Below are 111807 nucleotides of genomic sequence, written 5' to 3'. Positions count from 1 at the left end.
ATCATGATCTGGAGCATCGTGTAAGCAGCCTTGTCGGCGGACTCTGCAATCCGCTGTTCTGCTCTGCGACGGACCTGCGGGGCTCTCCCTCCGTGTGTGGAGCAGACATTCGTGCCTTTCATAGGTGGTCGCTTACAAGGGTCGCCATTCCTTCGATGCGCACTGCACAACACGCTCGGCGTTCTCCCGTCATTCCAAAGTCCAACACTCTGGCCTTCATCGCTCATGGTCTTTACTCCTTCTTTGGACTTCTGTGGAATAGGGCCTAATCACCCAAGGCGGCTCAGACGGCTCAGGCGGCTCGGAATTCTGGGCAACGGTGCCGTAGGGGAGTAGGTAGAGGGGTAGTAGTGTTCTTTTCCTTTAAGGACGGATAGCTAGAAAAAAGAGCCGCCTAGGCCGCCAGACCTCTACTTCCCATCAACCGCAAGGGAAAACTGGCGGCTCAGATGGCGGCTCAATGGCGGCTCAATCACCAAAAGCGGCTCAGATTTCTCGCCCGCCCTGCCTCGCAGCCGCCGCCAGAGTGCAGGAAAGTCGTCTGGCGGCGGCTCGTTTCGGCCTCGGCGGCTCAACCTGACGGGTCGGCGGCTCGTTTTTCGGGCTCCGGGACCAATCTGAGCCGCCGAATTGAGCCGCCTTCTCCGACGCTCAGACCGGTCCAGGTGTGAACCTTCCCCTTGCCGACGCGGGTCTCGCCCAGGCCGAACTCCTCGACGCGCTCGCGCACCTTCCGGCCGAAGGCGATCTTGCTTCCGGCCTGCACGCGCCCGCGCTGGCACCACTCCGCCCAGGTGTCGAAGAGCTGGTCCTTTGCGACGGACTCCTCCGAGCCGAGGACGCACACCTCCTCAACGAACGCCCCGAACAGGTCCGACTCCGCCCGGTACGCCTCCGTGGCGTCGAGGATCGACTGCGGCGGGTTCAGGCCCTGCTCCTGCCAGGCGACCGCCCCCTCGACTGCCCAGCGGAGGACGCCGGGCAGCTCGTTCTCGGTGAGGCGGCGCCCGAGGTCGCGGTCGATGTCCTCGTCGGCGATGCGCACCGGGAAGTTCACGAGGAGGAACCGGCGCCAGATTCCGTCGTCGGTCTCCTTCACCACGGGGCGGTGGTTGCTCGAGATCCAGATGGTGGCCTGGGGGCGGAAGTCGAAGAACTCACCCCGCATGAACCGCGCCTGGAGCATGTCGCCACCGGTGAGCTGCTTGATGAGACGTTCGTTGATGGCGGCGTGATTCTCGAACTCCATCACCGACACGAACCGCGCCCCGTCGAGGCGGGCGATGTCGTTGGGGATGGCGCCGGAGTGCTTCGCAGCGAGGCTGTCCGCGGGCAACGACGAGGCATAACCGGCCATCAAGTCTCGGATGAGCTCGATCAGCGTCGACTTGCCATTCGCCCCGTTGCCGTGGGCCAGGATCAGCTTCTGCTCGTCGGTGCGACCGGTGAGCGAGTAGCCGACCGCCCTCTGGAGGAAGCTGCGCACCTCGGGGTCGGGCTGTACCCGAGCGAGGAAGGCCGCGAACTCAGGCGCCTCCGCGGCCGGGTCGTAGGCGACGCCGAGAACCTTCCGGCAGTAGTGCTCGCGCCGGTGCGGCTGCAGATCGCCCGTGGACAGGTTGAGCGTGCCGTTCTGGCAGTTGAGCAGCATCGGGTCCACGTCGAACTCGCGCGCCAGCATCGTGAGGCCGGGAGTCGACCGAGCCAGCTCCAGCGTCGCCCGGATCACGCGTGCTGACTCGCTCTGCTTTGCCCAGCGCAGCGCCTCCTTCTGCGCCTCGTCGGGCAACGCCGCCGCCGTCGCGCGGATGCCGCGGATCGACTGCTTCGCCCGCTCGACCACGCTCTCGCGGTCGTCGTTCTCCCACACCTTCCCCGTCCACACGGCCCACCGCTTCGTCTCCGAGAGCCACCGCACGTCCTCGCGGTTCTCTGCCACGAATCGCTCGGCGTTGCCCAGCTCGGTCCACGCCTCGTCGGTGCTGCTGCTCGCCGGGCTCTCGCACTCGGCATCCAGCTCCTCCGGGGTCAGCTCGATGAATGCCTGCAAGCCGTTGTTGCCGCAGTGATCCGCCGCATCCTTCCCCTCCGCGGAGCGCACGACACGCGCCGTGATGCCCGCCACGCGCTGCAAGGAGTCACGAACCTTGCGGGCGTGCCGGTAACCGGGCGGATCCTGGTCCGCGACGATGCTCACCTTGCTCGTTGAGCCCATGAAGTGGACCGAGTGGTACTCGTCCTTCCACATGTCGGCCCCGCCGTGGTTGCAGGTGGCAGTCATCGAGTCGCCATAGGCCTGGACCATCGCCAAGACGTCCTTCTCGCCCTCGACAATCCAGACGTCCTCACCTTCGCTGAGCGCCCCGAGCAACTCGATCAGTCGGAAGGGGACGGGAGTTACGCCCTCCATATCTCCGATCCGCCGCTTCGGGTTCGTCGGATCGGGGCGTTGCTGGCTGAACGTCTTGTCCGCACCGTTGCCATAGCGAACGACCTCGTAGAGGAGGTTGTCGTCCTCATCGGCGTATCGGTACACCGCCTCCTGCGACATCTTGGCCGCGAGGCTCTTCCACGTCATCCCGATCTCACGCGCCACGTCTTTCTGGGTGCATCCCGCGTGACAGAAGAAGAGAACTTTTTTCTTCTCGTCGCTCCACGTAATCGAGAGCGACGGAGTGCGGTCGTCGTGAGCTGGGCACAGAGCCTTGTACTTACCGCCGCCAACGTGTTCGACGCCTTCAAGCTTGTTTAGGGCGCGTTGCAATGGCGGTGGCAGCTCCTTGTCGGCGCTCATGCCGACGGGTCGACAGTGCAGGACGCGACGAAAGCCCGGATCTGTTCCGGCGTGTAAAGCGTCTTGTTGCCGAGGCGCACGTGGCCGAGACGTCCCTCGGCCGTCCACCTTTCGACTTGGCGAACGGTTGCACGGAGGGAGGCCGCTGCCTCGGACTTGTCGAAAAAGTCGTACTGGGGTCGGGTGGGTGCCTCGCTCTGGGTGGACATTGTTGGTGCCTTTCGTGTCGTCATGGTGGGTTCCTTCTTGGAAGGGCTGACCAGCCTGACGGCACAAAAAAAGGCCTCCGAAACTAGACAGCCCAAGTGAATGGGCGCTTGATTTCGGGGACCTCCCCCAGTTGGCGATATGTAGTTGTGTCACTCACCCCGGACCGACCGACGTTCTTGCTGACTTGCGAGAGGGACTCTACCCCCAGCGCTTGCCGCGGCGCTACCTGGACCCGCCAGCTACCTCCAGATCTCTCCGTTCGGTGACCTCCGCGAGGCGCTCTGACAGGCGCATCTCGCGGAATCGAGTCCAGGCGGGCTCGGCGGGTTCCGCGTTGAGAACCAGCTCCACCCCGTGCAGGTCGGCCGTGGCGTCGATGGCCGCCAGCATGTCCCACCCGCGCCAGGGCTCCCGGGACTCGGGGACATGCGGGAAGTGGAAGTGCTGTAGCTCCTGCGCCAGCCGGTAGCCGGAGAAGCGCTTGCCCATGACCTCCCAGAGCGCAATGCGCAACGCGGCGTCCGTCACGGGGCCGTGCGTGTCCGGCCGAAGGTCCTCGGCGTTGCGTCGAAGCTGGACCCGGAGGGAGGCGAACTCCACCGGCGACAGCAGCCGCATAGGGGTGCTCACCGGGTCCGGCTTCCACTCCGGCTCGACCGAACCTTCAAGGGCTCGCTCCCAGTGGCCGAACAACACTTGTGTGGGAGAAAAGGGTAAGCTAAGGGTGTTCACGATGAGATTCCTTCCTTTCGTTGCGTGTCCTAGAACGGCCCCAGAGCTTGCTCGCCTCTGGGGCCGTTCTGCGTGCTACTGGACCTGCGTCGGGCCGGGCGTCGCCACCGTCGCACCCTCGACCATCGCGAGGCTGCTCTCGACGGGCGGGCGCTGGCTGCCGTCGGTTGTCGCGAAGCGCACCGGCGCGGTTTCGAAGCGCTTGGTACCCGAGAAGAACTTGGTGAGCAGGTTCGGCAGGTCCGTGTACGGGTCCTCCAGCTTCTCCGCGATCCACGACAGCTCTCGGTACTTCTCGCCGAGCGCCGCAAGCGCGGTCTCGAGCTGCAAGTGCAGCACGTTGTACCGGTCCACGCCCTTCTGCAGATCCGTGTCGGCTCCGGACCAGGGGGCCTTGGTGAACGGGGTGGTGATCTCGCGGGTGAGCTGCTCGACCATCTGTTCGACCGCGCGACGGCGGGCGGCGACGTCCGCCACCAACTTCTGGCCCTGCCGGACGAGGTCGCGCTCGTGAACGCGAACCTCATCGAAGATGGCCTTGTCGACGGCGCGGATGGCCTCGCGCTCGGCCTTCGAGTTGAGGTACGTCTGGTCCCGCACCACGGAGCGCTGCCAGTCGAAGTTGCCGGGGATCATCGCCGCGCTCCCGAGATCGAACCACCGATGGTGGGGCCGCTCTTCTTGGAGGCGAAGGCCTGGAGGCGGTCGCGACGCTCGGTGCGGGCCTCCTGCTGCTCGACCACGGTGAGCAGGGCCTCCTCCGCCTCACCCAGGGCAGCCTTCGCGTCGTCGGCCAGCGTGGCGAGGGCGACGAGGTGGCGGCTGCGAATCTCCCGAGCGAGGGTGGGTCCTGCGGAAGCCGGGAATGGCGGCAGGTCGGTGTGGATCTCCTGGGGCTTGAAAGCCTCCAGGCTTGGGTTGAGATTGACCATTGTTCGAACCTTTCTTATTCGTTGTCGGACTGGGTAGTCGCCGCGAGCGGCATGTGCGGAAGAGAGGGGAGAAGGTTGAGGGCGACCAGCTTCTCGGCCAACGCGATGCGAATCAGCGAGGCCTTTGCCAGGCCGGTTGCAGCGACGAATGCGTCGAGCGCCACGTCGATCTCCTCCGGAACGGAAGATCGCAGAGGGACGTAGTTCTTGGGTGGACGGCCTGTCGGCATTTAAGCGCCTCCTTTTCTGATCGGATAGCGTTACTTTACTGCGCCGCTAATCGTTCCCGCTTGAGCCGAGCGCCTTTTCAATGCCGATTAGGTAAGGGCCAGAATGCAATCTCGCCCCGCTGGAATTGGCAATAGGAGAGAAATAGTCCGACGAGTAGGGTTCCGAGCACACCGACAAGGGGAGAGAACCTTGGGACAGATATTCGACAAGCGGGCTGGCCAGCCGCCCTTCCAGCGGGTGACCTCCGCAAGCCGGGAGGAAGCGTCCGAGCACGGCGGCACTGAGGATGGGTCCAACCCGCTGTCGGAGGCGCGGCGCCCGCTGAGCGCGGCGGAGCAGCGGCGGGCGATGTTTCGGGCGCCCAACGCCTAGCCCACAGGTGGCCACGGGGCCGCTCGGTCAGGCCCGTGGCTGAGGATCCCGGCGCGCTCGCTGAGCGCCCAACGCTGAGCCGCTCCGGCACCACCGCGGAGCGGCCCGGCGTGCACGGATGTCGAAGCCAGGCGATAGGTTGTCGCTATGACCTGGAAGCCTCTGCGTTCGTCCGCCGAAGAGCAGGCAGTGCTAGTGGCGGGAGTGCCGCCATGGTTGGAGATGCCTCTTTGGGTTTGGATTGGGCGACAGCTGACTACGGTTGACTATCGCGGCCAGACGGGGCGTAACTTGCCGTTGGTGTCCGAGTTTGATCTTGTCACACGACGAGTCGAGCCAATAGTTGGTCGGTTCCAGAAATTCGGCATCGCTGGAATCGAAAGCGTATTGGATGAAGATGAAACTATTGAATTCGTCGACTTCCTCGTTTTCAATAGTCAGAGCCGCGAAGCCGGGATGCAACTTGATGGCCTCCTGACAAGCGCTGGGTCGGAGTGGACCGTTGGTGCGCGTGACGGATACGCCGGACTAGAGAAACGAGTTCCCGAAGGAGTGCGGCGCGCCGCGGATGCGGCCATGTCCTCAGCCGGTCACGCTGGGCCTCTTCTGTCCGAATCGTGGAGTTCGGCTTTTGGGGTCAATCCTGACTACGAGAGGGCCTATTCGAAGGCCGTGAAGGCCGTTGAGGCAGCGTCAATCCCGGTGGTAATGCCGACCAATCGCACCGCTACCCTTGGCACCGTAGTAGGGCAGATGCGAGCAGACGGTGACTGGGGTCTCGAATTGTCGCGTGAGCACCCGGCGGACACGAGCACCCGTACGGTTTTGGCGATGGCTCAGACCCTCTGGACGGGGCAGAACGATCGACACGCTGGGCAGCCGGGCTTCACCCGAAGCACGAGGGCTGAGGCTGAAGCCGCGGTGCTGTTAGCCGTTCCGCTGGTGCAGTGGTTCACCTCCGGCGCGATCGCTCGGCGCTAGAAGATCCCCGCGGAAACCCCTCTAACCACGCTCCGCCGAGGTGATCCGAACCTCTCCGAGGCGTGCCGCGAGAACGGTCCGTATGGCTGTCACAACCCCGGAATCTCGCGGAAGAACGGCCTTCGGCGGCCGGTCGCGGAGAGGTTCGGCCTGCCCCGGTAGAGGGCCTTCCGAAGTCTTGAAAACTGGTGGGCAGAGATGTCTCTAGGGTTCGAATCCCTAGCCCTCCGCCAGGCAGTCCGCAGTCCGCCGCGATTACCGCCGTCGGCGGTCAGGTCTCCACTACCTGTTTAGTCGTCCGATGACCTCCTCCAGCGCGACCTGCTTGCGCGATTTCACGTTGGCCGCCTCCAGCCCGCGTCGAAGCGCAGTTACTGCCTCGCGGAGTTTTATCACGCTGAGGGCGAGCATGACTCCTGCGGCAACCACACCAAAGAGAAGTGCCAACTGCCAGGTCGTGTTGAAAATGTTTGTCGCCAGGAGCCCGATAGTGATCCCGAAGGGGATGGCGATCCCGAAGCGGAACTGTGCTTCGGCGGTCCCGCGATCGTAAATGTCCCAGAGTTCGTGATTCTCGGCCTGCAGGACGACCGCTGCGTCTTTGAAGTTCTCAGCGAGAGAATTGGAGATTCGCCGACGGACGGTTTTCTCGGGCGTAGGGTCACCCCGGTCGAGAGGAGCGGATGAGACCTGCTTCAGGAGTTCGGTCAGTGCCGCGTATGCATCTTTGCCTCCCTCGTCTTCCATCACAGGGCGAGTCTGATTGAGAAGATTCGTCGTGGTCTGGTCGGCGTAGGTTCGCAATCCGAGCTTCGGGAGGGTGCCGATCTTGTCGAACAGCCATTGAACGGGAGCCATCCATATCATTCCGGCGGTGTAAGAGCCGAACGTAAGGACTGCAAGCAACGTATAGCTGCCGAGTGTCTCGAAGAGAATGTAGATCGATTCGGGCACCCCTGCTGCGGTTCCACGCGGCGGGACCGACTCGCCCCACGTCAACCACGCAGCCGCTGCCAAGAGGAACCCGGCAGCGAGGGGGGTCCGCAGATCTCTGAAGCCCGGAAGTAGTGATTGGAAGATGATCCGGTCCGTTCGCGAGTCAGCATCGTTAATCAAGATCGTAACTGACTTTTTCACGAAGTCTGGGAGAGAAGCTCCGTTGTTCGAATCCAGGACTCGCGACCCTTCTGCGAACTGCTCTTCCAGTGTGGGTGTGCCAGTCGGCAGCGGACATGAAGGTGACCGTCCGCTGTCACCGTGAGGACGACGGAGCCTGCGATGGCTGCTTGACTCCGCTTGCCTTGGTCTCCTCCGCAGAGGACCTCGCCAACCGAAGGGTCACGTCCCGCGACTCCGTGAGCCGCGCAGCCGCCCGTTGTGAGAACAACAAGTCCTGATCACTCGGCGAGACGGCTGTGAGCGTCGCCGCGCCACGGTTGCGTAGAGAGGCGCGCAGCAGACTGAAGTTGTCCGCTAGCTGGTCTGCCGAAAAGCGACTTGACCGATGAAGCGTAGGACAGCCACATGGACCTGATTTGGCAGTCGATCGTTGCGGTCGGTGCCGTGCTCGCGCTCATCGGTTCGGGAGCGGCGGGCGGAGTATGTTCGGGACGCCGCAGGCAGTGCCCTGAGCGCGTCCTCGACGCCGGTGACGTGCGACGGGTCGGCGTTCGCGGCCCGGAGCGCTGTCTACCTGGGGCTCGTCTGCTACGCGCTATTCCGACGATCATTGCATTTCGCGCTGACATGGGTGTTGATCCTGAGTACTACCAGTTTTTGGCCCAGGTCTCCGCCAGGCTTATCGTTGGTCTTCTCTTCGGGCAGGGCAGGCCAGTCGTGGCGGCACTACTGCGCTTTCTGTGCTACCACTCTCTTCGCCATGATTGACGGACCTATCGATGGGTTCTTCCACTGGTTGCACGCATCGGGGCGCCGTCGTTTTCTTCTGGTTCGTCCGCGCCATCGGCTACCTACAAGAGAAGGAGTCAATTGACGACGCCTGACCTCATCGAGCGCGCTATGAGGTGAGTTACTGTCGCAGCTCTCGTGTCATTCATTTGGCACTAGTGACGGGTACAGCCCGAGATTGGCGTAGACGAAATGAGGCGAGCCCCGGGCCATCGTCCGGGCCCCGCCGTCATTCGGGTCCGACCGGAGCCCGCGAACCTGACTTGAACTGGTGGGCAGAGATGTCTCTAGGGTTCGAATCCCTAGCCCTCCGCCATACACCTCCGAGCGCCTCTCCGGCTGAGGAGAGGCGCTCCGAGTTCCGCTGCGGTCAGGCCCCGCAACCGCCGAGCGTGTACACCGGGGAGGTGCTCAGGGAGATCGCCTGCACGGTGTCGGTGGCCGTCGCGATCCGGAACCAGAGTCGGCGCTCGTCGGGTCCCGCCCACGAGTAGAGCGCGTCTCCGGCGACGTCCGGCTCCTCGACCAGATTGGGGTACGTCGCGATCAGTTCGGCGCGAGTGGACCCCGTGCTGATGCCGGACACCGTCCGCGGGAGGGCGCCGTCGAGCTGGTTCCCCTCGTCGGTGACGTAGTTCGCGACCTCGATGTGATCGACGGCGCCGGCGTCGTCCGGGTCCACTCCGACGAAAGTGCGTCCGTTGTCGGGGAGCTGACGGTAGTCGGAGGGGCACTCCTCGAAGCCGAAGGAGAAGGGTACGAGGTCGGTCGTGTCCAGAGCTGCAGAAGCGTCGGTGATCGGCCCGCCGAAGACGATCGGGCCCACTCCGTCGAAGCTGATGACCCAGGAGCTCGGGTCGGCAGGCGTCGGCGTCGGCGTCGGGGTCGGCTCCGGTGCCGGCGGCGGAGCGGGAGCGGTCGTCGGCGTCGGCGTGATGGTCGGTGTCGGCGTCGCGGTCGGCGTCTCGACCGGAGCAGGCGCCGCGATCGGGATCTGGATGATCCCGGTCAGCGCCATCGCGACTCCGCCCCCCGAGACGAGGAGCGCGGCGACCACGAGGCCGATGAGCAGGGAGGCGCGGGTGCGCAGTGACGGGCGCGCCTTCTCGGCGCGGGCGGTCTCGACGATCATGGCGCGGATGGCGCGATCGCGGTCGGGGTCGAAGACGGGCTTGTCGTTCATCGTGCACCTCCATCGGTGGCTGCGTCGGCGGTGAGGTCGGTGATCAGTGCGGCGAGCTTCACCTTGGCTCGCGAGAGTCGGGACTTGACGGTGCCGACCGGGACGCCGAGCACGCGGGCGGCCTCGCTGACCGGCATCTCGGCGATCACGCAGAGCGACAGGACGTCCTGGTCGCGGGCGGCGAGGCCGGCGAACGCGCTGCGGATCGACTCCCGGCGCGGGGCGGTGTCGATGCGCTCGCCCGCCTCGTCCGAGAAATCCTCCTGGTGCCGCGGCTCGGGCAGCCGGCTGAGCGCCAGCTGATGCCGTCGGCGGGAGCGGTCGACGTTGCGCGCGACGTTGTTGGTCGTCGCGAGCAGCCACGGGAGCGGTGATCCGTCGACGAGACGGATCGAGGTGCGCCTGCGCCACGCTTCGAGGAAGACGAGGGCGGCGATGTCCTCCGCGTCGTGGAGCGCCCGCGTGTGCCGGAGCGCGTGCCAGAAGACGCGGAGCCTGTACGTGTCGTAGAGCCTGCCGAAGCCGTCCGGGTCGCCCGTGAGCACGTTCGCCCACGAGGACTCGGCGGTGTCCCGCGGCGGAGAGGAAGTGGTCATGACGGGATATGTCCGATCGCTCGAATCGGTTCCATCGGGCAGTGGGGCGCGCACTCGGGAACGCTGCCGATCCGCCTCCGGAGCGACTCTGGGTAGTATGGCCCGACGCGGACACGGCATTCCCCTCCGCGAGTCCCTGCTCCACCTCCGGCCGGATGCGCCCACGCTCCGCCGACACCGCCAGCACTCGAGACGAACGGGAGACGGATGCGCAGGACGCCCTTCTCGACGGAGCCCTCCGCCGCGGACGAGTCGACGCGCTCGCCGCGCCCCTTCGTGCGGCACGGTCGTCAGAAGCGGCACAGCCTTGCGCGGACTCTGGTGAAGGCCGCCGCGGCGGTCTCCGGAGTCGGCGTCGTCGCCTCCGTCTCGGTCGTCGCCATCGCCGCCACGCTGCTCGTGCAGTCCGCGCAGCCGTCGGTCGACCTGCATCCGGTCGCGGCCGGCTCGAGCGTCGAGGCGGCGGCCGAGGTGCCCGCGATCGGCGCGCTCGAGGGCGGCTTCAACGTCCTCGTCGTCGGCAGCGACTCGCGGCAGGGTCAGGGCGACGCCTACGGCGACCCCGACGAGGAGACCAGCGTCCTCAACGACGTCAACATGCTGATGCACGTGTCGGCCGACCACAGCAACGCCACCGTGGTGAGCTTCCCGCGCGACATGTACGTCGACATCCCCTCCTGCGTGAACGCGGCGACCGGGGAGACGATCCCCGCCCGCTACGACACGAAGATCAACGAGGCGATGGGCAAGGACGTGAGCCTCGGCTGCGTCGCGGGAGTCGCCGAGGAGCTCCTCGGCGTCACCGTCGACTACGGGGCGGTCGTCCAGTTCAACGGCGTCATCGAGATGTCGACCGCCGTCGGCGGGGTCGACGTCTGCGTCGCCACCGAGATCGCCGACCCCTACACCAACACCTACCTCGAGCCGGGCACGCACTCGCTCGAGGGGATGGCCGCCCTGCAGTTCCTCCGCAGCCGCCACGGCATCGGCGACGGCAGCGACCTCACCCGCATCAGCAACCAGCAGGTCTTCCTCTCGGCGCTGGTCCGCCAGATCAAGAGCACCGAGACCCTGCTCAACCCGGTCGCCCTCTACGGACTCGCCAAGGCGGCGCTGGGCAACATGACCCTGTCGACCGGGCTCGACAACGTCAACACGATGGTCCAGATGGGGCTCGCGCTCAGCGACGTCGATCTGGCGAACGTGGTCTTCGCGCAGTACCCGACGGTCGAGGCCTCGGGCGGAGTGGTCCCCGACCGCACCTCGGGCGACGTCCTCGCCGCGGCGCTGCAGACCGACCAGCCGATCGCCCTCACCGGAGGCACCGGCGGCGGCGCGATAGTCGAGGGCGAGGCCGCCGCTCCGACGACGACGGAGCCTCCGAGCGGGCCCGCGACGACGGACCCGCTCGCCACGGCGGAGGCGACTCCCGGCACTCCGGTCGATCCCGCCGCTCCCGCGGGCGACTCCAAGGTTGCGGTGCCAGAGTCGGTCACCGGCCAGAGCGCCGACCAGCAGACCTGCTCGGTCGGGTTCTTCGGCTGACTCGAGGGCACCGAGCGCGCAGCGCTGGGCGTTCGGCTCGAAGCGTCCTGCTCCGAGCCCCCGGCGGGCCCCGCCGGGTACGCTCCTCCTCGAACGCCGATCCACCGGTGCGGCAGCACGCCGCCCGGCGCCCGAGAGAGAGTACGTCCTGATGAGCGAACCCGCCCCGACCCGGAGGACCGCCGCTCGGCACGGTCGCCTCCGGCCGCAGAGCGGGTTCCGCTTCGCAGCGCGCATCCTCGCCGCGTGCGTCGGAGTCGGCGTCCTCAGCACGGTCTGCATCGTCGCGATCGCCGTCTCGATGATCGCCGGCAGCGCGCGCCCCTCGGTCGACCTCGACATCGGCTCCACCGACGGAGGCACCGCCATCCCCGAGATCGGCGCGATCGAGGGCGGGGTCAACATCCTGCTCGCCGGCAGCGACAGCGCGGAGGGATCCGCGGAGGGCGCCTACGGCGACCGCTCAGAGAATCTCAACGACGTGACGATGCTGATGCACATCTCCGAGGACCACTCCACGGTCGAGGTCATCAGCTTCCCCCGCGACATGTACGTGCCGATCCCCTCCTGCACCGACCCGACGACGGGCGCGGTGTCCGAGCCGCTCCGGTCGGCCAAGATCAACACCTCGCTCGGCTACGGCGGGCTCGCCTGCACGGTCCAGACGGTCGAGCAGCTCACAGGTCTCGAGATCCCGTACGCGGCGCTGATCCAGTTCGACGGCGTGATCGAGATGTCCAACGCGGTGGGCGGAGTCGACGTCTGCGTCGCCAGCCCCATCGAGGACGAGTACACCGGCCTGAACCTGTCCGCCGGCACGCACACGCTGGTGGGAGCCGAGGCCCTCGCGTTCCTCCGCACCCGCCACGGCGTCGGCGACGGCAGCGACCTCACCCGCATCTCGAGCCAGCAGGTCTACCTCTCGTCGCTCGTGCGCAAGGTGAAGAGCGCCTCGACCCTGTCGAACCCCGTCGCGCTCTACGGCCTCGCCAAGGCGTCCGTCTCGAACATGCAGCTCTCGACCTCGCTCGAGAACGTCAACACCCTCGTCTCGATCGGCCTCGCTGTGAAGGACGTCGACCTCGCGAGCGTCGTGTTCGTGCAGTACCCCACCTACATCGACGGCAACGGCGTCTACCCGAGCGAGGAGGCGGCCGGCGCGCTCACCGCGGCACTGCTCGCCGACCAGCCGATCGCGCTGACCGGCACGACCGGCGGCGGCTCGGAGTCGACGGACGCCGCGACTCCGGATCCCGCTGCGACCACGGACCCGGCTGCCACTCCCGACCCGGCGGCGACCGCCGACCCGGCGACCCCGGCTCCCGAGGCGACGGTGGCGCTCCCGAGCGACGTGTCGGGCCAGACCGCCGACCAGGAGACCTGCACCGTCGGCCGCACCCTCGACGAGCAGTAGCCGCGACCCCGCCGAGGGAACCCGTTCCCGTCGAGACGGCCCGTCATCCAGGGCTCCCTCGACGACACCGGGCTCCCTCGAGGGGCCCGCGGCGTCGGCGGAGGCGCATGTCACGCCCGCCTCGCGGGTGCGGTTATGATGGTCGACGTGCGTTCGCCCCGCGGGCGCTCAGGAGACGTCGCATAGTCCGGTCGAGTGCACCACCCTGCTAAGGTGGAGAACCCTTTATTGGGTTCCGTGGGTTCAAATCCCACCGTCTCCGCACTCAACATGCCTGGTCAGGGCCTTCTTGGTAATTTGCTCCGGCCAGCTCAAGCCAGGCAACCGCGGGATTAGTCTTCTGCCAAGCATCACCTCGCACTTTCAGAGGTTCTCAACCTTGGAGGAGTGGAGTCGCTGGCAACTGCATCAACACTTTTGTAACTCAAGGGGGAGATCACCACGACACGGAGACCGGCGGGGTCCGGTACGGCGCCGAGCCGACCCGGGAGTTTCGCGGATTCGGTGGTCAACAGCCGTTCGGGTGATCGATTCCACTACGTGTGGGCGGCCGTCCAGTCCCTGAAGCTTTTGGATCGGCAGTCTGAACTCCGCCAGGTCTGGGTCGAGGGAGCTGCGGGGGAACCGGTGCCGGGGGACGAGATCATCGACCTCGCCGAATACTACGGCACACGCGATGCCGTCGATCGGGTAATCGTTCGACAGCTGAAGTACTCGACAAAGCGGGCCACCAAGGACCTGGGTCTCTCGGAGCTCGGCCCGACTTTCCGCAAGTTCTCGCAGATCGACAACCGCAAGCACGCTGCACTCCGCATCCCCGCTACCGCTCACACGGAGTATGTGATCACCTCGAACCGCCCTATCGGTTCGTCCCTGCGGAACGCCATCGAGCAGGTCGTCGCGGGTAACAAAATCGGAGCGAACTCGATCGCCTCGAAGCTGCTTGGGTGGCTGGAGACCGACCAACGCCGCGGATCGGACTTTCTCCGCCGCCTCATCTTCGACGGAGCCGGCTCGGAACTCGCGGCGCTCCAGGCTCAGCTCGAGGTGCTCACGGCAGCGTTGACCGGAGAGGCCGACAGCACCGTTCCGTCCGTTCTCCTCGATCAGGTCAGTCGTCGTGCATCCGGGCAGGTCAGCGGCCCCATCGATCTGTCGACGGTCGCGATGGCGTTCGGCGTCACGGTCGAGGACCTCGTCCCTGCGCCATCTCTCATCCCAGCGCACAACGGTGCGGTCGCCCGAGCCGCGTACCGGGAGCTGGCGAACCTGGTGCTCCGCAGTGCGGGGCCGACAATCATCTCTGCGGTCGGCGGGGCCGGCAAGACGACGTTTGCAGCATCGCTGCCGACGCTTCTCGAGAAGAAGGCAGTCGTTGTCATCTACGACTGCTTCGGGAACGGTAGTTACCGGGCGCCGGACAAGCCGCGCCACCGCCACCGCGACGGACTGGTTCAGATCGCCTCGGAGCTGGCGGCACAGGCGCTGAGCGCGCCCCTCATTCCCCGAGCAGCGACCGGGTCCGCGGAGTATATGAAGGCGTTCATCCAGCGGTTGCGTGAGGCGCGGCGCCGCCTCGCGGAGAGCGCGCCCGGCACCGAGTTGGTGATCGTGGTGGACGCTGCAGATAACGGTGTGATCGCCGCCGAGGCGCGCGGTGACCAGGCGTTCGTGCATGACTTGTTGCAGGTCGAGCCAATCGACGGGGTCCACCTCGTCGTCACCGCTCGTCCTTACCGGGTAACCCAGCTGCGCGCGCCGTCCGATGTCGCGATTCTCCAGCTGGCGGAGTTCTCGATCGACGAGACAGCGTCGATGCTTCGTGCGGTGCACCCGCACGCAACCGACAACGACATCGCTGAGTTCCATCGCAGGACGTCGGCGAACCCCCGCATTCAGGCTCTGGTGCTGACGGAGACCGCTACCCTGCGCGACTGTCTGAACTCCCTGACCGGGCTGCCTGCCGCCGGGAACGACCCTGTTTCACAGCTGCTGGGGAGGCAGCTGGACACCGTCCTCGAGACGGCGGGCGGTGACCGCGGCTCGCTCGAGTTTGCGGGGCAGCTCCTCGCGACCTTGCGGCCGCGGATTCCGATCGAGGTGATCGCGTCGTTGACCGGTCGCGACGAGAGCCTGATTCGCAGCTTCGTGTCTGACCTCGGCCGCGGGTTAGTCGTCGAGGACGATGCGGTGCAGTTCCTTGACGAACCGACTGAGACATTCTTCCGCAGCCGTTACCCGCTGTCGGACGAAAATGCCGATCGGGTCATTCGGGGGCTGACCAGGCTGTCGTCCTCCCATGGGTATGCAGCGGCGTCGCTGCCCCAGGTTCTGTGGGAGGCCGGTCGGTTTGAGGATCTCGCCGCTTTGGCTCTGTCCGATGCGGGACTGCCGGCCGAGGGCGAGGTCGAGCGGCGTCAGATCGCCCAGCTACGCACGTCGTTCGCGCTTCGCGCAGCTATACGGGTCGGAAACCCGGCAGCGGTGGTCGAACTGGCGATGATCGCGGGTGCGGCTGCTGCGAGTTCGGAGCGTAGGTACACGCTCCTGCGCGATCACGCGGACCTCGCGGGGGAGGTCATTGATGGCACGACTCTCGATGAGATCCGCGCGGCCCACCTGTTCCCGAGCGAGTGGCCGGGTTCGGTCCTAAACGCCGAGGCGGTCATGCTCACAATGAAGGAGGACAGGAGGGGAGACGCCCTCAATCGGCTCCGGGGTGCCCGCGCGGCGATCGACGCGTGGGTGCAGACATCGTCGGGCGACCGGGAGGGCAAGCTCGTGCCACGGCATGGGGCGAACATCGCGCTTGCTACCGCTTGGCTTCAGGACGAGCCGACGGCCGCCCGCTATCTCGAAGGCTGGCAGCCTGATCGCTGGGTATTCGAGCAGTCGCGGTCGGTCGTGTCGATCCTGCTGGCTCGCGGCGAGCAGGATCGGGTGACACGTCTCGGTGTCGCAGCGCGGACATCGTCCCTGAGTCTGGCGATCGCGGCGGAACTTCAGAAGCTGGGGCTGCCGATTTCGCGGGACCATGCCGAACGAGCGTGGCGCACGCTGCGCGGGGCGCGAGTCGGCATCGACCATGAAGATTCGTCGCTGGGCGGGATCTCAGACGCGGTCTATCGCGGCGTCGCATGGATCACCGCCTATAGCGTCCGCTCGGGGATCGCGACAATCCGCCAGGGCCTCAACCTGCTCACAAAGTATCTGCCGAAGACCACGCCTAGGGGACTCGGTGACTACCACGGACGGGACAACGCCGGACTCCTCAGCGCTTACGCGCTGCGCGCCGCCCTCCTCGGACGTAATCTCGCAATCGAGGATCTGGAACCTTCGCGCGATGGTTTCGGCCGCAGTGCTCGGGAGGAAGAGAACGCTCAGTTGACCAGACTGCTGCCGTGGCTGCAGGGATGGGCTGGATGGGCTCTGGGGCGCTCTACCGCGACCGGCATCCGGAGACTGCTGGACAGCTACCCTACGGAACGCTCCTCATACCGTGACCCGGTTCTCCTGCGACGTATCGCTGGCCCCATGACAGCACAGTTCGCCCGATCATCGCGCTCGACCCGTGTCGCGAGCACCTTCGAGAAGATCCTCGCGTCGGCGCAGGCGCATTCGGGACTGTTCGTCGCGACCGACATGATTGCCTCGCTGCAGGGCGATGCGAGGTTCGTCGACCCTGCATATATTTGCGCGGACGCTTCGGCAGTTGGCGCCGAGGCCGAGCAGCAGACCGCCGATCAGATGGCCGACGACCTCGTCCGCATCGCCCGCGCTATATATGTATTCGACGAGGCGGAAGCGCACGCCTACTTCGGGAAAGCGGTGGCGATCGTCTCGCGCGTCGGCGACGACACCTGGCAGCGCTGGGAGTCTATCGTTGCGCTCGCACGAGGCGCGGTCGCCGACGACCCCGACCAGAGGTTCCTCCTGGCAAAGCATCTGGCCGACTCCGCTGAGCGGCTTGAGCCGTACATGTACAGCGGGTTCGACACCACGAAGCTGCTCGCGGCCCTGCAGATAATGACGGGACCGAGAACATTCGCGATCGTGAGCCAGTGGCGTGATCGGCAGTTCGGATCTTTCGGATCCCTGATTGGCACGATTCGGGATCAGGCCGACGGGATCCTCGCGGGTCACCCTGAGCTCAGGATCGCGCTCGCCGCGTTCTCAGACGGTGGCGGTCTCGGAGACGAGTTGGCATCGCTCGCGGCGACGGGCTCGCTGACGGATGAACGCTTCAGCGCCGTGCAGCAGCTGGCATGGGCACGAGGCGGCGAGCTCGCGGCGGAGGACCTCGACCCGAGGTGGGCGGAGCGGTACGGTCTGAGGCAGCGTCCCCTCACCCCTGATCGCGGCTACGTCAACTCGACCTGGGACGACCCGGGCTGGGAAACGAAGCGGCAAAAAGAGCGGGAAGCCGTGCGGAAATCGCTGCACACGTTCGATCTCGGTTCGCCGGCCGGGATGGCGGAAGCGGCGGCGGCGATCCGCGAAGCGCCTTACGGCGCGGATGCGTCGATCCTGATCGATGAGGTCGAACGCCGGCCGAAGAACACGTGGGCGTCGATCCTGGGATCGTTTTCCAACGAGGACTCCTTCAGCGTCTGGCAGCGAGCAGAGTTCATCCGCGGCGCAAGCCAGCTGGAATCCTCGAGTCGGGCATTCCGAACTGCCCTGCGGGAACTGGGAAACGATTACCTCGGCCGTCATTCCGCGGATGTGACGTCAGGTTTCTCCCTTGGGCTGGAAATCGGCGTCCTCGCCGCGGTGCTAGAGACTGACGAGCGATCGGTGCTGTTGCGCGCTCTCGAGCTAACCGATGCGGAGGTAGCGGTCGCCTCGGCTGACTCCTGCTATCGGCTGGCTGGGGGTGTCGCACCGCTGCTGGATGCCGCCGATGCCGTCCGTGCGTTGACGGGCGCGCTCCGCGCGCTGGAAACCGCACTCGAGATTGACCATTGGTCACCGGCCGGCGTAGTAATCCCAGCAACCGCCGACTCCAACTCGGCGGTTGCTGCGACGATCTGGTCCGCGCTGGCGGACCCTCGTGCGTCGACACGGTGGCGCGCGATCCATGCGACACGGTTCCTCATCGCCTTCGGAGCGGGCGATGCGGTTCAGGCGCTGACACAGCTGGTGCTTCAAGAGGCGCCGGCCGGCTTCCTGGATTCTCGGTTCCCGTTTTACCGATGGCACGCGGTCGAGGGATTCCTGGTGGCCGCCGAGCGTGCCGCGGTTGACAATCCCTCGCAGGTGTCGCCGCTGTTGGCCTCAATAGCGGCGCTCAGCACGGCGCACCCAGACCATGCGCGCATCCAGTACATCTGCGCCCAAATCGCGAATCGATGCGGTGATGCCAGCCTTATCCGATTGGCTACGATCCAGCGGGCGTCGCTCGACGACGTGCGCAGGTTCGAACGGCCGGACGCCCCGAAACCGTTCGGACACCATGCTGTGAAGTCGGAGTTCTCGTTCCAGTTCGACTTCGAGGAGTATGCGATCGCCCCGCTCAGCGAGTCGTTCCGGACCACCCATCACGAGGTGGTGCGGGCGATGAGCGGCTTAATCCTCGACGAGTGGGGCTATCGGGGCTCGCTGGAGCTGGCGGATCCTCGCCGCGAGGCGGGAGCGTATGAAAGTGAAGAGACCTACTTCTACAAACACGACGTCCCGAAGGCGGAGGACCTCGCGTACTACCTCAGTTACCACGCCATGCTGACTGTCGCGGGTCGGTTGCTTCGGACGACGACGCGGTTCCGCGACCCGGACGACGGCACTGACGCGTTTGACGAGTGGTTCACGCAGTTCGACCTCGGGCGGGAGGATCGGCGGTGGATCGCGGACGCCAGACGGCCGGTTCCGCCCGGCCATGAACGTCGCCAGCAAAGCTATGGAGACGAATGGCTGTGGAAGGTTACGGCGACCGACTTCATCCCGGAGTTCTTGAACGCGGACGGTTGGGTCACCGTCCGTTCCGCCGCCCACCAATCCGGATACGGCACTTCAGACAACACCTATGTTACCAGTTCGCTAGTAGCACCGGACACCAGTATGGCGTTGATGCGAGCACTGCAGGCTGCACCCTCTTTCAACAATCACCGTCTCCCGCTCGCCGATGATGACGACTTCACCTTCGATAACGGGTCCTTTCAACTGCGTGGCTGGATCGACAGTCCTTACCGTGAGAGTGGTGTCGACCGCCGCGACGATTTCGCACGCGACGTGCGATTCCCGACTCCTCGGCCGAGCGGGTGGGTCCTCGAAGCCTTGGAACTGTCGTCGAGTGAAGACGGAATGAGCTGGAGCAAATCCGATGGCGTGCTGGCCGGAACAGCGGAGTCCTGGTCTTTGAAGGACTCTGGGCGCGAACCTAGCGGACCCGACGGCACTCGTCTGCGGGTGTCGCCGGCGCTGCTCGCTAACCTGGCCACGCATACGGGCATGGCCGTTATTGTTGAAGTTCGAATCGACCGCAGCGACGAGTCGACCCGAAGCAACTCGAACCACGACTCCCTGGGATACCTCGATGACTACGTCAAGTTCTTCCTCTTCACGCCGGATGCTGGATGGAGAGACGCACGCGGCCATCCTGTTACTGGGTCAGCAGATCGCGGACAACCTTGATGAGCACGACCTGCTTTCACGATGGATGGCGCATCATCTCGCCGATCGTCTCACCGCACTTGAATCCTTAGAAGGCCAGGCGCTACTCGACGCGGAGGATGCGATAGCAGAGCTGATCGTCCAGATCTGGGCGCATCGTCATGAGGTGGGGTTCCGGGAGGATCCTCTCGCCGCGACGGATAGCGTGGAGCGCGCGGTCGCCCGCCTCGACCCTGAGGGTAGAGGCCCGTTCTCCTACTTTCGACCTTTTGATGACGCGCCAGGGCCGTCGGTGGCAGAGATCGAGGTCAATGCAGCCCTAAAGCTAGCGTTGTCTGTGGACGACATAGCGGCGGACCTGATCCGAGCCCTGGTCACCTACGCCGCCATGACCGCTATCGAACGCGATGCTGAATGGGTGCAGGCGATGGACGCCATCGATGCTACGACGCTCCGGCAACTGCGGCGCTTGATGAGCTTCGGGAGCAGGAGCGACACCGACGTCGCGCCGCTAACAGCGGCAACGAGAGAGATCTCGGACCGTGCGCGGTCTCTAGGCGAAGTCGTGCGCCAAGCCTCGAAGCTGCGCGCCGCCGACCGTTAGCGCTCCTTGTGGATTGCCACGGTGCCTCCGCCGAAGCTTCTTGTGCACGCGGTGATTATCGGACGCGCAGAGGTCAAGATGCCAACTTTGTCGGGCGGCGCCATGCTGGATTGGAGCACGTTTGTGTGGGCTTCGCTCAGCGCTTGCAGATCCCACGCGGTGTCGCTCAGCTCGATCTGAGTACTATCCGACGCGCGCCGTCGTCGGCGGCTACCCTGATCGGATGCGCAGCCCGATCCTCGACGCCCTGTCCGCCCCGCCCGCCCGACGCGAGATGCAGTCGATCCGCGGGGCGCTGGCCGAGATCGTCGTCGGCGACACGGCGCGAGTCCTCGTCCGCTCGCCGCGGTACGGCCTGTACGGCATCGAGGGCGTCGTGCGCCGCGCGGTGGGAGGCGAGCTGGTCGTCGCCGACGTCTTCCTCAGCACTGCGACCGAGATCCAGAGCATCGCGCTCGCGGGCGACTCGTCGGACGAGGCCGGCGAGACCGATCGCTCGGCCGACGGGCTGTCGCACGGCGACCCGGTGCGGGTGACCTTCTCGACCCCGACGGTCGGCTCCTTCACCGTCACCGGCCCGCTGACCGCTGGCGGTCGCGACGGCTTCCTCCTGGTCGGCAGCTGGATCGTCACCGACGGCGCCGAGGTCGGGCGCCACGTCGACCGCATCGAGCGGCTCACCGACCTCGACCTGCACGTCAAGCACGTCCCCGGGCACCGCTCGGCGGTCGAGGAGTAGCCCGACCTCAGGTCTGGCAGTGCGGGCACCAGTAGGTGACTCGCAGCTGCAGTTCGTCGTCGCCGAGCTCGCCGCGGAGGATCGGGGTGCGGCAGCGGCGGCACGGCTTGCGGTCGCGGCCGTAGACCCACAGCTGCTGGCCCGGGCGCAGGTTGCCGGTGGTGGTGCGCTCGATGCGCTCGCGGTTGGCCGTGATGAGCTGCCGCGCGAGGGCGATGGTGCGCGCGAGGTCGCCGCTCTCGCCGACCGGGCGGGTGGGCAGCACCCCGCGGAGGAAGCAGAGCTCGGCGCGGTAGACGTTGCCGAGGCCGGCCATGATCCGCTGGTCGAGCAGGGCGAGGCCGATCGGGCGCTCGGGGTCGGCCGAGAGGCGGCGCAGTGCCTCGTCCGCGTCCCAGTCGGGGCCGAGGAGGTCGGGGCCGAGATAGCCGACGACGTCCTCCTCCGCGGCACGCGGCACGATCTCGAGCAGCCCGAGCTCGAAGCCGACGGCCTGCCACTCGGCGGTCTCGAGCACGATGCGCGCCTGGAAGGCGGGACGGTGCCATCTCGGCCGCTCGCCGGCACCGATCGCGTAGAGGTGCCAGCTGCCCTCCATCTTGAGGTGGGAGTGGATGACGGCGTCGCCGACGCGCATCAGGAGGTGCTTGCCGCGCGGCACGACCGAGTCGATCGTCTCGCCGGTGAGGTCGACGGTCGCGAACTTCGGGACGCGCACGTCGCAGCGGGTCAGGACCTGGCCGTCGAGCGCCTCGGCGAGGTTGTGGGCCGACCGGTAGACGGTGTCACCCTCGGGCACGGAGGCTCCCCCCGCGGCTCATGCGCGCATCCTGAGCCCGCGCGGGTTGGCGACGAAACCGGCGGCGGTGAGGGCGTCGCCGAGCGGCGTGCCGAGCGCGAAGACTCCGTCGATCTTCTCGACCGTGAGCTTCTCGACGCCACGCGAGCGGACCAGCTGGCTGAGCGCGCCGGCCGCGTCGGCGAGTGCCGATTCGTCATCGGTGAAGGTGAGGGCGGTCTTGCCGCCGCGCTCGAGGTAGACGGCGAGCGCGCCGTCGACGATGGCGACGAGGGCGCCGGCCTTGCGGCCCGGTCGGTGGCCCTCGCCCTGCGGCCACGGGAGCGCCGCGCCGAAGGGGTTCGCGGGGTCGGTCGCCGCGAGGGCCAGGACGGGACGCGGGCGCTCGCGCACCTCGTCCTGCGGCACGAAGGTGCGCAGCCGGTCGACGCTGCCGGCGGTGCCGAACTGGGCGGCGCCGAGCTTCTCGATGAAGTAGCCGCGACGCGCGCGCCCCTGCTGCTCGAAGCCGCTGAGGACCTTGTAGGCGAGCGCGAAGCCTCCGAGCACCCCCTCGGCCTGCACCGAGCCGCGGGTCACGATGCCGTAGCGCTCGAGGAGCGTCTCGCCGAGGGCGTGCCCGCGGATCGTCGGGTCGGACTCGGCCAGCGGCACGATCGACCAGCGGCCGCCGGCGGTGGGCGGTCCGACTCGGGTGGCCATGGTCGGGCGCGCGGTCATGCGTCCGCGGGGCGCGCGGGCCCTCGCCGGCGCGCGGGGCTGGCGGTGCGCGCCCCCGGTCGAGCCGACCAGGGTGCGCAGCGGAGCGAGGGTGTCGTTGGTCAGCAGGCCCGCCCAGACCAGCTCCCACAGCGCCTCGACGAGGCGCGCGTCGTCGGTCGAGCCGACCGCGTCGGAGAGCTGGCGGAAGAAGTAGCCTCCGCCCGAGCCGAGCACGCCCACGATCTCCTGCTGAAGCTCACCGAGCGGGACCGCCTCGACGGCGGGCACCGGGAGAGTGAGACCGGCGGTGTCGGCGAGGTGCAGGCTGACCCAGCCGTCGTTGCCGGGCAGGGTGCCGGCGCCGGCCCAGAGGACCTCGCCGGTCGCCGTCAGCTCGTCGAGCATGGCGGGGGAGTAGTCGCGCACGCGCGCGGGCAGGATCAGCGACTCCCACGCCGACGCCGGGATCGGCGCCCCGGCGAGCTGGTCGATGACGGAGGCGACGCCGTCGATGCCGCGGAGCGAGCCTCCGACGTGCTGCCACGCGGGCAGGAAGCGGCCGTAGGTGGCGGCGTCGACCGGCTCGACCTCCTTGCGGAGCGCGGCCAGGGAGCGGCTGCGGAGGCGGCGGAGGACCTCGGCGTCGCACCACTCGGTGCCGGTGCCGTCGGGGCGGAACTCGCCCTCGGTGACCCGCCGCTCGCCCGAGAGCCGGCGCAGCGTGTCGGTGACGACGGCGACTCCGAGCCCGAGCCGGGTCGCGACGGCGGGGGCGGCGAACGGGCCGTGCGTGCGGGCGTAGCGCGCCACGAGATCGCCGAGCGGGTCGCGCACGGGATCGATGAAGGCGACCGGCACGCCGATCGGGAGGGGCACGCCCAGCGCGTCGCGGAGCCGGGAGGCGTCCTCCATCGCCGCGTAGCGCTGCTCGCCGCCGATGCCGACGGGGAGGACGCGCTTGGCGCGGACGAGGTCGGCGAGGTGCGACTCGAGCGCCTCGCGAGCGAGCGGCGGCGCGGCGGCGACATCGGCCGAGGCGACCGACTCGTCCACGAGCCGTTCGCCGAGCTCGTCGAGGGTCAGCGGACCCAGCAGGCGGAGGAGGTCGGCGGCACCCTCGAGCCCGCGCAGGCGCCGCTCGGGCTCCACCCGCTGCAGCTCGCGCTCGATCTGCGCGAGCACCGCGGGGTCGAGCAGCTCGCGCAGCTCGGCGCGTCCGAGGAGCTCGCCCAGCAGGGCCGCGTCGACCGAGAGCGCGGCCGCGCGGCGCTCGGCGAGCGGGCTGTCGCCCTCGTACATGAAGGCTGCGACGTAGCCGAACAGCATCGAGCGGGCGAACGGGCTCGCGGTCGGCGTCTCGACCTCGAGGATCCGCAGCTCGCGACCGTCGAGCCGGGCGGCGAGGCGGAGGAGGGCGGGCAGGTCGTAGACGTCCTGGAGGCATTCGCGCACGGTCTCGAGGATGATCGGGAACGTCGGGTAGGTGCGTGCGACATCGAGGAGCTGGGCCGCTCGCTGGCGCTGCTGCCAGAGCGGCGACCGCTTGCCCGGGTTGTAGCGGGGCAGGAGGAGCGCCCGCGCCGCGCACTCGCGGAAGCGCGCCGCGAAGAGCGCGGAGCCGCCGACCTCGCTGGTGACGAGCTGCTCGAGCTCCTCGCGCTCGAAGAGGAAGAGCTCGGCCCCCGGAGGCTCCGACTCGGTGTCGGGGATGCGGACCACGATGCCGTCGTCGCCCGCCATCGCCGCGCCGTCGACTCCGTGCCGCTCGCGCACCCGCGCGCCGATGGCGAGCGCCCACGGCGAGTGGACCTGCATGCCGTAGGGGGAGTGCAGGACGAGCCGCCAGTCGCCGAGCTCGTCGCGGAAGCGCTCGAGCACGAGGGTGCGGTCGTCGGGGATCTGCCCGGTGGCGATCCGCTGCTCGTCGAGGAAGGACAGCAGGTTGTTCGTCGCGAAGGTGTCGAGCCCGGCGGCCGCGCAGCGCTCGCGCGCCGGATCGGGGAGCGCGCCGCCGATCTCGCGGGTGAAGGCTCCGATCGCCTCGCCGAGCTCGGCGGGGCGGCCCTGCGAGTCGCCCTTCCAGAACGGGAGGCGCCCGGGCTCGCCGAACGCCGGAGTGACGATCACACGGTCGTAGGTGATCTCCTGGATCCGCCAGCTCGTCGCTCCGAGCGCGAACACGTCGCCGACGCGGGACTCGTAGACCATCTCCTCGTCGAGCTCGCCCACGCGGTTGCCGGTCGATCCGGGCTCGCCGACCATGAAGACGCCGAAGAGGCCGCGGTCGGGGATGGTGCCGCCGCTCGTCACGGCGAGTCGCTGAGCACCGGGGCGTCCGGTCAGCGTGTTGGCGTCGCGGTCCCACACCAGGCGCGGCCTGAGCTCGGCGAACTGGTCGGAGGGGTAGCGCCCCGAGAGCAGGTCGAGCGTCGCCTCGTAGGCCGAGCGGGGCAGTGAGACGAACGGGGCGCTGCGGCGGACCGTGTCGAACCACTCGTCGACGTCGAGCGCGTCGAGCGCGGTGGCCGCGACGGTCTGCTGGGCGAGGATGTCGAGCGGGTTGGCCGGCACCGAGATCGCCTCGATGAGGCCGGTGCGCATCCGCTCGGTGGTGACGGCGGAGTGCAGCAGATCGGCTCGGTGCTTGGGGTAGAACGAGCCCCGCGAGATCTCGCCGACCTGGTGGCCGGCGCGGCCGACCCGCTGCAGGGCGCTCGCGACGGAGGGTGGAGTCTCGACCTGGACGACCAGGTCGACGGCGCCCATGTCGATGCCGAGCTCGAGGCTCGAGGTGGCGACGACGCAGCGGAGTCTCCCCGACTTGAGGTCGTCCTCGATGATCGCGCGCTGCTCCTTGCTCACCGAGCCGTGGTGCGCACGGGCGAGCAGCGGCTCGTCGTCGGGAGCCGACTGCCCGGAGCCGCTGGTCGCGCCCGACGCGCCCATCGCCTCCGCGGGCGGGCGGCGCGGCCCCGACCCCACCGCCTCCTCGAGGAGCGCGCCGACGGCGACGGGCTCGCCCGCCTCGCGGCGCTGCTCGGCGGCGGTCTCGCGGCGCTCGGCGTAGATCTCGTTGAGCCGCGCGGTGAGCCGCTCGGCGAGGCGCCGCGAGTTGGCGAAGACGATGGAGGAGGTGTGCGCGAGGACGCGATCGACGATCGACTCCTCGATGTGGGGCCAGATCGATCCGCTCTGCGGACCGGTGGCGCCCATCGTCGACCCCTCCTGCTGGGTGGTCGCGCCGAGCTCGGACATGTCCTCGACGGGGACGATCACGCTGAGGTCCCAGCGCTTCTCGGAGGCGGGAGCGACGATCTGCACGGGCGAGCGGCCCGCGAGGAAGCGCGCCACCTCCTCGCGCGGACGCACCGTCGCCGACAGGCCGATGCGCTGCACGGGCTTCGGCAGGAGGGCGTCGAGCCGCTCGAGCGACACGGCGAGGTGGGCGCCGCGCTTGGTCGACGCGACGGCGTGCACCTCGTCGACGATCACGGTCTCGACCCCGCGCAGCGACTCGCGCGCGGCGGAGGTCAGCATCAGGTAGAGCGACTCGGGAGTGGTGATCAGGATGTCCGGCGGGGTCTTCTGCAGCACGCGCCGCTCGGCCGCCGGGGTGTCGCCGGAGCGGACGCCCACGGTGACCGTGGAGGGCGCTGAGCCGATCCCCTCTGCGCTCAGGCGGAGCGCGGTCTGCGTGACGCCGACGAGCGGCGACCGGAGGTTCCGCTCGACATCGACGCCGAGGGCCTTGAGCGGCGACACGTAGAGCACGCGCGTGCGGTGCTGCGGATCCTCCGGAGGAGGACCCTGGACGAGCCTGTCGATCGCCCAGAGGAACGCCGACAGCGTCTTGCCCGACCCGGTCGGAGCGACCACGAGAGCGTGCGAGCCGCTCGAGATCGCCGTCCAGGCGCCCTCCTGGGCGGCGGTGGGGGCCGGGAACGCGCCCTCGAACCACGCGCGCGTGGCGGGGGAGAAGCGATCGAGGACGTCCGGCATGCGTTCATCCTCCCTGCCACCACCGACACTGCCGCGGGCGTCCGCCGAGGGCAAACCCTTGACGCCGCGCCCGAGGCCCCGGGATCAGGCGAATCGCGTGCGGATGAACGCCGCCACATCGGTCAGCTCGTCCTGCCCGACTCCGTGCGCCACCCCCTCGTAGACCCGCGCGTCGAGCGACGTGTGCTCGGGGAACCACGCCGCGGCGTCCGACACGAGCTCCTGCGGGATGACCGTGTCGAGCGTCCCGCGACCCCAGAACACGTCCGGGCGCTCGCGCGCCAGCCGGGCGTCGCCCTCGTCCCCCGGCCCGACCGGCACGACGAAGCCCGACAGCGCGACGGCGAACGCGAACCTCTCGGGCGCGCGGCGCAGCAGCTGCACGGCGAGCGCGGCGCCCTGCGAGAACCCGAGCAGACCGACGGGACCCGCGTGGTCGACGGAGTCGAGCCATTCCAGGACCCCCTGCGTCGCCGCGTCGACGGCCGCGGGATCCGCGCGCGGCTCGCCGGGGACGAGCGGCACCCGGAGCGGCCACCACGCGTTCGCGCCGCCGCCGAGTGCGAGCGGCGCACGGAGCGACGCCAGCACCGGCTGCAGCGGCAGGTAGACCCCGAGCGAGAACAGGTCGCCCTCGTGCGAGCCGTAGCCGTGCAGCAGCACGAGGAGCGGACGCCCGGCCCGGTCCTTCTCGGAGGAGGACCACAGCACCGCGTTCGGATCGATTCCCATCTGACCATCATCGTCCAGGGCACCGCCGAGTCCGCCCGCGAAACCGGACGGACATCAACGTCGGGTAAGAATGAGCGTATGAGCGTGCGCACCCCTGACCCGAACTCCGGGTGGCTGTCCGATGACGAACTCGCCGACATCCGCCGTCGACTGCCGCTCCTGTACGTCGAGGCGGTGCCCGTGCGGGTCGACGGCCTCGGCCAGGTGACCGAGGTGGGAGTGCTCCTCCGAGCGACGCCCTCCGGTCAGATCACCCGCACCATCGTGTCGGGCCGCGTGATGTACGGGGAGACGCTGCGCGACGCGCTGTTCCGCCACCTCGAGAAGGACCTCGGGCCGATGGCGTTCCCCCTCCTGCCCGCGAGCCCGCTGCCCTTCCACGTCGCCGAGTACTTCCCCATGCCCGGCATGGGCCCCTTCACCGACGAGCGCCAGCACGCCGTCTCGCTCGCCTACGTGGTCCCCGTCACCGGCACCTGCGACCCGCGCCAGGACGCCCTCGAGCTGACCTGGATGACCCCCGACGAGGCCTCCTCCGACGCCGTCTCCGCCGAGATGGAGGGGGGCCGCGGCATGCTCGTGCGCGCCGCTCTCGCCTCGGTGGGGCGCCTCCGCTGAAGGGGCGCGCGCACTCGCGTGCCAATTGGTGAGCCGCGAGGCGGCTCACCGCGGTCGGCTTCGCGGAGTGGTCGGGTTCCGCAGAGCGTCCCGCGTTCCGCCTAGCGCGATTCGCTCGCACGCGAATCACGCGTTCGCGGTGCCTTCTTGTGAGCCGCGCGGCGGCTCACCGCGGTCGGCTTCGCGAGGTGGTGGGTTCCGCAGAGCGTCCTGCGTTCCGCCTAGCGCGATTCGCTGACACGCGAATCACGCGTTGGGCTTCGCCGTGCGTGCAGGGTGCTCGCCGGGTCGAGGTGGTGGCTTCCGCGGCTCATTTGGTGTGCGCAACCGAGGGTGAGACGCAGCGTCGGCCCGTGGGCGGGCCGCCTGGCGCGCTGAACCTCGGTTGTGCACGCGAGACGGTCCCTACGGGACGCAGAAAAGGCCGGGCGGACCCGAACGACTGGTGTCGTCCGAGTCCGCCCGGCCTTCCTGAGTTCTCTGCGCCGCGCTTCGATCCCGCAGTGTCATCTGCAGACCAGCCGAGCACCCGCGAGGCGAACCGGCGATTCGCGTGCGAGCGAATCGGCGTAGCCGGTCGCAACCCGCTCTGCGGGTCGCGACCACGCGGTCTGCCGACCGCGGCGCGCCGCTGCGCGGCGCGCGAACAGGATTCAGCCCTGCGCGCGGCGGCCGCGCGGCGCTCCGCCGCCGCGCGGCAGAGGCTGCGGAGGAGGCGCCGCCGGTGGCGTGCTGTAGAGCGCGAACCGCCGCCGGTGGAGGCGGGGGTGCGGCCGCGTCCGCCGCGGGCGCCGCCCTCGGAGGAGGTGCGGTCGCGACGGGGGCGGTCGGAGGCGGGAGCCGCCGAGCGGTCGCCGCGTCCACCGCGGGGAGCTGCGCCGCCCTCGGTGCGTGCGACGCGCTTGCGCTGGGCGTTCGCGCCCTGCGAGCGGCCGCCCTGCGACTGGCCGCGGACCGGCTCGACGACGGCGGTCGGCGTCACGTAGGCCGCGACGTCGCCGACGAGCTTCGAGACGACGGCCGAGTCGGCCGAGACGTGCTGGGGCGTGACCTGGATGGCGGCCTTGCGCAGCAGCGTCTTCACGTCGCCGCGCTGCGTGGGCAGCACGACCGTGACGACGTCGCCCTCGCTGCCGGCGCGGGCGGTGCGGCCCGAGCGGTGCAGGTACGCCTTGTGCTCCATGGGCGGGTCGACGTGGATGACGAGCTCGACGTCGTCCACGTGCACGCCGCGGGCGGCGACGTCGGTGGCGACGAGCACCTTCACGGTGCCGGCGCCGAACGCGGCGAGGTTGCGGTCGCGGGCGACCTGCGAGAGGTTGCCGTGCAGGTCGACCGCGGGGATCCCCTGCGCGGTGAGCTGCTTGGCGAGCTTCTTCGCAGTGTGCTTGGTGCGCATGAAGAGGATGCGGCGTCCGGCGCCCGAGGCGAGGGTCTTCACGAGCGCGTTCTTGGAGTCGAGACCGTCGACCTCGAAGACGTGGTGGGTCATCAGCGCGACGGGGGAGTTGGCCTCGTCGACCGAGTGCAGCACCTCGTTCTGGAGGTACTTCTTGACCAGCTTGTCCACGCCGTTGTCGAGCGTGGCCGAGAACAGCAGGCGCTGTCCGCCGCGGGGGGTCTTGTCGAGGATGCGCGTGACGACGGGCAGGAAGCCGAGGTCGGCCATGTGGTCGGCCTCGTCGAGCACGGTGATCTCGACGGCGTCGAGGTTCACGAAGCCCTGCTTCATGAGGTCCTCGAGGCGGCCGGGGCAGGCCACGACGATGTCGACGCCCTGCTTGAGGGCCGCGACCTGACGCTGCTGCGAGACGCCGCCGAAGATCGTGGTGGTGACGATGCCGTAGGCATCGGCCAGCGGCTGCATGGCAGCGGTGATCTGCGTGGCGAGCTCGCGGGTCGGGGCGAGGATCAGTCCGAGCGGGCGACCCGGGCGGCGGCGGCCGCCGGCGAGCGAGCCGCCGAGGCGGGCGATCATCGGGATGGCGAAGGCGAGAGTCTTGCCCGAGCCGGTCTTGCCGCGTCCGAGGACGTCGCGGCCGTTCAGGGTGTCGGGGAGCGTGTCCACCTGGATGGGGAACGGCTCCGTGATGCCGTTCGCGGTGAGCGCGGCGACGAGGGGGGCGGGAACGCCGAGGGCGCTGAAGGAGGGGATGGTCGACATGCGGTGGTGCCTTTCGGGCATCAATGTCGATCGCGGCTCGCGTCGGCGGGTGGCCGGGCGCGGGTGATCGACGTTCGGGCGAAGGTGACGGTGGTCACATCCGTTCGCCGTACGAAGGGGTGCGCGCGGCCAGGGGCCTCATGCACGTGCGCCAGGTGATCGGGACGGGAGTCCTCGATTCGTCAGAGTCCTCGGATCTCGATGATCGTCAGGGGACAAGGGGCGTTCTACGACGCGGGGGAGCGCAGTCTTCGCGCTCGCACCCCTCCACCCTAGTGGGTGCCGATCCATCCGCGCATGGCGGACTGCACGCGGGACCCGTCGACGTCGGCCAGCTTCATCCCCGCGAACTCCCTCGCCCAGTCCGAGGTCTGCACACGGAACGGCGCCTCGGCCGCCCTCAGGACCTGCAGGACGACGACGGCGACATCGGCGGGATCCTGGGCGTGCGTCGACGAGAACGCGGAGGCGGTGCGGTCGAGGTACGAGCCCAGCGAGGAGGCGTAGGGGCCGGCCTGCGCGACCATCGCGTGCACGTCGATCCCGACGTTCTCGACGAAGCTGCTGCGCACGGCTCCCGGCTCGATCAGCGAGACCTGCACACCGACGGCTCCGGCGACGGGTGCGAGCGCCTCGAAGAAGCCCTCGACCGCGAACTTGGCCGCGCAGTAGTCCTCGTTGAACGGCTGGCCCACGACGCCTCCGACGCTCGAGATCGTGACGACCCGGCCGCGGGAGGAGCGCAGCATCGGCATCGCGGCGCGGGTGACGGCGACCGTGCCGAAGAAGTTGACCTCCATCACCCGGCGGAGCTCCGCCGGTTCCTCGAGCTCGAGCGTGCCGATGTGCCCGGCGCCGGCGTTGTTCACGAGGGCGTCGAGCCCGCCGTGAGCACTCTCGACGTGCGCGAGGCAGGCGTCCACCGACGCGGAGTCGGTGACGTCCAGCGCGACGACGTCGAGGTCGACGCGGGCCTCCTCCGCGGCGGCGCGGAGGTCGGTGGCGCGCTCGGGGTCGCGGACGGTCGCGACGACCGTCCAGCCGGAGCGCGCGGCCTCGATCGCCGTCGCCCGGCCGATCCCGGTCGAGGTCCCGGTGACGAGGAGGACGGGTCGGGGCATGGTGTTCCTGCTCTCCGGCGCGGACGGCGCGCCGCTCGGAGGCTATCCATCCAGCCTCCGAGCGCGCCCAGGCGCAGCTGCTCAGCCCTTGTAGCGCTCCCCGACCGGCACCTCGACCGCGAGCGTGTTGCCCTGCTGCGCGAGCGGGCAGGCCCAGGCCGGGTCGTAGGCGCACGACGGGTTGTAGGCGAAGTTGAAGTCCAGCACGAGCGTCGACGGCGTCGATCCCGGACCGAGGTCGGCTCCCTTGACCGTGTCGAGGAGGTAGCGACCGCCCCCGTAGGTGCCGCCCGGCGTCCCCGCCAGCGCGTCCTTCACCGGCAGGAACAGCCCGCCGCCGTACGAGGCGAGCCGCCACACGTCCAGCGTGCCCGCCTGCGGCACGTCCACGGTGCCGACGAGCTCGAACGGGACGGTGCCGTCGGTGCCGGTGTCGACGTCCATCCGCACCGCCTCCTCGACGGGCGCGACCTCGAGCTCGAAGCGCCAGCCCGCGTCGTACGGTGCGACCGGCAGCGAGCGGAAGTGCGCGCGATCGCCCGGGAGCAGGGGAGTGGAGGGGTGGCGGGCGAACAGCGCATTGCGGCCGCGGATCCAGGAGGCGTGCGCGGCGAGCAGATCGATGTTCGAGAGTCGCCGCACCTCGGCGTAGATCGCCTGCACGTGGCGGCGCCAGTCGGAGACCTCGACGGCGGAGGCGAGGCGCCGGCGCGGCGACACGACGTCGTCCTCCGCCTCCTCCTCGCCCGAGGGCCAGCGGAAGCGCAGCAGCTCGCTGCGCGAGAGCTCGATCGCCTCTTCGGCGGTGCCGTCGGGGCTCATTCCGCCGCCTCCCCGCGCGGCCGGGCGTCCGCCCCGAGGTCGAGACGCCAGCTCGGTGCGAGGGCACGGATGCGGATGCCGCGCCACTGCCAGAACGCCCACATCGACGGCCAGACCGCGAGCGAGGCGATCCCCGCGTCGAACTCGAGCCGGTCGCGGAAGAGCGTGCGACCGTCGGGCAGCGGCGCGACGGCCATCCGGTGGTCCCAGGCCGTGATCAGCCGGAGCGCCCCCGAGAGCGGCGCCCCGTTGTCGCGGAGGATCCGCACGTCGGGCATCGACGGCACGCGGCGGTAGGAGAGGTCGATCTCCTGCGCGCCCATCGGCACGATGCCGAGCGCGTCCATCGCCACGTCGTGCGGGCCGAGCCCCCACGTGGGGCGGAACCCGCCCTCGTCGAGCGAGGCCGCGGTCAGGAGGGGGGACATCACCTCGCGGAAGACCGCGGGACTCTGCAGCGCCCGCCAGGCGGAGTCGGGATCGGTGTCGAGCACGTGCTTCAGCATCACCTTCACAACCCCATCCTCCTCCGCCGATCGCCGGGCGGGAACCGGGTGCGCCGGACGGCGGTGACGTGTAGGAGCCCGCCCGATCGGTAGCGTGGCGGGGTGACCGACGCGCCCTCCGCCTTCGACCAGGCGACCTACCAGATCCGCTTCGACTGGGGAGCCCGCGCCCTGCGCACCCTCGCGCCCGCGCCCGTCACGGTGCTGGTCGACGCCCTGCCCGGAGCAGAGCTCGACCTCGATGCGGTCGAGGGGCACGTGGTCCGCGCAGGACTCGTCGACCGCTCGGCCGTCGCCCGCTGGGTGCTGGAGCGCCAGCACGAGAACGGCGGCCGCACGAGCGTGAACGTCGTCGCCGTCGGCGAGCTCGGCGAGGCGGGGGAGCCGCGCTTCGCGATGGAGGACCAGCTGGCCGCCGGCGCGCTGATCGACGCCCTGATCGCTCTGGGGATCGACCATGTCTCGCCGGAGGCGGCCGTCGCCTCCGCGTCCTTCGAGGGACTGCGCCGCGCGTGCGGTCACCTGCTCTCGGCGTCCGCCTCGGGCCGCGTGCTCATCGCCGCCGGGAAGGCCGACATCGTGCGGGAGGCGGCTCGCGTCGACTCGGCCGACCGCGTCACCGTCCTGCGGTCTCCGCGCTGACGGCCCCGGTTCGCACATCCTCCGGCAGATCGCACGCCCTCCTGCAGATCGCACGCCGGCGGCCCACCGGGCGTAGCGTCTCCCAGGGGCAGAGCCTCCGCCCGATCCGACCACGCGACCGAAAGCAGATCCGCATGAAAGCCGTTCTCAACGACGTCGTCCTCGCCGACGCGCCCGACTCCGACCTGATCTCGATCGAGGGCAACTGGTACTTCCCGCCCTCGAGCGTCGTGACCGACCTGCTCGAGCCGAGCGACACCCCGTACACCTGCCCCTGGAAGGGCGAGTGCCAGTACTTCTCGGTGCAGTCCGACGGCGGCCTGCTGAAGGACCGCGCCTGGTCGTACCCGCACCCCTACCCCACCGCGTTCGACCGCGTCGGCAAGGACTTCTCGGGCTACGTCGCGTTCTGGAAAGAGGTCAAGGTCGTCGACTGACGGCCTGGGCATCGGCGGCGCGCCTGCGGTGCGCCCGCACCTTCGCCCGGTTCCCGCAGCGCTGCATCGAGCACCAGCGGCGGGAACCGGCGCGGGAGGTGTCGAGGTAGAGCATCCGGCAGTCCTCGGCGTCGCAGCGGCGCAGCCGGCCGGCAGACGCGCCGCCCAGCAGCGCGACCGCTTCGCGGGCGATGCTCGAGAGCGCCTGGCGCCCGTTCGCGCTCGAGCGCCCGGCCTGCCGCGAGCCTCCCGGCAGTGACGGCGGGATGTCCGGCATCGCCGCGAACAGGTTCACGACGTCCACGTCCGCCGGCTCAGCGGGCTCGGACGCCTCGGCGGCGGCGGCCAGCCGCGCCACGGCCTCTCGCAGCATCAGCGCGTCGGCGAGCCCGGCGCCGTCCCCCACTCCCTCGAACCGCTCCCGGAGCCACGCGGCCAGCGCGTCGCCGGAGCCCAGGCGCTCACCGGGTGCGCCGCGCATCGCGCCGGTGTAGGCGAAGTCGAGGGCTGTGCTCCCGGAGTCGAACCACCAGCGACGACCGTCGGCCTCCTCCAGCCACTGCCCGGCCGGGAGGGTCATCCGCGTTCCGCCGCGGGGACGACCCGCCGCCGCCACTGGATCTCGTTCGCCGCGTCGAAGCGGCGCGCGCACCTGCCGCAGGCGAGCGGCCGACTCGGGCGGCGATGGCGGTAGAAGAGGTGCCCGCTCGGGCAGCTGCCGACCCACGGCGCCAGCTCGTCGGCCGTCGGACTGCTGTGCGTGCGTGTCCCGGTGTAGCCGAGCCGGGAGGCGGTGCGGCGCCACTCCGCACCGTGTCCGGCCTTCGGGCCCGCGAGCGCGTGCGCGATCTCGTGCAGCAGGGTCTGCCGCACCTCCTCGTCGCTCCAGCGGGCGGCGAGGTGCCGCGACACCGTGATGCGACGGTCGCCCCAGTGGCAGGCGCCGGCGCGGGTGCGCGCGCGGTCGAAGGCGAAGCTCCACGACCCGTCGAGGTGCGCCGCGAGGAGCTCGTCGGCCCACACGGCGACCTGCTCGAGCTCAGCCACGCGTCGCGTCCGAGCTCAGGACTCGTCGCCGTCGGCGCGCCGACGTCCGCGCAGGACGCCGTCGGCGCGGGGGGCCCTGGCCGACCCGTCCTGGAACTCGGTCGCGGCCGCGAAGCCGAGGCGCGCCACCTCGAGCTCCTCCTCGGGCACGCCGACCCGCTCGCCGAGCGCCGTCGCGGCGTCGAAGTCGCGTGCGGCGCGGCCGTACTCTCCGAGCTCGAAGAGGGTCAGCCCCCGGTGCTTCAGGGCGAGCGAGTGCTCGAGGTGCCACTCGTGGGTGCGCGCCTCCTCGACGCAGAGCGCGAGCTCGGAGAGCGCCTCGTCGGTGCGGCCGCGCAGCTGCATCAGACGCGCACGACGCACGCGCGCCGAGAGCAGCTCCGCGCGGTCGCCCGAGAACCGGGTGCGCCGGACCGCTTCGGTCGCGACCTCCCAGGCCTCGTCGACGCGGTCGAGCAGGCGCAGCAGCTCGGCCTTCTCGGTCAGCGCGGCGAGGCTGCGCAGCGCGCCGATCTCCTCGAGGCGCTGCTGGGCGGCGTCGACGTCGACCTCCTCGCGGAGCGTCGCAGGGTCATGGCGGATGATGATGCTCAGAGCAGTGCTTCCTCGAGGGGTGCGGATCCGGTCGCGAGCGACGGGGACGGGAGGGGCGCTGACCCCCTGGCCAGTTTACGGGCACGCTCGACGGCGAGCGCCTGCCGGGCCGGTTCAGCCCCGGCGCACCTGGAAGATGCTGCGCGCGGGCAGCGGCGACGGCGTGGCGGTGTCGTCGGTGACGGGGACCGCGCCGGCCGTGAAGTTGTCGAGCTCGCGTCCTTGCACGAGCTTCGAGGGCGCGGGGTCGGAGGCGAGGCGCCGCGGCAGTGCGTCCACCGGCAGCGCAGAGGGGGAGGCGAGCATCACGACGTTGCCGAAGCGCTTCGCCTTCAGCATCTGCGTGTCGGTCATGATCGCGACGTGCGCGAAGACCGACGACAGGGTCGCCGCCTGCGCGCGGGCGAAGGCGAGCGCACCGCCGTCCGCGACGTTCACCGCGACCACGCCGCCGGGGGCGAGCAGCGGAGCGATCTCGCGGTAGAACTCCGCGCTCGTCACGTGCGCGGGCGTGCGCGCGCCCGAGAAGATGTCGACCACCACCACGTCGACGCTGCCGCGGAGCCCGGGTGGGAGCTTGCCCAGCACCTCGCGGGCATCGCCCTGGCGGATGCGGATCTGCGCGCCGCGGGGCAGCGGCACCGCCTCCCGGACCAGGTCGACCAGAGCGCCCTCGATCTCGACGACCTGCTGCCGCGAGCCCGGCCGGGTCGCGGCGACGTACCGGGGGAGGGTGAGCGCCCCTGCGCCGAGGTGGAGCGCGGTGAGGGGCTCGCCCGCGGGGGCGAGCAGGTCGATGGCGTGGCCGATGCGCCGCACGTACTCGAAGGAGAGGTGCGTCGGATCGGCGAGGTCGACGTGCGACTGCGGGGTGCCGTCGACCACGAGGGTCACGGCGTCGGTCGAGTGCCGGTCGGGCTCGATCTGCGCGAGGAAGCCGCTGTCGAGGACGGCGCGCGGGTGCTCGGAGTCGTCGCCTCGTCGTCGTCCGCTGCGCTCCTGCATCCGGACAGTCTGCCTGCTGCTCGGGCTCCCGGGGCTCACTCCCCCCGGGCCGGTGCGGGGCCGTATACCCGACCGGCGCGCACCGCGCAAGGATCAGCACTTGCGTTGCGCCACCGCTTGCACCTATATTTGTACTTTGCGCTCCCGAGTACCCATGCCGTCATATTGCGGTCGGCAGGTCACCGGAACCCGACATCAGATGGTGGATGTCGTTGCCACACTCTAGCCCCCTCCCCGAGACCGCGTGAAAGCGGTCGCTGCGGCGCTGGGAGGAGTGTCGGCCCGCCCGGCGGGAGCCCACTCCACACATCCCACAGATTGAGACCCGCGAGGGTCTACGGAGGTTCCTTCCTTGGCTGCTGCGCCCCACGCAACCACCACCTCACCCAAGAACGGACGCGGAGCCTCGCGTCTCTCGTTCGCCAAGATCAGCGACACCCTGACGGTTCCGGATCTGCTCGCACTGCAGACCGAGAGCTTCGACTGGCTCGTCGGCTCGGAGGCGTGGAAGACCCGCGTCACCGAGGCGAAGGCCGCCGGCCGGGAGGACCTCCCCGCCAACTCCGGTCTGGACGAGATCTTCGAGGAGATCTCGCCGATCGAGGACCTCAGCGAGACGATGCAGCTGAGCTTCACGAACCCGTACCTCGAGCCCGAGAAGTACACGATCGAGGAGTGCAAGGAGCGCGGCAAGACCTACGCGGCTCCCCTCTACGTCGAGGCCGAGTTCATGAACCACCTCACGGGTGAGATCAAGACCCAGACGGTCTTCATGGGCGACTTCCCGCTGATGACCGAGAAGGGCACGTTCATCATCAACGGCACCGAGCGTGTCGTCGTGTCCCAGCTCGTCCGCAGCCCGGGCGTCTACTTCGAGCGCCAGCAGGAGAAGACGTCCGACAAGGACATCTACTCGGCTCGCGTCATCCCGAGCCGCGGTGCCTGGCTCGAGTTCGAGATCGACAAGCGCGACCAGGTGGGTGTGCGCATCGACCGCAAGCGCAAGCAGTCGGTCACCGTCTTCCTCAAGGCCCTCGGCCTCACCAGCGAGGAGATCCTCGAGCAGTTCGCCGGCTACGAGTCGATCGAGCTCACGCTCGAGAAGGACAACATCCTCACCAAGGAGGACGCTCTCCGCGACATCTACCGCAAGCTCCGTCCGGGCGAGCAGGTCGCCGCCGAGGCCGCCCGCGCGCTGCTGGACAACTTCTACTTCAACTCCAAGCGCTACGACCTCGCGAAGGTCGGCCGCTACAAGATCAACCGCAAGCTCGGCATCGACAAGGCGCTCTCCGACTCCGTGCTGACGGTCGAGGACATCATCGCGACCATCAAGTACCTGGTCGCGCTGCACGACGGCCGCACCACCCTGCCGGGTGTGCGCGACTCCGCGCCGGTCGAGCTCCGCCTCGACGTCGACGACATCGACCACTTCGGCAACCGCCGCATCCGCGCGGTCGGCGAGCTGATCCAGAACCAGGTCCGCACCGGACTGTCCCGCATGGAGCGCGTCGTCCGCGAGCGCATGACCACGCAGGACATCGAGGCGATCACGCCGCAGACCCTGATCAACGTCCGCCCCGTCGTGGCCGCGATCAAGGAGTTCTTCGGGACGTCGCAGCTGTCGCAGTTCATGGACCAGAACAACCCGCTCGCGGGTCTGACCCACAAGCGCCGCCTCTCGGCGCTAGGCCCCGGTGGTCTCTCCCGTGAGCGCGCCGGCGTCGAGGTCCGCGACGTCCACCCGTCGCACTACGGCCGCATGTGCCCGATCGAGACCCCCGAGGGCCCGAACATCGGCCTGATCGGCTCGCTCGCGTCCTTCGCGCGCATCAACTCGTTCGGCTTCATCGAGACCCCGTACCGCAAGGTCGTCGACGGTCTCGTCACGTCGCAGATCGACTACCTCACCGCCTCGGAGGAGGACGAGTACCTGGTCGCGCAGGCGAACGCCCCGCTGACCAAGGACTTCCACTTCGCCGAGCCCAAGGTGCTCGTCCGCCCCAAGGGCGGAGAGGTCGAGCTCGTCGACGCCGGCCGCGTCGACTACATGGACGTCTCCCCGCGCCAGATGGTGTCGGTCGCGACGTCGCTGATCCCGTTCCTCGAGCACGACGACGCGAACCGCGCCCTCATGGGAGCGAACATGCAGCGTCAGGCCGTCCCGCTGCTGCGCAGCGAGTCGCCCGTGGTCGGCACCGGCATGGAGGGCTTCGCAGCCATCGACGCCGGCGACGTCATCACCGCCGACAAGGCCGGCGTGGTCCAGGAGGTCTCCGCCGACACCGTCACCGTCCAGCTGGACGAGGGCGGCACGCAGGTCTACTACCTGCGCAAGTTCGACCGCTCCAACCAGGGCACCTCGTACAACAACCGCGTGGTCGTCTCGGCCGGCGAGCGTCTCGAGGTCGGCGAGATCGTCGCCGACGGCCCCGCGACCGAGAACGGCGAGCTCGCGCTCGGCAAGAACCTGCTCGTCGCGTTCATGCCGTGGGAGGGTCACAACTTCGAGGACGCGATCATCCTCAGCCAGAACCTGGTGAAGGACGACGTCCTCTCCTCGATCCACATCGAGGAGTACGAGGTCGACGCCCGCGACACCAAGCTCGGCAAGGAGGAGATCACCCGCGATCTCCCCAACGTCAGCCCGGAGCTCCTGGCCGACCTCGACGAGCGCGGCATCATCCGCATCGGCGCCGAGGTCCGCCCCGGCGACATCCTCGTCGGCAAGGTCACGCCCAAGGGCGAGACCGAGCTCTCGGCCGAGGAGCGCCTGCTCCGCGCGATCTTCAACGAGAAGAGCCGCGAGGTCCGCGACACGTCGCTCAAGGTGCCCCACGGCGAGCGCGGCACGATCATCGGCGTCAAGGTGTTCGACGCGCAGGACGGCGACGACGAGCTCGGCTCGGGCGTCAACCAGCGCGTGGTCGTCTACATCGCCCAGAAGCGCAAGATCACCGAGGGCGACAAGCTCGCCGGCCGCCACGGCAACAAGGGCGTCATCTCGAAGATCCTGCCGGTCGAGGACATGCCCTTCCTGGTCGACGGCACCCCGGTCGACATCGTGCTCAACCCGCTCGGCGTCCCCGGTCGCATGAACTTCGGCCAGGTCCTCGAGATCCACCTCGGCTGGATCGCGAAGCAGGGCTGGAAGGTCGAGGGTCAGCCCGAGTGGGCCGCGCGTCTCCCCGAGCACGCCCGTGAGGCGGCGCCCGGTACCAAGGTCGCGACCCCCGTGTTCGACGGTGCGGCGGAGGAGGAGCTCGCAGGGCTCCTCGACTCCACCACCCCGACCCGCGACGGTGAGCGCCTGATCGGCTCGTCCGGCAAGACGCAGCTGTTCGACGGCCGCTCGGGAGAGCCCTTCCCGGACCCGGTCTCGGTCGGCTACATGTACATCCTGAAGCTGCACCACCTCGTCGACGACAAGATCCACGCGCGCTCGACGGGCCCGTACTCGATGATCACCCAGCAGCCGCTCGGTGGTAAGGCGCAGTTCGGTGGGCAGCGCTTCGGCGAGATGGAGGTGTGGGCCCTCGAGGCCTACGGCGCCGCCTACGCCCTGCAGGAGCTCCTCACCATCAAGTCCGACGACATCCTCGGCCGCGTGAAGGTGTACGAGGCCATCGTCAAGGGTGAGAACATCCAGGAGCCGGGCATCCCGGAGTCCTTCAAGGTGCTCATCAAGGAGATGCAGTCCCTGTGCCTGAACGTCGAGGTCCTCTCGGCGGACGGCACCGCGGTCAGCCTGCGCGACACCGATGACGAGGTCTACCGCGCTGCGGAAGAGCTCGGCATCAACATCTCCTCCCGGTTCGAGTCGTCCTCGGTCGACGACATCTGATCCGCGCCAGCATCTGACGACCTCCCGTCTCTGACGAGACACCCTGTTTTCCGACAAGGAGAAAACATTGCTCGACGTAACAACTTTTGACGAGCTGCGCATCGGCCTCGCGACGGCCGATGACATCCGTCGCTGGTCGCACGGTGAAGTGAAGAAGCCCGAGACCATCAACTACCGCACCCTGAAGCCCGAGAAGGACGGTCTGTTCGGCGAGCAGATCTTCGGACCCTCGCGCGACTGGGAGTGCTCCTGCGGCAAGTACAAGCGAGTCCGCTTCAAGGGCATCGTCTGCGAGCGCTGCGGCGTCGAGGTCACCAAGTCCTCGGTCCGCCGCGAGCGGATGGGCCACATCGAGCTCGCCGCCCCCGTCACCCACATCTGGTACTTCAAGGGCGTCCCCTCGCGCCTCGGATACCTGCTGGACATGGCGCCGAAGGACCTCGAGAAGGTCATCTACTTCGCGGCGTACATGATCATCGACGTGGACGACGACGGCCGTCACGCCGACATGCCCGGCCTCGAGAACGAGCTCCGGCTCGAGATCAAGACCCTCTCGGACCAGCGCGACTCCCGCATCGCGGACCGTCTGGCACGCCTCGAGACCGACCTCGCCGCCCTCGAGGCGGAAGGCGCGAAGAGCGACCAGAAGCGCCGCACCAAGGACGGCGCCGAGAAGGAGATGGGCCAGATCCGCAAGTCCTTCGACGAGGACATCGCGCGGCTCGAGAGCGTGTGGGAGCAGTTCCGCACCCTCAAGGTCGGCGACCTCAAGCCCGAGGACGCGGTCTTCAACGAGCTCGTCGACCGGTACGGCGTCTACTTCGAGGCCTACATGGGCGCCGAGGCGATCAAGAAGCGCCTCGAGCAGTTCGACCTCCAGGCCGAGGCCGAGACGCTGCACCTGCAGATCGCCGAGGGCAAGGGTCAGAAGAAGATCCGCGCCATCAAGCGCCTGCGCGTCGTCAACTCGTTCCTCGCGACCGGCAACTCGCCGGCGGCGATGGTCCTCGACGTGGTCCCGGTCATCCCGCCGGAGCTGCGCCCGATGGTCCAGCTCGACGGTGGCCGCTTCGCCACCTCCGACCTGAACGACCTCTACCGTCGCGTGATCAACCGCAACAACCGCCTCCGCCGCCTGCTCGACCTCGGTGCTCCCGAGATCATCGTGAACAACGAGAAGCGCATGCTCCAGGAGGCGGTGGACGCCCTCTTCGACAACGGCCGTCGCGGTCGTCCCGTCACCGGTACCGGCAACCGCGCCCTGAAGTCCCTGAGCGACATGCTCAAGGGAAAGCAGGGTCGCTTCCGCCAGAACCTGCTCGGCAAGCGCGTCGACTACTCGGGCCGCTCGGTCATCATCGTCGGCCCGCAGCTCAAGCTGCACCAGTGCGGTCTGCCCAAGCAGATGGCTCTGGAGCTGTTCAAGCCGTTCGTCATCAAGCGCCTGATCGATCTGTCGCACGCGCAGAACATCAAGGCCGCCAAGCGCATGGTGGAGCGCTCGCGCCCGCAGGTCTGGGACGTGCTCGAGGAGATCATCCGCGAGCGCCCCGTCCTGCTCAACCGCGCGCCCACGCTGCACCGACTCGGCATCCAGGCCTTCGAGCCCCAGCTGGTCGAGGGCAAGGCGATCCAGCTGCACCCGCTCGTCTGCGCCGCGTTCAACGCGGACTTCGACGGCGACCAGATGGCCGTCCACCTGCCGCTGTCCGTCGAGGCCCAGGCCGAGGCGCGCATCCTGATGCTCGCGTCGAACAACATCCTCAAGCCCTCCGACGGCCGCCCGGTCACCCTGCCCACGCAGGACATGATCATCGGCCTCCACCACCTGACGACCATCCGCGAGGGTGGCGCCGGTGAGGGACGTGCGTTCTCCTCGGTCTCCGAGGCGATCCTCGCGAAGGACCAGGGCTCGCTGCACCTGAACTCGAAGGTGAAGATCCGCATGTCGGAGGTCTTCTTCGCCCAGGGTCAGGCCCCCGAGGGCGTCGAGATCGACGAGACCGGCAAGGTCACCGCGCCGGTCCTGCTCGACACGACGCTCGGCCGCGCCCTCTTCAACGAGGCGCTGCCGGTCGACTACCCCTACTTCGAGCAGGTCGCCGACAAGACGACCATCTCCGGGATCGTCAACGACCTCGCGGAGCGCTACCCGAAGGTGGAGGTCGCCGCCTCGCTCGACCGGATCAAGGACGCCGGCTTCTACTGGGCCACGCGCTCCGGAGTCACCGTCGCGCTGTCCGACATCCTGACCCCGCCGTCGAAGCCGCAGATCATCGCGGGCTACGAGAAGCGCGCGGCCAAGGTCGAGTCGGAGTTCGAGAAGGGTCTCATCACCCAGCCCGAGCGTCGCCAGGAGCTCGTGAAGGTCTGGACCGAGGCGACCGACGAGGTCGCCAAGGCCATGCGCGCGAACTTCCCCGTCGACAACACCATCAACCGCATGGTCACCTCCGGTGCCCGTGGTAACTGGCTGCAGGTGCGCAACATCGCCGGTATGCGCGGCCTGGTGAACAACCCGAAGGGCGAGATCATCGCCCGACCGATCATCTCCTCGTACCGCGAGGGCCTGTCGGTCGCCGAGTACTTCATCGCCACGCACGGTGCCCGCAAGGGTCTGGCCGACACCGCGCTCCGCACGGCCGACTCCGGCTACCTGACGCGTCGACTCGTCGACGTCTCGCAGGACGTCATCATCCGCGAGGACGACTGCGGCACCACGAAGGGCCTCGAACTGCCGATCATGCTCCAGGACGCCACCGGCGCCTGGTCGCAGGACTCGAACGTCGAGAACTCGGTCTACGCCCGTTCGCTCGCCACCCCGGCGACGAACGAGGCCGGCGAGGTCATCGCCGAGGCCGGCGAGGACGTGGGCGACGTGCTCATCGAGAAGCTGGTCGGAGCCGGGGTGCGCCACATCAAGGTGCGCTCGGTCCTGACCTGCGAGTCCGCCGTCGGCGTCTGCGCGGCCTGCTACGGCCGCTCGCTCGCCACCGGCAAGCTCGTCGACATCGGAGAGGCCGTCGGCATCATCGCGGCCCAGTCGATCGGCGAGCCCGGCACTCAGCTCACGATGCGCACCTTCCACACCGGTGGATCGGCCTCGGCCGACGACATCACGCAGGGTCTTCCCCGCGTGCAGGAGCTCTTCGAGGCCCGCACCCCCAAGGGCGCGTCGCCGATCGCGGAGGCCGCCGGTCGCATCACGATCGAGGACACCGACCGTGCCCGCCGCGTCATCCTCCAGCCCGACAACGGCGACGAGGCGGTCATCTACCCGGTGCTCAAGCGCTCGCAGCTGCTCGTCGAGGACGGCCAGTCGGTCACCCTCGGACAGCAGCTGCACGTCGGAACGGTCGACCCCAAGGAGGTCCTGCGCGTGCTGGGCGTCCGCGAGGTCCAGAAGCACCTGGTCGGAGGCGTCCAGGGCGTCTACCGCTCGCAGGGTGTGCCGATCCACGACAAGCACATCGAGGTCATCGTCCGTCAGATGCTCCGCAAGGTCACCGTCGTCGACCACGGCGACACCGACCTGCTCCCGGGCGAGCTCGTCGACCGCTCGCGCTACAGCGACGTCAACCGCGCCGCTCTGACCGAGGGCAAGCGCACCGCCTCGGCACGTCAGGAGGTCATGGGCATCACCAAGGCGTCGCTGGCCACCGAGTCGTGGCTGTCGGCCGCGTCCTTCCAGGAGACCACCCGCGTCCTGACGCAGGCGGCCATGGAGGGCAAGCGCGACCCGCTGCTGGGCCTGAAGGAGAACGTGATCATCGGAAAGCTGATCCCGGCCGGTACCGGTCTCCCGAAGTACCGCAACGTGTCGGTCGAGGCGACGGAGGAGGCGAAGGCCGAGCGGTACCCCAACCGCATCTTCGCCGACGATGCGGCGTTCAGCGACGCCGACCTGTCGTTCGTCGACTTCGACTCGTTCTCGAGCGACGGCTACGAGCCCGGCAACTACAGCTGAGCTCGCTGACCTGAGACGAAGGCCCCGCCGGGAGACCGGCGGGGCCTTCGTCGTCCCCGGGCGCTCGGCCGTCGGCCGTTCGGATTGAGGTCGCCCTTACTGGGGGTGATCGAATCGTGATGTACTCTCCTGCGGTCGTCCCCGGGGTGCTTGACTCTTCTGGCGCTCGCCGGGCCGGTACCCGTCCGTCCTGCCGGAGACGCAGCGGTGAGGAAACGCGCGGATGAGATTCGTGGTCGTCGTGCTGGCCGCCCTTCTCGCGGTGGTCGGTGCCGTCGTGGTGCCCGGAAGCCCCGCAGCCGCCGCGATCACGGAGCCGCCCGCGTCCTGCGGAGTGGCCCAGCTGGCGCCCGTGCTCGCCGGCGACGACGTCGACTCCGCTGCCCGGGCCTCCGTCGTGCCGATCCTCCTCCTGCACGGCTGGCTGGGCACCGCGACCCACGACGAGGGCCGCACCGGCGCCTTCTCGCACCTGGTCGACCTGATCGCGCCGAACGGAGTCGACGAGCCCGTCACCACCTCGCAGCGCTCGATGGTCGGGATGCTGCAGGAGATCGACGGCTCGGCCGTCTACACCTTCGACTACCGCGACCTCGCGGCCCGCTGGGTCACCGACCCCGGGATCGCCGACGCCCTCGCCTCCTCGCTCGACTGCCTCACGCGGGCGACCGGCAACCGGGCGATCGTCGTCGCCCACTCGATGGGCGGGCTCGCGGCCCGGCAGGCGCTGAGCCAGAGCGTCGACGGCGTGCCGGTCGAGTCGATGGTGTCCGACGTCATCACCTTCGGCACGCCGAACACGGGATCGGACCTCGCCAAGCGGCTCGGCGAGATCATCGACTCGACCGGCACGGTCAGTCCGGCCGTCGTCGCGGGGCTCGAGCCGCAGAGCCGTCTCGGGATCTCCGCCCTCCTCGCCTCGTGCGGCGAGGCCGCCTCCGAGGACGCCTCGCGGGCGGGGGAGTGCACCGGCATGCCGATGATCGACGCGCTCTCGTCGCAGGCCGGGATCGCGATGCGCACGGGCTCGATCGAGCTCGGCGAGCTCCCGCCGTGGCCCCCCGGCATCCACGTCGTCGCTCTCGCGGGCGACATCAAGGTGACGGTGGCGGCGATGCTCGGCACGCGCGTCGGCGTCGTCGATCTGGGCGACATCATCGTCGGCAACCCGTCGGCCGAGGCGGGAGTCGACGAGTACTTCGTCTCGACCTGCCGGTACACGCTGCTGTCGATGCCCGACGTGCCGGCCGTGATCGCCGAGCTGAACCCGCTCGCGCGGCTCGGAGACGCGCTGCGCTTCTCGGCGATGGTCGTCGCGATCGACGCGAGCCCCTGCCACCACGCGAAGCTGATGCGCAACGTCGAGCTCGCAGGTCATGCGGGGGCGGAGGCGACCTCGGCGGTCGCGGCCACTCTCGCCCTCCCGCGCCCCGGCGCGGCCGAGACTCCGTCGCTCCGCCGCGCTCCGCTGTCGGACGACGTGCGCCGTCGGCCGGTGCGCTGACCGGGCGCGACGCGACATGATGTCTCCAACTTTGACCTGCTGAGAGAAGGCGCCTACGTTCGAAGAGGCCGATGGGGCGGCCGCCTGGGGGACAGGCAGCGCGGCCCGCGCGGCTCTCGAGCCGATCGCGGGCCGCGCCCGTCACGCTGCCGACGCCGGCGAGCCTCCGCTCCCGCTACGCTCCAGGGAGCGAGGCCGCGACGATCCGGCCTCCGCGCACCCTTCCGCCGGAGACCGCATGAGCCGCAGCACCGACCCGACCGATCCTCCGCGCCGCACGTCGCGTCTCAGCCGGGAGCAGGTCAGGGCCCGGCTCCTGGACACGGCGCTCGGCGTGGTCCGCACCGAGGGGCTGCGCGTGGGGGTGTCCCACCTCGCGCTCGAGGACGTCATCAAGGCTGCGGACGTCCCGCGCAGCACGGTCTACCGGATCTGGCCGACGCGCCAGGCCTTCTACGACGAGCTCGTCGCGGTGATCCCCGAGCGGATCCTCTCGACCCGCCTCGACCAGCCCGCGCTCACGGTCGGCGACTCCTACCTCCACCGGCACGTCGGCGAGTCGGTCTCGCCCGAGCGGCAGCGCGAGATCCTGGTCGAGTCGGTCGCCGTGGCGATCGGCGTCAACTACGAGAACACCTTCTCGTCGCAGCACTGGCGCAACTTCGTGGCTCTCGCCGGATCGGTCGACGCCTACGACGAGCCGGCCCGCACGGCCATCACGGAGGCGCTGCGCAAGCGCCAGGTCCACTTCATCGACAACATGGCCAAGTACTACGAGCACACCTTCTCGGAGCTCGGGCTGCGGGTGCGCCCCGGGCTGGGCGGCTACGCCGTGCTCGCCTCCGCGATCTGCTCGTACATCGAGGGGCTCTGCGTCGCGCGGATCGCGGCGCCCGAGCTCGTCACCGGACCCCTCGACGGAGACGGATCGCCCTCGCTGGTCGTCACCGGCGTCCTGATGCTGATCGACGGGTTCACCGAGCCGATCCCGGCGGGAGCCGATGCGCCCTAGTCGGCGACCGGCTCGAGCATCCCCTCGACGATCGAGCGGATCGTGTAGGCGGCGAGGTGCCACGGCACCGGCTCCCCGTCGAGGCCGGGGGCGAGCACGACCGAGTCGAGGTCGTCGCCGATCAGCCGGCCGCGGTGGGCGAGTCCGTCGACGACGATCGAGGTCAGGTGGGCGAGCTGGAGCGTCGAGAAGCCGGGCCGGAGGGTGCCGCTGAACATCTCGAGCATCTCCTGGTAGAAGCCCTCCATCCGGTGGGTCAGCATGGACTCGATCCGGCGGGCGGTGGCCTGCACGGCCTCGCGGGCCGGGCCCTCCTCCATCGAGAAGGTGCAGGCGAGCAGAGCATTGTACGAGGCCCAGTCGACGGAGCTGCGCAGGGTCTCGATGTTCGAGTTGGCGCCGATCCGGATCATCTCCCAGGCGACCGCGCGCCGGCCCGCCGCCGTGGCGAGGTGGTGGGAGGAGTTCTCGTACACCTCGCGCATCACCGCCATCGCGTCCGGGTCCGCCCCGTCGGCGAAGCGGTCGCGCACGAACACCTCGCCGATGAGATCGGCGACGAACTCCTCGCGCGTGCTCCAGATCCGGTAGACGGAGCTGCGCGGCACGCCGGCGAGGCGGATGTACTCCTCCATCGGCAGGTGCGCGAACCCGACGGTCAGCCCTCTGACCGCGATGACCTCGCGAGCAGCGCCGATCATGCGGGTGCGCACCTGGTCCGCGGGGATCCGCTTGGCGCGCGGGAGTCGGGCGTCGTCGTCGTCCATCGTGAGAAGGAGACTAACTCCCTCTCAGCGGCCGCGCACGGTCCTGCGAGGGCGATCGCGCTCCCGGAACATCGGCCGCGTCGAGACTCGATGTCCTCTCCTGTACCACGGAGCCGCACGCTTCGGTACGGTCCAATCGGATGCGGACCCGAACCCCGTCCACGAGGGGTGTTCCGTGCCTGATCGCGAGCAGTTCGCTCTGACCGTCGTCGACGGTCTCCCCATCGAGCGCGCGGCGCTGCTCGCTCTGCTCTCCCACTCCCTCCCGCAGTTCCCGGCGGTCGACGAGCGCGTCGGAGCGCCGCCTCCGCCCGCCGACACCGTCGTGATCCTCGACCTCGATCGTGTCGCTCCCGGCGAGCTGACCGCGACGCTCGCCGAGCTCGCGAACCGCTACCGGGGCGTCGTCGCGCTCTCGGCCTCCAACGCCCTCGACGAGATCCGCGCGGTGCTGCGGTCCGAGCGCGCGGCCTTCGTCTGGAAGGGCGACGACCCGGGCGAGCTGGTCGCGGCGATCGTCTCGGTGGGCTCCGGCCGGTCCTGGATCTCGGAGGGGGCGCGCCGCCGCTTCCTGTCCGCGGGGGCGGACCGCAGGCCCGTCCTCAGCCCGCAGGAGAGCCGGGTCATGCGGGCCTACGGCGGAGGTGCGGCCGTCAAGACCGTCGCGCTCGAGATGCGGATCGCGGAGCACACCGTCCGCACCTACATCAAGCGGATCAAGACGAAGTACCTCGAGGCCGGGGTCGCGCTGGAGTCACGGGTCGACTTCTACCGCAACCTCGACGGCCACGACGTCGCGCGCAGGAACGGCGGCGACCGGGTGCGGCCCCGCCTCCAGGAGACGGTCGCTCACGCGAGCGGCGAGCGGACCGCGTGAGGCGAGCAGGATCGCGTTCCCCGCGCTCCGGTGCTCGGCGAACGACAGCGAGCCGATCGCGGTGACGCAGGCCAGCAGCTCCGCCAGCACGGCGCGGAGCCGCTCGAGCCGCCGGTGGTCCCAGTCGTCGGCCACGTTGACGGCGAGCAGGCCCTCCTCGTCGACGCGCTCGGCGAGGCGAGCGAGGACGTCCGGTCGGTAGAACGCCTCCGGGATCTCGTCGCCGTCGTAGACGTCGAGCACGACGAGGTCGGCGAGCAGCGGAGGAGGCGCCGCGGCGTCGCCGGTGACGACGCGGAGCCGAGCCCCGGCGGGGAGGGGCGCGTGGGCGAGGACGAAGTCGACGAGCCCCACGGCGTTCTCGACGACCGTCTGCTCGGAGCCGGGCCGCGACCACTCCGTGTACCGCGCGAGGGAGAGCGCCCCCGCACCGAGGTGCAGGACGCGCAGGGCGTCGCCGGGCGGGGCCATCGCGTCGACGACGGCGCCGAGCCGGGCCATGTACTCGAGGTCGAGTGCGGCCGGCGAGCGCGGATCGATCAGCGACTGCTCGGAGCCGTCGATCTCGAGCACCAGCGAGCCGAGCCTGATCGGGTCTGACTCGAGCGAGACGACCCGTCCGTCGGGCAGGCGGGCGGAGGGGGGCATCCCACCACGCTAGATCCTGACGACCGCGATCCCGCCCGCTCTCGAGGCAGCAGGGGCCCCGGCTCGCGCCGCCCCGGGGCCGCGGCTACGGTTGCAGGCATGGCCGCCCTCATCCTCCTCGACGTCGACGGAGTCCTGAATCCGACCGTCACGAGCGACCGCTCCGTCGGCGGTCACCGCCTCGGGCTCGAGCCCGAGCGCGAGGCCCTCGTCCTGCGGCTCGCCGCCGCCGGGACCATCGTGTGGGCGACGACCTGGCCGCCCAAGCTCACCTCCGTCCTCGCGCGCGATCTCGGTCTGCCGGCGCACACGGAGGCGATCGTGTTCGGCGGGGGACTGCCGCGCGACCCGCGGTTCCCCGGCCAGACGGGCAAGCTGCAGCCGGTCGCGGCCTGGCTCGAGGCGGCGCGCGCGCGGACGGCGATCGACGCGGTCGTCTGGATCGACGACAACCTGCGCGAGGACGCGTACCTCTGGGCGCGGGAGCAGGACACCCCGTTCCACCTCATCCGGCCCGACGCCGCCGCGGGGCTGACGTCCGACGAGGTGGGCACGGCCGAGGAGTTCCTCCTGGCCGTCTCGGCGTCACGCGGCGACATCCGGGAATAGCCGCGCCCCCCGTCCTGGTTATGGTCACTCCGGGCAACTACCGCGGCACCGCCGCTCGAGCCCGGACGACCTGCGGCGCCGGCACCCGGCGCACGCCCCCCTGGCACCGTGATGCACCGAAGGAAACACCGTGACGATCCTCCCCGCCCGCTCCTCCCTGCGCCTCCTGCTGGGCACGACCGCGGCCGCTGCCGCGCTCGTGCTGGCCGGCTGCGCGCCCGCCTCCACCGATGACGTCGTCTCGGGCTCGAGCGACGCGGGGACGACCTCCGCGAACTCGGGCCTCACGCTCGCCGAGGTGAAGGAGGCGGGGACCCTCACGATCGGCACCGAGGGCACCTACCAGCCGTTCTCGTACCACGCCGACGGCGGGACGGGTGAGCTGACCGGCTACGACGTCGACGTGATCACCGCGGTCGCCGAGAAGCTCGGCGTCGAGCCGGAGTTCGAGGAGACGCAGTGGGACGCGATGTTCGCGGGCCTGGACGGCGACCGCTTCGACGTGATCGCCAACCAGGTCTCGATCAACGACGAGCGCAGCGCCAAGTACGACTTCTCCGAGCCCTACTCGGTGAGCCCCGGGGTCGTGGTGGTCCCCGCCGACGACACCTCGATCACCTCGCTCGACTCGCTCTCGGGCAAGACCACCGCGCAGTCGCTGTCGAGCAACTGGTACACGCTCGCGCAGGACAGCGGCGCCCAGGTCGAGGGAGTCGAGGGCTGGGCCCAGGCCGTCGCGCTCGTCGAGCAGGGTCGGGTCGACGCGACCATCAACGACCGCCTCACCTGGCTGGACTGGTCGACCAACTACCCCGACCAGGCGGCCGCCCTCAAGGTCGCGGTGACGACGGACGACACCTCCGAGAGCGCCTTCACCTTCCCGAAGGGCTCCGACGACCTCGTGGCCGCGGTCGACGACGCCCTCGACGAGCTCCGCGCCGACGGCACCCTCGCCTCCATCTCCGAGCGCTACTTCGGCGCCGACGTCTCCCAGTAGCCCTCCCGAGGAGACCACTCACCGCCGAGACGCCGCCCTCTGAGCGACACCTCGCGGAGAACTGGTCTCCTCGGGACACGTCCGATAGTCCGGAACAGGTCCACCGCAAGGTCCGAGCGATTCCCCGAAATGCGTGCCAGCATTTCGGGGGAAGCGGACGCAAGACGCTCTGCTCGACGTGACCACCTACCCAAGCCGACCGCGGTCTTCTCCCGCCCCGGCGGGAGAAGACATGGATTTACTGCTCCGGTCCTTCTGGCCGATCCTCTCCGGGGGGATCGTCGGCACGATCCCGCTCGCGCTCTCGAGCTTCGTCCTCGGTCTCGCGCTGGCGCTCGCGGTCGCCCTGATGCGCCTGTCGCGCGTCCGCGTCCTCGCCTGGATCGCCCGGGCCTACATCTCGGTGATCCGCGGCACGCCGCTGCTCGTGCAGCTCTTCGTGATCTTCTACGGCCTGCCGAGCCTCGGGATCAAGATCGATCCGTGGCCGAGCGCGATCATCGCCTTCGCCCTCAACGTCGGCGGCTACGCGGCCGAGGTGATCCGCGCGGCGATCCTGAGCGTGCCGAAGGGGCAGTGGGAGGCGGCGCACACGATCGGCATGAGCCGCTCGCTCGCCCTGCGCCGCATCATCCTGCCGCAGGCCGCCCGTGTCTCGGTCCCTCCGCTGTCGAACACCTTCATCTCGCTGGTCAAGGACACCTCGCTCGCGTCGCTGATCCTGGTGACCGAGCTGTTCCGGCAGGCGCAGCAGATCGCGACGGCCTCGAGCGAGTTCATGCTGCTCTACCTCGAGGCGGCTCTGATCTACTGGCTGATCTGCCTGGTCCTCTCCAGCGGGCAGGGCCTCCTCGAGAAGCGATTGGACCGCTATGTCGCCCACTGACTCCGCCGTCGAGCGTCCCGTCCTCTCGGCGACAGGGCTGCGCAAGTCCTTCTCGGGAATCGAGGTGCTCCGCGGCATCGACCTCGAGATCCGTCGCGGCGAGGTCATCGCGCTGGTCGGTCCGTCCGGCTCGGGCAAGACCACCGTCCTGCGCTCGCTCAACAGCCTCGAGATCCCCGACGGCGGAGTCGTCGCGCTCGCCGACGGGACGACGCTCGACTTCTCGGCCGGCGTCGGCAAGCGCGCCCTGACCACGCTGCGCGACCGCTCCGCGATGGTGTTCCAGCACTTCAACCTCTTCCCGCACCTCACCGTTCTCGAGAACGTCACCGAGGGGCCGCTGCGCGTGCAGCACCGCAAGGCCGCCGAGGTGGTCCCCGAGGCGGAGGCGCTGCTCGCGCGGGTCGGTCTCGGCGGCCGCGGGTCCGCCTACCCGTTCGAGCTGTCGGGCGGTCAGCAGCAGCGCGTCGGCATCGTCCGCGCCCTGGCCCTCCGGCCCGATCTGCTGCTCTTCGACGAGCCCACGTCGGCCCTCGACCCGGAGCTCGTCGGCGACGTGCTGTCGCTGATGCGGGAGCTGGCGGGGGAGGGCTGGACGATGCTCGTCGTCACGCACGAGCTCGAGTTCGCGCGGCAGGTCGCCTCCGAGGTGGTCTTCATGGCCGAGGGCGTGGTCGTCGAGCGCGGCGCTCCGGCGCAGATCCTGCGCGAGCCGCGCGAGGCGCGCACGCAGCAGTTCCTCCGACGCCTGCTGCACCCGCTGGAGTGACGTCCGCCGGGTCGCCTGAGCTGACCCCCTTCTGCGGGAGCCGCGCGGCGCACGCCGGCTGCTGCCGAGGCGTGCCTATGCTGACCGCGTGACCTGGAACAGCGAAGCCGAGACCACGCGGATGCCCGCCGCCACCGAGCCGACCGGCGGCACGGGCCCGCAGCCGACCCGCGAGTACGTGTGGCCCGAGCCGCAGCCCGGCAGCACCGGGCCCGTCTCGAGGAGCGAGGCCGCGCCCGCGGCGACTCCCGCGACGATCGGCTCGATCGAGCCGGAGCCCGCGCCCGTCCGCCGCAAGGGCAACCGCCTCGCAGGACTCGCGATCGCGCTCCTCGCCACCGCCGTCTTCGCCGCGCTGCTGCTGGTCGCGCTGACCGCCGTCCGCATCCTCGTCGACCAGGTCGCAGGCGATCCCCTGGCGATCGCTCTCGACGAGGCGCCCACCGCGCTGTTCCTCGCGCCGGTCGCCGTCTTCTTCGTCGGCCTCGCCCTCATCGTGCTCGCGGTCAACCGCGCGGGCTGGTGGGCCTACGTGCTCGGCGGCTTCTTCGTCGCCCTCCTCGCCGGCGCCGCCGCGCTCGTGGGGGCCTGGATCCCCGTCGGAGGCGCGGCGGTGCCGTCCGACCGCGTCCAGCTCGTCGAGTTCCTGCGCGACCCGGCCGTCCTCCTCGCGGTCCTCGCCGCCGCCGTGCTCGCCCGAGAGGTGAGCGTCTGGGGCGGAGCCCTGATCGCGGGGCGCGCTCGCGGCGTCAAGCGCCGCAACGCCGAGCGCGAGGCGGCCGCGCAGTCGTGACCGTCGCGGGCGGCCCGGGGGAGCAGGGACGCTCCTCGGGTCTCGGCTACGGGATCGCCCTCGCGGCGTTCGCCGCGTTCCTCTACCTCGCCCTGGTGGTCTGCGCCTTCGGGGTCCTGAGCCTGCTGCTCGATCAGGACGTGGTCCCGGAACGCGATGCCGGCCCGCTGCTCGGGCCCGTCTCGGTCGCCGTCTGCGTGCTGGCGGTCCTCCTCGCGATGATCACGCTCGCCGCCCGGCCGGGGGTCACGCGGGTGCTCGGCCCCTCGCTGGCCGGCGGAGCCGTCGTCTACCTCCTCTTCCTGCTCACCGGCGGGGCTCTCTACGGGCTCGGTGCCGGCGACCCCGCCGCGATCCTCGGCTACGTGCTCGATCACGCGGGTACGGTGTTCGCCCTCGCGGCGGGCGTGCTGGCCGCCGCGGTCGTGGCCGTGTTCCTCGTCCTCCTCGCCCGGCGCGATGCCGGGGGGACCCAGCCGCACTGGGGCTGGGAGGGCGACGAGCGGGAGTGACGGCGGGAGCGGCACTCGCTGTGAGCGGAGTCGTCTCGGTTGACCGACCTCGTCACTCCCCGTAATATTCTTCGGGTGTGCGCTTTGCCGTGCGCTTGTGTCGTGCCTCCGGGTGGATGCGAACGCCGCACTGTGCTCTACCGGATCCGCGAGGATCCGCGGGTTCGTCCGTTCGGGCGGCCCCCACGGCATACCCGTCCTCCTCCCCAGCTCACCGCTCGTCGGTGTGCGGGGTGCGTCGGGTCCAGATGAACTCGGCCGCGTCCGGCGACGGACAGGCCGAATGTCGACCATCGATCCGCTGTCACCGTGCAGCATTCAAGGAGCAGATCAGTGCCAACGATTCAGCAGTTGGTCCGAAAGGGACGCAGCCCCAAGGTCACCAAGACCAAGGCGCCCGCCCTGAAGGCCAACCCCCAGCAGCGCGGCGTGTGCACCCGCGTGTACACGACCACGCCCAAGAAGCCCAACTCGGCCCTCCGCAAGGTGGCCCGCGTGAAGCTCTCCAACGGCACCGAGGTCACCGCCTACATCCCCGGCGAGGGCCACAACCTGCAGGAGCACTCGATGGTGCTCGTGCGCGGCGGTCGCGTGAAGGACCTCCCCGGTGTCCGCTACAAGATCGTTCGCGGCGCCCTGGACACCCAGGCCGTCAAGAACCGCAAGCAGGCTCGCAGCCGGTACGGCGCGAAGATGGAGAAGAAGTAATGCCTCGTAAGGGCCCAGCTCCCAAGCGCCCCGTCGTCGCAGACCCCGTCTACGGCGCCCCGGTCGTCAGCCAGCTCGTCAACAAGATCCTCCTGGACGGCAAGAAGGGTCTCGCCGAGCGCATCGTCTACGGTGCCCTCGAAGGCGTGTCCACGAAGAACGGCCAGGACGCGGTCGTCACCCTCAAGAAGGCGCTCGACAACGTGCGCCCGACCCTCGAGGTCCGCAGCCGCCGCGTCGGCGGCTCGACCTACCAGGTCCCGGTCGAGGTCAAGCCCCACCGCGCCAACACCCTCGCGCTCCGCTGGCTCACCAGCTACGCGAAGGCCCGTCGCGAGAAGACGATGACCGAGCGTCTCATGAACGAGATCCTCGACGCGTCGAACGGACTCGGCGCCGCTGTGAAGCGTCGCGAGGACACCCACAAGATGGCCGAGTCGAACAAGGCCTTCGCGCACTACCGCTGGTAGCGCACCCCGCGGCCGCTCCCGAGCGACCGCGAACCCCCGGCCCGCGGCCTTCGTCGCCGCGGGCCGGGGCCCGGCGGCGGATCGCCCGATCCACGCGGTCGGGCGACCGCCACCACCAGACCCAGCCGATCGGCCATGAACCCGTTGCGCTGGCTCCATCACCTATCGGAGGAACTCCGTGGCACAAGATGTGCTCACCGACCTGAACAAGGTCCGCAACATCGGCATCATGGCCCACATCGATGCCGGCAAGACCACCACCACCGAGCGCATCCTGTTCTACACGGGTATCACGCACAAGATCGGTGAGGTCCACGACGGCGCTGCCACGATGGACTGGATGGCGCAGGAGCAGGAGCGCGGCATCACGATCACGTCGGCCGCGACGACCTGCTTCTGGAACAAGAACCAGATCAACATCATCGACACCCCGGGTCACGTCGACTTCACGGTCGAGGTCGAGCGCTCGCTGCGCGTCCTCGACGGCGCGGTCGCGGTCTTCGACGGCAAGGAGGGCGTGGAGCCCCAGTCCGAGACCGTCTGGCGTCAGGCCGACAAGTACGACGTCCCGCGCATCTGCTTCGTCAACAAGATGGACAAGCTCGGCGCCGACTTCTACTACACCGTCGACACGATCATCAAGCGCCTCGGCGCGAAGCCGCTGGTCATCCAGCTGCCGATCGGTGCCGAGTCGAGCTTCGAGGGCGTCGTCGACCTGGTCGAGATGCGCGCGCTCACGTGGCGCGGCGACTCCAAGGGTGACGTCGCGCTGGGCGCGAAGTACGAGATCGAGGAGATCCCCGCCGACCTCGCGGAGAAGGCGGCCGAGTACCGTCACAAGCTCCTCGAGACCGTCGCCGAGACGTCCGACGAGCTGCTCGAGAAGTACTTCGGGGGCGAGGAGCTGACCGTCGCCGAGATCAAGGCCGCGATCCGCAAGCTCACCGTCAACTCCGACATCTACCCCGTGCTCTGCGGCTCCGCGTTCAAGAACCGCGGCGTCCAGCCGATGCTCGACGCGGTCGTCGACTACCTCCCGTCCCCGCTCGACGTCCCGGCCATCGAGGCCCACGACGTCCGCGACGAGGAGAAGGTCATCATGCGTCACGCCGACTCGACCGAGCCCTTCTCGGCGCTCGCGTTCAAGGTCGCGGTGCACCCCTTCTTCGGTCGCCTGACCTACGTCCGCGTCTACTCGGGCAAGCTCGACTCCGGCGCCCAGGTCATCAACTCGACCAAGGGCAAGAAGGAGCGCATCGGCAAGATCTTCCAGATGCACTCCAACAAGGAGAACCCGGTCGACTCGGTCACCGCCGGTCACATCTACGCGGTCATCGGCCTCAAGGACACCACCACCGGTGACACCCTGAGCGACCCCAACGCCCAGGTGGTGCTCGAGTCCATGACGTTCCCCGAGCCCGTCATCGAGGTCGCCATCGAGCCGAAGACCAAGGCCGACCAGGAGAAGCTCGGCACCGCGATCCAGAAGCTCGCGGAGGAGGACCCCACCTTCCGCACCGAGCAGAACCAGGAGACCGGTCAGACGGTCATCAAGGGCATGGGCGAGCTGCACCTCGACATCCTGGTGGACCGCATGAAGCGCGAGTTCAACGTCGAGGCCAACGTCGGCAAGCCGCAGGTCGCGTACCGCGAGACGATCCGCCGCGCGGTCGAGAAGTACGACTACACCCACAAGAAGCAGACGGGTGGCTCCGGTCAGTTCGCGAAGGTCCAGATCACCATCGAGCCGATGGAGGTCGAGGCCGACAAGACCTACGAGTTCGTCAACGGCGTCTCGGGTGGACGCGTCCCCCGCGAGTACATCCCCTCGGTCGACGCGGGCATCCGCGACGCCATGCAGGTGGGCACGCTCGCCGGCTACCCGATGGTGGGCGTCAAGGCGACCCTGACCGACGGTGCCGCGCACGACGTCGACTCCTCCGAGATGGCGTTCAAGATCGCCGGCTCGATCGCGTTCAAGGAGGCGTCGCGCAAGGCGCAGCCCGTCCTCCTCGAGCCGCTCATGGCCGTCGAGGTCCGCACTCCCGAGGAGTACATGGGCGACGTCATCGGCGACATCAACTCGCGTCGCGGGATGATCCAGTCGATGGAGGACGCCACCGGCATCAAGGTCATCCGCGCCAACGTGCCGCTGTCCGAGATGTTCGGCTACATCGGCGACCTGCGCTCGAAGACCTCGGGCCGTGCCGTCTACTCGATGACCTTCGAGAGCTACTCCGAGGTCCCCAAGGCCGTGGCCGAGGAGATCATCCAGAAGAACAAGGGCGAGTAACCGAGCCCTCCCACCCCCGCCGTCCGCGTGGACGGCGGGGGACTGGTAGTGTCGTGCGGGTTTGCTGCGGTACTCGCGTCGAAACCCTCACGACCACTGCCGGTAACATAAGTACACAAAACCCCCGCAAGCCCTCTGTCCTCGTGCCGCCCCGTGCGGCGTCGGATGCGGATGCTTGCACCTAAGTCCTGAGGAGGACCCACAGTGGCTAAGGCCAAGTTCGAGCGGACCAAGCCGCACGTCAACATCGGAACCATCGGTCACGTCGACCACGGAAAGACCACGCTGACCGCGGCGATCTCCAAGGTTCTCGCTGACAAGTTCCCGTCCGCGACCAACGTTCAGCGCGACTTCGCGTCGATCGACTCCGCTCCCGAGGAGCGCCAGCGCGGCATCACGATCAACATCTCGCACGTCGAGTACGAGACGCCGAAGCGCCACTACGCGCACGTCGACGCCCCGGGTCACGCCGACTACATCAAGAACATGATCACCGGCGCGGCCCAGATGGACGGCGCGATCCTCGTGGTCGCCGCCACCGACGGCCCGATGGCTCAGACCCGTGAGCACGTCCTCCTCGCCAAGCAGGTCGGCGTCCCCTACCTGCTCGTCGCCCTGAACAAGGCCGACATGGTCGACGACGAGGAGATCCTGGAGCTCGTCGAGCTCGAGGTCCGCGAGCTCCTCGCTTCGCAGGGCTTCGACGGCGACAACGCTCCCGTCGTGCGCGTCTCGGGCCTCAAGGCCCTCGAGGGCGACGAGGCGTGGACCCAGTCCATCCTCGACCTCATGGACGCCGTCGACGAGTCCATCCCGGACCCGATCCGCGACAAGGACAAGCCGTTCCTCATGCCGATCGAGGACGTCTTCACGATCACCGGTCGTGGAACCGTCGTCACCGGCCGTGCGGAGCGCGGAACCCTCGCTCTGAACTCCGAGGTCGAGATCGTCGGCATCCGCCCGACGCAGAAGACCACGGTCACCGGAATCGAGATGTTCCACAAGCAGCTCGACGAGGCCTGGGCCGGCGAGAACTGCGGTCTGCTCCTCCGCGGCACCAAGCGCGAGGACGTCGAGCGCGGCCAGGTCGTCGTCAAGCCGGGTTCGGTCACGCCGCACACCGACTTCGAGGGCACCGCGTACATCCTGTCCAAGGATGAGGGTGGGCGTCACAACCCGTTCTACGCGAACTACCGCCCGCAGTTCTACTTCCGCACCACGGACGTCACCGGCGTCATCACGCTGCCCGAGGGCACCGAGATGGTCATGCCCGGCGACACCACCGACATGACGGTCGCGCTGATCCAGCCGATCGCCATGGAGGAGGGCCTCGGCTTCGCCATCCGTGAGGGTGGCCGCACCGTCGGCGCCGGAACGGTCACCAAGATCGTCAAGTAGGTCCGCCTGCTGATCTCTCGAGAGGGGTCGTCCGCTTCGTGCGGACGGCCCCTCTCGTCGTTCTGCGCCGGGGTGTTCTGCGCCGGACCGTTCTGCGCCGCGACCGTTCTGCGCCGTACCGTTCTGCGTATGAGCTTCACGAAGAGCGATCCCTCGGCGCAGCCCCGCTTCTTCGAGTGGGAGGCGGCCGGCCTCGAGTGGCTGCGCGACGCCGGGGGAGTCCGGGTCGTCGAGGTCGTCGAGGTCGAGGCGGGCCGGATCGTGCTCGAGGAGGTGCCGTCGGCGTGCCCCTCGGTCGAGGCCGCTCGTGACTTCGGCCGGGCGCTCGCCCGCACCCACTCGGCCGGCGCGCCCGCCTTCGGCTCCCCGCCCGACGGCTGGGACGGCCCCGCCTACATCGGCCGGCGCCCGATGCCGTGCCGGCTCGACGACTCCTGGGGCCGTTTCTACGCCGAGCAGCGCGTGCGGCCGTTCCTCCGCACGGCGATCAACGCGGGCAACCTGCGTTCCGACGACGCCCGTCTCGTCGAGCGCGCTCTGGAGCCGATCGCCGCGGGCGCGCTCGATGACGGAGAGCCGCCCGCGCGCCTCCACGGCGATCTCTGGACGGGCAACGTGCTCTGGTCGCCCGACGGCGCCGTGCTGATCGATCCCGCCGCGCACGGCGGGCACCGTGAGACCGACCTGGCGATGCTGGCGCTCTTCGGGGCTCCCCGTCTCGACGAGATCCTCCGCGGCTACGGCGAGGTGCGTCCCCTCCGCGACGGAGCGGAGGAGCGCGTGGCGCTGCACCAGCTCCATCCGCTCGCGGTGCACGCGGCCGGGCACGGTCCGTCCTACGGTCGCGCGCTGGCCGAGGCGGCGGAGCGGGTCCTCGAGCTGGTCGCCTGAGCCCGCGCACCGTTCACCCAGCCGGGGCCGCCACACTGGGGCGCGCTCGGTGCGAGCGCGAGGATCGAGGAGGAGTCATGGTGGATCTCGGGAAGCTGGGTCGTCAGGCCGGCGAGCTGCTCAACAGCCAGAAGGCGAAGGACGTGCTTCGCAGCGAGAAGGCCGAGGGCGTCTCGGACCAGGTGCTCGAGAAGTCGGGTGACATCGCCAGCCGCCTGACCGGCGGCAAGTACGACGAGCGGATCGAGGAGCTCAAGCGCCAGGCCGACAAGCGCCTCGGCAACGAGTAGCGACCGACGCGGGGCGGTTCGTCAAGCCCGTGCCGGGCGCGTCGGCCCCGCCCTAGCGTCGGAACGATGGCTGATGCACGCGAACGACGACTCCGCAGGACCGATTCGAGCGGCCGAGGCTACACGCGGGTCCGTGCCGGCTCCGGCTTCAGCTACCGCGATACGCGGGGAGCGACGGTCACCGACCAGGAGCTGCGGGCCCGGTTCGACGCGCTGGGCATCCCGCCCGCGTGGAAGGACGTCTGGATCGCCCCGTACCCCAACGGGCACATCCAGGCGATGGGCGTGGACGCCGCCGGTCGACGGCAGTACATCTACCACCCGACCTGGCGCGAGCAGAAGGACCGGATCAAGTTCGACCGGGCGCTGCGCCTCGCGGAGTCGCTGCCCGCGGCCCGCCGCGGCGTGACGATGGACCTCCGCGGCGAGGGCCACACCCGCGAGCGCGCGCTCGCGACCGCGTTCCGGATGCTCGACACCGGGTCGCTCCGGGTCGGCAGCGAGCGCTACGCGAAGGAGCACGGCAGCATCGGGCTCTCCACGCTGCTCTGCGCCCACGCGACCACGCATGGCGACCGGGTCGCGCTGGCCTTCCCCGGCAAGAGCCACCAGGCGTGGACGAGCGAGATCCTCGACAAGGACCTCGCGCGGGTGATCCGCCTGCTGAAGCGCCGGGGCCCGAACGCGCGCCTGCTCGCGTGGAAGGACGGCCGCCAGTGGCGGCCGGTCTCGGCCCCCGAGATCAACGACTACGTGCGCGAGCGAGCCGGAGACGACTTCACCGCGAAGGACTTCCGCACCCTGCACGGCACCGTCGCCGCGGCTCTCAGCCTCGCGAAGGCGGGCCCGCAGCCCACGCAGCGCGCCCGCACCGCGGCCATCGCGCAGGCGATGCGCGACGCCTCCGACGTGCTCGGCAACACGCCGACCGTCGCGCGTGCCAGCTACGTCGACCCGCGCGTGCTCGATCACTTCCGTGCCGGCGAGACCATCGATCCGAGCCGACCGAACTCCGCCGAGACCACCCTCCGCGCCCTGCTCTTCGAGTAGGAGCGAGGTCCCGGATCCCCCGGAATGCCGGGGCGGGGGAGGAGCCCCGAGCGCGACACGCCCGGGTTGCACGGGGCCACTATCTGTGGGAGACTCTCCTAGTTCAAAATTTCCGTCCCGGCAGCGTGCTGCAGGGGCCGGAACACTGCCAGGCAGTGCCGAGACGGCGCCGCAGCGGCTCGACCCGAGAGGGCGGCCCTACGGGGGCGACGTCGAGGCGGCGGGTAGCAGAACGAAACAACCGACAACTCAACGGGCTCTCCGTGCGTCGTGCGTTCTGCACGTCGCTGGAGTGCCTCGAGCGCGGTGCTTTTGACAGAAGAACACTGGTGCACTTCCCCGGTTCGCCGGAGTTCCTTCGCGAGCGCGTCCAATGCGAGGCGAGGCCGACAGGCCCGTCGCGTACGACGCAATAACAAGAGAGTGAGAGATCACACATGGCGGGACAGAAGATCCGCATCCGACTGAAGTCGTACGACCACGAGGTCATCGACACGTCGGCGCGCAAGATCGTCGACACGGTCACCCGTGCCGGAGCAACGGTCGTCGGCCCCGTGCCGCTTCCGACCGAGAAGAACGTGGTCTGCGTGATCCGTTCGCCTCACAAGTACAAGGACAGCCGGGAGCACTTCGAGATGCGCACCCACAAGCGCCTCATCGACATCATCGACCCGACGCCCAAGGCCGTCGACTCGCTCATGCGACTCGACCTGCCGGCCGACGTCAACATCGAGATCAAGCTCTAAGGAGGAGTGCCACCATGTCTGTCACTGTTTCCCCCACGCTGAAGACCAGCAAGGGCCTCCTGGGCACCAAGCTCGGCATGACCCAGGTCTGGGACGAGAACAACAAGCTCGTCCCCGTCACGGTCATCGAGATCAGCCCCAACGTCGTGACCCAGGTCCGCACGGAGGAGAAGGACGGCTACACCGCCGTCCAGATCGCCGCCGGCGCCATCGACCCGCGCAAGGTGAACAAGCCCTCCGCCGGACACTTCGACGCCGCGGGTGTCACCCCCCGCCGCCACCTCACCGAGGTCCGCACCTCCGACGCCGCCGACTACTCGGCCGGCCAGGAGCTCACCGTGGACGCCGTCTTCGAGGCCGGCACCAAGGTCGACGTCGTCGGCACCAGCAAGGGCAAGGGCTTCGCCGGTGTGATGAAGCGTCACAACTTCAAGGGCGTCTCGTCCTCGCACGGTTCCCACCGCAACCACCGCAAGCCCGGTTCGATCGGTGCCTCCTCGACCCCCAGCCGTGTCTTCAAGGGCATGCGCATGGCGGGCCGCATGGGTGGCGAGCGCGTCACCGTGCTCAACCTCAAGGTGCACTCCGTCGACGCCGAGAAGGGTCTGCTGCTCGTCAAGGGCGCCGTCCCCGGAGCTCGCGGTCGCCTCGTGTTCGTTCGCAACGCCGTGAAGGGAGCGTAGTTCCATGGCTACCTCTATCGACATCATCGACGTCAAGGGCCAGAAGTCGGGCTCGTTCGAGCTCCCCGCCGAGCTCTTCGACGTCGAGACCAACGTCCCCCTGATCCACCAGGTCGTCGTCGCGCAGCTCGCCGCCGCGCGTCAGGGCACCCACTCCACGAAGAACCGTGGCGAGGTCTCCGGAGCCGGTCGCAAGCCGTTCAAGCAGAAGGGAACCGGCCGCGCTCGTCAGGGCTCGATCCGCGCCCCGCACATGACCGGTGGTGGAATCGTCCACGGACCGAACCCGCGCAACTACGCGCAGCGCACCCCCAAGAAGATGATCGCCGCGGCTCTGCTCGGCGCTCTCTCGGACCGCGCTCGCGGCGCCCGCCTCCACGCGGTCGAGTCCCTCGCCCTCGGCGACACCCCGAAGACCAAGGACGTCCTCGTCCTGCTCGACGCCCTCTCGGTGTCGCGCAACGTCCTCGTGGTCCTCGAGCGCGACGACTTCATCGCCGAGCTGTCGCTGCGCAACGTGCCGTTCGTGCACATCCTGCCGGTCGACCAGCTCAACGCCTACGACGTGCTCGTCTCGGACGACATCGTCTTCTCGAAGGCCGCGCTCGAGGCGTTCGTCGCCGCCAAGTCCAAGAAGGAAGAGGTGAACGCATGAGCCAGTCCGCCGCGTTCAACAAGGACCCCCGCGACGTCATCATCTCGCCCGTGGTCTCGGAGAAGTCCTACGGCCTGATCGACGAGGGCAAGTACACCTTCGTCGTCGACCCGCGCTCGAACAAGACCGAGATCAAGCTCGCCATCGAGAAGATCTTCGGAGTCGAGGTCGCGTCGATCAACACGCTGAACCGTCAGGGCAAGACCCGCCGCACGAAGTTCGGCACCGGCAAGCGCAAGGACACCAAGCGCGCGATCGTCACGCTGAAGTCCGGCTCCATCGACATCTTCACGAACGTCGGCTGAGCCGAAGAAGCGTAGAGGAAAACAGACAATGGCTATTCGCAAGTACAAGCCCACGACCCCTGGTCGCCGCGGCTCCAGCGTCGCCGACTTCGCCGAGATCACCCGATCGACGCCCGAGAAGTCGCTCCTTCGCCCGCTGTCCAAGACCGGTGGCCGCAACAACTCCGGCCGCATCACGACGCGTCACATCGGTGGTGGCCACAAGCGCCAGTACCGCCTGATCGACTTCCGTCGCAACGACAAGGACGGCGTCAACGCCAAGGTCGCTCACATCGAGTACGACCCCAACCGCACGGCGCGCATCGCGCTGCTCCACTTCGTGGACGGCACCAAGCGCTACATCCTGGCTCCGAACAAGCTCTCGCAGGGCGACATCGTGGAGTCCGGCGCCGGCGCCGACATCAAGCCCGGCAACAACCTGCCGCTGCGCAACATCCCGACCGGTACGGTCATCCACGCCATCGAGATCAAGCCCGGCGGCGGCGCGAAGCTCGCCCGCTCGGCCGGCACCTCGGTCCGCCTCGTCGCCAAGGACGGCCCCTACGCGCAGCTCCGTCTGCCGTCGGGCGAGATCCGCAACGTCGACGCGCGCTGCCGCGCCACGATCGGCGAGGTCGGCAACGCCGAGCAGTCGAACATCAACTGGGGCAAGGCCGGCCGCATGCGCTGGAAGGGCGTCCGCCCGACCGTCCGCGGTGTCGCGATGAACCCGGTCGACCACCCCCACGGTGGTGGAGAGGGCAAGACCTCCGGTGGTCGCCACCCGGTCAGCCCCTGGGGCCAGTCCGAGGGACGCACCCGTCGCCCCAACAAGGAGAGCGACAAGCTCATCGTTCGCCGCCGCACCGCCGGTAAGAAGCGCAAGTAGGAGTTGTAGAAGATGCCTCGCAGTCTCAAGAAGGGCCCCTTCGTCGATGACCACCTGCTCCGCAAGGTGTTCACCGCTAACGAAGCCGGCAACAAGAACGTCATCAAGACCTGGTCGCGCCGCTCGATGATCATCCCGGCGATGCTGGGTCACACCATCGCGGTCCACGACGGACGCAAGCACATCCCCGTGTTCGTGACCGAGACCATGGTCGGCCACAAGCTCGGCGAGTTCGCCCCCACTCGGACCTTCCGCGGTCACGAGAAGGACGACAAGAAGGGCCGTCGCCGCTGACGCGGCGACGAGAAGGAGGAGAGAAATGGTGGAGTCGATCGCACGCGTGCGACACATCCGCGTCACCCCCCAGAAGGCTCGCCGCGTCGTGAACCTGATCCGCGGCAAGCAGGCTCAGGAGGCCCTGGCCATCCTGAAGTTCGCTGAGCAGGGAGCTTCCGAGCCCGTCTACAAGCTCGTCGCCTCGGCGATGGCCAACGCTCGCGTCAAGGCCGATGCCTCGAACGAGTACCTCGACGACCAGGACCTGTTCGTGTCCCGCGCCTTCGTCGATGAGGGAACCACCCTCAAGCGATTCCAGCCCCGTGCCCAGGGTCGTGCCTTCCGCATCAACAAGCGCACCAGCCACATCACCGTCGTGCTGGCCACTCCTGAGGAGGGGACCAAGTAATGGGACAGAAAGTAAACCCCTACGGTTTCCGTCTGGGAATCACCACCGACCACGTGTCGCGCTGGTTCTCCGACAGCACCAAGAAGGGCCAGCGGTACAGCGACTTCCTCGCAGAGGACGTCAAGATCCGCCGTCTCCTCGCCACGCAGCTCGACCGTGCGGGCGTCGCCCGCATCGAGATCGAGCGCACCCGTGACCGCGTCCGCGTCGACATCCACACCGCCCGTCCGGGCATCGTGATCGGTCGTCGCGGCGCCGAGGCCGAGCGCATCCGCGCCGACCTCGAGAAGCTCACGGCCAAGCAGATCCAGCTGAACATCCTCGAGGTCAAGAACCCCGAGGCCGAGGCTCAGCTGGTCGCCCAGGGCATCGCCGAGCAGCTCTCCGCCCGCGTGGCCTTCCGCCGCGCGATGCGCAAGGGTCTGCAGGGTGCTCAGCGCGCCGGCGCCAAGGGCGTCCGCATCCAGGTCTCCGGCCGCCTCGGCGGCGCCGAGATGAGCCGCTCGGAGTTCTACCGCGAGGGACGCGTGCCGCTGCACACCCTCCGCGCGAACATCGACTACGGGTTCTACGAGGCCAAGACCACCTTCGGCCGCATCGGCGTGAAGGTCTGGATCTACAAGGGCGACATCACCAACAAGGAGCTCGCTCGCGAGCAGGCGAACAGCAAGTCGTCGCGCCCCGAGCGCAGCGACCGACCGCGTCGCGCCCCTCGCCAGCAGAGCGAGGCGCCCGTCGCCGCAGGAGTTGAGGCATAACCATGTTGATTCCCCGTCGAGTCAAGCACCGCAAGCAGCACCACCCGGGCCGCTCCGGCCAGGCCACCGGTGGCACCAAGGTGTCGTTCGGTGAGTACGGCATCCAGGCTCTCACCCCCGCCTACGTGACCAACCGTCAGATCGAGTCCGCTCGTATCGCCATGACGCGTCACATCAAGCGCGGTGGAAAGGTGTGGATCAACATCTACCCCGACCGCCCGCTGACCAAGAAGCCCGCCGAGACCCGCATGGGTTCCGGCAAGGGCTCGCCCGAGTGGTGGGTCGCGAACGTCAAGCCGGGCCGCGTCCTCTTCGAGGTCGCCGGCGTCGAGGAGAAGCTCGCTCGCGAAGCCATGACTCGTGCCATTCACAAGCTGCCCCTGAAGGCACGCATCATCAAGCGCGAGGAGGGAGACGCGTAATGGCGATCGGATCCAAGGAGCTCGTCCCCACCGAGCTCGACACCTTCGAGGACGAGCGTCTCGTCACGGAGCTGAAGAAGGCCAAGGAGGAGCTGTTCAACCTCCGCTTCCAGTCGGCCACCGGCCAGCTGGACACCAACGGCCGCCTGCGTGCCGTCAAGCGCGACATCGCCCGCATCTACACGGTCATCCGTGAGCGCGAGCTGGGCATCCGTGCCACCCCCGCACCCGTCGAGGCCCCGGCCAAGGCGGAGAAGAAGCCCAAGACCAAGAAGGCCGCCAAGGCCGAGGTCGAGGCGCCCGAGTCGAACGAGGAGGCCAAGTAATGGCAACCGTCAATGACACCGCCGGCCACGAGTCGGCCGCCCACGACGTCAAGCAGGAGGGCGCTCGCGGCTACCGCAAGACCCGCCGCGGCTACGTGACCAGCGACAAGATGGACAAGACCATCGTCGTCGAGGTCGAGGACCGCGTGAAGCACCCCCTGTACGGCAAGGTCATCCGCCGCACGTCCAAGGTCAAGGCTCACGACGAGTCGAACACCGCGGGCATCGGCGACCTCGTCGTCATCAGCGAGACCCGTCCCCTCAGCGCCACGAAGCGCTGGCGCCTGGTCGAGATCCTCGAGAAGGCCAAGTAGGCCGCGGCCTACTTGAGTTAGCAGGAGAGACACATGCTTCAGCAAGAATCCCGAGTGAAGGTCGCCGACAACACCGGCGCCAAGGAACTCCTCACCATCCGCGTCCTCGGAGGCTCCGGCCGCCGCTACGCGGGCCTCGGTGACATCATCGTCGCCACCGTCAAGGACGCGATCCCCGGTGGCAACGTCAAGAAGGGCGACGTCGTCAAGGCGGTCATCGTCCGGACCATCAAGCAGACCCGTCGTCCCGACGGCTCGTACATCAAGTTCGACGAGAACGCCGCCGTGATCCTGAAGAACGACGGGGACCCCCGCGGCACCCGCATCTTCGGACCGGTCGGTCGCGAGCTCCGTGACAAGAAGTTCATGAAGATCGTCTCGCTGGCACCGGAGGTTATCTAGTCATGGCCAAGATCAAGAAGGGTGACCTCGTCCAGGTCATCTCGGGCGCTACCCAGGCCCGCGGCGGAGACCGCGGCAAGCAGGGCAAGGTCCTCGAGGTCCTGGTCGAGCGCAACCGCGTCGTCGTCGAGGGAGTGAACTTCGTCAAGAAGCACACCCGCGTCGGCCAGTCGCAGCGCGGATCGAAGGAGGGCGGCATCGAGACCGTCGAGGCTCCGATCCACATCTCCAACGTCGCGGTCGTCGACCCGAAGACCAAGAAGCCGACCCGTGTCGGCCACCGCAACGTGGCCGTCACGAAGGACGGCGTGACCAAGACCGTTCGCGTGCGCTACGCGAAGGGGTCGGGTGAGGAACTGTAATGACTGACACCACCGCAGTGGCTGCGAAGGTTCAGCCGCGGCTGAAGGCCAAGTACCAGGCCGAGATCATCAGCACGCTCAAGGAGCAGTTCGGCTTTACGAACGTCCACCAGGTCCCCGGCCTGGTCAAGGTCGTCGTGAACACCGGCGTCGGTGAGGCTGCCCGCGACGGCAAGATCATCGACGGCGCCATCAAGGACCTCACCGCGATCACCGGCCAGAAGCCGCAGGTCACCAAGGCCCGCAAGTCCATCGCTCAGTTCAAGCTGCGCGAGGGCCAGGCCATCGGCGCGCACGTCACCCTCCGCGGTGACCGCGCGTGGGAGTTCCTGGACCGCCTGCTCTCGGTGGCGCTGCCCCGCATCCGCGACTTCCGCGGACTGTCGGACCGCCAGTTCGACGGCAACGGCAACTACACCTTCGGCATCACGGAGCAGTCGATCTTCCACGAGATCGACCAGGACCGCATCGACCGCGTCCGCGGCTTCGATGTGACCGTCGTGACCACCGCGAAGACCGACGACGAGGGTCGCGCGCTGCTCAAGCAGCTCGGCTTCCCGTTCAAGTCGGCGGACAACGCGTAGCAAGGAACCCGGGCCGGGGGGTGGTGCGAACCGCTCCCCGGCTCTGTCGTACCCCTCTCGTGTCGTCCGCGACGGAGGAGGGCTGCTCTCTCCGGAATATCGGCCTCGACCGTCGGCCTTCAGCCATGTACCATGGTTCGTTGGCCTGCGCACGCGCGGCCGCCTGGGCGTCGACGTCGTCGGCGCCGTCCCACACCACAGGTCGTCACTCTTGTAAAGGGTGCCGAAACCAGGCGAGAAAGGCACCATCAGCCATGACCATGACTGATCCGGTCGCAGATCTGCTGACCAGAATCCGTAACGCGAACTCCGCGCACCACGACTCCATCGCCCTCCCCGGCTCGAAGCTCAAGGCGCACATCGCCGAGATCCTCAAGCGCGAGGGCTACATCGCCGACTGGAAGGTCGAGGAGGCGCGCGTCGGCACGACGCTCTCCATCTCCCTCAAGTACGGCCCGAACCGCGAGCGCTCGATCGCCGGCATCAAGCGGGTCTCGAAGCCGGGTCTCCGCGTCTACGCGAAGTCCACCGAGATCCCCACCGTGCTCGGCGGCCTCGGCGTCGCGATCCTGTCCACGTCGAGCGGTCTGCTGACCGACCGCCAGGCCGAGAAGAAGGGCGTGGGTGGGGAAGTCCTCGCCTACGTGTGGTAATCCCTCATGTCGCGTATTGGAAGACTCCCCATCGAGATCCCGGCGGGCGTCGACGTCTCCGTCGCCGGATCCGTCGTGACCGTCAAGGGCCCCAAGGGTGAGCTGACCGTCCCGGTCGCCAGCCCCATCCAGGTCTCCGTCGAGGGCACCCAGGTGCTCGTCTCGCGTCCCGACGACGAGCGCGAGTCGCGCTCGCTCCACGGCCTCACCCGCACGCTCATCGCGAACGACATCATCGGCGTCACGCAGGGCTACTCCAAGGGCCTCGAGGTCGTCGGCACCGGCTACCGCGTGCTGGCCAAGGGCTCGGACATCGAGTTCGCGCTCGGCTTCTCGCACCCGGTCGTCGTCACCCCGCCCGCGGGCATCTCGTTCACGGTCGAGGGCAACAACAAGCTCACCGTGCACGGCATCTCGAAGCAGGCCGTCGGTGAAGTGGCCGCCAACATTCGTAAGATCCGCAAGCCCGAGCCCTACAAGGGCAAGGGCGTGCGCTACGCCGGCGAGGTCGTTCGCCGCAAGGCCGGAAAGAGCGGTAAGTGATCATGGGACTCGGAACCAGAGGAAAGAGCAAGTCCGCCGCGCGCGGTCGTCGTCACGACCGTCTGCGCAAGAAGGTCGTCGGATCGGCGGAGCGTCCCCGCCTCGTCGTCAACCGCTCGGCCCGCCACGTCTTCGTGCAGGTCGTCGACGACGCCCAGGGTCGTACCCTCGCGTCCGCGTCGACCCTCGAGGCCGACCTCCGCGTGTTCGACGGTGACAAGACCGCCAAGGCCCGCAAGGTCGGCGAGCTCGTCGCCGAGCGCGCCAAGAACGCCGGTGTCGAGGCGGTCGTCTTCGACCGCGGAGGCAACAAGTACGCCGGTCGCGTCGCCGCGATCGCCGATGGAGCACGAGAGGCAGGGCTCAACCTGTGAGCGCGGCAGAGAACAAGGAACCCGAGGTCGCCGCTGTGTCGGAGGCCCCCGTCGAGACCGCTGCGTCCACGCAGCCGCAGCAGGAGGCTCGCGAGCCTCGCCGCGGCGGCCGTGACCGCAACCAGGGCGGCCGTGACCGTGGAGGGCGTGACTCCGACAAGAGCCAGTTCCTCGAGCGCGTCGTGACCATCAACCGCGTGTCGAAGGTCGTCAAGGGCGGTCGTCGCTTCAGCTTCACCGCTCTCGTCGTCGTCGGCGACGGCAACGGACTGGTGGGCGTCGGCTACGGCAAGGCCCGCGAGGTCCCGACCGCCATCTCCAAGGGCGTCGAGGAGGCGAAGAAGAACTTCTTCCGCGTCCCGCGCGTCGGCTCGACCATCCCGCACCCCGTGCAGGGTGAGGCCGCTGCCGGTGTCGTGCTCCTGCGTCCCGCGTCCTCGGGTACCGGTGTCATCGCCGGCGGTCCCGTCCGCGCCGTGCTCGAGTGCGCCGGCATCCACGACGTCCTGAGCAAGTCGCTCGGCTCGTCGAACACCATCAACATCGTCCACGCGACCGTGACTGCTCTGCAGCAGCTCGAGGAGCCGCGCGCCGTCGCCGCTCGTCGTGGTCTCGACTTCGACCAGGTCGCCCCGCCGCGCCTGGTCCGTGCCGAGGCCGATGCACTCGCCGCCGCGTCCAGCGCGAAGGCAGGTTCCTGATGGCCCAGCTGAAGGTGACCCAGATCAAGTCGAAGGTCAGCGAGAAGCAGTACCAGCGCGACACGCTGCGCTCGCTCGGCCTCAGGAAGATCGGTCAGAGCGTCGTCCGCGAGGACAACTCTCAGAACCGCGGATACGTGAAGACCGTCGCCCACCTGGTGAAGGTCGAGGAGATTGACTAATGGCTGAGAAGAACCAGGCCGTCGCGGAGTCCACGACTCCGACGCAGGCCGCCACCAAGAAGGGCGCCGCCGAGGCGCCCGCCACCCGCGAGCAGGTGCTCAAGGTCCACCACCTCCGTCCCGCCATCGGCGCGAAGAAGGCGAAGACCCGCGTCGGCCGCGGTGAGGGCTCCAAGGGCAAGACCGCCGGTCGCGGCACCAAGGGCACCAAGGCCCGCTACCAGGTGCGCGTCGGCTTCGAGGGTGGGCAGATGCCGCTGCACATGCGCACCCCGAAGCTGCGCGGGTTCAAGAACCCGTTCCGCGTCGAGTACCAGGTCGTGAACCTCTCCGCTCTCGCCGAGCTGTACCCCCAGGGCGGTGACGTCACCATCGGCGACCTCGTCGCCAAGGGTGCCGTTCGCAAGAACGAAAAGGTGAAGGTCCTCGGCGACGGCGACATTGCGGTTAAGCTGAACGTCGCGGTCGACAAGGTCTCCAGCTCCGCGGAGCAGAAGATCGTCGCTGCGGGCGGATCCATCAAGTAGCACCAGCAGCTTGTCGGTCGAGCTTGTCACGCCGACTCCCCACGGGTCACGGACCCGTGGAGAGCGGGTGGCAAGCTCGACCTGTATCCCGCACCAAGAACTGAGCAGGAGACCTTAGGTAGTGTTTGGCGCCGTTGCGCGGATCTTCCGCACCCCCGACCTCCGCCGTAAGATCGGCTTCACTCTCGCGATCGTGGCGATCTTCCGGCTGGGATCCTTCATCCCTGCTCCGTTCGTCGACTTCAGCGCCGTGCAGGCCTGTCTCGCCGGCAACCAGGGCACCTCGGGTCTCTACGAGCTCGTGAACCTCTTCAGCGGTGGAGCCCTGCTCCAGCTGTCGATCTTCGCGCTCGGGATCATGCCGTACATCACGGCGTCGATCATCGTGCAGCTGCTGCGCGTGGTCATCCCGCACTTCGAGACCCTCTACAAGGAGGGGCAGTCCGGTCAGGCGAAGCTGACGCAGTACACCCGCTATCTCACGATCGCGCTCGGCGTCCTGCAGTCGACCACCCTCATCACGGTCGCCCGCTCCGGTGCCCTCTTCGGCAACTCGGGCGTCCCCGAGTGCTCGGCGCTCATCATCACCGACGAGTGGTACTCGATCCTCCTCATGGTCATCACCATGACGGCGGGCACCGGCATCATCATGTGGATGGGCGAGCTCATCACCGAGCGCGGCATCGGCAACGGCATGTCGCTGCTGATCTTCACCTCGATCGCGGCCCAGTTCCCCACCTCGCTCTGGTCGATCGCGCAGTCGCGCGGCTTCGAGACCTTCCTGCTGGTCCTCGGCATCGGCCTCGTGCTGGTGGTGGCGGTCGTCTTCGTCGAGCAGTCGCAGCGGCGCATCCCGGTCCAGTACGCCAAGCGGATGGTCGGACGCCGCACGTACGGCGGCAACAACACCTACATCCCGATCAAGGTGAACATGGCCGGCGTCGTGCCCGTCATCTTCGCGTCCTCGCTGCTCTACCTCCCCGCGCTGATCGCCCAGTTCAACCAGCCGGCGGCCGGCCAGGAGGCACCCGGCTGGGTGACCTGGATCACCAACTACCTGACGCAGGGCGACCACCCGCTCTACATGGCGCTCTACTTCCTCCTGATCGTCGGGTTCACCTACTTCTACGTCGCGATCACGTTCAACCCCGACGAGGTCGCCGACAACATGAAGCGCTACGGCGGCTTCATCCCCGGCATCCGCGCCGGTCGGCCGACCGCGGAGTACCTGAACTACGTGCTGACCCGGGTGACGCTGCCCGGCTCGGTCTACCTCGGCCTGATCGCCCTGGTGCCGCTCATCGCCCTGGCGCTCGTCGGTGCGAACCAGAACTTCCCCTTCGGCGGCACGTCGATCCTGATCATCGTCGGAGTCGGACTCGAGACGGTGAAGCAGATCGACTCGCAGCTGCAGCAGCGCCACTACGAAGGGCTCCTCCGATGATCTCGACCCCGGTCGGCTTCCGTCTCCTGCTGATCGGCCCTCCCGGCGCCGGCAAGGGCACTCAGGCCGCTCGACTCTGCGAGGTCCTCGACGTCCCGGCCATCTCGACCGGCGACATCTTCCGGATGAACGTCGCGAACGAGACCGAGCTCGGCCTGCAGGCGAAGGCCTACCTCGATGCGGGCAAGTACGTGCCCGACGAGCTGACGAACGCGATCGTGCACGACCGGCTCCAGGAGGCGGACGCGTCGACCGGGTTCCTGCTCGACGGGTACCCGCGGACGACCGAGCAGGTCGACGAGCTCGACCGCATCCTGGCCGCCGACGGCAACCGGCTCGACGCCGTCGTGCAGCTGACGGCCGACCCCGACGAGGTCGTCGGACGGCTGCTCAAGCGCTCGACCGAGCAGGGTCGCAGCGACGACACGGAGGACGTCATCCGTCGTCGCCTGGCCCTCTACGAGGAGCAGACCGCGCCGCTCATCGACGTGTACGCCGCCCGCGGGCTGGTCGTGGTCGTCGACGGTCTCGGACCTGTCGACGAGGTCACCGACCGGATCGTGACGGCCCTCGAGGGCCACCGGGTCGGCGGACTGGTCGACGACCCGTCGGCCGCCTGAGCCGTGGCGCTGCGCTCCTCGCTCTACAAGACCCCCGACCAGCTGCGGTCGATGCTCGCGCCGGGGCTGGCGACGGCCGCGTCGCTGCACGCGGTGCGGGCCGTCATCCGCCCGGGTGTGACGACCCTCGAGCTCGATGCCGTCGCGGAAGCGGCCATCGTCGAGCTCGGCGGGCACTCGAACTTCAAGCTGGTCCCCGGATACCGCCACACGATCTGCGCGTCGGTCGACGACGAGGTCGTGCACGGGATCCCCGGCGCGCGGGTGCTGCGCCCCGGCGATATCGTCTCGATCGACAGCGGCGCCGAGATCGACGGCTGGAACGGCGACTCGGCGATGACGATCGTGCTGCCCGATCCCGAGCGGTCCGACGAGGTCGCCGCGCGCACCGAGCTCTCGCGGGTGACCGAGGGGGCGCTCTGGCGCGGCATCGCGGCTCTCGCCTCCGCCCGCCACCTCAACGAGGTCGGCGCGGCGATCGAGGAGTACGTGGAGGACGAGGCCGAGAAGCGCGGCCGGGCCTTCGGCATCCTCACGGACTACATCGGCCACGGCATCGGCCGCTCGATGCACGAGGCGCCGCCGGTCTTCAACTACCGGGTGCGCCAGCGCGGACCCGAGGTGAAGCCCGGGCTGGTCGTCGCGATCGAGCCGATGGTCACGGCGGGCAGCGCCGAGACCCTCGTGCACGACGACGACTGGACGGTGGCGACCGTCGACGGCAGCATGGCGGCGCACTGGGAGCACTCGGTCGCGGTGCACCGCGACGGCATCTGGGTCACCACCCTCGCCGACGGGGGAGCGGCGGGGCTCGCGGAGTACGGGATCACTCCCACACCCTTCGCCTAGGAGGCGCGGACCTGGCGTCCGGCCACCTCGCGCTGCAGCGGTGCCGGACGGCGACCGGATCGGGCGGGGTGCCTCGTCGCGGCTCCCTCCCGAGCGCCTGCGGCGCTCCCGCCAGACCCGAGCCAGGAGCCGCGACGAGGCACCCCACCCGCTCCTCGGGTTCAGGAAGGGTGGGGCTCCTCTGAACCGACGCGGAGGGAGGGTGCTGTCGTCCTCTCGCGCCCGGCTCGGGTCTGGCGGGCGCCCGTAGGGCGCGGGATGGCGCGAGAGGACGACAGTGCCCTCCCGATCCCCGCCAGAGATTATCGATGGAGCGACCCAGTGAGGGTCGCCGCTGCGCACCACGAGCTTCCGTGGTGAGGTCGGTCTACTGGACCGCCTCACCTGCCGCCTGGGAAGAGCTGGTTCGCGCGTTCGACAGCTAGCTGTCGAACACCCTGACCAGCTCTTCGATGAAGGAGCCGAAGTCGGTGGAGCGGCGGATCAGGCGCTGCACCTCGGCGCGCTCGGCGAAGACCTCGACGAACTGGTCGAAGACCGACTGGAACGTGCTGCGGCCGGCGGAGGCGAACGCGATCATGGCGATCACGTTCACCCGCTGCTCGCCCCACTCCATCGGCACGTCGTTGACGACGATCGCGATGGAGGTGCGCCGGGCGCTCATCGCCATCGCGTGCGGGACGGCGAGGTTGTCGGTGAACGCCGTGGAGCTCATCCGCTCGCGCTCGATGGCGCCGTCGACGTAGTCCTCGTCGATGATGCCCTCGGCGATCATCCGCTCACCGAGGAGGCGGATCATCGCGGACTCGTCGCGCGCGTGCAGGTTGCGGAAGAACAGCGCCCCGTCGAAGAACTGCAGCAGCTCGTCCTTGATCTGCGCACGCCGGCGATGACGGCGGACGCGCGCGATGGCGCGGCGCACCGCCTCCACGTCGTGGTCGGTGAGGAAGGGCTGCACGACGACGACCTCGTCGGAGTACGGCCGCTCGTCGATCGTCGTGATGACGATGTCGGCGGTGAGGCGGTCCCAGTCGACGTCGCTCCTGGTGATCAGGGAGCGCACCTCGACCTCGGTGCCGAGCGAGCGCTCGACCCGCAGCCGCAGCATGTGCGCGAGGTCGTAGTAGTTCGGGCACACGATCACGCACGAGAGCCGCTCCTCGCGTCGCGAGACCCGCTCGAGGAACGAGCCGACGTGCAGGGCGATGTACGCGATCTCGTCCTCGTTGACGACGATCCCGCGGCGGCGCTGCAGTCCGCTCGCGAGGAACACCGCGATCTCGTACGTCATCGGGAAGCTGGTCTTGATCGAGCGCGTCAGCGGGTTGCGGGAGTAGCCGCCCTCGGAGGCGCGCGCGATCAGATTGCGCACGTGCAGGGCGAGGCGGACGATGAAGCCCTCGTCGTCGAGGTCGACCAGGTACTCCCGGTTCACCTCCGCCACGAGCTCGCGCACCACCGCGAGGTCGTCCGGGTCGACGTAGTTCTCGACGACGACGGACACGGGCTCGTTCTGGCCGGGCGTCGCGACGCGGGTGGTCATCAGGATCGCGAGCTGCGCGAGCTCGGCGTCGGTGAGCCGGGTGGTGAAGTGGCGCTCGACCAGCTCGGCGAGCACCGCGGCGAGCTCGCCGTGCAGCGCGGGGGAGGGGCGGGCCCCCGCCGGGTCGCCGATGCCCCGCGAGACGCGGTCGACGGCGATGGCGATGTGCAGGAGGACGCTGTTCACGCCGTAGTCGTTGATGTAGTAGCCGCGCGACTCGAGCTCCGCGAGCAGCTCGGTCTTGAAGGCGCCGAGTCCGGGGGAGGCGAACTCGCGCTGCACGTCGTCGAGGGTGAAGACGCCCTGGGCGCTCTCATCGCGGAACATCCGCGAGATCAGCCGCCGTCGCGCCTCCTCGCTGCCCTCGAGCCGCACAGAGGAGGCGCGACGGGCGAGGGCGAGCCCGGCCTCGTCGGCCAGGGTCTTCACCCGGCGCAGATCCGCCTCGACCGTCGACTCGCTGACCGCGAGCGCCTCGGCGAGGGACACCACGTCGAGCCCGTCGTCGGAGTCGACGAGGCGCCGGACGAGGCTGTAGAGCCGGTCGCGGGGAGTGTCGGGCTCGACGTCGCGCAGGCGCTGGGCCTCGACGAAGGCCGCATAGGCGTCACGCGCGAGCCGGTAGCCGTTGGCCGAGGACTCGACCGGCTCGAGGGGAGCGGCCTGCGCCTTCACGGCCGTGACGTAGCTGCGGACGCTGCGGGTGGTGACCCCGAGCCGATCGGCCAGCTCGTGCGCCGTCACCCAGCCGTCCGCCCGGGAGAGGTACTCCAGCAGGCGTTCGCGGTTGTCAGGCATCCAGGGCTCCAGGCGTGCGGACCGGTTCGTCGCGAGGAGCGCCACCGCGGGGCGGCGGATCCGCTCGTCGCGGGGTCCGCGAGTCGTCGTCCCCGCAGTCAATCATCTCGGCGCCGCGCCCGGGACCCCCGCGCCGACGGCCGGGAATCCGCGCTTCCTGCCCCGCGGAAGATTCTCTGCCGGGCGGGTGATCGCCTCCTTCGTGATGCTTCAATGAAGACGTTGTGCAGTGAGGCAGGCCCGGGCGCGAGGAGGCGGACGTGGTGCAGAAGATCCTGATCGTCTGCGGTGCAGGCGCGTCGAGCACGTTCCTGGCCCACCGGCTGCGAGCGGGCGCGAAGGAGCGGGGCATCACCGCCTCGTTCCGGTCGGAGAGCCTCCAGGGGCTCGAGGACTCCCTCCCCGAGTCGGATGTCCTCCTCGTGGGGCCGCATCTCGAGTCGCAGTTCGACGGGCTCCGCCGGCAGGCGGCGCGTGTCGGAGTCGCGGCGGCCCTCCTCCCGCACGACGTCTTCGGAGGGCACGGTGCCGATGCCGTGCTCGACACCCTCCCGATCCTCCTCGCCGCTCGCGCGGTGGTGGCGGACCCGGGTGGGGACACCTCCGTCCAGACGGCACTCCCGAGTGCCGAGCCCGACTCCGGGCACCACTGACGCAGTCGCGGCGACTGCAGATTCAAGGAGACACGTTCATGGTCGAGCGCACGGTTCAGGTCGCATCCTCGAAGGGCCTCCACGCCCGCCCCGCCTCGCTGTTCAGCCAGGCCGCTGCGAAGTCGGGCCAGAAGGTCCTCGTCAAGAAGGGCGAGTCGACCGCGGTCAACGCCGCGTCGATCCTCGGCATCATCTCGCTCGGCATCGAGCACGGTGACGAGCTCACCCTCTCCGTCGAGGGCGACAACGAGCAGGCCGTGCTCGACGAGCTGGCCGAATTCCTCACGACTGACCACGACGCTTGAGTCCGGGCGCTGAGTCTCTCAGCGCCACCCCCAGGTCGCCTGCGACCACCTTCACTCGACACCCCCGCTCCCCGTCTCACCGACGAGACCGAACGACAGGAACGAGCACTCATGACGCTGTCCACTCCTCAGACCGCCTACGCCTCCGCGAAGCTCCAGGGCACCGGAGTGGGCCGCGGCCTCGCCCTCGGGCCGATCCTGCGCATGCCGGATCCGCTGCCCGAACCCGAGGACACCGCCAGCACGCGGACCGTCGCGCAGGAGGAGGAGCGGGCCGTCGTCTCGCTCTCGGCCACGGCCGCGACCATCCGCCACCGCGGTGAGCGCGCCGGCGGATCGGCCAAGGACGTGCTCGACGCCCAGGCCCTGATGGCCGAGGACCCCTCGCTCGCGGATGACGTCAAGGCGCGGATCTCGGGCGGCAAGACCGCCGAGCGCGCGGTGCACGAGGCGTTCGCGGGCTTCCGCGACCTGCTGGTGGCGATGGGCGGCTACATGGCCGAGCGCGCGACCGATCTCGACGACGTCTCGCAGCGGGTCGTCGCGCACCTCCGCGGCGTCGCCGCTCCCGGGGTCCCGGAGTCGGACGAGCCGTTCGTGCTGGTCGCCCGCGACCTCGCCCCGGCCGACACCGCCCTGCTCGACCTCGACAAGGTCCTCGGACTCGTCACGAGCGACGGCGGACCGACGTCCCACACCGCGATCCTGGCCCGCGAGAAGTCGATCACCGCGATCGTCGGCACCGCCGGCGCGCTCGACCTGCGCGACGGCCAGCTCGTGATCCTCGACGCCTCCTCCGGCGTCGTGACGGTGAACCCCTCCGACTCCGAGATCGGCGAGGCCAAGACCGCGATCGCCCAGCGGGCCGAGATGCTCGCCGCGCCGGTCGTCCCGGGAGCCCTCGCCGACGGGCACGCCGTGCCGCTGCTCGCGAACCTCGGCTCGGCCGACGGCGCCGAGCAGGCCGTCGAGCTGGGAGCTGAGGGCGTCGGACTCTTCCGCACCGAGTTCCTCTTCCTCGACGCGAAGGAGGCGCCCACGGTCGCCGAGCAGGCGGAGCAGTACACGCGCCTGCTGGCCGCGTTCCCCGGCCGGAAGGTCGTCGTCCGCGCGCTCGACGCCGGCGCCGACAAGCCGCTCGCGTTCCTCAACGACAACCACGAGGAGAACCCGGCTCTCGGTCTGCGCGGACTCCGCGCGCTCCGGGCCAGCGAGCAGATCCTCCGCGACCAGCTGACCGCGCTCGCGCAGGCCGACGCTGCGACCGACGCCGACCTCTGGGTGATGGCGCCGATGGTCGCGACGGTCGACGAGACCCGCTACTTCACCGCGATGGCGAAGGAGCTCGGCATCCGCACGGCCGGCGTCATGGTCGAGGTCCCCTCCTCGGCCCTGCTCGCCGACCGGATCCTCGGCGTCGCCGACTTCGCGTCGATCGGCACGAACGACCTGACCCAGTACACCCTCGCCGCCGACCGGATGCTCGGCACCGTGTCGGCCTACCAGGACCCGTGGCACCCCGCCGTCCTCCGCCTCGTCGGCGAGGTCGGCCGCGCCGGTGCCGCGCTGGGCAAGCCCGTCGGCATCTGCGGCGAGGCCGCCGCGGACCCGCTGCTCGCCGTCGTCCTCGTGGGCCTCGGCGCGACGAGCCTCTCGATGTCGCCGTCGGCCCTCGCCGACGTCCGCGCCGAGCTGGCCGAGCACACCCTCGACGAGGCCAGGCGGTTCGCCGAGCTCGCCCTCGCGGCCGACAGCGCCGCCGACGCGCGATCGGCCGTCACCGAGGCGATCGCCTCCTCCTGATCCCCGGTCCCCCAGGACCGTCCCCCGAAGACAGCACCACCCCGTACAGCACAGCACCACCCCCCACAGCACCACCCCCACCCGTCACGTCCCGCAGGACCCGGCAGCCTCAGGAGCAGCCGGAGCTCCCACCCCTAGAAATCGGAGAACACACCACATGACAACGACGTCAGCGACGGCGACGCGCGGTGGAGCGCGCGTCCACGTCCAGCGCTTCGGCACCTTCCTCTCGGGGATGGTCATGCCGAACATCGCGGCCTTCATCGCGTGGGGCCTCATCACCTCGCTCTTCATCGCGGCCGGCTGGCTGCCCAACGGCATCCTCGGCGGCTTCGGCGACGCGGCCCAGATCGGCTGGGAGGGTGCCCGCACCACCCTCGCCGAGGGTGAGGACGGCGCCACCTTCCAGCAGTACATCGGCCTCGTCGGCCCGATGATCACCTACCTGCTGCCCCTGCTCATCGCGAACACCGGTGGCCGCATGGTCTACGGCGCGCGCGGTGGAGTGGTCGCCTCGATCGCCACCATGGGCGTCATCGTCGGCGCCACGATCCCGATGTTCCTCGGCGCCATGATCGTCGGCCCGCTGGCCGCCTGGCTCATGAAGAAGGTCGACTCGATCTGGGACGGCAAGATCAAGCCCGGCTTCGAGATGCTGGTCAACAACTTCTCGGCCGGAATCCTGGGCATGCTGCTCTCGCTCGGAGCGTTCTTCGGCATCGCGCCGATCATCTCGTTCCTGACCGCGGTCCTCGGCAACGGCGTCGACTTCCTCGTCAACGCGGGTCTCCTGCCGCTGACCTCGATCTTCATCGAGCCGGCCAAGATCCTGTTCCTCAACAACGCCATCAACCAGGGTGTCCTCACCCCGCTCGGCACCGTCATGGCGCAGGAGCAGGGCAAGTCGTACCTCTTCCTCCTCGAGGCGAACCCCGGCCCCGGCATGGGCGTCCTGCTGGCCTTCGCGATCTTCGGAGTCGGCATCGCCCGCGGTTCCGCTCCCGGCGCCGCGCTGATCCACTTCGTCGGCGGCATCCACGAGATCTACTTCCCCTACGTGCTGATGAAGCCCGCGCTGGTCGCGGCCGTCATCCTCGGCGGCATGACCGGAGTCGCGACCAACGTCGCGTTCGACTCGGGTCTCGTCGCTCCCGCCTCGCCCGGCTCGATCATCGCGGTGCTCCTGCAGACGTCGCGCGACAGCTACCTCGGAGTCATCCTCTCGGTGCTGCTCTCGATGGCTGTGTCGTTCGCGGTCGCCTCGTTCATCATCCGGGGCAGCCGCAAGCGCGACCTCGAGGCGATGGAGGCCGGCGACGACAAGCTCGCCGCCGCCGTGGCCGCGAACTCGTCCAACAAGGGCAAGGACAGCGCCGTCGCGGGCCTGCTCGGCCAGAGCGGCGCCCCGGCGCAGGACGGCGCTTCGGCGACGACCACCGCGACTCAGGTGCGCAACATCGTGTTCGCCTGCGACGCCGGCATGGGCTCCTCCGCGATGGGTGCCTCGGTGCTCCGCAACAAGATGAAGAAGGCGGGCTTCGAGGACGTCTCGGTCACCAACAAGGCGATCGCGGCCCTCGAGGACGACGTCGACCTGGTCATCACCCAGGCCGAGCTCACCGAGCGCGCCCGCCAGCGCACTCCGGGCGCGATCCACGTCTCCGTCGACAACTTCATGAACTCGCCGAAGTACGACGAGGTCGTCTCGCTGGTCGCGGAGCAGCACGGCAAGTAGGACAGCAGTCCTTGCGAGGGAACCCGTAGGGTGCGACTGGGCTTCCAGCTCGGGCCTGCGGGTTCCCTCGCCGTTTTCCACCCCTCGGAAGGACAGAAGACATGAGCGACGTGCTCACCATCGGACAGATCAACGCCTCCGGCACCGCGACCAGCAAGGAGGCGGCCATCAAGGAGGCGGCCGACATGCTCGTCGGCGTCGGAGCGGTCACTCCCGCCTACCACGAGGCGATGCTCGCCCGTGAGGCGACCGTCTCGACCTACATGGGCAACCTGCTCGCCATCCCGCACGGCACGAACGACGCGAAAGACGAGATCCGCTCGTCTGCGCTGTCCTTCGTCCGCTACGCGCAGCCGATCGACTGGGACGGCAACGAGGTGCGCTTCGTCGTCGGTATCGCCGGCGTCAACAACGAGCACCTCGAGATCCTCTCGAAGATCGCGATCATCTTCTCGGAGGAGGACGAGGTGCAGAAGCTCCTCGACGCCCCCGACTCGCAGGCGCTCTACAGCCTGCTGGGCGAGGTCAACTCCTGATGCCCACCGCCGTCCACTTCGGTGCGGGCAACATCGGGCGCGGCTTCGTCGGTCTGATCCTGCACGGCGCCGGCTACGAGCTCGTCTTCGCCGACGTGAACGCGGGGCTCATCGACCAGCTCGCGGCGGCCGACAGCTACGAGGTCCACGAGGTGGGGGAGGAGGCGACGACCCACGTGGTCGACCGCTTCCGTGCCGTCAACTCGGCCACCGACGAAGAGGCGCTCGTGCGCGAGATCGCGGAGGCCGACATCGTGACCACCGCGGTCGGGCCGAACATCCTCCGCTTCGTGGCACCCGTCATCGCGAAGGGCCTCGCCGCCCGCGCCGAGTCGGCGCCGCGCCTCGCGGTGATGGCGTGCGAGAACGCGATCAACGCGACCCGGCTGCTGCAGACCGAGGTCGCGGCGAACCTGGGCGCCGACGAGTGGGAGCGCCTGCGGTCGCGAGCCGTCTTCGCCGACACCGCCGTCGACCGCATCGTCCCCAACCAGGAGGCGGGTCAGGGCCTCGACGTCACGGTCGAGAGCTTCTTCGAGTGGGTCATCGACCGCACGCCCTTCGAGGGCGGCGAGCCGACCCTGCCCGGAGCGACCTGGGTCGACGACCTCGAGCCGTTCATCGAGCGCAAGCTCTTCACGGTGAACACGGGGCACGCGACGGCGGCCTACGTCGGGTTCGCGGCGGGCGCGCACAAGCTGTCCGACGCCCTGGCACTCCCGGAGGTGCACGACGCCGTCGCGGCGGCCCTCGAGGACACCAAGGCGCTGATCGTCGAGAAGCACGGCTTCAGCGACGCGGAGCAGCAGGCCTACCTCGAGAAGACCCTGAAGCGCTTCGCCAACCCGTACCTGACCGACACGGTCGACCGGGTCGGCCGCCAGCCGCTGCGCAAGCTCTCGCGGCACGAGCGCTTCATCGGCCCCGCCGCCGAGCTGGCGGAGCGCGGGCACACGCCCACGGGCCTCCTCGCCGCGATCGGAGCCGCGCTGCGCTTCGACGTTCCGGAGGACCCGCAGAGCGTCGAGCTCACGGAGAAGCTGGCGACCCTCTCACCCGAGGAGTTCGTCACCGAGGTGACCGGCCTCGCCGCCGACCACCCGCTGTACCCGCAGGTCGTGGCGGTCGTCCGCGGCTGACTCCTCGCACCCGGACGACGACGGACGGGATCGACCACCTCGGTGGCGATCCCGTCCGTCGACTCGGTTGCAGGAGGCGCCCGTCAGAACAGGCGCCAGCGGGTCAGCGGCCAGGCGACGGCGAACACCCGGCCGACGACACGCTCGACCGGCACCGTCTTGACGCAGGAGTCGATCGGGCCGGGAGCGCCGCGGCAGTTGCCCATCGAGTCGTTCGAGTTCGAGCGGTGGTCGCCCAGCACGAAGAGCGAGTCCTCCGGCACCGTGTACTCCTGGAAGCACCGGGTCGAGGCGGGCGAGGTCGTGCAGTCGAGCGAGCCGGGGACGAAGGGGAAGTCCTCGAAGACGTACGAGCCGTCGACGGGCTGCCCGTCGACGAGGACGCGCCCCTCGGTGTCGCAGCACGACACGGTCTGACCTCCGACGGCGATCACCCGCTTGACGAGGAACTCCTCGTGCGACGGTCCGATGCTGGTGACGTCGCCGAAGTACTTGACCGCCTCGGACAGCGGGTTGCCGGCTGAATCGCCGGCGCCCCACTGCGCGTTCCGCGAGAAGACGACGATCTGCCCCGACTCCGGCTCGCCCTCGAGCGCGGCGGTGCGGTCGACGAGGATCCGGTCGCCGAAGAAGCCCCCGCCCTGGAGGGTGTTCTCCATCGAGCCGGTGGGCACGGTGTACACCTTCACGAAGAAGGTCTGCACGAGGGCGATCACGACGATCGCGACGACCACCGTGACCAGCGGATGCGAGTACCAGCGGCGCTCGCTCGGTGCCGTCTTCTTCGTGCGGGCCATGCGCACTCCCTCCGTGTGACGGGGAAAGCCTAGGCGGCCGGGCGGCGGAGGCCGGCGGCGGCGCGGACCGGCGGTGCGGGCGGCCGCGACACGCCCGAGCTGGCGGAGGAGCGGGGATTCGCGTAGTATCGACCCTTGGTGTTTTGCGCGTGCTCCGGCACGCCCGCGCACCGCATCCTGGGCGCTCGCCCGGGGGAGGATCGTCGCGGAAACATTCGCACGACCAGTACACACACTACTTCCGAACGACAGTGAGGCTATGGCCAAAAAAGACGGTGTCATCGAAATCGAAGGTGCGGTTGTCGAGGCGCTCCCCAACGCGATGTTCCGCGTGGAGCTGACCAACGGACACAAAGTTCTCGCCCATATCTCGGGCAAGATGCGTCAGCACTACATCCGGATCCTCCCCGAGGACCGGGTGATCGTGGAGCTGAGCCCCTACGACCTGACCCGCGGCCGGATCGTCTACCGCTACAAGTAGACGTTCGCTCCGCTGAGGTTCGCGACGTGCGTGTCCTGTAAGGAACGGCCCCGGCATCCGCCGGGAGCACGACGCCAGCGAAATCAAGGACAAGAACAATGAAGGTCAACCCCAGCGTCAAGCGCATCTGCGACCACTGCAAGATCATCCGCCGCCACGGCAACGTGATGGTCATCTGCAGCAGCAACCCCCGCCACAAGCAGCGCCAGGGCTAGTCCTCCGGGACGAACCCGCTGCTCCGACGGGAGTGCAGGGGCGGTCAGCCGCCCCGACGAAGACAGAAGAACACTCCGCAACGTCAGAAATCGCGCAGCATCCCGGTGAACGGGATGAACGGCGAGGACACCTTCGGCTGGAGGCCGAGGCACCGACGTTGCATCACACCTCCACTCACTCACAGGAGAAGCCACAATGGCACGTCTGGCAGGAGTAGACATCCCGCGCGAGAAGCGCGTGGAGGTCGCACTGACCTACATCTACGGTGTCGGCCGCACTCGGGCGCTCAAGGTTCTGAGCGACACCGAGATCGACGGCAACATCCGCGTCAAGGATCTCAGCGACGACCAGCTCGTCGCCCTCCGCGACTACATCGAGGGCAACTACAAGGTGGAGGGAGACCTCCGCCGCGAGGTCGCCGCCGACATCCGCCGCAAGGTCGAGATCGGCTCGTACGAGGGCATCCGCCACCGTCGCGGCCTCCCGGTCCGTGGACAGCGCACCAAGACGAACGCGCGCACCCGCAAGGGACCCAAGCGCACCGTCGCCGGCAAGAAGAAGGCCGGCCGCAAGTAACGCGGGCGACACGGACCTAGAGGAGATAAAGAAGTGGCTACCCCCAAGTCGGCCGCGCGCAAGCCGCGCCGCAAGGAGAAGAAGAACATCGCTGTGGGCCAGGCCCACATCAAGTCGACGTTCAACAACACCATCGTCTCGATCACCGACCCCGCAGGGGCCGTCATCAGCTGGGCCTCGTCCGGTGGAGTCGGCTTCAAGGGCTCGCGCAAGTCGACGCCCTTCGCCGCCCAGCTCGCCGCCGAGTCGGCTGCGCGTCAGGCGCAGGAGCACGGCATGAAGAAGGTCGACGTCTTCGTGAAGGGCCCGGGCTCCGGTCGCGAGACCGCGATCCGCTCGCTCCAGGCCGCTGGCCTCGAGGTCGGCTCGATCAACGACGTCACCCCGCAGGCGCACAACGGCTGCCGCCCGCCCAAGCGTCGTCGCGTCTAGCACCAGCACTCGCAGCCGTCGGTCGGCCGCACGAACCGCCTCCGGGCGGGGAGTGGGGCCGACCGGCGGATCGCGCATTTCTTTCACAACTTCATACCTCGCACACGCACGTGTCATATAGCGGACACGTGACGGAAAGGAATCATCAGTGCTTATCGCACAGCGCCCGACGCTCACCGAGGAGAACATCTCGGAGTTCCGTTCCCGCTTCGTCATCGAGCCCCTCGAGCCCGGCTTCGGCTACACGCTCGGCAACTCGCTGCGTCGCACCCTGCTGTCCTCCATCCCCGGCGCCGCTGTCACCAGCATCCGGATCGACGGAGTGCTGCACGAGTTCACGACGGTCCCGGGTGTCCGCGAGGACGTCACCGAGATCATCCTGAACATCAAGGGTCTCGTCGTCTCGTCCGAGCACGACGAGCCGATCACCGCCTACCTGCGCAAGCAGGGCGCCGGCCAGGTCACCGCCGCCGACATCTCGGCTCCGGCCGGTGTCGAGATCCACAACCCGGAGCTCGTCATCGCCACGCTGAACGACAAGGCGAAGTTCGAGCTCGAGCTCACCATCGAGCGCGGCCGCGGCTACGTCTCGGCGACCCAGAACCGCAGCGAGTTCTCCGAGGCCGGCCAGATCCCGGTCGACTCGATCTACTCGCCCGTGCTCAAGGTCACCTACCGCGTCGAGGCGACTCGTGCCGGTGAGCGCACCGACTTCGACCGCCTGGTCGTCGACGTGGAGTCGAAGCCGGCCATCACGCCGCGCGACGCCATCGCCTCGGCCGGTCGCACGCTGACCGAGCTGTTCGGTCTCGCCCGCGAGCTGAACAACGCGGCCGAGGGCATCGAGATCGGCCCCGCGCCGGTCGACGCCGTCCTCTCGACCGAGCTGTCGATGCCCATCGAGGATCTCGACCTCTCGGTGCGCAGCTACAACTGCCTCAAGCGCGAGGGCATCAACAACGTCAATGAGCTCGTCGCCCTGTCGGAGACGCAGCTCATGAACATCCGCAACTTCGGACAGAAGTCGGTGGATGAGGTCAAGGAGAAGCTGACCGAGCTGGGCCTGTCGCTGAAGGACTCGGTTCCCGGGTTCGACGGCGCCCACTTCTACAGCTACGACGACGAGAGCATCTAGGTCTCCGCCACCGGAGCCTGAGGCTCTTCGCGATCGACCTGCTGACACCCCTTTAGTACTGGAGTAAACCCATGCCCAAGCCCACGAAGGGTCCCCGCCTCGGAGGCGGTCCCGCACACGAGCGTCTGCTGCTCGCGAACCTGGCCGCCGCCCTGTTCACGCACAAGAGCATCAAGACGACCGAGACCAAGGCCAAGCGCCTGCGTCCCCTCGCCGAGCGTCTCGTGACGTTCGCCAAGCGCGGCGACCTGCACGCCCGCCGTCGCGTCCTCGCGACGATCGGCGACAAGTCCGTCGTGCACGAGCTCTTCACCGAGATCGCGCCGCTGGTCGCCGAGCGTGAGGGCGGCTACACCCGCATCACGAAGATCGGCCCGCGCAAGGGAGACAACGCGCCCATGGCCGTCATCGAGCTCGTCCTCGAGCCCGTGACCCCGAAGGCGAAGAAGTCGCGCACCACCACGACGACGGCTCCCGTCGCCGCTCCGGTGGACGAGGCGCCCGTCGAGGACGCCGCGGCCGACGAGACCGTCGCCACCGACGAGACGGCCGTCCAGGACGCGCCCGTCGAGGACGCGCCCGTGCAGGACGCTCCCGTCGAGGAGACCGGAACCGCGACCAAGTAGTCCCGGTCCCACCTCGAGAGCCCTCCGTCCCCACCGGGACGGGGGGCTCTCGTCGTCTGCGCCGTGGCGCGGAACGTCGCATACGATGGCGTGATCCGCCTTCCGACGCGGTGTCAGCGTCACGACCGGCGCGATCGGAGCCGCCGCTCCGTCGATCCTCCGAAGGGGTTCTGTGCGCCTGCGTCTCCCGGTTCTCGTGCTCGCGACCGCGCTGCTGCTGAGCGGATGCGCCTCCGGGACCGTGATCGACGTGCCGGAGTCCGCGGGATCCGCCGCCGCCGCCCCGACCGGCACCGCGGCGCCCTCGGCCGAGCCGGCGCCCTCGGTCGCCGTCGCGCTCGACTGCAGCACGGCCCTCCCCGCGAGTGCACTGGAGGACCGGGTCGGGCTGCCGCGAGGCACCGCGACGGCCTCGGTCGTCGACGGCGACTGCACCTACGCCATCGCGGGCAACCCCTCCGCCGTCGTCGTGTCGGTCGCACCCGGGCGGCTGGTCGAGACGTTCACCGGCGAAGGCGACTCCCGCGGAGCCGTCCCGGTCCCGCTGGGCATGGCGGCCTACTGGGTGCCGGGCGACGCCTCCTCGAGCCCGTCAGAGCTCGCCGTCCTCGCCGGCGGCCGGGAGCTGCACATCGTCTCGTTCGTGGGCGATCAGCCCGCGCTGCTCGACTGGGCGGTCGCGGTGCTGGGCTCGCTCGGAGTGGATCTCGCCGTCGCCTGAGCGGCCCGAGCCGACGACCTAGACTCGACGGATGCCGCACCGCGTCCGCCTCGACCTGGCCTACGACGGCACGCACTTCGCGGGCTGGGCCAAGCAGCCGGGCCTCCGGACCGTGCAGGGAGTCCTGGAGGACGCCCTCGCGGTGCTCCTGCGGTCGGAGGAGCGCCCGGTCGTCACGGTCGCCGGCCGCACCGACGCCGGCGTGCACGCGAGCGCCCAGGTGGCGCACCTCGACCTGACGGACGAGCAGTGGCGCCGGCTGAGCGGGCCCCGGCGCGCCACGGACGAGACGCTCCTGCCGGCCGCGGCCCTCGAGCGGCGTCTGCGCGGGTACCTCGGTCAGTACTCCGACGTATCCGTGCACCGGATCTCGGCGGCGCCCGAGGGCTTCGACGCCCGCTTCTCGGCGCGGTGGCGGCGCTACGAGTACCGCCTGGCCGACGCGTCGTCGATGCGGCATCCGCTCGAGCGCACCTTCACCACCTGGATCACCGAGTCGCTCGACGAGAGCGAGATGGCCCGCGCCGCGCAGTCGCTGCTCGGGCTGCACGACTACGCCTCGTTCTGCCGCGCCCGGGTCGGAGCGACGACCATCCGCAGCCTCCTCGACTTCGAGTGGGAGCGCGACGCCGACGGAGTGCTGCACGCGCACCTGCGTGCCGACGCGTTCTGCCACAGCATGGTGCGCGCCCTCGTCGGCGCGTGCGTGGCGGTCGGGATGGGCAAGCTCGCCGCCGAGGAGGTCACCGGGCTGCGGGACGCCGCCGCCCGGACGAACGCCTTCGGGGTGATGCCCGCCCGGGGGCTGATCCTCCGGGAGATCGACTACCCCGACGACGCCTTCCTCGCAGAGCGCGCCGTGATCACCCGCACCAAGCGGACAGTGGCTACGGTCGACTCCGATGGGAAGGACCCCGCATGATCCGCCTCCTCCGCACCGCCGTCCCGATCGCGGTGCTCGCCGTCGCCCTCGCCGCGTGCTCGTCACCGGCCATCGACATCCCCGAGGGGGCGCAGGTCACCGTCGCGCCCGCGACGACCGCGCCCGCGGTCGAGACCGGTGCGGTCGAGCCGACGCCCGAGCAGGCCGCGACGACTCCCACCGCACCCCCGCTGCAGGCGCTCGACTGCGCCGCGATCCTCCCGGTCGAGACCATCGAGGAGGCGCTCGGGCTCCCGTCGGGGTTCGTCACCGCTTCGGGGGAGACCGACGGCTGCTCCTGGGCGATGGCCGGCAACCCGTCGGCACTGGCGCTGCAGGCGGCGACCGGAGCGACGGAGGACACCGTCGACGAGCAGGAGGCGACGGGGGCGACCGAGTCGAGCGAGCTCGGCGACCGCGCGTTCTTCCGGGCCGGCGACCCCGCCGGAGACGCCGCATCGACCCTCGTCGTGCTCGTCGGCGATCAGCTCGTGACGGTCCGGTCGTTCGTCGGCGACCAGGAGGCGATCGAGACCCTCGCGACGGATGCGCTGGGCGTGCTGGGGCTGGACCCGTCCTGACCGCCGGCGCCGTGCCGCTGCGGTGCCGCGCTTCCGCTGATGAGCTCTTTGCTGTAATGTCGACCCTTGGTGTTTTCGGCCGTGTGCCGAGCGCCCGAAGTTGAGCCCTCCACCGGTCCAGTTCGCCCGCCTCGCGGATCGAACGGCCACGGAGCGGGATTCACGAACACCTCACTCCGACCAGAAAGCAGCACTCACAGTGACTCGCACTTTTTCTCCGAAGCCGGCTGACGTCCAGCACGACTGGATCGTCATCGACGCGTCCGACGTCGTCCTCGGTCGTCTGGCCACCCACGCCGCGGCGCTCCTGCGCGGCAAGCACAAGGCGACCTTCGCGCCGCACATGGACATGGGCGACTTCGTCATCATCGTCAACGCCGAGAAGGTGGCCCTCACCGGTCAGAAGCTCCTCCAGAAGAAGGCGTACCGCCACTCCGGCTACCCGGGCGGCCTCTCGGCCACCACGTACGCCGAGCTCCTCGAGAAGAACCCGATCCGCGCCGTCGAGAAGGCCATCCGCGGCATGCTCCCCAAGAACTCCCTCGGTCGTGCGCAGCTGCGCAAGCTGAAGGTCTACACGGGCTCCGAGCACCCTCACGCGGCGCAGCAGCCCCAGGCGTACGTGTTCAACCAGGTCGCCCAGTAGGCTCCGGCCCTCCCCGACACCTCAGACTTCGAAGACAAAGGATCACCTACACCGTGGCGAAGATCGCAGACCAGCTCGACGTGGCTCCCGAGAGCTACTCCACCGAAAGCGCGGCACCCGAGGCGTCCTCGACGCCCCGCGCCGTCCTCAACGTCTCCGGCGCAGCCGTGGGCCGACGCAAGCAGGCCATCGCCCGCGTGCGCCTGGTCCCGGGCTCCGGCAGCCTGACCGTGAACGCTCGCGAGTTCGCGGAGTACTTCCCGAACAAGCTGCACCAGCAGCTCATCACCGACCCCTTCAAGGTCCTCGACCTCGTCGGCTCGTACGACGTGGTCGCGAAGATCACCGGCGGTGGCCCCTCCGGCCAGGCCGGTGCGCTCCGCCTCGCTATCGCGCGTGCGCTGAACGAGATCGACCGCGAGAACAACCGCGCCATCCTCAAGAAGGCCGGCTTCCTCACCCGCGACGCTCGCGTCATCGAGCGCAAGAAGGCCGGTCTCAAGAAGGCCCGCAAGGCGTCCCAGTTCTCGAAGCGCTAGTCGCCGCGGCCTCCGTGCCGCTCGACCAGTAGCTCGAGAAGTGGACAGCGCTATGCCGCGCCTTTTCGGAACCGACGGCGTCCGTGGCCTCGCTAATCGCGATGTCACGGCCGACCTGGCTCTCGGCCTCGCCCAGGCGGCCGCCCGTGTACTCGGAGCGGCCGCCCGGGCGGAGGGCCGGCGGCCCGTCGCCGTCCTCGCCCGCGACCCCCGCATCTCCGGTCAGTTCATCGGAGCGGCCGTCGCCGCGGGACTCGCCAGCGCGGGAGTCGACGTCCTCGACGCCGGCGTCATCCCGACGCCCGCCACCGCGTACCTGATCGCCGACGAGCGCGCCGACTTCGGCGTGATGATCTCGGCCTCGCACAACCCCGCCGCCGACAACGGCATCAAGTTCTTCGCCGCGGGCGGGCGCAAGCTGCCCGACGAGCTCGAGAACCGCATCGAGGCGGCCCTCGGCGTCCCGCCGCTCACGCCGACCGGCGCCGACGTCGGACGCATCCGCCGGTTCTCCGACGCGGAGGACCGCTACGTGGTCCACCTGCTCGGCTCGCTCGGCAGCACCCGGCTCGACGGCCTGCACGTCGTCATCGACTGCGCCCACGGCGCGGCCGCCGGCATCTCGCCCGACGTCTTCACCGATGCCGGTGCGACCGTCACGGTGATCGGCAACGATCCCGACGGTCTCAACATCAACGACGGAGTGGGCTCGACCCACCTCGACAACGTCGCGGAGGCGGTCCGAGCGGCCGGTGCCGACCTCGGCATCGCCCACGACGGCGACGCCGACCGCTGCCTCGCCGTCGACGCCGACGGCCGCATCGTCGACGGCGACCAGATCATGGCGATCCTCGCGACCTCGATGGCGCGGCGCGGCGTGCTCCGCGACAACGTGCTCGTCGCGACGGTCATGAGCAACCTCGGGCTGAAGCTCGCGATGGCCGACGCGGGCATCCGGGTCATCCAGACCGGGGTCGGCGACCGCTACGTGCTCGAGGCGATGAACGAGGGCGACTACTCCCTCGGCGGCGAGCAGTCGGGCCACGTCATCATGAGCCGCTACGCGACCACCGGCGACGGCGTCCTCACCGGGCTGCAGCTGGCCGCCGAGATGGCGCGCACCGGCAAGACGCTCGCCGAACTCGCCTCGGTGATGCGCGTCTTCCCGCAGACCCTCGTCAACGTCCGCGGTGTCGACCGCGAGGGCGTGCACGACGACGACGTGATCGCCGCCGCCGTCGCCGCCGCCTCGACCGAGCTCGGGACCGACGGCCGGGTGCTCCTGCGCCCCTCCGGAACCGAGCCGATGGTCCGCGTGATGGTCGAGGCGAAGACCCAGGAGACGGCCGACCGGCTCGCGGAGTCGCTGGCGGCTGTCGTGCTCGCGCAGCTGCGCTCCGCCGTTTAGAACGCCGGTCCCTGCCCGGCGTTCCGCGGTCGGGCTGGGTTCTCTGGGGACGCCGGTCCTTGCCCGGAGTCCCGCGGTCGGCTTCTCGGAGTGGTTGGGCGGGTGGAGCGTGGTGCGTTCGGCGCGTCCGAATCGCTTGGCACGCGATTCGGACGACGCCTGTGTTCATGGGGACGCCGGTCCTTGCCCGGAGTTCTGCGGTCGGGTTCGCGGAGTGGTTGGGCGGGTGGAGCGTGGTGCGTTCGGCGCGTCCGAATCGCTTGGCACGCGATTCGGACGATGCCTTGAAGGCGTTCGCCGATCCGGTGCGCTCAACTCGGACGGACTCGCCGGCCGGCTGGCCGGCCCGCCCCCGAGCCGGCGCGCACGCGGCCGTCCATGCTGGTCGAGTAGCCCCGCAGGGGCGTATCGAGACCCACCAGCGTCAGCAGATCGGGCTTCGGCCCCGGCCTTCTGAAGGATGTGGATCTCGATACGCCGCGTTCCGCGGCTACTCGATCAGCGAGCACGGGGGAATCACGCTCGGGGAGTAATTCTCTCTGGAAGCCCACCGGCTGACCGACCGGCGCGCTGCCCAGGTCAGATCTTGCGGAGGAGGACCGAGGAGACCGAGTGGTCGGGCTGCTTGCGCAGGACGAGGCTCGCGCGGGAGCGGGTCGGGCGCACGTTCTGGACGAGGTTCGGCTCGTTGATGGCCGACCAGATGTCGCGGGCGCGCGTGCGCGCCTCGTCGGGGGTCAGCGCGGCGTAGCGGTGGAAGTACGAGTTCGGGTTCGCGAACGCGCCCTGCTGCAGGGCGAGGAAGCGCTCCTCGTACCAGCGGGCGATGTCGCTCGTGCGCGCATCGACGTAGACGGTGAAGTCGAAGAGGTCGCTCACCGCGAGCCCGTGCCCGGGGACCGGCGGCTGGAGCACGTTCAGGCCCTCGACGATCAGCACGTCGGGCCGTCGGACGACGATCTCGGCGTCGGGCACGATGTCGTACGAGAGGTGCGAGTAGAAGGGTGCGCGCACCTCCGCCGCCCCGCCCTTCACCTCCGACACGAAGCGCAGCAGCGCCCGCCGGTCGTACGACTCCGGGAATCCCTTGCGGCTCATCAGCCCACGGCGCTCGAGCTCGCGGTTGGGCAGCAGGAAGCCGTCGGTGGTGACCAGCTCGACCCGCGGAGTGTCGTCCCAGCGGGCGAGCAGCTCGCGCAGCAGCCGCGCGATGGTCGACTTTCCCACCGCGACCGAGCCGGCGACTCCGATCACGAAGGGCGTCGCCTGTGCCCGCTCACCCAGGAACAGGCTCGTCGCCCGATGCAGGTGGCGCGCGCCGCCCGCGTACAGCGTCAGCAGCCGCGAGAGGGGGACGTACACCTCGGCGACCTCGGTGAGACTCAGCCGGTCGCCCAGCCCGCGCAGCTGCACGACCTCGGTCTCGGTCAGCGGCAGCTCCGTCGTGCGGGCCAGCTCGGCCCAGTCGGCTCGGGAGATCTCGACGAAGGGGGAGGGGTGCGCCTCGCGCCCGGGATCACGAGCTGACGACGGCATGACCACCGATCCTACTGGCCGCCTTCTCCTGGCCGTCCCCTACTGGCCGCCTCCTACTGGCCGCCGCATCCCGGCCCGGCGGGATCGAGCCCCTGCCGCCCGAGTGATCGGCCGCCGTTTAGGATCGAGCACATGTGTGGAATCGTGGGATACGTCGGTGAGCGCGACAGCCTGGCTGTGCTGCTCGGAGGCCTGAAGCGTCTGGAGTACCGCGGCTACGACTCCGCGGGCGTCGCCGTGATCGACGCCGACGGGCAGCTCGACAGCCGCAAGCGCTCGGGCAAGCTCAGCGTCCTGGTCGAGGATCTGGAGGCGCGTCCGCTCGCCGAGGGCACGACCGGCATCGGTCACACGCGCTGGGCGACGCACGGCGGGCCGACCGACCGCAACGCCCACCCGCACCTGGCCGACGACGGGAAGCTCGCGGTCATCCACAACGGCATCATCGAGAACTTCCAGCCGCTCAAGGAGGAGCTCGAGGCCGAGGGCGCCGTCTTCGAGAGCGAGACCGACACCGAGGTCGCGGCGCACCTGATCGCCCGCGAGTACCGCCGCACCGGCGACCTGGTCCTCGCCTTCCAGGCGATCGTCGCCCGGCTCGAGGGGGCCTTCACCCTCCTCGCCCTGCACCAGGACCAGCCGGGCGTCGTCGTCGGCGCCCGCCGCAACTCCCCGCTCGTGATCGGCCTCGGCGACGGCGAGAACTTCCTCGGCTCCGACGTCGCCGCGTTCGTCGAGTTCACGCGCCGCGCCGTCGCGATCGGCCAGGACCAGATCGTCACGATCACGCCCGAGCTCGTCACCGTCACCGACTTCTTCGGCAACGCCGTCGAGACCGAGCCGTTCGAGATCGCGTGGGACGCCTCCGCCTCCGAGAAGGGCGGCTGGTCGAGCTTCATGGCGAAGGAGATCACCGAGGGTCCGGAGGCGGTGGCCAACACGCTGCGCGGCCGGATCCACGACGGCGCGATCACGCTGCCCGAGCTCGAGAGCCTCGACGGGGTCCTCGCCGAGATCGACCGGATCACGGTGATCGCCTGCGGGACCGCCGCGTACTCGGGCATGGTCGCGAAGTACGCGATCGAGAAGTGGGCTCGCGTGCCCGTCGAGGTCGAGCTGAGCCACGAGTTCCGCTACCGCGACCCGGTGCTGACGCCGCGCACGCTCGTCGTCTCGATCAGCCAGTCCGGCGAGACGATGGACACGCTCATGGCGGTCAAGTACGCCCGCGAGAAGGGCGCCAAGACGCTGTCGGTCTGCAACACGCAGGGTGCGACCATCCCGCGCGAGTCCGACGCCGTCCTCTACACGCACGCGGGTCCGGAGGTGGCGGTCGCCTCGACGAAGGCGTTCGTCGCCCAGATCGCGGCCCTCTACCTCTTCGGCCTGCACCTGGCGACGGTGCGCGGCGCCGCCTCCGCCGAGCTGGTGGCCTCGCAGGCCGCGCAGCTGGCCGCGATCCCCGAGAAGCTCTCGCGAGTGCTCGACGCCTCCGAGGACATCGCCCAGCTCGCGGGCTGGATGGCGGACACGCGCGCGGTGCTCTTCCTCGGTCGCCACGTCGGCTACCCGGTCGCCCTCGAGGGCGCGCTCAAGCTCAAGGAGCTCGCGTACATCCACGCCGAGGGCTTCGCCGCGGGCGAGCTCAAGCACGGGCCGATCGCGCTGATCGAGCCGGGTCAGGTCGTCTTCGTGATCGTGCCGAGCCCGAGCGAGTCGTACGAGCTGCAGCGCAAGGTGATCTCGAACATCCAGGAGATCAAGGCGCGCGGCGCGCGGGTCATCGCGATCGCGGAGCAGGGCGACACGGCGGCGATCCAGATCGCCGACGAGGTCATCCCGATCCCGCTGGCCGACCCGCTCTTCGAGCCGCTGCTGGCCGTCACTCCGCTGCAGATGTTCGCGATGGAGCTGGCGTCGGCCAAGGGTCTCGACGTCGACCAGCCGCGCAACCTCGCGAAGTCCGTCACGGTCGAGTGACCGCGTCGTGATCGTGGGGATCGGCGTGGACGTGGTCGACCTCGCCCGCTTCGAGCGGGCGATCGCCCGCACTCCGCGGTTGCGCGACCGCCTGTTCGCCGAGAGCGAACGCGCCCTGCCCGTCGCCTCCCTCGCGGGTCGCTTCGCGGCGAAGGAGGCGCTGATCAAGGCGCTCGGCGACTCCGCCGGCGCGCGCTGGCACGACATGGTCGTGGTGCGCGACGAGCACGGCAACCCGTCGTTCGCGCTGCACGGGCCGGCTCGCGCCGCCGCCGAGGCGCGTGGCATCGCCCGGCTGCACCTCTCGATGACGCACGACGCCGGCGTCGCCTGCGCCTTCGTGGTGGCCGAGTCGTGATCGCGCCGCTCTCGTTCCGCGAGGCCCTGATCGACACCGATGCGATCGCGGCGAACGTCGCGCGCCTGCGCGAGCTGACCGGTGCCCGACGACTGATGGCCGTCGTCAAGGCCAACGCCTACGGGCACGGCGCGCTCCTCGCGGCGCAGGCCGCGCTCGCCGGCGGGGCCGATGCGCTCGGCACGGCCGACCTGATCGAGGCCGTCGCGCTGCGCGAGGCCGGCGTGCTGGCGCCGATCCTCTGCTGGCTGCACGATCCGGGGGAGGACTTCGATCGCGCGGTCGAGCACGGCATCGACGTCGCCGTCTCGTCGAGGGCCCAGCTCGACGCGCTCGCCCAGGCGGCCGAGGATCGCGGGGTCCGCGCCGCAGTGCAGCTCAAGGTCGACACGGGCCTCAGCCGCAACGGCGCCCCCGAGGCGGAGTGGGAGTCGATCGCCCAGGCGCTCGGCCGGCACGCGGCGAGGGGGGCGCTGCACCTGACCGGGCTGTTCTCGCACCTCTCGAACACCTCGCGCGAGGACGACCTCGCGCAGCTGGCGCTCCTCGGGCGGGCCGCGGCGCTCCTCGAGCGGAACGGCCTCACGGCACCCCTCGTGCACCTGGCCGCCACGGCGGGCGCCCTGCGGCTGCCCGAGGCGGGGCTCGACCTCGTCCGCACCGGCATCGGCGTCTACGGGCTGTCCCCGTTCGACGACGAGAGCCCCCTCGACCTCGGCCTGACGCCCGCGATGACGCTGCACGGCCGGGTGGCGGGCGTGCGCCGCGTCGAGCCGGGCACCGGGGTCAGCTACGACTACACCTACCGCTCCGGCGCCGACACCACGCTCGCGCTCGTCCCGTTCGGCTACGCCGACGGCATCCCGCGCAGCGCCTCCGGAGTCGCCGAGGTCGCGATCGCCGGGCGCCGCCACCGCATCGCCGGTCGCGTCGCTATGGACCAGTTCGTGGTCGACGTGGGCGACGCCCCCGTCGCGGTGGGCGATCCGGTCGTCCTCTGGGGCGACCCGACGGCGGGAGGCGTCCCGTCGGTCGACGAGTGGGCGCGCTGGTGCGGCACCATCAACTACGAGCTCGTGACCCGGATCGGACCGCGGGTGCAGCGCCGGGCGGTCGGCGGAGCGAGCGGCGCCCGTGCCTGACCGAGCGTGGTTCGCCGACCGCGCCGTCGACGTGGCGGACCCCGAGGCGATGGAGGAGCTCGGCCGCTCACTCGGCCGCGTGCTGCGCGCGGGGGATCTGCTCGTGCTCACGGGCCCGCTCGGAGCCGGCAAGACGACGTTCACCCGCGGTCTCGGCGAGGGTCTGGACGTGCGGGGACCGGTGACGAGCCCGACCTTCGTGATCGCGCGGACGCATCCGCCCCTGCACGACGGCCCCCCGCTCGTGCACGTCGACGCCTACCGCGTGGGCTCGCCGGTCGAGCTCGACGATCTCGATCTCGATCTCGAGCACTCGGTCGTGGTCGTGGAGTGGGGCGCGGGGATGCTCGACGGCGTCGCGGAGTCGTGGCTCGACATCCTTATCGAGCGCCCGACCGGGGGGTCGGACGCCGAGGAGAGCGAGGAGCCGGTCGAGCCGCGCTCCGTCCGCTTCCGCGGCACCGGCTGGGCCTGAGCGCGCCCGGGCACCGGGCATCCGCGGAGCCGCGAGTACCCTGTCAGGGTGCTCCTCGCGATCGACACCTCCTCCGGAACCTCCGTCGCCGTCGTCGACGAGCACGGCGCAGTCAGGTCGGAGCGGACCGAGACCGACACGATGCGCCACGCAGAGGTCGTCGGCCGGCTGATCCTCGAGGCGCTCGAGGCCGCCGGCGTCGCCCCCTCGGGCATCGACGGTGTCGCGACAGGGATGGGCCCCGGCCCCTTCACCGGGCTCCGGGTCGGCATCGCCGCGGCGCGCGCCTTCGCCTTCGGCCGGGGCATCCCGACCGTCCCCGTCGTCTCGCACGACGCGATCGCCCTCGAGGCCTTCCGGCACGGCCGCTCCGGCGGCGTCCTCGTCGTCACCGACGCGCGGCGCCGCGAGCTCTACTGGAGCGCCTACTCCGGGCTCGACGCCGCCGGGATCCCCGAGCGCCTCGCCGGCCCGGGTCTCGACAAGCCGCCCGCGCTGCCCTTCCCCGACCTGCCCCGGCTCGAGGCGGCGACGGTGTCGGCCGCCGAGCTCGGAGTGGTCGCGGTGCGCACCCGCGCCGCCGGCCGCCCGCCCGCCGCCGACGAGCCGCTCTACCTCCGCTCGCCCGATGTCACCCTCTCGGCCGGCCCGAAGCGCGTGACCGGATGACCGGGGCCGTGCTCCGCGACGCCGACGGCTCCGATCTCGACGCGATCATGGCGATCGAGGAGTCGGAGTTCACCAGCGACGCCTGGTCGCGGTCGATGATGGCCGCCGAGATCCGGAGCCGGCACACCCGCTACCTCGTCGCCGAGCTGGGGGAGGCGGTCGTCGGCTACGCCGGGCTGCTCTGCCCCGCCGGGGCGCACGAGGGCGACGTGCAGACGATCGCGGTCGTCCCCTCCGCCCGCGGCACCGGGCTGGGGCGTCGACTGCTGCGCAGCCTCCTCGAGACCGCGACCGAGCGCGGAGCGCGCGAGGTGTTCCTCGAGGTGCGCGCCGACAATCCGGTCGCGCAGGCGCTCTACCGCTCGGAGGGCTTCGAGGAGATCGCCGTCCGCCCCGCCTACTACCAGCCCGACGGAGTGGACGCGCTCGTGATGCGCCTCCCCCTCGCTTCCCAGGAGACGCCATGACCACCGGCCCGCTCGTGCTCGGCATCGAGACCAGCTGCGACGAGACGGGGATCGGCATCGTCCGCGGCACGACCCTCCTCGCGAACACGATCGCCTCCTCGATGGACGAGCATGCGCGCTACGGCGGCGTCGTGCCCGAGGTCGCGGCCCGAGCCCACCTCGAGGCCCTCGAGCCGACGCTGCGCACGGCGCTGGCGGAGGCGGGGGTCGCCCTCGACGAGCTCGACGCGATCGCGGTCACCAGCGGGCCCGGGCTCTCGGGCGCCCTGATGGTCGGCGTCGGAGCGGCGAAGGCGCTCGCCGTCTCGCTCCAGAAGCCCCTCTACGCCGTGAACCACCTCGTCGGGCACGTCGGAGCCGACGTCCTGCGGGCCGACGGCAGCCCGGGGAGCCCTGTCGAGGTGCCGACCATCGCGCTGCTGGTCTCGGGCGGGCACACCTCGCTCCTGCACGTGCGCGACCTCGTCTCGGACGTGGAGCTGCTCGGCGAGACCATCGACGACGCCGCGGGGGAGGCGTTCGACAAGGTCGCGCGCGTGCTCGGGCTGCCCTACCCCGGCGGTCCGCAGATCGATCGCGTCGCGGCGACCGGCGACCCGCGCGCGATCCGCTTCCCGCGCGGGCTGACCCTGCCGAAGGACAGGGAGAGGCACCGCTACGACTTCTCCTTCTCGGGCCTCAAGACCGCCGTGGCCCGCTGGGTCGAGAAGCGTCAGGACGCGGGCGAGGAGGTGCCCGTCGCCGATGTCGCCGCGAGCTTCCGCGAGGCGGTCGCCGACGTGCTGCTGACCAAGGCCGTCGCGGCCTGCATCGACCGCGGGGTGCCGCGCCTGCTTCTGGGCGGCGGAGTGGTGGCGAACGCGCGGGTGCGGGCGCTCGCCGAGGAGCGCTGCGCCGCGGCCGGCATCGCCCTGCGCATCCCGCCGCTCTCGCTCTGCACCGACAACGGAGCGATGATCGCGGCGCTCGGCGCTCAGCTCATCGAGGCGGGGCACGCGCCCTCGAGCCTCTCGTTCGGCGCCGACTCGACGCTCCCCGTCACCGAGATCCAGGTGCGCTGAGCCGATAGCGCTGCACGAGACCGCGGCACAAGTGGCATCCAGCATTTTGACAGTCGGTCGAGAGCCCTGCCACGCTGGACGCATCCGCTCGTTCCTGATCAAGGGGGATCCCATGACCACTCCGTACACGCCCGCCTCCGACCGCTACAACATCCTGGCGATCATCGGCTTCATCGCCTCGTTCTTCGTCTCGGTCGTCGGCATCGTGCTGGGCTTCATCGCCCTGTCGCAGATCAAGCGCACCGGAGAGAAGGGCCGCGGACTCGCCATCGCCGCCATCGTCATCGGCTTCGCCGCCGTCATCGTCTCGATCATCGCGTTCGTCGGGCTCTTCGCGCTCGCCGCGACCGCTCCCACCACCGGGTACTGACACCCGACGCGCCCCCTCCGATCCCGGAGGGGGCACTCCGTCCGATGAGGGGAGACGCCGTGGACGACGAGCGCAGCAGCGAGCCGGTCGCGACCTACGCCGCCCCCTCCGGAGCGCCGTCGGCGGAGTACCCGCCGCCGTCCGAGCCCGTCGAGCCGCCGGTCGCCCCCGTCCTCCGTCCGCCGCTCAACGGGCTCGCCGTCGCCGCGCTGATCTGCGGTCTGCTCGGACTCGCCCCCGCCGCGATCGTGCTCGGCCACGTCGGCTTCGCGCAGGCCGGGCGCTCCGGCCAGCGCGGTCGCGGGATCGCCGTCGCCGGCTTCGTCCTCGGCTACCTGGTCGTCGTCCTCGCGGTCGCGGGCTGGTTCGCCTACACCGCCTTCGTGGGCGGACTGAGGTCCGACGGGTACCTCTCCGCCTGAGCGTCGCCGGCGCGCAGGCCCTAGGCTCGGCGGCATGAGCGACAGCACTCGGCCCGGCTCCGACGACGACCACCAGGGCTCCGTCCCCGTCCCTCCTGCGCCCCCGGCCCCTCCCATCCCGCCCGCTCCTCCGGCGCCCCCGGCCGCGACTGCGCCGCCCGCCGACCGTGCGGCGCCCCAGGCCCCCTCCGTGCCCCAGGCGCCGCCGTCGGACGGCGAGTACGCGAGACCTACGCAGCCGCCCGCGTACGGTGCGTCGGCGTACGGCGCTCCCGCCTACGGCACCCCCGCCGGCCCGCCCGCTCCCGGGTACGCCTACCCTCCTGCGCCCGCCGCGCCGCCGCGCACGCTCAGTCTGGTCGGCATGATCCTCGGGATCGTGGGCCTCGTGATCACGATCTTCGCCTGGGGCTTCGGCTTCATCCTCTCGGCACCCGCGGTCGTGCTCGGCTTCCTCGGCCGACGCCGAGAGCCCGCCGCGCGCGGTTTCGCGCTCGCCGCGATCATCACCGGGTTCGCCGGGATCACCGTGTCGCTGATCTACCTCGCGATCACCATCGTGCTCTTCGCCATCGCCCTGGGCGCAGCGGGCTCCTCGAGCGGATACTGAGCGCGGTCAGCCCGCCCGCTCGGCCAGCAGGGCACGGTGCCGGCCCTGCACCCGGGTCAGGATGAGGACCGCGCTGCCGGCGCCCTTGAGGCCGAGCTTCTTGCGGAACAGCGCCGGATCGAGGTCGACGCCGCGCTTCTTGATCTCGAGCACCCCGATCCCGCGCCCCTTCAGCTCCCTGGCCAGCGTCCGCTCGTCGAGCGGCAGCTCGGCCAGCACGCGGAAGCTGCGGAGGAACGGCGTCGTCGACGGAGCGTCCCCGGTGAGGTAGGCGATCCCGGGCGAGAGCATGCGCGAGCCGCTCGAGCGCGCGAGCTCGCCGAGCAGTCGAGCCCGGATCGCGGAGCCGTCGGGTTCGTGCACGAAGGCGCCGAGCTCGCCGACCTCCTCGTCCACGCTGTCGGAGGCGGCGGTGAGCTCCGACGCCCCGCCGGAGCCGAGCAGGAGGGCCGACCGGCGGATGCCCGGACGCGCCAGAGCGCCGAACCACAGACCTGTCTCGACCAGCTCGCCGTCGACCGAGACCCACTGCGCCTCGGCCTCGGCCGGGATGCGCCCGCGGTCGAAGCCGGGGCCGAGCTTGATGCCCGTCGGCCGGCGCTCGGCGAGACCGAAGGCGAACTCGAGCGAGGGGGAGTAGTCGTCGGGATCCTCGAGCCGCCGGGTCTCGCGGTGCCCGGCAGTGCGTCGCGCGGGGTCGAGGTAGACCGCATCGAAGCCGTCGAGGTCGAACGACTCGGCGTCGGCGTGCACGGCTCGGGCGGAGGGGAACGGAGCGAGGTTGAAGCTCGCGAGAGTCGCGGTGATCTCGTCGGCGTCCACGGCCGTCACCTCGAGGTCGATCGCCGCGAGCGCGAGGGCGTCGCCACCGATGCCGCTGCCGAGGTCGGCGACGCGCGTGGCTTTCGCCGCCGCGAACCGCCCGGCGTGCAGCGCGGCGACCCGGAGGCGCGTGGCCTGCTCGAGCCCCGCGTCGGTGAAGAGCATCGAGCGCGCGAACTCGCCGAACTTCGACTCGGCCCGCGCCCGGAGGCGCGCCTGGGTGAGGACGGCGGCGACCAGCCCCGGGGAGTGCCCCGCCGCTCGCAGCGTCGCGACCGCGCGCACGAGGTCGTCGGAGCGGTAGCCGTCGAGGCTGTCGAGGAGCCGGAGCCCCTCGGGGGAGAGGAGCTCGACCAGCTCGTCGCGTCGCATCCGGCCATGCTAGGCCACCCGCTGTCCGCCCCGAGCCGACCGTCTTGGCACTCTGATTGCACGAGTGCCAGCCTTGCCTCTACAGTGGATCTAGCACTCTCGGAGCGTGTCTGCCAATGACTGCGCTCCGTCCCAACGTCGTCAAGAAAGAGGTCAACCGTGTCGGTGTCCATCAAGCCGCTCGAAGATCGCATCGTCATCAAGCAGGTCGAAGCGGAGCAGGTGACCGCTTCCGGTCTCGTCATCCCCGACACTGCCAAGGAGAAGCCGCAGGAGGGCGAAGTCGTCGCCGTGGGCCCCGGCCGCATCGACGACAACGGCAACCGCGTCCCCCTCGACGTCGCCGTGGGTGACAAGGTCATCTACTCCAAGTACGGCGGAACCGAGGTCAAGTTCGGTGGCGACGACCTCCTGGTCCTCTCCGCGCGCGACGTCCTCGCGGTCGTCGTCCGCTAGGACGCCCTCCGCTCCGGCGGTTCCGCGAAGGGCCCGGCGACTTCGGTCGCCGGGCCCTTCGTCGTCCCCGGCCGGTCCTCCTCGCGACAGGTGGCCTGATCCGACCGGCGCGTGACCGTCGAGAGCCGTACGGCGCTCGAACGGCTGCGTAGCATCGGGGGAGTGTCCGCCTCCCGTACTCCTTCAGACTCCTTCGGGCCCCCGACCGCCGACATCCCCGTCGGAGAGGGTGTGGAGGGGCCCGCCGCGGCGCGCGACTCCGGTGCGATGTCGTCGACGGGGCTGTGGTTCGGCTTCGGCGCGTACCTGCTCTGGGGCGCGATGCCGCTCTACTTCATCGCGATGGCGCCGGCCTCTCCGTTCGAGATCGTCGCGCTCCGGGTGCTCTTCTCGCTCGTCTTCTGCGCCGTGCTCCTCACGGTCACCCGCAGCTGGCCGGGCTTCCTCGGCCTCTTCCGCGAGCCGCGTCTCCTGGGGGTCATGGCGCTCGCCGGAGTGCTCATCTACGTCAACTGGCAGGTCTACGTCATCGCGACGACGACGGGCCACGTCATCGAGGCGGCCCTGGGCTACTTCATCAACCCGCTGGTCACGGTGCTGCTGGGCGTCATCGTGCTGCGCGAGCGCCTGCGCCGGGCGCAGTGGATCGCGATGGCGATCAGCGCGGTCGCCGTGCTGGTCATCGCGGTCGGGTACGGATCCTTCCCCTGGGTGTCGCTGGCGCTCGCCTTCTCGTTCGGTCTCTACGGCCTGGTCAAGAGCCGGGTCGGCGGGCGGATCGACGCGGTCGGCGGACTCACGCTCGAGACGCTGTGGCTGACTCCGCTCGCCCTCGTCCAGCTCGCCGTCGTCGGCTCGATGGTCGGCCTGACGATCGGCACGGAGGGGCCGGGTCACGCGCTCATCCTCGCCTCGGCGGGCATCGTGACGGCGGTGCCGCTCCTGCTGTTCGCGGGTGCCGCGCGCCGGCTGCCGCTGTCGATCGTCGGGTTCATCCAGTACCTGACGCCGATCCTGCAGTTCCTCGTCGGGGCCTTCGTGCTCCACGAGGCGATGCCGCCGGAGCGCTGGATCGGCTTCGCTCTCGTCTGGGCGGCCCTGGTGATCTTCTCAGTCGACCTGGTCGCCGCCGAGCGTCGGAGGCGCCGAACGGTGGCGTGAAGTGCGGATCGCGTTGCAGAGAGCGGTTGCTGCGGTCGAAAGTAACGATCGGGTCGCGAAACCCGTTCGTAACACGTCCGTATTGTTCACGGCTGCTCCGAAGGTTACGTTTGCCCAGCGGTTGCCTCCGGCACCGCTCTGACGACAACCACATCTCAAGGAGCAACATGGGCGTATACGCGAAGGCCGGTTCGGCCTCACGCGCGCGGACCCTCCGGGCAACCCTCGGCGGCGTCGCCATTCTGGGCGCCAGCGCTCTCGTTCTCGCTGGCTGCGCCAGTGGCGGCGACAGCGGCGACTCGGGCAGCGAAGGCGGAGCCTCCGGCGACCTGTCCCTGAAGATCGGCACGATCCTCCCGCAGACGGGCACCCTGGCCGTCCTCGGCCCGCCCGAGATCGCGGGCGTCGACCTCGCGGTCGCCGACATCAACGAGGCCGCTGCCGGCCTCTCGATCGAGGTCGAGCAGAAGGACTCGGGCGACACCACGACCGACATCGCGACGCAGTCCGCGACCTCCCTCATCGCCGACGGCGTGTCGGCGATCATCGGCGCGGCGTCGTCGGGTGTCTCGAAGACCTTCATCGACCAGGTGACCCAGGCGGGCGTCGTGCAGATCTCGCCGGCGAACACCTCGCCCGACTTCACCACCTACGAGGACGACGGCTACTACTGGCGCACCGCTCCCTCGGACGTGCTGCAGGGCCGCATCCTCGGCAACAAGATCCTGGGCGACGGCAAGACCAACGTCTCGATCCTGTACATGAACGACGCGTACGGCACCGGCCTCGAGTCGAACATCAAGGAGACCCTCGAGGCGGGCGGCGCGACCGTCGCGGCCGAGGAGATCTTCGAGCCGGCCTCGACCGACTTCAACTCGGCGCTCACCACCGTGCTCGCCCCGAACCCCGACGCGCTCGTCGTCATCTCGTTCGACGAGATCACGACCATCGCCGAGCAGCTCGCGGCGAAGGGCTTCGACTTCGCGAACCTCTACGGCACGGACGGCAACTACGGCGTCATCAGCGAGGCCGACACCAACGTCGACATCGCGGGCGCCCAGTTCACCAACCCGGGTGTGCAGGCGTCGGACGACTTCCAGTCCAACCTCCAGGCTCTCGTCGAGGAGCAGGGGAACGACCCGCTGACGGTGTTCAGCTACGCCCCCGAGTCCTACGACGCCACCGTCCTGCTCGCCCTCGCGGCGCTGCAGGGTGGAGCGACGGACGGCGCGACCATCCGCGACAACCTCGAGACCGTCTCGAAGGACGGCACCGAGTGCACGACCTTCGCCGACTGCGCGGCGCTGCTCGCGGACGACGAGGACATCGACTACAACGGTCTCTCCGGCCCGATCTCGTTCGACGAGAACGGCGACCCGAGCGAGGCCTCGGTGTCGATCTACAAGTACTCGGCCGGCAACGTCACCTCGTTCGAGGAGACCGTCGACGGCTCGCTCGAGTAGCGATCGGGTGACACGACTCCGGTCGTGACACTCAGGGGCTCGGTCTTCGGACCGGGCCCCTTCGTCGTGCGCGGGGTGTCGCGTGCGGGGCGGAGGTGCGGTCTGCAGGAGCTCGCCCCGCACCGGAGCGGTTCCTGCGGTGATCCGGCCGTCTCGGCGCGCATCGCCTGCAGATCGCACCGGCTCCTGCAGATCGCACGGGCACCGTCAGACCGCACCAGCACCTGCAGAGCGTGCACCGGGAACGCCGACGGCCCGCCTGACCGGAGGGTCGGGCGGGCCGTCGGGAGGCGCGAGACGTCAGCGCGGGCGGCGCAGCACCCGCACGAGGCCGGCGGGGACGACGAGCGAGCCCGCCGCATCCGCGCCGGTGAGCAGCTCGACACCGGTCGCCGCGACGGTGACGTCGGCTTCGGAGTGGTTGAGGTGGAAGACGAAGTCGGCCTCGTCGCCCGAGCGGACGACCGTCTCGAGGCCGGGCTCGCCGAGCACCGCCTCGATGCCGGCGTCGCGCAGCGCGTCCTCGACCACGGCGCCGAGGTCGTCCCCTGCGAGGCGCGTCGAGACGTACCAGGAGACTCCGGCTCCGTACAGGTTCCGGGTCACCGCGGGCGACCCGGCGGCGGGGCCGTCGGTGTAGTCGGAGACGGAGTCGGCGCCCTCGAGCACGACCTCCTCGGCCCAGCCCGACGCCGAGGCGCCGGAGCCCAGGGTGACGACCTGGTCCTCGTACAGCGGCAGGAACTCCGGCACCGCGACTCCGAGCACCTCGCGCAGGGCGCCCGGTGCGCCGCCCGCGTGCACGGCGTCGTTCTCGTCGACGACCCCGGAGAAGTAGGAGGCGAGGAAGGTGCCGCCCGAGCGCACGTAGTCCTCGAGGTTCGCGCGCGATGCGTCGTCGATGAGGTACAGCGCCGGCGCGAGGACGATGTCGTAGCCGGACAGGTCGGCACCGGGGTGGGCGAAGTCGACCGTGACGCCGCGCCGCCAGAGCTCGGTGTAGTACGCGATGACCCGCTCGCGGTGCTCGAGCTCGACCGAGGGCCGCCACTCGAGGTCCTGAGCCCAGAACGACTCCCAGTCCCACAGGATCGCGGCACGGGCGCTCACTCGCGAGCCGAGCACCTCCGACAGTCCGGCGAGCTCGTCGCCGAGGGCGACGACCTCCTTCCAGACGCGGCTGCCGACACCCGCGTGCGGCAGCATCGCGGAGTGGAACTTCTCGGCTCCGTAGCGCGAGGCGCGGAACTGGAAGTAGAGGATCGCGTCGGCCCCGCGGGCCAGGTGGCTCATGCTGTTGCGCGCGAGCTCGCCGGGGCGCTTGGCGATGTTGCGCGGCTGCCAGTTCACGGCGGAGGTCGAGTGCTCCATCAGGATCCACGGCGCACCGCCGGCGAGGGAGCGGGTGAGATCGGCGTCCATCGCGAGCAGCACGTGGTTGTCGCGCCGCTCGGCGACCAGGTAGTGGTCGTTGGCGACGAGGTCGACCTCCGAGCGCCACTTCCAGAGGTCCACGGAGGGGCAGTTCGTCGCCATGAAGTTGGTGGTGACGGGAGTGCTCGGGGCGAAGCGCTTGATGGCGTCGCGCTCGGCCGTGAAGCACTCGAGCAGGGCGTCAGAGGTGAAGCGCGCGAAGTCGAGGCGCTGGGTCTGGTTGACGACGCTGGCCGAGAGGCGGGGGGCGTCGATCTCCTCCCACTCGCCGTAGACCTGACCCCAGAACAGCGTGCCCCAGGCGGCGTTGAGCGCCTCGAGGGAGCCGTAGCGCCGCAGCAGCCAGCGACGGAAGGCCAGGACGCTGACCTCGGAGTAGTCCTCGCTGATGGGTGCGCCGTACTCGTTGTGCACGTGCCAGAGCACGACAGCCGGATGCGCCGCGTAGCGCTCGGCGAGCCGCTCCGTCAGCGCGACGCACGCCGCGCGGTACTCGGGTGAGCTCGGGCTCACCATGCCGCGGGAGCCCCAGCCGAGGGTGACGCCCTCGCGGGTGACGGGGCGCGCTGCGGGGTGCTTCGCCCAGAACCAGGCCGGGGGAGCGGCGGTCGGGGTCGCCAGGTCGACGTCGATGCCGGCGTCGTGCAGCAGCTCGATCAGCTCGTCGAGGAAGGAGAAGTCGTACTCGCCCTCGCGCGGCTCCAGGAGGGCCCACGAGAAGATCCCGATGCTGACGAGGTTCACGCCGGCGCTGCGCATCAGCGCGATGTCCTCGTGCCACACCTCGCGGGGCCACTGCTCGGGGTTGTAGTCGCCGCCGTAGCGGATCTCGGCGCGACCGCCGAGCAGCGCCCGTCCTGGTCGGCCGAGGGCGGCGGTGCGGGGGCTCTCACGGGCCGCCGACGCGACGGGGGTGCTGAGGTCGCTGGTCATGCGTCGATCTCCTTTGACTGTGTGCGCTCCCAGTTCTAGCACGGATCAGATCCGCACAGAACGGCGCAGTAGCCCTCGAACCCGCGGATCGCCTGAGTTGACAATCCCGGTCAGGGCGTGTGTAACTGTAACCGCTCACAGGCACACCGTCGTCCTCACCCCCGTCGGAGCCCTGTGCACCACATCCACAGCACTTTCGACAAGGAGGACGAATGCGCACATCACTCCGCAGGGCAGCCATCACCACCGCGGCGGTCGCCGCCCTGGCTCTCACCGGCTGCACCGCCTCGGGCGACGGCGGCGGTTCCGGTCCGGTAGAACTGAACTACTGGGCCTGGGCTCCGAACCTCGAGCAGGTCGTCGACATCTGGAACTCCGAGAACCCGGACATCCAGGTCACGGTCAACAAGCAGGACGGCGGCGACCCCGCCATCACCAAGCTGCTCACCGCCATCAAGGCGGGCAGCGGCGCCCCCGACCTGATCCAGGCCGAGTACCAGAAGATCCCGACGCTGGTCGCCTCCGACGCGCTCGCCGACCTCTCGGGCGAGATCCCGGACGACCTCGCGGGCGAGTACTCCGACGGCGTCTGGTCGTCGGTCACCCTGGGCGGAGACGCGGTCTACGCGATCCCGCAGGACTCCGGCCCGATGATGGCCTACTACCGCACCGACATCCTCGACAGCCTCGGCCTCGCGATCCCCACCACCTGGGACGAGTACGCCGAGGTGGCGCGCGCCGTGCACCAGTCCGACCCGTCGAAGTACCTCGGCACGTTCTCGGCCAACGACGCGGGCTGGTTCGCCGGTCTCACGCAGCAGGCGGGCGCCTCCTGGTGGTCCATCGACGACCAGAGCTGGGGCGTCGACATCGACGCCGGCCCCACCGAGAAGGTCGCCGACTACTGGGGCGGCCTGGTCGAGGAGGGTGCCATCGACAACAAGCCGATGTACACCCCCGAGTGGAACGCCGGCCTGAACGACGGCTCGCAGGTCGGCTGGATCAGCTCGGTCTGGGCTCCCGGAGTCCTCGGCGGCAACGCCCCCGACACCGCGGGTCTCTGGACCGCTGCCCCGCTGCCGCAGTGGGACGCCTCCGCACCCTCGAACGGCAACTGGGGCGGCTCGAGCACGGCGATCACGACGCAGTCGGACAAGGTCGACGCCGCGGTCGAGTTCGCCACCTGGCTGAACAGCGACCCCGAAGCGGTCGCCGCTCTCGCCGACATCTCCGGCGTGTACCCGGCCGCGACCGAGGCCGCCTCGGACGCTCTGACGACCTCGCCCGAGTTCTTCAGCACCCAGGCCGACTTCTACGACGTCGCGGCCGAGGCCGCCGACACCGTGTCGTCGTTCACCTACGGGCCCAACGTCAACGTGGCCTTCAGCGCCTACAACGACGAGTTCGCCAAGGCCGCCGACGCCAAGACGAAGCAGGCCTTCGTCGACGCCGTCGCCTCGATGCAGTCCATCACCGAGGACGACCTGGTCTCCAGCGGCTTCTCCGTGAAGTAGCGGTGACGGAGGCGGGGGCCACGCGTCCCCGCCTCCTCACCGCCCCCCTCCCGTGCGGCCGCAGCCGCACTCGAACCACTCAGCAAGCAGGACGAGGACCAGCGATGACCGCTCCCACGATCAGCCGACCCGCCGACGGCACCGCGCCGCCGAGCGGCCGGGGCCGACCCGCCTCCCGAGGCCGCGCCGGCTGGCGCTCCCGCGTCGGCGTGCCGTACGCGATGCTCGCGCCGGGCATCGTGCTCTTCGTCGCCTTCATGGCCGCGCCCATCCTCTACACCCTGTTCCTCAGCTTCCAGAAGAAGCAGGTCAGCGGGCTGGGTCTGGGCTCGGGCGCGCAGAAGCAGGTGTTCGCCGGCATCGAGAACTACGTCTCGGCGCTGTCCGACCCCGAGTTCGCCGCCAGCGTCGGCCGGGTGCTGCTCTACGGCCTCATCCTCATCCCGTGCATGCTCGGCCTCGCGCTGCTCTTCGCGCTCCTCCTCGACTCCAAGCGCACCCGCGCCGTCGGTTTCTCGCGGATCTCGATCTTCCTGCCCTATGCGGTGCCCGCCGTGATCAGCTCGCTGCTCTGGGGCTTCCTCTACCTCCCCGCGGTGAGCCCCTTCTACTACGTCTTCGAACGCCTCGGCTGGGATGCGCCGAGCCTGCTCTCCTCCGGAGCGGTGATCTTCGGCATCGCCAACATCGCGCTGTGGGGCGGAGTCGGCTTCAACATGATCGTCATCTACACCTCGCTGAAGGCGGTCTCGAGCGACATCTACGAGGCCGCCCGGATCGACGGGGCGAGCGAGGTCCAGATCGCCCTGCGGATCAAGATCCCGATCCTCGCGCCGGCCCTGGTGATGACGGCGCTGTTCTCGATGGTCGCGACCCTGCAGGTCTTCGCCGAGCCGACCACGCTGCGCCCGCTCACCAACAGCCTCTCGACCAGCTGGTCGCCGCTCATGCTCGTCTACCGCGACGCGTTCACCCGCGACGACATCTACTCCGCCGCGGCGACCTCCGTCGTGATCGCCCTGGCCACCTTCATCATCTCCTTCCTCTTCCTCCGGGTCGTGCAGAAGCGAGCCTTCGGACAGGAGGACTGATCCATGACCGCCACCACCGCCCCGCGCTCCCGCACTGCAGCACCGTCCCCGCGCGCCTCGCGCTCGCCCCTCGCCCGCAGGGAGCGGCCGAGCGCGATCTCGACCGGCATCCTCCTGGTCGGCGCGATCTACTGCCTCTTCCCCGTGTTCTGGGTGCTGATGGCCTCCACGAAGGACGGCGGCGAGCTCTTCTCGACGTTCACCCTCGCGCCGAGCTCGCACCTGATCGACAACATCGTCGCGCTGACCTCGTACCGCGACGGACTCTTCTGGCGCTGGATGCTGAACACCGCGCTCTACGCCGGCATCGGCGCGATCGCCTCCACCTGGATCTCGGCGCTGTCGGGCTACGTGCTCGCGAAGTTCGAGTTCCCGGGCAAGAAGGTCGTCTTCAACGTCCTGCTGATGGGCGTGCTGGTACCCGGCGTGATCCTCGCCATCCCGCAGTACTTCCTGCTCGCGAACGTCGGGCTGACCAACACCTTCTGGGGAGTGCTGCTGCCGCAGATCATCAGCCCGTACGGCATCTACCTCGCGCGGATCTACGCCGCCGCCGCCGTCCCCACCGACGTCATCGAGGCGGCTCGCACCGAGGGCGCCGGGGAGATGTACATCTTCACCAGGATCGCGACCCCGATGCTCCTGCCCGGACTCGTCACGATCTTCCTCTTCCAGTTCGTCGCGATCTGGAACAACTTCATGCTGCCGTACATCATGCTCGGCAACGACGAGCTGTTCCCGCTCACCGTCGGCCTGAACGGGCTGCTCAACCAGGGTGCGTCCGCTCCGTCGCTGTACACGCTCGTCATCACCGGAGCGCTGCTCTCGGTGATCCCGCTGATCGCGATCTTCCTGGTCCTGCAGCGGTTCTGGAAGGTCGACCTGGCCGCGGGCGCGGTGAAGGCGTGACCTCGGTCGCGGGCGCCGGGCACCCTAAGCTGACCGGGTGACCACCGCCTCCGGCCGACAGCGTCCGACGATCGAGCACGTCGCCCTCGAGGCGGGAGTGTCGCGCGGCACAGTGTCGCGGGTCCTCAACGGAGGCAAGTGGGTCAGCCCGGACGCGAAGCTCGCCGTCGAGGCCGCGATCAAGAAGACCGGCTACCGCGTGAATCCGCACGCGCGGAGCCTCGCGACGAACCGCACCGACTCGGTCGCGTTCCTCCTCACCGAGGAGCACCAGCTGCTGTTCGAGGACCCGAACTTCTCGACCCTGCTGACCGGAGCCGCGGCGGCCCTGGCCGAGCGCGCCGTCTCGCTCGTGCTGATCATGGCGGGCAGCACCGCCGAGCAGAAGCGCGCGCTCGCCTACCTCGGTGCCGGTCACGTCGACGGCGTGCTCCTGGTCTCGGCGCACGGCGGCCAGGGCCTCCTGCGCGAGATCCAGGACCTCGCTGTGCCCGCCATCGCCTGCGGCATCCCGCTGGGCTACGAGAAGCGGATGGGCTACGTCGCCGCCGACGACGAGGAGGGCGCCCGCGAGATGGTGGCGTTCCTGCGCTCGAAGGGCCGCCGTCGGGTCGCGACCATCGCCGGACCGCCGGACCTGCCCGGCGGTCTCACCCGCCTCGCCGGCTACCGGCGCGAGCTGGGCGACGCCTACGACGAGGCCCTCGTCCGCTACGGCGACTACGGCCGGGCCAGCGGCGATCGGGCGATGACCGAGCTGCTCGAGACGCACCCCGATCTCGACGCGGTGTTCGCGGCGAACGACCGCATGGCGGCCGGCGCGATCGACGCGCTGCGCCGTGCGGGCCGGCGCGTTCCGGAGGACGTCTCGGTCGGCGGCTTCGACGACTCGATCGTCGCCCTGTCGACCGACCCGGCGCTCACGACGATGCGGCAGCCGTTCCAGCGGATCAGCTACGAGATGGTGCGGCTGCTGCTGCAGAGCATCGCGGGGGAGAGGCCGGCGGCCATCATCCTCCCGACGGAACTGATCCAGCGCGCGTCCGCCTGACGGGGACGCGCGCTCGATCGTGTCGTGTCTGCGCGGGCTAGGAGGCGCGGAGCAGCTCCGCCTCCTGCGCGAGGCGGTACGTGACGAAGGAGCGGCTGTAGTTGCGGCGCTTGCCTCCGGTGGTCTCGGCGATGACGACCTGCGCGTACACCCCGACGACCGACCAGCGGTCGTAGTCGCCGATCGCACCGGTCCCGAAGGTCGCTCCGAGGGCGACGGGTGCAGGGGTGTAGCTCTTCATGGCGGCTCCTTCGAAGGCGGTCGGCGCAGGACATCCGTCGCGCGCCCGTCTGGCGGATCCGTCGGCCTGCCGCGTGAGGGAATCCGTCTCCGATCAGGGAGGAAGGGTCCGTCTGTCCTGGCGGGAGCGACGTCTCGTGTCCCCAAAATTACGGCACGACCCCCCTTCACCCGTCCCTCCCACGGGGGGCGCTGCATCGGAGAGATCCTCGCGTGCGTCGTCCCTCACCACCGGCAGTAGTCCTCGGCGATGTAGTCGTAGAGCGCCCCGCGGACGGCGTCGCCGACGCCGATGGAGACGACTCCGGAGGCCCCGCCCTCGATCGCGACGGAGACGGGCAGGAACGTCCCGC

114 protein-coding genes, 2 tRNA genes and 1 pseudogene (2 of these 117 cut by a window edge) are annotated in these 111807 nt (G+C 69.7%); 87 read left to right on the top strand and 30 right to left on the bottom strand.

Features of this window, described 5'->3' with window-relative positions:
- From GRS92_RS01125 to GRS92_RS01095, 8 genes and pseudogenes are all read right to left on the bottom strand, one after another.
- Positions 1 to 17: the start of a hypothetical protein gene (locus GRS92_RS01125; RefSeq protein ID WP_159852506.1), read on the bottom strand. 634 nt of this gene lie to the left of the window's left edge; 17 of the gene's 651 nt are visible here — the first part of the coding sequence; its start codon is at positions 15 to 17; the stop codon falls past the left edge of the window.
- Positions 18 to 92: 75 nt separating this feature from the next.
- Positions 93 to 227 (bottom strand): annotated as a pseudogene (locus tag GRS92_RS19195) (hypothetical protein); the annotation flags it as partial.
- Positions 228 to 571: 344 nt separating this feature from the next.
- Entirely contained in the window at positions 572 to 2794 is a 2223-nt protein-coding gene (locus GRS92_RS01120; RefSeq protein ID WP_159852504.1) for a phage/plasmid primase, P4 family, read from the bottom strand.
- Entirely contained in the window at positions 2791 to 3027 is a 237-nt protein-coding gene (locus tag GRS92_RS01115) for a helix-turn-helix domain-containing protein (protein WP_159852502.1), read from the bottom strand. Before GRS92_RS01115 ends, GRS92_RS01120 begins: the two co-directional genes overlap by 4 nt.
- 199 nt (positions 3028 to 3226) lie before the next feature.
- Positions 3227 to 3736 carry a hypothetical protein gene (locus tag GRS92_RS01110; RefSeq protein WP_159852500.1) on the bottom strand — a complete coding sequence of 170 codons (510 nt, stop codon included), beginning with the start codon at positions 3734 to 3736 and terminating at the stop codon, positions 3227 to 3229.
- Positions 3737 to 3811: 75 nt separating this feature from the next.
- A complete protein-coding gene (locus GRS92_RS01105) occupies positions 3812 to 4372 on the bottom strand; it encodes a hypothetical protein (RefSeq protein WP_159852498.1) in 561 nt (186 codons plus the stop codon).
- Positions 4369 to 4668 (bottom strand): hypothetical protein, encoded by a 300-nt coding sequence (locus tag GRS92_RS01100; protein WP_159852496.1) that lies wholly within the window; start codon positions 4666 to 4668, stop codon positions 4369 to 4371. Before GRS92_RS01100 ends, GRS92_RS01105 begins: the two co-directional genes overlap by 4 nt.
- Before the next feature lie 14 nt (positions 4669 to 4682).
- Positions 4683 to 4832, bottom strand: coding sequence for a hypothetical protein (locus GRS92_RS01095; RefSeq protein ID WP_159852494.1), 150 nt, complete (start codon positions 4830 to 4832; stop codon positions 4683 to 4685).
- 586 nt (positions 4833 to 5418) lie between these two features.
- On the opposite strand from GRS92_RS01095, the gene GRS92_RS01090 reads away from it, so the two are divergent.
- Complete coding sequence (locus GRS92_RS01090; RefSeq protein ID WP_159852492.1) at positions 5419 to 6252, top strand: hypothetical protein; 834 nt, start codon at positions 5419 to 5421, stop codon at positions 6250 to 6252.
- 137 nt (positions 6253 to 6389) lie between these two features.
- Positions 6390 to 6485 (top strand) — tRNA-Ser (locus GRS92_RS01085).
- Positions 6486 to 6534: 49 nt separating this feature from the next.
- Here GRS92_RS01085 and GRS92_RS01080 read toward each other — a convergent pair.
- The 3 genes from GRS92_RS01080 to GRS92_RS01070 form a co-directional block, all read right to left on the bottom strand.
- Positions 6535 to 7389, bottom strand: coding sequence for a hypothetical protein (locus GRS92_RS01080; RefSeq protein ID WP_159852490.1), 855 nt, complete (start codon positions 7387 to 7389; stop codon positions 6535 to 6537).
- Positions 7390 to 8530: 1141 nt separating this feature from the next.
- Positions 8531 to 9343, bottom strand: coding sequence for a hypothetical protein (locus GRS92_RS01075; protein WP_159852488.1), 813 nt, complete (start codon positions 9341 to 9343; stop codon positions 8531 to 8533).
- Positions 9340 to 9939: an RNA polymerase sigma factor gene (locus GRS92_RS01070; RefSeq protein WP_159852486.1), complete on the bottom strand. Its 600-nt coding sequence runs from the start codon at positions 9937 to 9939 to the stop codon at positions 9340 to 9342. Before GRS92_RS01070 ends, GRS92_RS01075 begins: the two co-directional genes overlap by 4 nt.
- Before the next feature lie 207 nt (positions 9940 to 10146).
- Here GRS92_RS01070 and GRS92_RS01065 point away from each other — a divergent pair, with 207 nt between their 5' ends.
- From GRS92_RS01065 to GRS92_RS01040, 6 genes are all read left to right on the top strand, one after another.
- Complete coding sequence (locus GRS92_RS01065) at positions 10147 to 11484, top strand: LCP family protein (protein WP_159852484.1); 1338 nt, start codon at positions 10147 to 10149, stop codon at positions 11482 to 11484.
- 151 nt (positions 11485 to 11635) lie between these two features.
- Positions 11636 to 12898 carry an LCP family protein gene (locus GRS92_RS01060; protein ID WP_159852482.1) on the top strand — a complete coding sequence of 421 codons (1263 nt, stop codon included), beginning with the start codon at positions 11636 to 11638 and terminating at the stop codon, positions 12896 to 12898.
- A 171-nt stretch (positions 12899 to 13069) separates the two neighbouring features.
- A tRNA-Ser gene (locus tag GRS92_RS01055) sits at positions 13070 to 13160 on the top strand.
- A gap of 242 nt (positions 13161 to 13402) precedes the next feature.
- The gene (locus tag GRS92_RS01050) at positions 13403 to 19528 is read left to right on the top strand and encodes a hypothetical protein (RefSeq protein ID WP_159852480.1); all 6126 of its coding nucleotides are present in this window, start codon (positions 13403 to 13405) and stop codon (positions 19526 to 19528) included.
- A complete protein-coding gene (locus GRS92_RS01045; RefSeq protein ID WP_159852478.1) occupies positions 19464 to 20111 on the top strand; it encodes a hypothetical protein in 648 nt (215 codons plus the stop codon). Before GRS92_RS01050 ends, GRS92_RS01045 begins: the two co-directional genes overlap by 65 nt.
- Positions 20112 to 20334: 223 nt before the next feature.
- Entirely contained in the window at positions 20335 to 20850 is a 516-nt protein-coding gene (locus GRS92_RS01040) for a hypothetical protein (RefSeq protein WP_159852476.1), read from the top strand.
- Positions 20851 to 20857: 7 nt separating this feature from the next.
- On the opposite strand, the gene GRS92_RS01035 is transcribed toward GRS92_RS01040, so the two are convergent.
- From GRS92_RS01035 to GRS92_RS01025, 3 genes are all read right to left on the bottom strand, one after another.
- Positions 20858 to 21649 (bottom strand): DNA-formamidopyrimidine glycosylase family protein, encoded by a 792-nt coding sequence (locus GRS92_RS01035; RefSeq protein WP_159852474.1) that lies wholly within the window; start codon positions 21647 to 21649, stop codon positions 20858 to 20860.
- An 18-nt stretch (positions 21650 to 21667) separates the two neighbouring features.
- Positions 21668 to 26350 carry an ATP-dependent helicase gene (locus GRS92_RS01030; protein ID WP_159852472.1) on the bottom strand — a complete coding sequence of 1561 codons (4683 nt, stop codon included), beginning with the start codon at positions 26348 to 26350 and terminating at the stop codon, positions 21668 to 21670.
- 84 nt (positions 26351 to 26434) lie between these two features.
- Positions 26435 to 27082, bottom strand: a complete 648-nt coding sequence (locus tag GRS92_RS01025) for an alpha/beta hydrolase (protein WP_159852470.1) — start codon at positions 27080 to 27082, stop codon at positions 26435 to 26437.
- Between the two features lie 78 nt (positions 27083 to 27160).
- Between GRS92_RS01025 and GRS92_RS01020 the strand changes: the two genes are divergently transcribed.
- Positions 27161 to 27700: an NUDIX hydrolase family protein gene (locus GRS92_RS01020; protein ID WP_159852468.1), complete on the top strand. Its 540-nt coding sequence runs from the start codon at positions 27161 to 27163 to the stop codon at positions 27698 to 27700.
- Between the two features lie 310 nt (positions 27701 to 28010).
- On the opposite strand, the gene GRS92_RS01015 is transcribed toward GRS92_RS01020, so the two are convergent.
- The 4 genes from GRS92_RS01015 to GRS92_RS01000 all read right to left on the bottom strand — a co-directional run bounded on the left by GRS92_RS01015 (position 28011) and on the right by GRS92_RS01000 (position 32322).
- On the bottom strand, positions 28011 to 29864 hold the full coding sequence (locus tag GRS92_RS01015; RefSeq protein ID WP_235021745.1) for a DEAD/DEAH box helicase: 1854 nt from the start codon (positions 29862 to 29864) through the stop codon (positions 28011 to 28013).
- A gap of 272 nt (positions 29865 to 30136) precedes the next feature.
- Positions 30137 to 30985: an SDR family oxidoreductase gene (locus GRS92_RS01010; protein ID WP_159852466.1), complete on the bottom strand. Its 849-nt coding sequence runs from the start codon at positions 30983 to 30985 to the stop codon at positions 30137 to 30139.
- 81 nt (positions 30986 to 31066) lie between these two features.
- Positions 31067 to 31807, bottom strand: a complete 741-nt coding sequence (locus GRS92_RS01005) for a DUF1684 domain-containing protein (RefSeq protein ID WP_159852464.1) — start codon at positions 31805 to 31807, stop codon at positions 31067 to 31069.
- Positions 31804 to 32322 (bottom strand): hypothetical protein, encoded by a 519-nt coding sequence (locus tag GRS92_RS01000; protein ID WP_159852462.1) that lies wholly within the window; start codon positions 32320 to 32322, stop codon positions 31804 to 31806. The genes GRS92_RS01005 and GRS92_RS01000 overlap by 4 nt, the downstream gene beginning before the upstream one ends.
- A gap of 93 nt (positions 32323 to 32415) precedes the next feature.
- On the opposite strand from GRS92_RS01000, the gene GRS92_RS00995 reads away from it, so the two are divergent.
- Both GRS92_RS00995 and GRS92_RS00990 read left to right on the top strand, forming a co-directional pair.
- Complete coding sequence (locus tag GRS92_RS00995) at positions 32416 to 32955, top strand: 2-phosphosulfolactate phosphatase (protein ID WP_159852460.1); 540 nt, start codon at positions 32416 to 32418, stop codon at positions 32953 to 32955.
- A gap of 134 nt (positions 32956 to 33089) precedes the next feature.
- On the top strand, positions 33090 to 33392 hold the full coding sequence (locus tag GRS92_RS00990) for a DUF427 domain-containing protein (protein ID WP_159852458.1): 303 nt from the start codon (positions 33090 to 33092) through the stop codon (positions 33390 to 33392).
- Here the strand turns inward: GRS92_RS00990 and GRS92_RS00985 are convergent.
- The 4 genes from GRS92_RS00985 to GRS92_RS00970 all read right to left on the bottom strand — a co-directional run bounded on the left by GRS92_RS00985 (position 33376) and on the right by GRS92_RS00970 (position 36038).
- Positions 33376 to 33972 carry a CGNR zinc finger domain-containing protein gene (locus GRS92_RS00985; protein ID WP_235021743.1) on the bottom strand — a complete coding sequence of 199 codons (597 nt, stop codon included), beginning with the start codon at positions 33970 to 33972 and terminating at the stop codon, positions 33376 to 33378. The genes GRS92_RS00990 and GRS92_RS00985 overlap by 17 nt on opposite strands.
- Complete coding sequence (locus GRS92_RS00980; RefSeq protein ID WP_159852456.1) at positions 33969 to 34439, bottom strand: SprT-like domain-containing protein; 471 nt, start codon at positions 34437 to 34439, stop codon at positions 33969 to 33971. Before GRS92_RS00980 ends, GRS92_RS00985 begins: the two co-directional genes overlap by 4 nt.
- Positions 34440 to 34454: 15 nt before the next feature.
- Complete coding sequence (locus GRS92_RS18805) at positions 34455 to 34802, bottom strand: hypothetical protein (RefSeq protein ID WP_204162102.1); 348 nt, start codon at positions 34800 to 34802, stop codon at positions 34455 to 34457.
- A 345-nt stretch (positions 34803 to 35147) separates the two neighbouring features.
- The gene (locus tag GRS92_RS00970) at positions 35148 to 36038 is read right to left on the bottom strand and encodes a spermidine synthase (RefSeq protein ID WP_159852454.1); all 891 of its coding nucleotides are present in this window, start codon (positions 36036 to 36038) and stop codon (positions 35148 to 35150) included.
- A gap of 352 nt (positions 36039 to 36390) precedes the next feature.
- Here GRS92_RS00970 and rpoB point away from each other — a divergent pair, with 352 nt between their 5' ends.
- The 4 genes from rpoB (at position 36391) to GRS92_RS00950 (ending at position 46365) form a co-directional block, all read left to right on the top strand.
- A complete protein-coding gene (rpoB, locus tag GRS92_RS00965) occupies positions 36391 to 39882 on the top strand; it encodes a DNA-directed RNA polymerase subunit beta (protein ID WP_159852452.1) in 3492 nt (1163 codons plus the stop codon).
- 67 nt (positions 39883 to 39949) lie between these two features.
- Positions 39950 to 43849, top strand: coding sequence for a DNA-directed RNA polymerase subunit beta' (locus GRS92_RS00960; protein ID WP_159852450.1), 3900 nt, complete (start codon positions 39950 to 39952; stop codon positions 43847 to 43849).
- 223 nt (positions 43850 to 44072) lie between these two features.
- Positions 44073 to 45353 (top strand): esterase/lipase family protein, encoded by a 1281-nt coding sequence (locus GRS92_RS00955; RefSeq protein ID WP_159852448.1) that lies wholly within the window; start codon positions 44073 to 44075, stop codon positions 45351 to 45353.
- Positions 45354 to 45591: 238 nt separating this feature from the next.
- Complete coding sequence (locus tag GRS92_RS00950; RefSeq protein WP_159852446.1) at positions 45592 to 46365, top strand: TetR/AcrR family transcriptional regulator; 774 nt, start codon at positions 45592 to 45594, stop codon at positions 46363 to 46365.
- Here the strand turns inward: GRS92_RS00950 and GRS92_RS00945 are convergent.
- A complete protein-coding gene (locus GRS92_RS00945) occupies positions 46362 to 47132 on the bottom strand; it encodes a hypothetical protein (protein WP_159852444.1) in 771 nt (256 codons plus the stop codon). The genes GRS92_RS00950 and GRS92_RS00945 overlap by 4 nt on opposite strands.
- Positions 47133 to 47307: 175 nt before the next feature.
- Between GRS92_RS00945 and GRS92_RS00940 the strand changes: the two genes are divergently transcribed.
- The 37 genes from GRS92_RS00940 (at position 47308) to map (ending at position 73326) form a co-directional block, all read left to right on the top strand.
- The gene (locus tag GRS92_RS00940) at positions 47308 to 48009 is read left to right on the top strand and encodes a LuxR C-terminal-related transcriptional regulator (RefSeq protein ID WP_159852442.1); all 702 of its coding nucleotides are present in this window, start codon (positions 47308 to 47310) and stop codon (positions 48007 to 48009) included.
- Between the two features lie 747 nt (positions 48010 to 48756).
- Positions 48757 to 49266 carry an HAD domain-containing protein gene (locus GRS92_RS00935; protein ID WP_159852440.1) on the top strand — a complete coding sequence of 170 codons (510 nt, stop codon included), beginning with the start codon at positions 48757 to 48759 and terminating at the stop codon, positions 49264 to 49266.
- A 130-nt stretch (positions 49267 to 49396) separates the two neighbouring features.
- Positions 49397 to 50263 carry an amino acid ABC transporter substrate-binding protein gene (locus tag GRS92_RS00930; protein ID WP_235021741.1) on the top strand — a complete coding sequence of 289 codons (867 nt, stop codon included), beginning with the start codon at positions 49397 to 49399 and terminating at the stop codon, positions 50261 to 50263.
- Positions 50264 to 50495: 232 nt separating this feature from the next.
- The gene (locus tag GRS92_RS00925) at positions 50496 to 51149 is read left to right on the top strand and encodes an amino acid ABC transporter permease (RefSeq protein ID WP_159852438.1); all 654 of its coding nucleotides are present in this window, start codon (positions 50496 to 50498) and stop codon (positions 51147 to 51149) included.
- Positions 51136 to 51918 (top strand): amino acid ABC transporter ATP-binding protein, encoded by a 783-nt coding sequence (locus GRS92_RS00920; protein ID WP_159852436.1) that lies wholly within the window; start codon positions 51136 to 51138, stop codon positions 51916 to 51918. The genes GRS92_RS00925 and GRS92_RS00920 overlap by 14 nt, the downstream gene beginning before the upstream one ends.
- Positions 51919 to 52006: 88 nt before the next feature.
- Complete coding sequence (locus GRS92_RS00915; RefSeq protein ID WP_159852435.1) at positions 52007 to 52711, top strand: hypothetical protein; 705 nt, start codon at positions 52007 to 52009, stop codon at positions 52709 to 52711.
- Positions 52708 to 53223 (top strand): DUF6121 family protein, encoded by a 516-nt coding sequence (locus GRS92_RS00910; protein ID WP_159852434.1) that lies wholly within the window; start codon positions 52708 to 52710, stop codon positions 53221 to 53223. The genes GRS92_RS00915 and GRS92_RS00910 overlap by 4 nt, the downstream gene beginning before the upstream one ends.
- A gap of 333 nt (positions 53224 to 53556) precedes the next feature.
- On the top strand, positions 53557 to 53931 hold the full coding sequence (gene rpsL, locus GRS92_RS00905; RefSeq protein ID WP_055787040.1) for a 30S ribosomal protein S12: 375 nt from the start codon (positions 53557 to 53559) through the stop codon (positions 53929 to 53931).
- Positions 53931 to 54401 carry a 30S ribosomal protein S7 gene (gene rpsG, locus GRS92_RS00900; RefSeq protein ID WP_056037355.1) on the top strand — a complete coding sequence of 157 codons (471 nt, stop codon included), beginning with the start codon at positions 53931 to 53933 and terminating at the stop codon, positions 54399 to 54401. The genes rpsL and rpsG overlap by 1 nt, the downstream gene beginning before the upstream one ends.
- Before the next feature lie 178 nt (positions 54402 to 54579).
- Positions 54580 to 56694, top strand: coding sequence for an elongation factor G (gene fusA / locus GRS92_RS00895; protein WP_159852433.1), 2115 nt, complete (start codon positions 54580 to 54582; stop codon positions 56692 to 56694).
- Between the two features lie 204 nt (positions 56695 to 56898).
- Complete coding sequence (gene tuf / locus GRS92_RS00890) at positions 56899 to 58092, top strand: elongation factor Tu (RefSeq protein ID WP_056037348.1); 1194 nt, start codon at positions 56899 to 56901, stop codon at positions 58090 to 58092.
- 129 nt (positions 58093 to 58221) lie between these two features.
- The gene (locus tag GRS92_RS00885) at positions 58222 to 58983 is read left to right on the top strand and encodes a fructosamine kinase family protein (RefSeq protein ID WP_159852432.1); all 762 of its coding nucleotides are present in this window, start codon (positions 58222 to 58224) and stop codon (positions 58981 to 58983) included.
- Between the two features lie 77 nt (positions 58984 to 59060).
- Positions 59061 to 59273: an antitoxin gene (locus GRS92_RS00880; RefSeq protein ID WP_159852431.1), complete on the top strand. Its 213-nt coding sequence runs from the start codon at positions 59061 to 59063 to the stop codon at positions 59271 to 59273.
- A 66-nt stretch (positions 59274 to 59339) separates the two neighbouring features.
- On the top strand, positions 59340 to 60323 hold the full coding sequence (locus GRS92_RS00875) for a DNA topoisomerase IB (protein WP_159852430.1): 984 nt from the start codon (positions 59340 to 59342) through the stop codon (positions 60321 to 60323).
- 437 nt (positions 60324 to 60760) lie between these two features.
- A complete protein-coding gene (gene rpsJ, locus GRS92_RS00870) occupies positions 60761 to 61069 on the top strand; it encodes a 30S ribosomal protein S10 (RefSeq protein WP_005050520.1) in 309 nt (102 codons plus the stop codon).
- A 14-nt stretch (positions 61070 to 61083) separates the two neighbouring features.
- On the top strand, positions 61084 to 61752 hold the full coding sequence (rplC, locus tag GRS92_RS00865; protein WP_056037339.1) for a 50S ribosomal protein L3: 669 nt from the start codon (positions 61084 to 61086) through the stop codon (positions 61750 to 61752).
- Between the two features lie 4 nt (positions 61753 to 61756).
- Positions 61757 to 62407 carry a 50S ribosomal protein L4 gene (gene rplD, locus GRS92_RS00860; protein ID WP_159852429.1) on the top strand — a complete coding sequence of 217 codons (651 nt, stop codon included), beginning with the start codon at positions 61757 to 61759 and terminating at the stop codon, positions 62405 to 62407.
- Positions 62404 to 62712, top strand: a complete 309-nt coding sequence (gene rplW, locus GRS92_RS00855) for a 50S ribosomal protein L23 (RefSeq protein WP_085475020.1) — start codon at positions 62404 to 62406, stop codon at positions 62710 to 62712. Before rplD ends, rplW begins: the two co-directional genes overlap by 4 nt.
- A 28-nt stretch (positions 62713 to 62740) precedes the next feature.
- Positions 62741 to 63580: a 50S ribosomal protein L2 gene (rplB, locus tag GRS92_RS00850; protein ID WP_055787074.1), complete on the top strand. Its 840-nt coding sequence runs from the start codon at positions 62741 to 62743 to the stop codon at positions 63578 to 63580.
- Between the two features lie 12 nt (positions 63581 to 63592).
- Positions 63593 to 63874: a 30S ribosomal protein S19 gene (gene rpsS / locus GRS92_RS00845; RefSeq protein WP_055787078.1), complete on the top strand. Its 282-nt coding sequence runs from the start codon at positions 63593 to 63595 to the stop codon at positions 63872 to 63874.
- A gap of 25 nt (positions 63875 to 63899) precedes the next feature.
- Complete coding sequence (rplV, locus tag GRS92_RS00840) at positions 63900 to 64265, top strand: 50S ribosomal protein L22 (RefSeq protein WP_082498847.1); 366 nt, start codon at positions 63900 to 63902, stop codon at positions 64263 to 64265.
- Positions 64265 to 65023, top strand: coding sequence for a 30S ribosomal protein S3 (gene rpsC, locus GRS92_RS00835; RefSeq protein WP_056037327.1), 759 nt, complete (start codon positions 64265 to 64267; stop codon positions 65021 to 65023). Before rplV ends, rpsC begins: the two co-directional genes overlap by 1 nt.
- Positions 65024 to 65025: 2 nt before the next feature.
- Entirely contained in the window at positions 65026 to 65445 is a 420-nt protein-coding gene (gene rplP, locus GRS92_RS00830) for a 50S ribosomal protein L16 (RefSeq protein WP_085475023.1), read from the top strand.
- A complete protein-coding gene (rpmC, locus tag GRS92_RS00825; protein WP_159852428.1) occupies positions 65445 to 65771 on the top strand; it encodes a 50S ribosomal protein L29 in 327 nt (108 codons plus the stop codon). The genes rplP and rpmC overlap by 1 nt, the downstream gene beginning before the upstream one ends.
- On the top strand, positions 65771 to 66085 hold the full coding sequence (rpsQ, locus tag GRS92_RS00820; protein WP_159852426.1) for a 30S ribosomal protein S17: 315 nt from the start codon (positions 65771 to 65773) through the stop codon (positions 66083 to 66085). The genes rpmC and rpsQ overlap by 1 nt, the downstream gene beginning before the upstream one ends.
- Positions 66086 to 66118: 33 nt before the next feature.
- Entirely contained in the window at positions 66119 to 66487 is a 369-nt protein-coding gene (rplN, locus tag GRS92_RS00815) for a 50S ribosomal protein L14 (RefSeq protein ID WP_159852424.1), read from the top strand.
- 2 nt (positions 66488 to 66489) lie between these two features.
- The gene (rplX, locus tag GRS92_RS00810) at positions 66490 to 66849 is read left to right on the top strand and encodes a 50S ribosomal protein L24 (RefSeq protein ID WP_159852422.1); all 360 of its coding nucleotides are present in this window, start codon (positions 66490 to 66492) and stop codon (positions 66847 to 66849) included.
- Positions 66849 to 67433: a 50S ribosomal protein L5 gene (gene rplE, locus GRS92_RS00805; RefSeq protein ID WP_056037308.1), complete on the top strand. Its 585-nt coding sequence runs from the start codon at positions 66849 to 66851 to the stop codon at positions 67431 to 67433. Before rplX ends, rplE begins: the two co-directional genes overlap by 1 nt.
- Before the next feature lie 254 nt (positions 67434 to 67687).
- Complete coding sequence (rpsH, locus tag GRS92_RS00800; RefSeq protein WP_159852420.1) at positions 67688 to 68086, top strand: 30S ribosomal protein S8; 399 nt, start codon at positions 67688 to 67690, stop codon at positions 68084 to 68086.
- A gap of 6 nt (positions 68087 to 68092) precedes the next feature.
- Entirely contained in the window at positions 68093 to 68629 is a 537-nt protein-coding gene (gene rplF, locus GRS92_RS00795) for a 50S ribosomal protein L6 (RefSeq protein WP_159852418.1), read from the top strand.
- 2 nt (positions 68630 to 68631) lie between these two features.
- Positions 68632 to 69003 carry a 50S ribosomal protein L18 gene (gene rplR, locus GRS92_RS00790; protein ID WP_056037296.1) on the top strand — a complete coding sequence of 124 codons (372 nt, stop codon included), beginning with the start codon at positions 68632 to 68634 and terminating at the stop codon, positions 69001 to 69003.
- On the top strand, positions 69000 to 69704 hold the full coding sequence (gene rpsE / locus GRS92_RS00785; protein WP_159852416.1) for a 30S ribosomal protein S5: 705 nt from the start codon (positions 69000 to 69002) through the stop codon (positions 69702 to 69704). Before rplR ends, rpsE begins: the two co-directional genes overlap by 4 nt.
- Positions 69704 to 69886: a 50S ribosomal protein L30 gene (gene rpmD / locus GRS92_RS00780; protein WP_173232138.1), complete on the top strand. Its 183-nt coding sequence runs from the start codon at positions 69704 to 69706 to the stop codon at positions 69884 to 69886. The genes rpsE and rpmD overlap by 1 nt, the downstream gene beginning before the upstream one ends.
- Positions 69886 to 70413 (top strand): 50S ribosomal protein L15, encoded by a 528-nt coding sequence (gene rplO / locus GRS92_RS00775; RefSeq protein ID WP_159852414.1) that lies wholly within the window; start codon positions 69886 to 69888, stop codon positions 70411 to 70413. The genes rpmD and rplO overlap by 1 nt, the downstream gene beginning before the upstream one ends.
- A 121-nt stretch (positions 70414 to 70534) precedes the next feature.
- Positions 70535 to 71857, top strand: a complete 1323-nt coding sequence (gene secY, locus GRS92_RS00770; RefSeq protein ID WP_159852412.1) for a preprotein translocase subunit SecY — start codon at positions 70535 to 70537, stop codon at positions 71855 to 71857.
- Positions 71854 to 72477, top strand: a complete 624-nt coding sequence (locus GRS92_RS00765; protein WP_159852410.1) for an adenylate kinase — start codon at positions 71854 to 71856, stop codon at positions 72475 to 72477. The genes secY and GRS92_RS00765 overlap by 4 nt, the downstream gene beginning before the upstream one ends.
- A gap of 3 nt (positions 72478 to 72480) precedes the next feature.
- Positions 72481 to 73326: a type I methionyl aminopeptidase gene (gene map, locus GRS92_RS00760; RefSeq protein ID WP_159852408.1), complete on the top strand. Its 846-nt coding sequence runs from the start codon at positions 72481 to 72483 to the stop codon at positions 73324 to 73326.
- A 421-nt stretch (positions 73327 to 73747) separates the two neighbouring features.
- On the opposite strand, the gene GRS92_RS00755 is transcribed toward map, so the two are convergent.
- Positions 73748 to 75667 carry a BglG family transcription antiterminator gene (locus GRS92_RS00755; protein ID WP_159852406.1) on the bottom strand — a complete coding sequence of 640 codons (1920 nt, stop codon included), beginning with the start codon at positions 75665 to 75667 and terminating at the stop codon, positions 73748 to 73750.
- A 260-nt stretch (positions 75668 to 75927) separates the two neighbouring features.
- Here GRS92_RS00755 and GRS92_RS00750 point away from each other — a divergent pair, with 260 nt between their 5' ends.
- The 6 genes from GRS92_RS00750 (at position 75928) to GRS92_RS00725 (ending at position 81838) form a co-directional block, all read left to right on the top strand.
- Positions 75928 to 76320, top strand: coding sequence for a PTS sugar transporter subunit IIB (locus GRS92_RS00750; RefSeq protein ID WP_159852404.1), 393 nt, complete (start codon positions 75928 to 75930; stop codon positions 76318 to 76320).
- A 38-nt stretch (positions 76321 to 76358) separates the two neighbouring features.
- Positions 76359 to 76625, top strand: coding sequence for an HPr family phosphocarrier protein (locus GRS92_RS00745; RefSeq protein ID WP_159852402.1), 267 nt, complete (start codon positions 76359 to 76361; stop codon positions 76623 to 76625).
- A gap of 111 nt (positions 76626 to 76736) precedes the next feature.
- Positions 76737 to 78428, top strand: a complete 1692-nt coding sequence (gene ptsP / locus GRS92_RS00740; protein ID WP_159852400.1) for a phosphoenolpyruvate--protein phosphotransferase — start codon at positions 76737 to 76739, stop codon at positions 78426 to 78428.
- 157 nt (positions 78429 to 78585) lie between these two features.
- Positions 78586 to 80163 carry a PTS mannitol transporter subunit IICB gene (locus GRS92_RS00735; protein WP_159852398.1) on the top strand — a complete coding sequence of 526 codons (1578 nt, stop codon included), beginning with the start codon at positions 78586 to 78588 and terminating at the stop codon, positions 80161 to 80163.
- 101 nt (positions 80164 to 80264) lie between these two features.
- Positions 80265 to 80699, top strand: a complete 435-nt coding sequence (locus tag GRS92_RS00730) for a PTS sugar transporter subunit IIA (RefSeq protein WP_159852396.1) — start codon at positions 80265 to 80267, stop codon at positions 80697 to 80699.
- The gene (locus GRS92_RS00725) at positions 80699 to 81838 is read left to right on the top strand and encodes a mannitol-1-phosphate 5-dehydrogenase (protein ID WP_159852394.1); all 1140 of its coding nucleotides are present in this window, start codon (positions 80699 to 80701) and stop codon (positions 81836 to 81838) included. The genes GRS92_RS00730 and GRS92_RS00725 overlap by 1 nt, the downstream gene beginning before the upstream one ends.
- Positions 81839 to 81921: 83 nt before the next feature.
- On the opposite strand, the gene lepB is transcribed toward GRS92_RS00725, so the two are convergent.
- A complete protein-coding gene (lepB, locus tag GRS92_RS00720; protein ID WP_159852392.1) occupies positions 81922 to 82635 on the bottom strand; it encodes a signal peptidase I in 714 nt (237 codons plus the stop codon).
- A 259-nt stretch (positions 82636 to 82894) separates the two neighbouring features.
- Here lepB and infA point away from each other — a divergent pair, with 259 nt between their 5' ends.
- The 12 genes from infA (at position 82895) to glmM (ending at position 90918) form a co-directional block, all read left to right on the top strand.
- Entirely contained in the window at positions 82895 to 83116 is a 222-nt protein-coding gene (infA, locus tag GRS92_RS00715) for a translation initiation factor IF-1 (protein ID WP_022883252.1), read from the top strand.
- Positions 83117 to 83214: 98 nt separating this feature from the next.
- Positions 83215 to 83331, top strand: coding sequence for a 50S ribosomal protein L36 (rpmJ, locus tag GRS92_RS00710; RefSeq protein WP_055787164.1), 117 nt, complete (start codon positions 83215 to 83217; stop codon positions 83329 to 83331).
- Between the two features lie 196 nt (positions 83332 to 83527).
- On the top strand, positions 83528 to 83908 hold the full coding sequence (gene rpsM, locus GRS92_RS00705; protein ID WP_159852390.1) for a 30S ribosomal protein S13: 381 nt from the start codon (positions 83528 to 83530) through the stop codon (positions 83906 to 83908).
- A gap of 33 nt (positions 83909 to 83941) precedes the next feature.
- The gene (gene rpsK / locus GRS92_RS00700) at positions 83942 to 84340 is read left to right on the top strand and encodes a 30S ribosomal protein S11 (RefSeq protein ID WP_056037257.1); all 399 of its coding nucleotides are present in this window, start codon (positions 83942 to 83944) and stop codon (positions 84338 to 84340) included.
- A 148-nt stretch (positions 84341 to 84488) separates the two neighbouring features.
- The gene (locus tag GRS92_RS00695) at positions 84489 to 85475 is read left to right on the top strand and encodes a DNA-directed RNA polymerase subunit alpha (protein WP_055787173.1); all 987 of its coding nucleotides are present in this window, start codon (positions 84489 to 84491) and stop codon (positions 85473 to 85475) included.
- Positions 85476 to 85546: 71 nt separating this feature from the next.
- Complete coding sequence (gene rplQ / locus GRS92_RS00690; RefSeq protein WP_159852388.1) at positions 85547 to 86101, top strand: 50S ribosomal protein L17; 555 nt, start codon at positions 85547 to 85549, stop codon at positions 86099 to 86101.
- 172 nt (positions 86102 to 86273) lie between these two features.
- Positions 86274 to 86822 carry a hypothetical protein gene (locus GRS92_RS00685; RefSeq protein ID WP_159852386.1) on the top strand — a complete coding sequence of 183 codons (549 nt, stop codon included), beginning with the start codon at positions 86274 to 86276 and terminating at the stop codon, positions 86820 to 86822.
- Positions 86823 to 86853: 31 nt separating this feature from the next.
- Positions 86854 to 87744, top strand: a complete 891-nt coding sequence (gene truA, locus GRS92_RS00680; RefSeq protein WP_159852384.1) for a tRNA pseudouridine(38-40) synthase TruA — start codon at positions 86854 to 86856, stop codon at positions 87742 to 87744.
- Positions 87741 to 88325 carry a hypothetical protein gene (locus GRS92_RS00675; RefSeq protein WP_159852382.1) on the top strand — a complete coding sequence of 195 codons (585 nt, stop codon included), beginning with the start codon at positions 87741 to 87743 and terminating at the stop codon, positions 88323 to 88325. Before truA ends, GRS92_RS00675 begins: the two co-directional genes overlap by 4 nt.
- Before the next feature lie 199 nt (positions 88326 to 88524).
- Positions 88525 to 88971 (top strand): 50S ribosomal protein L13, encoded by a 447-nt coding sequence (gene rplM / locus GRS92_RS00670; protein WP_159852380.1) that lies wholly within the window; start codon positions 88525 to 88527, stop codon positions 88969 to 88971.
- Between the two features lie 53 nt (positions 88972 to 89024).
- Positions 89025 to 89510, top strand: coding sequence for a 30S ribosomal protein S9 (gene rpsI / locus GRS92_RS00665; RefSeq protein WP_159852378.1), 486 nt, complete (start codon positions 89025 to 89027; stop codon positions 89508 to 89510).
- A gap of 52 nt (positions 89511 to 89562) precedes the next feature.
- Positions 89563 to 90918 carry a phosphoglucosamine mutase gene (gene glmM / locus GRS92_RS00660; RefSeq protein ID WP_159852376.1) on the top strand — a complete coding sequence of 452 codons (1356 nt, stop codon included), beginning with the start codon at positions 89563 to 89565 and terminating at the stop codon, positions 90916 to 90918.
- 579 nt (positions 90919 to 91497) lie between these two features.
- On the opposite strand, the gene coaA is transcribed toward glmM, so the two are convergent.
- Positions 91498 to 92454 carry a type I pantothenate kinase gene (gene coaA / locus GRS92_RS00655; protein WP_159852374.1) on the bottom strand — a complete coding sequence of 319 codons (957 nt, stop codon included), beginning with the start codon at positions 92452 to 92454 and terminating at the stop codon, positions 91498 to 91500.
- 132 nt (positions 92455 to 92586) lie between these two features.
- On the opposite strand from coaA, the gene glmS reads away from it, so the two are divergent.
- The 10 genes from glmS (at position 92587) to GRS92_RS00605 (ending at position 100008) form a co-directional block, all read left to right on the top strand.
- Positions 92587 to 94434: a glutamine--fructose-6-phosphate transaminase (isomerizing) gene (gene glmS, locus GRS92_RS00650; RefSeq protein ID WP_159852372.1), complete on the top strand. Its 1848-nt coding sequence runs from the start codon at positions 92587 to 92589 to the stop codon at positions 94432 to 94434.
- 7 nt (positions 94435 to 94441) lie between these two features.
- Positions 94442 to 94792 (top strand): holo-ACP synthase, encoded by a 351-nt coding sequence (locus tag GRS92_RS00645; protein WP_159852370.1) that lies wholly within the window; start codon positions 94442 to 94444, stop codon positions 94790 to 94792.
- Positions 94789 to 95934, top strand: a complete 1146-nt coding sequence (gene alr, locus GRS92_RS00640) for an alanine racemase (protein WP_159852368.1) — start codon at positions 94789 to 94791, stop codon at positions 95932 to 95934. Before GRS92_RS00645 ends, alr begins: the two co-directional genes overlap by 4 nt.
- 49 nt (positions 95935 to 95983) lie before the next feature.
- Positions 95984 to 96409: a tRNA (adenosine(37)-N6)-threonylcarbamoyltransferase complex ATPase subunit type 1 TsaE gene (gene tsaE / locus GRS92_RS00635; protein WP_159853223.1), complete on the top strand. Its 426-nt coding sequence runs from the start codon at positions 95984 to 95986 to the stop codon at positions 96407 to 96409.
- 48 nt (positions 96410 to 96457) lie between these two features.
- A complete protein-coding gene (gene tsaB, locus GRS92_RS00630; protein WP_159852366.1) occupies positions 96458 to 97078 on the top strand; it encodes a tRNA (adenosine(37)-N6)-threonylcarbamoyltransferase complex dimerization subunit type 1 TsaB in 621 nt (206 codons plus the stop codon).
- Positions 97075 to 97545 (top strand): ribosomal protein S18-alanine N-acetyltransferase, encoded by a 471-nt coding sequence (rimI, locus tag GRS92_RS00625; protein ID WP_159852364.1) that lies wholly within the window; start codon positions 97075 to 97077, stop codon positions 97543 to 97545. Before tsaB ends, rimI begins: the two co-directional genes overlap by 4 nt.
- Positions 97542 to 98606 (top strand): tRNA (adenosine(37)-N6)-threonylcarbamoyltransferase complex transferase subunit TsaD, encoded by a 1065-nt coding sequence (gene tsaD, locus GRS92_RS00620; protein WP_159852362.1) that lies wholly within the window; start codon positions 97542 to 97544, stop codon positions 98604 to 98606. The genes rimI and tsaD overlap by 4 nt, the downstream gene beginning before the upstream one ends.
- Positions 98607 to 98718: 112 nt before the next feature.
- Complete coding sequence (locus GRS92_RS00615; protein WP_159852360.1) at positions 98719 to 98976, top strand: DUF4190 domain-containing protein; 258 nt, start codon at positions 98719 to 98721, stop codon at positions 98974 to 98976.
- A gap of 59 nt (positions 98977 to 99035) precedes the next feature.
- Positions 99036 to 99398 carry a DUF4190 domain-containing protein gene (locus GRS92_RS00610; protein ID WP_235021739.1) on the top strand — a complete coding sequence of 121 codons (363 nt, stop codon included), beginning with the start codon at positions 99036 to 99038 and terminating at the stop codon, positions 99396 to 99398.
- Between the two features lie 34 nt (positions 99399 to 99432).
- The gene (locus tag GRS92_RS00605) at positions 99433 to 100008 is read left to right on the top strand and encodes a DUF4190 domain-containing protein (RefSeq protein ID WP_159852356.1); all 576 of its coding nucleotides are present in this window, start codon (positions 99433 to 99435) and stop codon (positions 100006 to 100008) included.
- 6 nt (positions 100009 to 100014) lie between these two features.
- Here the strand turns inward: GRS92_RS00605 and GRS92_RS00600 are convergent, their stop codons facing one another.
- The gene (locus GRS92_RS00600; RefSeq protein ID WP_159852354.1) at positions 100015 to 101202 is read right to left on the bottom strand and encodes a class I SAM-dependent methyltransferase; all 1188 of its coding nucleotides are present in this window, start codon (positions 101200 to 101202) and stop codon (positions 100015 to 100017) included.
- A 159-nt stretch (positions 101203 to 101361) separates the two neighbouring features.
- On the opposite strand from GRS92_RS00600, the gene groES reads away from it, so the two are divergent.
- From groES to GRS92_RS00585, 3 genes are all read left to right on the top strand, one after another.
- On the top strand, positions 101362 to 101658 hold the full coding sequence (gene groES / locus GRS92_RS00595; RefSeq protein ID WP_068251574.1) for a co-chaperone GroES: 297 nt from the start codon (positions 101362 to 101364) through the stop codon (positions 101656 to 101658).
- A gap of 267 nt (positions 101659 to 101925) precedes the next feature.
- Positions 101926 to 102819, top strand: a complete 894-nt coding sequence (gene rarD / locus GRS92_RS00590; RefSeq protein WP_159853221.1) for an EamA family transporter RarD — start codon at positions 101926 to 101928, stop codon at positions 102817 to 102819.
- 167 nt (positions 102820 to 102986) lie between these two features.
- Complete coding sequence (locus GRS92_RS00585) at positions 102987 to 104282, top strand: ABC transporter substrate-binding protein (protein ID WP_159852352.1); 1296 nt, start codon at positions 102987 to 102989, stop codon at positions 104280 to 104282.
- Between the two features lie 300 nt (positions 104283 to 104582).
- Here GRS92_RS00585 and GRS92_RS00580 read toward each other — a convergent pair whose 3' ends face one another.
- Entirely contained in the window at positions 104583 to 106649 is a 2067-nt protein-coding gene (locus GRS92_RS00580) for a beta-galactosidase (protein WP_159852349.1), read from the bottom strand.
- Between the two features lie 212 nt (positions 106650 to 106861).
- On the opposite strand from GRS92_RS00580, the gene GRS92_RS00575 reads away from it, so the two are divergent.
- The 4 genes from GRS92_RS00575 to GRS92_RS00560 all read left to right on the top strand — a co-directional run bounded on the left by GRS92_RS00575 (position 106862) and on the right by GRS92_RS00560 (position 111214).
- On the top strand, positions 106862 to 108163 hold the full coding sequence (locus GRS92_RS00575) for an ABC transporter substrate-binding protein (protein ID WP_159852347.1): 1302 nt from the start codon (positions 106862 to 106864) through the stop codon (positions 108161 to 108163).
- 104 nt (positions 108164 to 108267) lie between these two features.
- Positions 108268 to 109254 (top strand): carbohydrate ABC transporter permease, encoded by a 987-nt coding sequence (locus GRS92_RS00570; RefSeq protein ID WP_159852345.1) that lies wholly within the window; start codon positions 108268 to 108270, stop codon positions 109252 to 109254.
- Positions 109255 to 109257: 3 nt separating this feature from the next.
- Positions 109258 to 110163 carry a carbohydrate ABC transporter permease gene (locus GRS92_RS00565; protein ID WP_159852343.1) on the top strand — a complete coding sequence of 302 codons (906 nt, stop codon included), beginning with the start codon at positions 109258 to 109260 and terminating at the stop codon, positions 110161 to 110163.
- A gap of 37 nt (positions 110164 to 110200) precedes the next feature.
- The gene (locus tag GRS92_RS00560; protein WP_159852341.1) at positions 110201 to 111214 is read left to right on the top strand and encodes a LacI family DNA-binding transcriptional regulator; all 1014 of its coding nucleotides are present in this window, start codon (positions 110201 to 110203) and stop codon (positions 111212 to 111214) included.
- A 37-nt stretch (positions 111215 to 111251) separates the two neighbouring features.
- Here the strand turns inward: GRS92_RS00560 and GRS92_RS00555 are convergent, their stop codons facing one another.
- The gene (locus GRS92_RS00555; RefSeq protein WP_159852339.1) at positions 111252 to 111455 is read right to left on the bottom strand and encodes a hypothetical protein; all 204 of its coding nucleotides are present in this window, start codon (positions 111453 to 111455) and stop codon (positions 111252 to 111254) included.
- A gap of 224 nt (positions 111456 to 111679) precedes the next feature.
- A protein-coding gene (locus tag GRS92_RS00550) for a hypothetical protein (RefSeq protein WP_159852337.1) crosses the window boundary here: on the bottom strand, positions 111680 to 111807 show its 3' portion. It continues 715 nt past the right edge of the window; the window shows 128 of its 843 coding nt (coding positions 716–843); its start codon lies beyond the right edge, outside the window — the gene reads right to left on this strand; the stop codon is at positions 111680 to 111682.

The sequence above is a fragment of the Rathayibacter sp. VKM Ac-2754 genome (assembly GCF_009807095.1).
Classification (GTDB): Bacteria; Actinomycetota; Actinomycetes; order Actinomycetales; family Microbacteriaceae; genus Rathayibacter.
The sequence above is the reverse complement of the archived record's forward strand: the minus strand, read 5'-3'. Positions and strand labels throughout refer to the sequence as shown.

Excerpts from the sequence above, each read along its gene's own strand:
- GRS92_RS01120 (WP_159852504.1), bottom strand. The coding sequence starts at position 2,794 with ATGAGCGCCGACAAGGAGCTGCCACCGCCATTGCAACGCGCCCTAAAC.
- GRS92_RS01115 (WP_159852502.1), bottom strand. The coding sequence starts at position 3,027 with ATGACGACACGAAAGGCACCAACAATGTCCACCCAGAGCGAGGCACCC.
- GRS92_RS01105 (WP_159852498.1), bottom strand. The coding sequence starts at position 4,372 with ATGATCCCCGGCAACTTCGACTGGCAGCGCTCCGTGGTGCGGGACCAG.
- GRS92_RS01100 (WP_159852496.1), bottom strand. The coding sequence starts at position 4,668 with ATGGTCAATCTCAACCCAAGCCTGGAGGCTTTCAAGCCCCAGGAGATC.
- GRS92_RS01090 (WP_159852492.1), top strand. The coding sequence starts at position 5,419 with ATGACCTGGAAGCCTCTGCGTTCGTCCGCCGAAGAGCAGGCAGTGCTA.
- GRS92_RS01075 (WP_159852488.1), bottom strand. The coding sequence starts at position 9,343 with ATGAACGACAAGCCCGTCTTCGACCCCGACCGCGATCGCGCCATCCGC.
- GRS92_RS01070 (WP_159852486.1), bottom strand. The coding sequence starts at position 9,939 with ATGACCACTTCCTCTCCGCCGCGGGACACCGCCGAGTCCTCGTGGGCG.
- GRS92_RS01065 (WP_159852484.1), top strand. The coding sequence starts at position 10,147 with ATGCGCAGGACGCCCTTCTCGACGGAGCCCTCCGCCGCGGACGAGTCG.
- GRS92_RS01060 (WP_159852482.1), top strand. The coding sequence starts at position 11,636 with ATGAGCGAACCCGCCCCGACCCGGAGGACCGCCGCTCGGCACGGTCGC.
- GRS92_RS01045 (WP_159852478.1), top strand. The coding sequence starts at position 19,464 with ATGCTGGATGGAGAGACGCACGCGGCCATCCTGTTACTGGGTCAGCAG.
- GRS92_RS01040 (WP_159852476.1), top strand. The coding sequence starts at position 20,335 with ATGCGCAGCCCGATCCTCGACGCCCTGTCCGCCCCGCCCGCCCGACGC.
- GRS92_RS01030 (WP_159852472.1), bottom strand. The coding sequence starts at position 26,350 with ATGCCGGACGTCCTCGATCGCTTCTCCCCCGCCACGCGCGCGTGGTTC.
- GRS92_RS01025 (WP_159852470.1), bottom strand. The coding sequence starts at position 27,082 with ATGGGAATCGATCCGAACGCGGTGCTGTGGTCCTCCTCCGAGAAGGAC.
- GRS92_RS01020 (WP_159852468.1), top strand. The coding sequence starts at position 27,161 with ATGAGCGTGCGCACCCCTGACCCGAACTCCGGGTGGCTGTCCGATGAC.
- GRS92_RS01015 (WP_235021745.1), bottom strand. The coding sequence starts at position 29,864 with ATGTCGACCATCCCCTCCTTCAGCGCCCTCGGCGTTCCCGCCCCCCTC.
- GRS92_RS01010 (WP_159852466.1), bottom strand. The coding sequence starts at position 30,985 with ATGCCCCGACCCGTCCTCCTCGTCACCGGGACCTCGACCGGGATCGGC.
- GRS92_RS01005 (WP_159852464.1), bottom strand. The coding sequence starts at position 31,807 with ATGAGCCCCGACGGCACCGCCGAAGAGGCGATCGAGCTCTCGCGCAGC.
- GRS92_RS00990 (WP_159852458.1), top strand. The coding sequence starts at position 33,090 with ATGAAAGCCGTTCTCAACGACGTCGTCCTCGCCGACGCGCCCGACTCC.
- GRS92_RS00985 (WP_235021743.1), bottom strand. The coding sequence starts at position 33,972 with ATGACCCTCCCGGCCGGGCAGTGGCTGGAGGAGGCCGACGGTCGTCGC.
- GRS92_RS00970 (WP_159852454.1), bottom strand. The coding sequence starts at position 36,038 with ATGCAGGAGCGCAGCGGACGACGACGAGGCGACGACTCCGAGCACCCG.
- GRS92_RS00955 (WP_159852448.1), top strand. The coding sequence starts at position 44,073 with ATGAGATTCGTGGTCGTCGTGCTGGCCGCCCTTCTCGCGGTGGTCGGT.
- GRS92_RS00950 (WP_159852446.1), top strand. The coding sequence starts at position 45,592 with ATGAGCCGCAGCACCGACCCGACCGATCCTCCGCGCCGCACGTCGCGT.
- GRS92_RS00945 (WP_159852444.1), bottom strand. The coding sequence starts at position 47,132 with ATGGACGACGACGACGCCCGACTCCCGCGCGCCAAGCGGATCCCCGCG.
- GRS92_RS00935 (WP_159852440.1), top strand. The coding sequence starts at position 48,757 with ATGGCCGCCCTCATCCTCCTCGACGTCGACGGAGTCCTGAATCCGACC.
- GRS92_RS00925 (WP_159852438.1), top strand. The coding sequence starts at position 50,496 with ATGGATTTACTGCTCCGGTCCTTCTGGCCGATCCTCTCCGGGGGGATC.
- GRS92_RS00920 (WP_159852436.1), top strand. The coding sequence starts at position 51,136 with ATGTCGCCCACTGACTCCGCCGTCGAGCGTCCCGTCCTCTCGGCGACA.
- rpsG (WP_056037355.1), top strand. The coding sequence starts at position 53,931 with ATGCCTCGTAAGGGCCCAGCTCCCAAGCGCCCCGTCGTCGCAGACCCC.
- GRS92_RS00885 (WP_159852432.1), top strand. The coding sequence starts at position 58,222 with ATGAGCTTCACGAAGAGCGATCCCTCGGCGCAGCCCCGCTTCTTCGAG.
- GRS92_RS00880 (WP_159852431.1), top strand. The coding sequence starts at position 59,061 with ATGGTGGATCTCGGGAAGCTGGGTCGTCAGGCCGGCGAGCTGCTCAAC.
- GRS92_RS00875 (WP_159852430.1), top strand. The coding sequence starts at position 59,340 with ATGGCTGATGCACGCGAACGACGACTCCGCAGGACCGATTCGAGCGGC.
- rpsJ (WP_005050520.1), top strand. The coding sequence starts at position 60,761 with ATGGCGGGACAGAAGATCCGCATCCGACTGAAGTCGTACGACCACGAG.
- rplC (WP_056037339.1), top strand. The coding sequence starts at position 61,084 with ATGTCTGTCACTGTTTCCCCCACGCTGAAGACCAGCAAGGGCCTCCTG.
- rplD (WP_159852429.1), top strand. The coding sequence starts at position 61,757 with ATGGCTACCTCTATCGACATCATCGACGTCAAGGGCCAGAAGTCGGGC.
- rplW (WP_085475020.1), top strand. The coding sequence starts at position 62,404 with ATGAGCCAGTCCGCCGCGTTCAACAAGGACCCCCGCGACGTCATCATC.
- rplB (WP_055787074.1), top strand. The coding sequence starts at position 62,741 with ATGGCTATTCGCAAGTACAAGCCCACGACCCCTGGTCGCCGCGGCTCC.
- rpsS (WP_055787078.1), top strand. The coding sequence starts at position 63,593 with ATGCCTCGCAGTCTCAAGAAGGGCCCCTTCGTCGATGACCACCTGCTC.
- rplV (WP_082498847.1), top strand. The coding sequence starts at position 63,900 with ATGGTGGAGTCGATCGCACGCGTGCGACACATCCGCGTCACCCCCCAG.
- rpsC (WP_056037327.1), top strand. The coding sequence starts at position 64,265 with ATGGGACAGAAAGTAAACCCCTACGGTTTCCGTCTGGGAATCACCACC.
- rplP (WP_085475023.1), top strand. The coding sequence starts at position 65,026 with ATGTTGATTCCCCGTCGAGTCAAGCACCGCAAGCAGCACCACCCGGGC.
- rpmC (WP_159852428.1), top strand. The coding sequence starts at position 65,445 with ATGGCGATCGGATCCAAGGAGCTCGTCCCCACCGAGCTCGACACCTTC.
- rpsQ (WP_159852426.1), top strand. The coding sequence starts at position 65,771 with ATGGCAACCGTCAATGACACCGCCGGCCACGAGTCGGCCGCCCACGAC.
- rplN (WP_159852424.1), top strand. The coding sequence starts at position 66,119 with ATGCTTCAGCAAGAATCCCGAGTGAAGGTCGCCGACAACACCGGCGCC.
- rplX (WP_159852422.1), top strand. The coding sequence starts at position 66,490 with ATGGCCAAGATCAAGAAGGGTGACCTCGTCCAGGTCATCTCGGGCGCT.
- rplE (WP_056037308.1), top strand. The coding sequence starts at position 66,849 with ATGACTGACACCACCGCAGTGGCTGCGAAGGTTCAGCCGCGGCTGAAG.
- rpsH (WP_159852420.1), top strand. The coding sequence starts at position 67,688 with ATGACCATGACTGATCCGGTCGCAGATCTGCTGACCAGAATCCGTAAC.
- rplF (WP_159852418.1), top strand. The coding sequence starts at position 68,093 with ATGTCGCGTATTGGAAGACTCCCCATCGAGATCCCGGCGGGCGTCGAC.
- rplR (WP_056037296.1), top strand. The coding sequence starts at position 68,632 with ATGGGACTCGGAACCAGAGGAAAGAGCAAGTCCGCCGCGCGCGGTCGT.
- rpmD (WP_173232138.1), top strand. The coding sequence starts at position 69,704 with ATGGCCCAGCTGAAGGTGACCCAGATCAAGTCGAAGGTCAGCGAGAAG.
- rplO (WP_159852414.1), top strand. The coding sequence starts at position 69,886 with ATGGCTGAGAAGAACCAGGCCGTCGCGGAGTCCACGACTCCGACGCAG.
- GRS92_RS00765 (WP_159852410.1), top strand. The coding sequence starts at position 71,854 with ATGATCTCGACCCCGGTCGGCTTCCGTCTCCTGCTGATCGGCCCTCCC.
- GRS92_RS00755 (WP_159852406.1), bottom strand. The coding sequence starts at position 75,667 with ATGCCTGACAACCGCGAACGCCTGCTGGAGTACCTCTCCCGGGCGGAC.
- GRS92_RS00745 (WP_159852402.1), top strand. The coding sequence starts at position 76,359 with ATGGTCGAGCGCACGGTTCAGGTCGCATCCTCGAAGGGCCTCCACGCC.
- ptsP (WP_159852400.1), top strand. The coding sequence starts at position 76,737 with ATGACGCTGTCCACTCCTCAGACCGCCTACGCCTCCGCGAAGCTCCAG.
- GRS92_RS00735 (WP_159852398.1), top strand. The coding sequence starts at position 78,586 with ATGACAACGACGTCAGCGACGGCGACGCGCGGTGGAGCGCGCGTCCAC.
- GRS92_RS00730 (WP_159852396.1), top strand. The coding sequence starts at position 80,265 with ATGAGCGACGTGCTCACCATCGGACAGATCAACGCCTCCGGCACCGCG.
- GRS92_RS00725 (WP_159852394.1), top strand. The coding sequence starts at position 80,699 with ATGCCCACCGCCGTCCACTTCGGTGCGGGCAACATCGGGCGCGGCTTC.
- lepB (WP_159852392.1), bottom strand. The coding sequence starts at position 82,635 with ATGGCCCGCACGAAGAAGACGGCACCGAGCGAGCGCCGCTGGTACTCG.
- infA (WP_022883252.1), top strand. The coding sequence starts at position 82,895 with ATGGCCAAAAAAGACGGTGTCATCGAAATCGAAGGTGCGGTTGTCGAG.
- rpmJ (WP_055787164.1), top strand. The coding sequence starts at position 83,215 with ATGAAGGTCAACCCCAGCGTCAAGCGCATCTGCGACCACTGCAAGATC.
- rpsM (WP_159852390.1), top strand. The coding sequence starts at position 83,528 with ATGGCACGTCTGGCAGGAGTAGACATCCCGCGCGAGAAGCGCGTGGAG.
- rplQ (WP_159852388.1), top strand. The coding sequence starts at position 85,547 with ATGCCCAAGCCCACGAAGGGTCCCCGCCTCGGAGGCGGTCCCGCACAC.
- truA (WP_159852384.1), top strand. The coding sequence starts at position 86,854 with ATGCCGCACCGCGTCCGCCTCGACCTGGCCTACGACGGCACGCACTTC.
- GRS92_RS00675 (WP_159852382.1), top strand. The coding sequence starts at position 87,741 with ATGATCCGCCTCCTCCGCACCGCCGTCCCGATCGCGGTGCTCGCCGTC.
- glmM (WP_159852376.1), top strand. The coding sequence starts at position 89,563 with ATGCCGCGCCTTTTCGGAACCGACGGCGTCCGTGGCCTCGCTAATCGC.
- coaA (WP_159852374.1), bottom strand. The coding sequence starts at position 92,454 with ATGCCGTCGTCAGCTCGTGATCCCGGGCGCGAGGCGCACCCCTCCCCC.
- glmS (WP_159852372.1), top strand. The coding sequence starts at position 92,587 with ATGTGTGGAATCGTGGGATACGTCGGTGAGCGCGACAGCCTGGCTGTG.
- tsaE (WP_159853223.1), top strand. The coding sequence starts at position 95,984 with ATGGAGGAGCTCGGCCGCTCACTCGGCCGCGTGCTGCGCGCGGGGGAT.
- rimI (WP_159852364.1), top strand. The coding sequence starts at position 97,075 with ATGACCGGGGCCGTGCTCCGCGACGCCGACGGCTCCGATCTCGACGCG.
- tsaD (WP_159852362.1), top strand. The coding sequence starts at position 97,542 with ATGACCACCGGCCCGCTCGTGCTCGGCATCGAGACCAGCTGCGACGAG.
- GRS92_RS00615 (WP_159852360.1), top strand. The coding sequence starts at position 98,719 with ATGACCACTCCGTACACGCCCGCCTCCGACCGCTACAACATCCTGGCG.
- GRS92_RS00605 (WP_159852356.1), top strand. The coding sequence starts at position 99,433 with ATGAGCGACAGCACTCGGCCCGGCTCCGACGACGACCACCAGGGCTCC.
- GRS92_RS00600 (WP_159852354.1), bottom strand. The coding sequence starts at position 101,202 with ATGCGACGCGACGAGCTGGTCGAGCTCCTCTCCCCCGAGGGGCTCCGG.
- rarD (WP_159853221.1), top strand. The coding sequence starts at position 101,926 with ATGTCGTCGACGGGGCTGTGGTTCGGCTTCGGCGCGTACCTGCTCTGG.
- GRS92_RS00585 (WP_159852352.1), top strand. The coding sequence starts at position 102,987 with ATGGGCGTATACGCGAAGGCCGGTTCGGCCTCACGCGCGCGGACCCTC.
- GRS92_RS00580 (WP_159852349.1), bottom strand. The coding sequence starts at position 106,649 with ATGACCAGCGACCTCAGCACCCCCGTCGCGTCGGCGGCCCGTGAGAGC.
- GRS92_RS00575 (WP_159852347.1), top strand. The coding sequence starts at position 106,862 with ATGCGCACATCACTCCGCAGGGCAGCCATCACCACCGCGGCGGTCGCC.
- GRS92_RS00570 (WP_159852345.1), top strand. The coding sequence starts at position 108,268 with ATGACCGCTCCCACGATCAGCCGACCCGCCGACGGCACCGCGCCGCCG.
- GRS92_RS00565 (WP_159852343.1), top strand. The coding sequence starts at position 109,258 with ATGACCGCCACCACCGCCCCGCGCTCCCGCACTGCAGCACCGTCCCCG.
- GRS92_RS00555 (WP_159852339.1), bottom strand. The coding sequence starts at position 111,455 with ATGAAGAGCTACACCCCTGCACCCGTCGCCCTCGGAGCGACCTTCGGG.